General features: G+C 68.5%; 111 protein-coding genes and 4 pseudogenes (2 of these 115 only partly in view). 56 read left to right on the forward strand and 59 right to left on the reverse strand.

Features of this window, described 5'->3' with window-relative positions; all coding sequences use genetic code 11:
• The 3 genes from ACQPYS_RS24420 to ACQPYS_RS24430 form a co-directional block, all read right to left on the reverse strand.
• Positions 1-544, reverse strand: partial view of an ABC transporter ATP-binding protein gene (locus ACQPYS_RS24420; protein WP_063037419.1) — the 5' portion only. 377 nt of this gene lie to the left of the window's left edge; 544 of the gene's 921 nt are visible here — the first part of the coding sequence; its start codon is at positions 542-544; its stop codon lies beyond the left edge, outside the window.
• A 77-nt stretch (positions 545-621) separates the two neighbouring features.
• Entirely contained in the window at positions 622-1,407 is a 786-nt protein-coding gene (locus ACQPYS_RS24425) for a TetR family transcriptional regulator (protein ID WP_433490925.1), read from the reverse strand.
• Positions 1,408-1,939: 532 nt separating this feature from the next.
• Positions 1,940-2,593, reverse strand: a complete 654-nt coding sequence (locus ACQPYS_RS24430; protein ID WP_063037417.1) for an O-methyltransferase — start codon at positions 2,591-2,593, stop codon at positions 1,940-1,942.
• 432 nt (positions 2,594-3,025) lie between these two features.
• Here ACQPYS_RS24430 and sigE point away from each other — a divergent pair, with 432 nt between their 5' ends.
• The 6 genes from sigE to ACQPYS_RS24460 all read left to right on the forward strand — a co-directional run bounded on the left by sigE (position 3,026) and on the right by ACQPYS_RS24460 (position 7,809).
• Positions 3,026-3,697: an RNA polymerase sigma factor SigE gene (gene sigE / locus ACQPYS_RS24435; protein WP_084481129.1), complete on the forward strand. Its 672-nt coding sequence runs from the start codon at positions 3,026-3,028 to the stop codon at positions 3,695-3,697.
• A 64-nt stretch (positions 3,698-3,761) separates the two neighbouring features.
• Entirely contained in the window at positions 3,762-4,157 is a 396-nt protein-coding gene (locus ACQPYS_RS24440) for a hypothetical protein (RefSeq protein ID WP_063037415.1), read from the forward strand.
• A gap of 10 nt (positions 4,158-4,167) precedes the next feature.
• Positions 4,168-5,712, forward strand: coding sequence for a trypsin-like peptidase domain-containing protein (locus ACQPYS_RS24445; protein ID WP_433490926.1), 1,545 nt, complete (start codon positions 4,168-4,170; stop codon positions 5,710-5,712).
• 33 nt (positions 5,713-5,745) lie between these two features.
• Positions 5,746-6,162 (forward strand): Sec-independent protein translocase protein TatB, encoded by a 417-nt coding sequence (gene tatB, locus ACQPYS_RS24450; protein WP_063037411.1) that lies wholly within the window; start codon positions 5,746-5,748, stop codon positions 6,160-6,162.
• Between the two features lie 51 nt (positions 6,163-6,213).
• Positions 6,214-7,074: a hypothetical protein gene (locus ACQPYS_RS24455; protein WP_431941011.1), complete on the forward strand. Its 861-nt coding sequence runs from the start codon at positions 6,214-6,216 to the stop codon at positions 7,072-7,074.
• Positions 7,075-7,317: 243 nt separating this feature from the next.
• Complete coding sequence (locus tag ACQPYS_RS24460; RefSeq protein ID WP_433490927.1) at positions 7,318-7,809, forward strand: hypothetical protein; 492 nt, start codon at positions 7,318-7,320, stop codon at positions 7,807-7,809.
• A 33-nt stretch (positions 7,810-7,842) separates the two neighbouring features.
• Here the strand turns inward: ACQPYS_RS24460 and ACQPYS_RS24465 are convergent, their stop codons facing one another.
• From ACQPYS_RS24465 to dapE, 5 genes are all read right to left on the reverse strand, one after another.
• The gene (locus ACQPYS_RS24465; RefSeq protein WP_063037405.1) at positions 7,843-8,781 is read right to left on the reverse strand and encodes a glucosyl-3-phosphoglycerate synthase; all 939 of its coding nucleotides are present in this window, start codon (positions 8,779-8,781) and stop codon (positions 7,843-7,845) included.
• On the reverse strand, positions 8,778-9,659 hold the full coding sequence (folP, locus tag ACQPYS_RS24470; RefSeq protein ID WP_063037402.1) for a dihydropteroate synthase: 882 nt from the start codon (positions 9,657-9,659) through the stop codon (positions 8,778-8,780). Before folP ends, ACQPYS_RS24465 begins: the two co-directional genes overlap by 4 nt.
• A gap of 115 nt (positions 9,660-9,774) precedes the next feature.
• The gene (locus ACQPYS_RS24475) at positions 9,775-10,335 is read right to left on the reverse strand and encodes a TIGR00730 family Rossman fold protein (RefSeq protein ID WP_063037400.1); all 561 of its coding nucleotides are present in this window, start codon (positions 10,333-10,335) and stop codon (positions 9,775-9,777) included.
• Complete coding sequence (locus ACQPYS_RS24480; protein ID WP_084481126.1) at positions 10,329-11,132, reverse strand: TIGR00730 family Rossman fold protein; 804 nt, start codon at positions 11,130-11,132, stop codon at positions 10,329-10,331. Before ACQPYS_RS24480 ends, ACQPYS_RS24475 begins: the two co-directional genes overlap by 7 nt.
• Positions 11,133-11,310: 178 nt before the next feature.
• On the reverse strand, positions 11,311-12,408 hold the full coding sequence (gene dapE / locus ACQPYS_RS24485) for a succinyl-diaminopimelate desuccinylase (RefSeq protein ID WP_433490928.1): 1,098 nt from the start codon (positions 12,406-12,408) through the stop codon (positions 11,311-11,313).
• Between the two features lie 60 nt (positions 12,409-12,468).
• Here dapE and dapD point away from each other — a divergent pair, with 60 nt between their 5' ends.
• The gene (gene dapD, locus ACQPYS_RS24490) at positions 12,469-13,416 is read left to right on the forward strand and encodes a 2,3,4,5-tetrahydropyridine-2,6-dicarboxylate N-succinyltransferase (protein ID WP_431941008.1); all 948 of its coding nucleotides are present in this window, start codon (positions 12,469-12,471) and stop codon (positions 13,414-13,416) included.
• Positions 13,417-13,431: 15 nt separating this feature from the next.
• On the opposite strand, the gene ACQPYS_RS24495 is transcribed toward dapD, so the two are convergent.
• Together ACQPYS_RS24495 and ACQPYS_RS24500 are read right to left on the reverse strand one after the other, a co-directional pair.
• Positions 13,432-13,800 (reverse strand): PPOX class F420-dependent oxidoreductase, encoded by a 369-nt coding sequence (locus ACQPYS_RS24495; RefSeq protein ID WP_433490929.1) that lies wholly within the window; start codon positions 13,798-13,800, stop codon positions 13,432-13,434.
• Positions 13,801-13,856: 56 nt separating this feature from the next.
• A complete protein-coding gene (locus ACQPYS_RS24500) occupies positions 13,857-15,275 on the reverse strand; it encodes an acyl-CoA synthetase (RefSeq protein ID WP_433490930.1) in 1,419 nt (472 codons plus the stop codon).
• A gap of 263 nt (positions 15,276-15,538) precedes the next feature.
• On the opposite strand from ACQPYS_RS24500, the gene ACQPYS_RS24505 reads away from it, so the two are divergent.
• Positions 15,539-16,417: an oxygenase MpaB family protein gene (locus ACQPYS_RS24505; protein ID WP_433490931.1), complete on the forward strand. Its 879-nt coding sequence runs from the start codon at positions 15,539-15,541 to the stop codon at positions 16,415-16,417.
• A 38-nt stretch (positions 16,418-16,455) separates the two neighbouring features.
• Here the strand turns inward: ACQPYS_RS24505 and ACQPYS_RS24510 are convergent, their stop codons facing one another.
• Positions 16,456-17,100, reverse strand: a complete 645-nt coding sequence (locus tag ACQPYS_RS24510) for a TetR/AcrR family transcriptional regulator (protein WP_063037385.1) — start codon at positions 17,098-17,100, stop codon at positions 16,456-16,458.
• A gap of 196 nt (positions 17,101-17,296) precedes the next feature.
• Here ACQPYS_RS24510 and ACQPYS_RS24515 point away from each other — a divergent pair, with 196 nt between their 5' ends.
• Positions 17,297-18,094, forward strand: a complete 798-nt coding sequence (locus tag ACQPYS_RS24515) for an oxygenase MpaB family protein (RefSeq protein ID WP_433490932.1) — start codon at positions 17,297-17,299, stop codon at positions 18,092-18,094.
• A gap of 132 nt (positions 18,095-18,226) precedes the next feature.
• Here ACQPYS_RS24515 and ACQPYS_RS24520 read toward each other — a convergent pair whose 3' ends face one another.
• From ACQPYS_RS24520 to ACQPYS_RS24545, 6 genes and pseudogenes are all read right to left on the reverse strand, one after another.
• A complete protein-coding gene (locus ACQPYS_RS24520; protein WP_433490933.1) occupies positions 18,227-19,177 on the reverse strand; it encodes a proline dehydrogenase family protein in 951 nt (316 codons plus the stop codon).
• A gap of 55 nt (positions 19,178-19,232) precedes the next feature.
• On the reverse strand, positions 19,233-20,870 hold the full coding sequence (pruA, locus tag ACQPYS_RS24525; RefSeq protein WP_431941004.1) for an L-glutamate gamma-semialdehyde dehydrogenase: 1,638 nt from the start codon (positions 20,868-20,870) through the stop codon (positions 19,233-19,235).
• Between the two features lie 99 nt (positions 20,871-20,969).
• The gene (gene dapC, locus ACQPYS_RS24530; RefSeq protein ID WP_433490934.1) at positions 20,970-22,088 is read right to left on the reverse strand and encodes a succinyldiaminopimelate transaminase; all 1,119 of its coding nucleotides are present in this window, start codon (positions 22,086-22,088) and stop codon (positions 20,970-20,972) included.
• Positions 22,089-22,100: 12 nt separating this feature from the next.
• Entirely contained in the window at positions 22,101-22,424 is a 324-nt protein-coding gene (gene fdxA / locus ACQPYS_RS24535) for a ferredoxin (protein ID WP_030522084.1), read from the reverse strand.
• A 190-nt stretch (positions 22,425-22,614) separates the two neighbouring features.
• The gene (locus ACQPYS_RS24540) at positions 22,615-25,149 is read right to left on the reverse strand and encodes a bifunctional FO biosynthesis protein CofGH (protein ID WP_433493122.1); all 2,535 of its coding nucleotides are present in this window, start codon (positions 25,147-25,149) and stop codon (positions 22,615-22,617) included.
• 118 nt (positions 25,150-25,267) lie between these two features.
• A pseudogene (locus ACQPYS_RS24545) lies at positions 25,268-25,552 on the reverse strand (RNA-guided endonuclease TnpB family protein); the annotation flags it as partial.
• Positions 25,553-25,974: 422 nt separating this feature from the next.
• Here ACQPYS_RS24545 and ACQPYS_RS24550 point away from each other — a divergent pair.
• A complete protein-coding gene (locus ACQPYS_RS24550; protein WP_431941002.1) occupies positions 25,975-26,487 on the forward strand; it encodes a PH domain-containing protein in 513 nt (170 codons plus the stop codon).
• Positions 26,484-28,142, forward strand: coding sequence for a PH domain-containing protein (locus ACQPYS_RS24555; RefSeq protein WP_433490935.1), 1,659 nt, complete (start codon positions 26,484-26,486; stop codon positions 28,140-28,142). The genes ACQPYS_RS24550 and ACQPYS_RS24555 overlap by 4 nt, the downstream gene beginning before the upstream one ends.
• Before the next feature lie 10 nt (positions 28,143-28,152).
• Here the strand turns inward: ACQPYS_RS24555 and ACQPYS_RS24560 are convergent, their stop codons facing one another.
• Positions 28,153-28,503, reverse strand: coding sequence for a hypothetical protein (locus ACQPYS_RS24560; protein WP_431941000.1), 351 nt, complete (start codon positions 28,501-28,503; stop codon positions 28,153-28,155).
• 323 nt (positions 28,504-28,826) lie between these two features.
• A complete protein-coding gene (locus ACQPYS_RS24565) occupies positions 28,827-29,585 on the reverse strand; it encodes an Rv1157c family protein (RefSeq protein WP_063037363.1) in 759 nt (252 codons plus the stop codon).
• A 513-nt stretch (positions 29,586-30,098) separates the two neighbouring features.
• On the opposite strand from ACQPYS_RS24565, the gene ACQPYS_RS24570 reads away from it, so the two are divergent.
• Entirely contained in the window at positions 30,099-31,262 is a 1,164-nt protein-coding gene (locus ACQPYS_RS24570; protein ID WP_433493123.1) for a mannosyltransferase, read from the forward strand.
• On the opposite strand, the gene ACQPYS_RS24575 is transcribed toward ACQPYS_RS24570, so the two are convergent.
• Positions 31,210-31,497: a 4a-hydroxytetrahydrobiopterin dehydratase gene (locus tag ACQPYS_RS24575; protein ID WP_433490936.1), complete on the reverse strand. Its 288-nt coding sequence runs from the start codon at positions 31,495-31,497 to the stop codon at positions 31,210-31,212. The two genes, ACQPYS_RS24570 and ACQPYS_RS24575, sit on opposite strands and share 53 nt — an antisense overlap.
• A 44-nt stretch (positions 31,498-31,541) precedes the next feature.
• On the reverse strand, positions 31,542-31,718 hold the full coding sequence (locus tag ACQPYS_RS24580; RefSeq protein ID WP_085995458.1) for a hypothetical protein: 177 nt from the start codon (positions 31,716-31,718) through the stop codon (positions 31,542-31,544).
• A 148-nt stretch (positions 31,719-31,866) separates the two neighbouring features.
• Here ACQPYS_RS24580 and typA point away from each other — a divergent pair, with 148 nt between their 5' ends.
• The 4 genes from typA to ACQPYS_RS24600 all read left to right on the forward strand — a co-directional run bounded on the left by typA (position 31,867) and on the right by ACQPYS_RS24600 (position 37,030).
• Positions 31,867-33,765, forward strand: a complete 1,899-nt coding sequence (gene typA, locus ACQPYS_RS24585; protein ID WP_063037357.1) for a translational GTPase TypA — start codon at positions 31,867-31,869, stop codon at positions 33,763-33,765.
• Between the two features lie 41 nt (positions 33,766-33,806).
• Complete coding sequence (locus tag ACQPYS_RS24590) at positions 33,807-35,594, forward strand: ABC transporter family substrate-binding protein (RefSeq protein ID WP_433490937.1); 1,788 nt, start codon at positions 33,807-33,809, stop codon at positions 35,592-35,594.
• On the forward strand, positions 35,591-36,487 hold the full coding sequence (mshB, locus tag ACQPYS_RS24595) for an N-acetyl-1-D-myo-inositol-2-amino-2-deoxy-alpha-D-glucopyranoside deacetylase (protein ID WP_433490938.1): 897 nt from the start codon (positions 35,591-35,593) through the stop codon (positions 36,485-36,487). Before ACQPYS_RS24590 ends, mshB begins: the two co-directional genes overlap by 4 nt.
• Before the next feature lie 87 nt (positions 36,488-36,574).
• The gene (locus ACQPYS_RS24600) at positions 36,575-37,030 is read left to right on the forward strand and encodes a hypothetical protein (protein WP_245664611.1); all 456 of its coding nucleotides are present in this window, start codon (positions 36,575-36,577) and stop codon (positions 37,028-37,030) included.
• Positions 37,031-37,052: 22 nt separating this feature from the next.
• Here the strand turns inward: ACQPYS_RS24600 and ACQPYS_RS24605 are convergent, their stop codons facing one another.
• On the reverse strand, positions 37,053-37,769 hold the full coding sequence (locus ACQPYS_RS24605) for a DUF1906 domain-containing protein (RefSeq protein ID WP_063037354.1): 717 nt from the start codon (positions 37,767-37,769) through the stop codon (positions 37,053-37,055).
• A gap of 163 nt (positions 37,770-37,932) precedes the next feature.
• Positions 37,933-39,096 (reverse strand): hypothetical protein, encoded by a 1,164-nt coding sequence (locus ACQPYS_RS24610; protein ID WP_433490939.1) that lies wholly within the window; start codon positions 39,094-39,096, stop codon positions 37,933-37,935.
• A gap of 235 nt (positions 39,097-39,331) precedes the next feature.
• Here ACQPYS_RS24610 and ACQPYS_RS24615 point away from each other — a divergent pair, with 235 nt between their 5' ends.
• Positions 39,332-39,853: a MarR family winged helix-turn-helix transcriptional regulator gene (locus ACQPYS_RS24615; RefSeq protein WP_063037351.1), complete on the forward strand. Its 522-nt coding sequence runs from the start codon at positions 39,332-39,334 to the stop codon at positions 39,851-39,853.
• Between the two features lie 52 nt (positions 39,854-39,905).
• Positions 39,906-40,499 (forward strand): TerD family protein, encoded by a 594-nt coding sequence (locus ACQPYS_RS24620; RefSeq protein ID WP_063037349.1) that lies wholly within the window; start codon positions 39,906-39,908, stop codon positions 40,497-40,499.
• 14 nt (positions 40,500-40,513) lie between these two features.
• Here ACQPYS_RS24620 and ACQPYS_RS24625 read toward each other — a convergent pair whose 3' ends face one another.
• From ACQPYS_RS24625 to ACQPYS_RS24640, 4 genes are all read right to left on the reverse strand, one after another.
• Positions 40,514-40,927: a TIGR03668 family PPOX class F420-dependent oxidoreductase gene (locus ACQPYS_RS24625; RefSeq protein WP_433490940.1), complete on the reverse strand. Its 414-nt coding sequence runs from the start codon at positions 40,925-40,927 to the stop codon at positions 40,514-40,516.
• Positions 40,928-40,952: 25 nt separating this feature from the next.
• The gene (locus ACQPYS_RS24630) at positions 40,953-42,902 is read right to left on the reverse strand and encodes a hypothetical protein (protein ID WP_433490941.1); all 1,950 of its coding nucleotides are present in this window, start codon (positions 42,900-42,902) and stop codon (positions 40,953-40,955) included.
• Positions 42,903-42,930: 28 nt separating this feature from the next.
• Positions 42,931-44,328 carry a sigma 54-interacting transcriptional regulator gene (locus ACQPYS_RS24635; protein ID WP_433490942.1) on the reverse strand — a complete coding sequence of 466 codons (1,398 nt, stop codon included), beginning with the start codon at positions 44,326-44,328 and terminating at the stop codon, positions 42,931-42,933.
• A gap of 312 nt (positions 44,329-44,640) precedes the next feature.
• Entirely contained in the window at positions 44,641-45,684 is a 1,044-nt protein-coding gene (locus ACQPYS_RS24640) for a nitronate monooxygenase (RefSeq protein WP_433490943.1), read from the reverse strand.
• 401 nt (positions 45,685-46,085) lie between these two features.
• Here ACQPYS_RS24640 and ACQPYS_RS24645 point away from each other — a divergent pair, with 401 nt between their 5' ends.
• Positions 46,086-46,556, forward strand: coding sequence for an SRPBCC family protein (locus ACQPYS_RS24645; protein ID WP_063037342.1), 471 nt, complete (start codon positions 46,086-46,088; stop codon positions 46,554-46,556).
• Between the two features lie 156 nt (positions 46,557-46,712).
• On the opposite strand, the gene ACQPYS_RS24650 is transcribed toward ACQPYS_RS24645, so the two are convergent.
• The 3 genes from ACQPYS_RS24650 to ACQPYS_RS24660 all read right to left on the reverse strand — a co-directional run bounded on the left by ACQPYS_RS24650 (position 46,713) and on the right by ACQPYS_RS24660 (position 49,190).
• Positions 46,713-47,147: a PPOX class F420-dependent oxidoreductase gene (locus tag ACQPYS_RS24650; protein ID WP_063037340.1), complete on the reverse strand. Its 435-nt coding sequence runs from the start codon at positions 47,145-47,147 to the stop codon at positions 46,713-46,715.
• 59 nt (positions 47,148-47,206) lie between these two features.
• Positions 47,207-48,637, reverse strand: coding sequence for an MFS transporter (locus ACQPYS_RS24655; protein WP_433490944.1), 1,431 nt, complete (start codon positions 48,635-48,637; stop codon positions 47,207-47,209).
• Positions 48,638-48,710: 73 nt separating this feature from the next.
• Positions 48,711-49,190, reverse strand: a complete 480-nt coding sequence (locus tag ACQPYS_RS24660) for a MarR family winged helix-turn-helix transcriptional regulator (protein WP_063037336.1) — start codon at positions 49,188-49,190, stop codon at positions 48,711-48,713.
• A gap of 147 nt (positions 49,191-49,337) precedes the next feature.
• Between ACQPYS_RS24660 and ACQPYS_RS24665 the strand changes: the two are divergent.
• The 3 genes and pseudogenes from ACQPYS_RS24665 to ACQPYS_RS24675 form a co-directional block, all read left to right on the forward strand.
• Positions 49,338-49,641: pseudogene (locus ACQPYS_RS24665) on the forward strand (VOC family protein); the annotation flags it as partial.
• A gap of 50 nt (positions 49,642-49,691) precedes the next feature.
• Positions 49,692-50,825 (forward strand): Fic family protein, encoded by a 1,134-nt coding sequence (locus ACQPYS_RS24670; protein WP_433490945.1) that lies wholly within the window; start codon positions 49,692-49,694, stop codon positions 50,823-50,825.
• A gap of 366 nt (positions 50,826-51,191) precedes the next feature.
• The gene (locus ACQPYS_RS24675) at positions 51,192-52,472 is read left to right on the forward strand and encodes an MFS transporter (RefSeq protein ID WP_433490946.1); all 1,281 of its coding nucleotides are present in this window, start codon (positions 51,192-51,194) and stop codon (positions 52,470-52,472) included.
• Between the two features lie 76 nt (positions 52,473-52,548).
• On the opposite strand, the gene ACQPYS_RS24680 is transcribed toward ACQPYS_RS24675, so the two are convergent.
• Positions 52,549-53,244: a TetR/AcrR family transcriptional regulator gene (locus ACQPYS_RS24680; RefSeq protein WP_433490947.1), complete on the reverse strand. Its 696-nt coding sequence runs from the start codon at positions 53,242-53,244 to the stop codon at positions 52,549-52,551.
• Between the two features lie 83 nt (positions 53,245-53,327).
• Here ACQPYS_RS24680 and ACQPYS_RS24685 point away from each other — a divergent pair, with 83 nt between their 5' ends.
• Both ACQPYS_RS24685 and ACQPYS_RS24690 read left to right on the forward strand, forming a co-directional pair.
• Positions 53,328-54,236: an alpha/beta fold hydrolase gene (locus ACQPYS_RS24685; protein ID WP_433490948.1), complete on the forward strand. Its 909-nt coding sequence runs from the start codon at positions 53,328-53,330 to the stop codon at positions 54,234-54,236.
• Between the two features lie 204 nt (positions 54,237-54,440).
• On the forward strand, positions 54,441-55,040 hold the full coding sequence (locus tag ACQPYS_RS24690; protein WP_063037332.1) for a hemerythrin domain-containing protein: 600 nt from the start codon (positions 54,441-54,443) through the stop codon (positions 55,038-55,040).
• A 185-nt stretch (positions 55,041-55,225) separates the two neighbouring features.
• Here ACQPYS_RS24690 and ACQPYS_RS24695 read toward each other — a convergent pair whose 3' ends face one another.
• Positions 55,226-55,705 carry a GNAT family N-acetyltransferase gene (locus tag ACQPYS_RS24695; protein WP_063037330.1) on the reverse strand — a complete coding sequence of 160 codons (480 nt, stop codon included), beginning with the start codon at positions 55,703-55,705 and terminating at the stop codon, positions 55,226-55,228.
• A gap of 320 nt (positions 55,706-56,025) precedes the next feature.
• Here ACQPYS_RS24695 and ACQPYS_RS24700 point away from each other — a divergent pair, with 320 nt between their 5' ends.
• Positions 56,026-56,343, forward strand: a complete 318-nt coding sequence (locus ACQPYS_RS24700) for a hypothetical protein (RefSeq protein WP_063037328.1) — start codon at positions 56,026-56,028, stop codon at positions 56,341-56,343.
• Positions 56,344-56,520: 177 nt separating this feature from the next.
• On the opposite strand, the gene ACQPYS_RS24705 is transcribed toward ACQPYS_RS24700, so the two are convergent.
• The 6 genes and pseudogenes from ACQPYS_RS24705 to ACQPYS_RS24730 all read right to left on the reverse strand — a co-directional run bounded on the left by ACQPYS_RS24705 (position 56,521) and on the right by ACQPYS_RS24730 (position 60,359).
• Positions 56,521-57,081 carry a hypothetical protein gene (locus ACQPYS_RS24705; protein ID WP_433490949.1) on the reverse strand — a complete coding sequence of 187 codons (561 nt, stop codon included), beginning with the start codon at positions 57,079-57,081 and terminating at the stop codon, positions 56,521-56,523.
• A 61-nt stretch (positions 57,082-57,142) separates the two neighbouring features.
• A pseudogene (locus ACQPYS_RS24710) lies at positions 57,143-57,764 on the reverse strand (alpha/beta fold hydrolase); the annotation flags it as partial.
• Between the two features lie 33 nt (positions 57,765-57,797).
• Positions 57,798-57,920: pseudogene (locus ACQPYS_RS24715) on the reverse strand (type II toxin-antitoxin system VapB family antitoxin); the annotation flags it as partial.
• Between the two features lie 75 nt (positions 57,921-57,995).
• A complete protein-coding gene (locus ACQPYS_RS24720) occupies positions 57,996-58,640 on the reverse strand; it encodes a dihydrofolate reductase family protein (RefSeq protein WP_063037324.1) in 645 nt (214 codons plus the stop codon).
• Between the two features lie 432 nt (positions 58,641-59,072).
• Positions 59,073-60,152 (reverse strand): redox-regulated ATPase YchF, encoded by a 1,080-nt coding sequence (ychF, locus tag ACQPYS_RS24725; protein ID WP_063037318.1) that lies wholly within the window; start codon positions 60,150-60,152, stop codon positions 59,073-59,075.
• A 12-nt stretch (positions 60,153-60,164) separates the two neighbouring features.
• A complete protein-coding gene (locus ACQPYS_RS24730; RefSeq protein ID WP_433490950.1) occupies positions 60,165-60,359 on the reverse strand; it encodes a hypothetical protein in 195 nt (64 codons plus the stop codon).
• On the opposite strand from ACQPYS_RS24730, the gene ACQPYS_RS24735 reads away from it, so the two are divergent.
• The 4 genes from ACQPYS_RS24735 to ACQPYS_RS24750 all read left to right on the forward strand — a co-directional run bounded on the left by ACQPYS_RS24735 (position 60,358) and on the right by ACQPYS_RS24750 (position 63,377).
• A complete protein-coding gene (locus ACQPYS_RS24735) occupies positions 60,358-61,200 on the forward strand; it encodes a helix-turn-helix domain-containing protein (protein WP_433490951.1) in 843 nt (280 codons plus the stop codon). The genes ACQPYS_RS24730 and ACQPYS_RS24735 overlap by 2 nt on opposite strands.
• Positions 61,201-61,204: 4 nt before the next feature.
• Positions 61,205-61,633: a VOC family protein gene (locus ACQPYS_RS24740; protein WP_063037312.1), complete on the forward strand. Its 429-nt coding sequence runs from the start codon at positions 61,205-61,207 to the stop codon at positions 61,631-61,633.
• Positions 61,634-61,782: 149 nt separating this feature from the next.
• Complete coding sequence (locus ACQPYS_RS24745) at positions 61,783-62,868, forward strand: MerR family transcriptional regulator (RefSeq protein WP_433490952.1); 1,086 nt, start codon at positions 61,783-61,785, stop codon at positions 62,866-62,868.
• Positions 62,865-63,377: a hypothetical protein gene (locus tag ACQPYS_RS24750; RefSeq protein WP_433490953.1), complete on the forward strand. Its 513-nt coding sequence runs from the start codon at positions 62,865-62,867 to the stop codon at positions 63,375-63,377. Before ACQPYS_RS24745 ends, ACQPYS_RS24750 begins: the two co-directional genes overlap by 4 nt.
• 59 nt (positions 63,378-63,436) lie before the next feature.
• Here ACQPYS_RS24750 and ACQPYS_RS24755 read toward each other — a convergent pair whose 3' ends face one another.
• The 3 genes from ACQPYS_RS24755 to ACQPYS_RS24765 form a co-directional block, all read right to left on the reverse strand.
• Complete coding sequence (locus tag ACQPYS_RS24755) at positions 63,437-63,958, reverse strand: pyridoxamine 5'-phosphate oxidase family protein (protein WP_063037301.1); 522 nt, start codon at positions 63,956-63,958, stop codon at positions 63,437-63,439.
• Positions 63,959-64,045: 87 nt separating this feature from the next.
• Positions 64,046-64,483, reverse strand: coding sequence for a type II toxin-antitoxin system VapC family toxin (locus ACQPYS_RS24760; RefSeq protein WP_433490954.1), 438 nt, complete (start codon positions 64,481-64,483; stop codon positions 64,046-64,048).
• Positions 64,480-64,704 (reverse strand): ribbon-helix-helix protein, CopG family, encoded by a 225-nt coding sequence (locus ACQPYS_RS24765; protein WP_084481071.1) that lies wholly within the window; start codon positions 64,702-64,704, stop codon positions 64,480-64,482. Before ACQPYS_RS24765 ends, ACQPYS_RS24760 begins: the two co-directional genes overlap by 4 nt.
• Before the next feature lie 181 nt (positions 64,705-64,885).
• Between ACQPYS_RS24765 and ACQPYS_RS24770 the strand changes: the two genes are divergently transcribed.
• From ACQPYS_RS24770 to ACQPYS_RS24790, 5 genes are all read left to right on the forward strand, one after another.
• Positions 64,886-67,147, forward strand: a complete 2,262-nt coding sequence (locus ACQPYS_RS24770; RefSeq protein WP_433490955.1) for a carbon starvation CstA family protein — start codon at positions 64,886-64,888, stop codon at positions 67,145-67,147.
• A 71-nt stretch (positions 67,148-67,218) separates the two neighbouring features.
• Positions 67,219-67,434, forward strand: coding sequence for a YbdD/YjiX family protein (locus ACQPYS_RS24775; protein ID WP_431941032.1), 216 nt, complete (start codon positions 67,219-67,221; stop codon positions 67,432-67,434).
• A gap of 256 nt (positions 67,435-67,690) precedes the next feature.
• Positions 67,691-68,260 (forward strand): hypothetical protein, encoded by a 570-nt coding sequence (locus tag ACQPYS_RS24780; protein WP_433490956.1) that lies wholly within the window; start codon positions 67,691-67,693, stop codon positions 68,258-68,260.
• A gap of 208 nt (positions 68,261-68,468) precedes the next feature.
• A complete protein-coding gene (locus ACQPYS_RS24785; RefSeq protein WP_433490957.1) occupies positions 68,469-70,007 on the forward strand; it encodes an Ada metal-binding domain-containing protein in 1,539 nt (512 codons plus the stop codon).
• Positions 70,007-70,537 (forward strand): methylated-DNA--[protein]-cysteine S-methyltransferase, encoded by a 531-nt coding sequence (locus ACQPYS_RS24790; protein WP_433490958.1) that lies wholly within the window; start codon positions 70,007-70,009, stop codon positions 70,535-70,537. Before ACQPYS_RS24785 ends, ACQPYS_RS24790 begins: the two co-directional genes overlap by 1 nt.
• A 109-nt stretch (positions 70,538-70,646) precedes the next feature.
• Here the strand turns inward: ACQPYS_RS24790 and ACQPYS_RS24795 are convergent, their stop codons facing one another.
• Both ACQPYS_RS24795 and ACQPYS_RS24800 read right to left on the reverse strand, forming a co-directional pair.
• Complete coding sequence (locus tag ACQPYS_RS24795) at positions 70,647-73,919, reverse strand: AAA family ATPase (RefSeq protein WP_433490959.1); 3,273 nt, start codon at positions 73,917-73,919, stop codon at positions 70,647-70,649.
• On the reverse strand, positions 73,916-75,112 hold the full coding sequence (locus tag ACQPYS_RS24800; protein ID WP_433490960.1) for an exonuclease SbcCD subunit D: 1,197 nt from the start codon (positions 75,110-75,112) through the stop codon (positions 73,916-73,918). The genes ACQPYS_RS24795 and ACQPYS_RS24800 overlap by 4 nt, the downstream gene beginning before the upstream one ends.
• Positions 75,113-75,384: 272 nt before the next feature.
• On the opposite strand from ACQPYS_RS24800, the gene ACQPYS_RS24805 reads away from it, so the two are divergent.
• The gene (locus tag ACQPYS_RS24805; RefSeq protein WP_433490961.1) at positions 75,385-76,353 is read left to right on the forward strand and encodes a DUF6542 domain-containing protein; all 969 of its coding nucleotides are present in this window, start codon (positions 75,385-75,387) and stop codon (positions 76,351-76,353) included.
• 31 nt (positions 76,354-76,384) lie between these two features.
• Here the strand turns inward: ACQPYS_RS24805 and ACQPYS_RS24810 are convergent, their stop codons facing one another.
• Entirely contained in the window at positions 76,385-77,392 is a 1,008-nt protein-coding gene (locus tag ACQPYS_RS24810) for a 4-hydroxy-3-methylbut-2-enyl diphosphate reductase (protein ID WP_063037279.1), read from the reverse strand.
• 326 nt (positions 77,393-77,718) lie between these two features.
• Here ACQPYS_RS24810 and ACQPYS_RS24815 point away from each other — a divergent pair, with 326 nt between their 5' ends.
• From ACQPYS_RS24815 to ACQPYS_RS24825, 3 genes are read left to right on the forward strand one after another with little or no spacing between them, the layout of a single operon-like run.
• On the forward strand, positions 77,719-78,450 hold the full coding sequence (locus ACQPYS_RS24815; RefSeq protein ID WP_433490962.1) for a lipid droplet-associated protein: 732 nt from the start codon (positions 77,719-77,721) through the stop codon (positions 78,448-78,450).
• On the forward strand, positions 78,447-79,784 hold the full coding sequence (gene xseA, locus ACQPYS_RS24820) for an exodeoxyribonuclease VII large subunit (protein WP_063037275.1): 1,338 nt from the start codon (positions 78,447-78,449) through the stop codon (positions 79,782-79,784). Before ACQPYS_RS24815 ends, xseA begins: the two co-directional genes overlap by 4 nt.
• A gap of 2 nt (positions 79,785-79,786) precedes the next feature.
• Positions 79,787-80,020: an exodeoxyribonuclease VII small subunit gene (locus ACQPYS_RS24825; protein WP_030522151.1), complete on the forward strand. Its 234-nt coding sequence runs from the start codon at positions 79,787-79,789 to the stop codon at positions 80,018-80,020.
• Positions 80,021-80,045: 25 nt separating this feature from the next.
• Here ACQPYS_RS24825 and ACQPYS_RS24830 read toward each other — a convergent pair whose 3' ends face one another.
• Entirely contained in the window at positions 80,046-80,615 is a 570-nt protein-coding gene (locus ACQPYS_RS24830) for a DUF4245 domain-containing protein (protein ID WP_431940970.1), read from the reverse strand.
• 131 nt (positions 80,616-80,746) lie between these two features.
• Between ACQPYS_RS24830 and glpX the strand changes: the two genes are divergently transcribed.
• From glpX to ACQPYS_RS24845, 3 genes are all read left to right on the forward strand, one after another.
• Entirely contained in the window at positions 80,747-81,790 is a 1,044-nt protein-coding gene (glpX, locus tag ACQPYS_RS24835; RefSeq protein ID WP_063037271.1) for a class II fructose-bisphosphatase, read from the forward strand.
• A 260-nt stretch (positions 81,791-82,050) separates the two neighbouring features.
• A complete protein-coding gene (locus ACQPYS_RS24840) occupies positions 82,051-82,674 on the forward strand; it encodes an LGFP repeat-containing protein (protein WP_433490963.1) in 624 nt (207 codons plus the stop codon).
• A gap of 205 nt (positions 82,675-82,879) precedes the next feature.
• Positions 82,880-83,737, forward strand: coding sequence for an acyl-ACP desaturase (locus tag ACQPYS_RS24845; RefSeq protein WP_433490964.1), 858 nt, complete (start codon positions 82,880-82,882; stop codon positions 83,735-83,737).
• Between the two features lie 87 nt (positions 83,738-83,824).
• On the opposite strand, the gene ACQPYS_RS24850 is transcribed toward ACQPYS_RS24845, so the two are convergent.
• Positions 83,825-85,225: a class II fumarate hydratase gene (locus ACQPYS_RS24850; protein ID WP_433490965.1), complete on the reverse strand. Its 1,401-nt coding sequence runs from the start codon at positions 85,223-85,225 to the stop codon at positions 83,825-83,827.
• Between the two features lie 274 nt (positions 85,226-85,499).
• Between ACQPYS_RS24850 and ACQPYS_RS24855 the strand changes: the two genes are divergently transcribed.
• From ACQPYS_RS24855 to ACQPYS_RS24870, 4 genes are all read left to right on the forward strand, one after another.
• Positions 85,500-85,823 (forward strand): hypothetical protein, encoded by a 324-nt coding sequence (locus tag ACQPYS_RS24855; protein ID WP_433490966.1) that lies wholly within the window; start codon positions 85,500-85,502, stop codon positions 85,821-85,823.
• Positions 85,824-85,894: 71 nt separating this feature from the next.
• Entirely contained in the window at positions 85,895-87,412 is a 1,518-nt protein-coding gene (gene adh, locus ACQPYS_RS24860; RefSeq protein WP_433490967.1) for an aldehyde dehydrogenase, read from the forward strand.
• Positions 87,412-87,813 (forward strand): DUF779 domain-containing protein, encoded by a 402-nt coding sequence (locus ACQPYS_RS24865; RefSeq protein ID WP_063037261.1) that lies wholly within the window; start codon positions 87,412-87,414, stop codon positions 87,811-87,813. Before adh ends, ACQPYS_RS24865 begins: the two co-directional genes overlap by 1 nt.
• 357 nt (positions 87,814-88,170) lie before the next feature.
• Positions 88,171-88,644: a VOC family protein gene (locus ACQPYS_RS24870; RefSeq protein ID WP_063037259.1), complete on the forward strand. Its 474-nt coding sequence runs from the start codon at positions 88,171-88,173 to the stop codon at positions 88,642-88,644.
• On the opposite strand, the gene ACQPYS_RS24875 is transcribed toward ACQPYS_RS24870, so the two are convergent.
• Complete coding sequence (locus ACQPYS_RS24875) at positions 88,632-89,318, reverse strand: TetR/AcrR family transcriptional regulator (RefSeq protein WP_063037257.1); 687 nt, start codon at positions 89,316-89,318, stop codon at positions 88,632-88,634. The genes ACQPYS_RS24870 and ACQPYS_RS24875 overlap by 13 nt on opposite strands.
• An 87-nt stretch (positions 89,319-89,405) precedes the next feature.
• Here ACQPYS_RS24875 and ACQPYS_RS24880 point away from each other — a divergent pair, with 87 nt between their 5' ends.
• A complete protein-coding gene (locus ACQPYS_RS24880; protein ID WP_431940181.1) occupies positions 89,406-90,491 on the forward strand; it encodes an epoxide hydrolase family protein in 1,086 nt (361 codons plus the stop codon).
• Positions 90,492-90,551: 60 nt separating this feature from the next.
• Here ACQPYS_RS24880 and ACQPYS_RS24885 read toward each other — a convergent pair whose 3' ends face one another.
• Entirely contained in the window at positions 90,552-90,824 is a 273-nt protein-coding gene (locus ACQPYS_RS24885; RefSeq protein WP_431940180.1) for a hypothetical protein, read from the reverse strand.
• Between the two features lie 111 nt (positions 90,825-90,935).
• Between ACQPYS_RS24885 and ACQPYS_RS24890 the strand changes: the two genes are divergently transcribed.
• On the forward strand, positions 90,936-91,319 hold the full coding sequence (locus ACQPYS_RS24890) for a DUF488 domain-containing protein (protein ID WP_431940179.1): 384 nt from the start codon (positions 90,936-90,938) through the stop codon (positions 91,317-91,319).
• A gap of 403 nt (positions 91,320-91,722) precedes the next feature.
• Positions 91,723-93,072, forward strand: a complete 1,350-nt coding sequence (locus tag ACQPYS_RS24895; protein WP_063037251.1) for a PhoH family protein — start codon at positions 91,723-91,725, stop codon at positions 93,070-93,072.
• 69 nt (positions 93,073-93,141) lie between these two features.
• Here the strand turns inward: ACQPYS_RS24895 and ACQPYS_RS24900 are convergent, their stop codons facing one another.
• The 3 genes from ACQPYS_RS24900 to ACQPYS_RS24910 all read right to left on the reverse strand — a co-directional run bounded on the left by ACQPYS_RS24900 (position 93,142) and on the right by ACQPYS_RS24910 (position 96,255).
• Positions 93,142-93,555: a limonene-1,2-epoxide hydrolase family protein gene (locus tag ACQPYS_RS24900; protein WP_063037249.1), complete on the reverse strand. Its 414-nt coding sequence runs from the start codon at positions 93,553-93,555 to the stop codon at positions 93,142-93,144.
• A gap of 80 nt (positions 93,556-93,635) precedes the next feature.
• Positions 93,636-94,928, reverse strand: a complete 1,293-nt coding sequence (glyA, locus tag ACQPYS_RS24905) for a serine hydroxymethyltransferase (RefSeq protein WP_063037545.1) — start codon at positions 94,926-94,928, stop codon at positions 93,636-93,638.
• A 130-nt stretch (positions 94,929-95,058) separates the two neighbouring features.
• The gene (locus ACQPYS_RS24910) at positions 95,059-96,255 is read right to left on the reverse strand and encodes a DUF885 domain-containing protein (RefSeq protein ID WP_433490968.1); all 1,197 of its coding nucleotides are present in this window, start codon (positions 96,253-96,255) and stop codon (positions 95,059-95,061) included.
• 324 nt (positions 96,256-96,579) lie between these two features.
• Here ACQPYS_RS24910 and coaA point away from each other — a divergent pair, with 324 nt between their 5' ends.
• Positions 96,580-97,512 (forward strand): type I pantothenate kinase, encoded by a 933-nt coding sequence (gene coaA / locus ACQPYS_RS24915; RefSeq protein WP_063037245.1) that lies wholly within the window; start codon positions 96,580-96,582, stop codon positions 97,510-97,512.
• A 74-nt stretch (positions 97,513-97,586) separates the two neighbouring features.
• Here coaA and ACQPYS_RS24920 read toward each other — a convergent pair whose 3' ends face one another.
• The gene (locus tag ACQPYS_RS24920; protein WP_157107278.1) at positions 97,587-98,375 is read right to left on the reverse strand and encodes an isoprenyl transferase; all 789 of its coding nucleotides are present in this window, start codon (positions 98,373-98,375) and stop codon (positions 97,587-97,589) included.
• Between the two features lie 365 nt (positions 98,376-98,740).
• Between ACQPYS_RS24920 and trhA the strand changes: the two genes are divergently transcribed.
• Together trhA and ACQPYS_RS24930 are read left to right on the forward strand one after the other, a co-directional pair.
• A complete protein-coding gene (gene trhA / locus ACQPYS_RS24925) occupies positions 98,741-99,388 on the forward strand; it encodes a PAQR family membrane homeostasis protein TrhA (RefSeq protein WP_433493124.1) in 648 nt (215 codons plus the stop codon).
• A 108-nt stretch (positions 99,389-99,496) separates the two neighbouring features.
• The gene (locus tag ACQPYS_RS24930; protein WP_084481062.1) at positions 99,497-101,026 is read left to right on the forward strand and encodes an adenylate/guanylate cyclase domain-containing protein; all 1,530 of its coding nucleotides are present in this window, start codon (positions 99,497-99,499) and stop codon (positions 101,024-101,026) included.
• Between the two features lie 117 nt (positions 101,027-101,143).
• On the opposite strand, the gene ACQPYS_RS24935 is transcribed toward ACQPYS_RS24930, so the two are convergent.
• The 3 genes from ACQPYS_RS24935 to ACQPYS_RS24945 form a co-directional block, all read right to left on the reverse strand.
• Complete coding sequence (locus tag ACQPYS_RS24935; RefSeq protein WP_433490969.1) at positions 101,144-101,401, reverse strand: WYL domain-containing protein; 258 nt, start codon at positions 101,399-101,401, stop codon at positions 101,144-101,146.
• A gap of 177 nt (positions 101,402-101,578) precedes the next feature.
• Complete coding sequence (locus tag ACQPYS_RS24940) at positions 101,579-103,633, reverse strand: thioredoxin domain-containing protein (protein WP_433490970.1); 2,055 nt, start codon at positions 103,631-103,633, stop codon at positions 101,579-101,581.
• 354 nt (positions 103,634-103,987) lie between these two features.
• Entirely contained in the window at positions 103,988-105,178 is a 1,191-nt protein-coding gene (locus tag ACQPYS_RS24945) for an NAD(P)/FAD-dependent oxidoreductase (protein ID WP_433490971.1), read from the reverse strand.
• Positions 105,179-105,330: 152 nt separating this feature from the next.
• Between ACQPYS_RS24945 and ACQPYS_RS24950 the strand changes: the two genes are divergently transcribed.
• Positions 105,331-105,729, forward strand: coding sequence for an NUDIX hydrolase (locus ACQPYS_RS24950; protein WP_433490972.1), 399 nt, complete (start codon positions 105,331-105,333; stop codon positions 105,727-105,729).
• A gap of 120 nt (positions 105,730-105,849) precedes the next feature.
• Here the strand turns inward: ACQPYS_RS24950 and ACQPYS_RS24955 are convergent, their stop codons facing one another.
• Positions 105,850-106,131, reverse strand: a complete 282-nt coding sequence (locus tag ACQPYS_RS24955; RefSeq protein WP_433490973.1) for a hypothetical protein — start codon at positions 106,129-106,131, stop codon at positions 105,850-105,852.
• Positions 106,132-106,151: 20 nt separating this feature from the next.
• On the reverse strand, positions 106,152-107,018 hold the full coding sequence (mca, locus tag ACQPYS_RS24960; protein WP_431940198.1) for a mycothiol conjugate amidase Mca: 867 nt from the start codon (positions 107,016-107,018) through the stop codon (positions 106,152-106,154).
• Between the two features lie 121 nt (positions 107,019-107,139).
• On the opposite strand from mca, the gene ACQPYS_RS24965 reads away from it, so the two are divergent.
• Together ACQPYS_RS24965 and greA are read left to right on the forward strand one after the other, a co-directional pair.
• The gene (locus tag ACQPYS_RS24965; RefSeq protein ID WP_063037233.1) at positions 107,140-107,643 is read left to right on the forward strand and encodes a DUF4307 domain-containing protein; all 504 of its coding nucleotides are present in this window, start codon (positions 107,140-107,142) and stop codon (positions 107,641-107,643) included.
• A 337-nt stretch (positions 107,644-107,980) separates the two neighbouring features.
• A complete protein-coding gene (greA, locus tag ACQPYS_RS24970; RefSeq protein WP_039826568.1) occupies positions 107,981-108,475 on the forward strand; it encodes a transcription elongation factor GreA in 495 nt (164 codons plus the stop codon).
• Positions 108,476-108,613: 138 nt separating this feature from the next.
• On the opposite strand, the gene ACQPYS_RS24975 is transcribed toward greA, so the two are convergent.
• Positions 108,614-109,756: a cystathionine gamma-synthase gene (locus tag ACQPYS_RS24975; protein WP_364601879.1), complete on the reverse strand. Its 1,143-nt coding sequence runs from the start codon at positions 109,754-109,756 to the stop codon at positions 108,614-108,616.
• Between the two features lie 117 nt (positions 109,757-109,873).
• Between ACQPYS_RS24975 and ACQPYS_RS24980 the strand changes: the two genes are divergently transcribed.
• Positions 109,874-111,049 (forward strand): acyl-CoA dehydrogenase family protein, encoded by a 1,176-nt coding sequence (locus ACQPYS_RS24980; protein ID WP_433490974.1) that lies wholly within the window; start codon positions 109,874-109,876, stop codon positions 111,047-111,049.
• A gap of 178 nt (positions 111,050-111,227) precedes the next feature.
• Positions 111,228-111,566 (forward strand): DUF6401 family natural product biosynthesis protein, encoded by a 339-nt coding sequence (locus tag ACQPYS_RS24985; RefSeq protein WP_433490975.1) that lies wholly within the window; start codon positions 111,228-111,230, stop codon positions 111,564-111,566.
• 61 nt (positions 111,567-111,627) lie between these two features.
• Here the strand turns inward: ACQPYS_RS24985 and ACQPYS_RS24990 are convergent, their stop codons facing one another.
• On the reverse strand, positions 111,628-111,711 hold the end of the coding sequence (locus ACQPYS_RS24990) for a mechanosensitive ion channel family protein (protein WP_433490976.1). Its footprint extends 939 nt past the window's final position; 84 of the gene's 1,023 nt are visible here — the last part of the coding sequence; the start codon falls outside the window, past its right edge; the stop codon is at positions 111,628-111,630.

Consider the following 111,711-nt stretch of genomic DNA (forward strand, 5'->3'; position numbering starts at 1 on the left):
TCGCTCCCCGCTCGGCCGCCTCGGCGATACATTCCCGGAACACCTGCTCCATCAGCGGGTCCAGGCCGGAGGTGGGCTCGTCCAGCAGCAGCAGCCGGGCGTGCGAGGAGAAGGCCGAGACCAGCGCGACCTTCTGCCGATTGCCCTTGGAGTAGGTGCGCGCCTTTTTCCGGGGATCGAGTTCGTAGCGTTCGATCAGTTCGGCCCGGCGCGCGGTGTCGAGCCCGCCGCGCATCGCGGCCAGCAGGTCGATGGTCTCGCCGCCGCTCAGCGACGGCCACAGGGTCACATCGCCCGGCACGTAGGCGATCTCGCGGTGCAGTGCCACCGCGTCGGCCCAGGGGTCGCGCCCCAGCATCTCCACCTCGCCGGAGGTGCGGGTCAGCAGACCCAGCAGCACTCGGATGGTGGTGGACTTGCCGGAACCATTGGGGCCCAGGAATCCGTGGACCTCGCCCTCGGACACTTCCAGATCGAGGCCGTCCAGTGCCCGGACCGGACCGAAGTGTTTGTGCAGATCCCGGATCCGAATTGCCGAAATCATCGTGTCTCCTCATGGGACAGGGATAGAGCGTTGATGGAGAGGATTCGCGGGCGCGGCGGATCGGACGCCGCGTCGGCTCAGTGCGCGTTGCCGGTTCGTGCCGGCGTCGGCGTTTGTGGTGGGTGCACGGCGGCCGCCTCCGCTCCGGCGTCCGGTGCGTCCGGTGCGTCCGGTGCGTCCGCGCGGCCGCGGGGCGGTGCGTCCGGCGTCGGCGGCGCACCGGGTGCGCTCCGGGTCGCGGTGTCGGCCAGGAGGGTGTCGAGCATGGTCGAATCGGGCAGCAACCCTTCGGTGAAGATCTCCACGGCAGGCAGCAGCATCTGGTCGCCGTACTCCCGTAGCACCTGCCGGTAGTCGACCGTGCCCGATGCCCCGGCCCGCAGTTGGATGAACAGCAGCATGCCGCCACCGTTGATGGTCGCCAGATAGCGCGACATCGCTTTCAGGTCCCGCGGCCGCCGCACGGCGCCGGAGGCGATACCGGCTTCCAGGTACTGCTCGACGTCCTCGACCATATGCTCGAACATGGATACCGCGAGGTCGCCACCGGCCTGGAAGCTGCGCATCATATAGGCGATGATCGGCGCGAACTCCTCGATCTCGGCCAGCTGCTGCAGCAGATTCCCCGACGACGGCCGGTTCATGTAACTCATCTTCGATTCGCGGACCACCGCGCGCACATGATCGTCGCATTCGCGCCGCAACCCGTCCTTGGAACCGAAATGATGGTTGACCAGGCCCGGCGACACCCCTGCGGCGGCCGCGATAGCGCGTACTCCGACCCCGAACCCCGCCTCGCCGAACAGGACGAGAGCGGCGTCCCGGATCCGGGCCCGCGTGTTCAGATCATCGCTTGAACGCATGTTCAGTACATTAAACACACGTTCAATCTCGGCGCAAGAGGTGAGGCCGTAGAGATTCCGTCAAGAAATCCGGACGCCCGCCACCCGGCGGACATCACAGGAAGAAGCAGCTCACCGGCGCGCGGCATCCCGGCGGGCACCCGAACGCCGGCGACAGACCCCTATCCGGAGCGAACCGGACCACAGGGTTACATCGCAACCCGTCACCCCCACCGGCCGCGATTCCCTCCCGATCGGGCAACATCACAGCAATACCGCCCCGCCCACGGCCGGAAGGCAGCCGGGTAAGACGTTCGCCGCGTCCCGACGGACGGCCGCGGGACAAGTACCGGCCAGGAGAACCCGCACCGGCAACGACACCGGCCGCGCCCGCGGCGAGGCCTCCCCGACGTCGGGCAGGGGGCGGGCCCGAGAGGGCCGGTCGAGAGCCTCGTCGGCGCCGCGGGGCGGTCGGGCCCGAGCCCACCGCCCCGCGGCGCCCGGACGCCGGAGTGGGTGCCGGACGACGCGAAGACCGGTGTTCCGGCGGCGGCTACCGGTCGCGGGACCAGCCTTTGGACGCGCAGAGCAACCCATCACCGAGCGGGATGAGAACGCTGGTCAGGCCCGGGTCCTCGGCCACGCACCGGGTCGCCGAACGCACCGCCTGGGTCGCCGGGTCGCGATTCGCCGGATCCGGCACCCGGCCGCCGAGCAGCGCATTGTGCAACAGGACCGCCCCGCCGGCCCGCAGCAGCCGCACCGCCTCGGCGATGTACTGCGGATGTTCGATCGGCGAGGCATCCAGGAACACCAGGTCGTAGGCACCGTCGGCGAGCCGCGGCAGCACGTCCAGCGCACGTCCGTTGATCAGCCGGGTCCGCGCGAGCGGGATATCGGCGGCCCGGAACGACTCCTTGGCCGCCCGCTGATGTTCGGGTTCGGAATCGATGGTGGTGAGCGTGCCGTCCTCGCGCATGCCGTCGAGCAGCCACAAGCCGCTGACCCCGGCACCGGTACCCACCTCCACCACCGCCCGCGCGTCCAGGAGCTGCGCGTACATGCTCAGTAGCGCGCCGACCGACGGCGCTACCGGAGCCACACCCAGTTCGGTGGCCCGTTCGCGGGCGCTGACGAGTACCTCGTCCTCGACGACGGATTCCTCCACGTAGGCGAGATTGAGCTCCAGGTTCGATGCCACGCCCAAGAGGCTATGCCAAAGGCGGCGATGCTGGTCGCAACATTCTCAGGTGTCCCTCAGGATCCCCATACCCGCCCCACACCGGGAGACGGAAGAGTGATGCCTACGCAAGACCAGCCGACCGAGCACACCGCGACGGGAACAACGGAGCACCAACCCACCGTTGTACCGGATGAACGACGGCCCGAACAATGGGCCGCGTACTCGAGCCTACGCCTCGGTCCCGATCAGGAGGTTGTCACCATCCACATGGTCGATGCGGCACGCGAGTCCGCCACCTTGCCCGAACTGCCCCGGGCCGACCGCTCGGCGACCCCCGCCGGGCGCGGTCTGCCAGGGCCGGAGGAATTCGGCCCGCGGCCGTTTACCGGACCGGATTCGGAGGTAGCCGCGCACGACGACCCGGTGACCGTAGACCCCGCTCCACCGGACGCCCTGATGGAGGTGCCCGATATGTCCAGTACCGACGAGCGAGCCGAGGAATACGACGCCGCCCAGGCCGAGGCGTCCCTCGAACTCGACAGCATGCTGCCGCTCACCGGCACCGCCGCCTTCGACGCCACCGGCGACCGCACCGTGATGCCCACCTGGGACGAACTGGTCCGCGAGCACGCCGACCGGGTCTACCGGCTGGCCTACCGCCTCTCCGGTGACGCGCAGGACGCCGAGGATCTCACCCAGGAAACCTTCATCCGAGTCTTCCGGTCCCTATCGAACTACCAGCCCGGCACCTTCGAGGGCTGGCTACACCGCATCACCACCAACCTCTTCCTGGACATGGTCCGGCGGCGCAGCCGGATCCGGATGGAGGCCTTACCGGAGGACTACGATCGCGTGCCCGCCGACGGCCCGGGCCCCGAACAGGTCTTCCACGACGCCAGGCTCGATCCGGATCTGCAGACCGCGCTCGACTCGCTGGCCCCGGAGTTCCGCGCCGCGGTCGTGCTCTGCGATATCGAAGGACTGTCCTACGAGGAGATCGGCGCGACACTCGGGGTGAAACTCGGCACGGTGCGCAGTCGAATCCATCGCGGCCGGCAGGCACTGCGCGAGTATCTTGCGCATAATGGAGTCCAGGAGCGTTTCGCCGCCGAGGCGAGCTTCGGGTGATCCTGCGATCATGACGCCGGGATCACAGCAGTTTGTGATACCGGTCGGGAAGGATGGGCAGCGAATGAGTGGCGACTCCGAAACGCCCGGTCGTCGTTCCCCGCAGTTCCACTCCACCGAGCATCTGGCGAGCGAGGCAGTCGCCGCCTACGTCGATGGCGAACTGCGGATGAACCCCTATCTGCGTGCCGCCCAGCACCTTTCGGTGTGCCCGGAATGCGCGGCCGAGGTCGAGGCCCAGCAGCAGGCGCGGATCGCCCTGCGCCGCGCCTCCCAGGTCTCGATTCCCACCGGCCTGCACGACACCCTGTCCCGCATTCCGCTCGCCGAACCGCCCAGCGGCGCACAATCACGGAACTCCCCCGGAAATCAGCGTAACGAGGCGGTATTCGGCTTCACGAGCCAATCTTTCTCGGCAACCTTCGATAGCTTCCGGTGGTCGGTGTGGTGGCGCAAGTAGAGTTTGCCGCGTGAGTTCCGAACCGACGCAGAATTCCCCTGCCGATAACGCTGATTCGGCGGATGAAAACGGCACGAAGACCGATAACGGCACTCTGCGCCCGCCCGACGCGCCGGTGTTGGCTCCGCGGCCGGTCTATCGGCCCCATGTGGACTCACATACCGCGAACGCCTTCCGCCGGCCGTCGGGTCAATCCGGTTCCTTCGCCGCACGCCCGGCCCGCCCGGAGGCCGATTCCGCGACCCGGGTGGCCCCGAAAGGCCCGCCGCGCGCCGTACTGGAGGAGGCATTCGGCCGGCCGCCCGGGTCCACCGAACTGCTCCAGCGCGATCCCGACGCCGGCGACGAGCGTGAACCGGTAGCCGGTCCCGCCGATCCCTGGCGCGATCCGGACTCGGCGGCCCGCCTGGGCGCTCCGGCGCTCGCCACACCGGCCGCGCGCGAACTCCCGCGCGCCGAACAACTCTCCGCCCGGCAGGTGCTCTTCGGGTCCCGGGTCGCCCCCAAGGCGTTGCTGGTGCTCGGTGCCATCGCCCTGGCGATCGGCCTGGTCGGCGGCCTGGTCGGCCGGTTGACCGCGGAAACCGCCTCGACCCTGACCTCCCGCAAGGTCAGTCTCGAACAGACCGACAGCGAGCAGCCGCACGGACCGATCGCACAGGTCGCCGATGCGGTACTGCCGTCGGTCGTGTCCATCCGCACCACGGTCGGCGACAACGGCGCCACCGGGTCCGGCGTGGTCATCGACGGGAACGGCTATATCGTCACCAACAACCACGTCATCTCCATGGCGGCGCAGGACCAGTCCGGGCGGGCCCGGATCCAGATCACCTTCTCCGACGGCACCCGGACACCGGCCAATATCGTGGGCCGCGACCCCAAGACCGATCTCGCGGTACTCAAGGTAGATGTGAAAAATCTCACGATTGCGCAGCTGGGTAAATCGGGTGACGTGCAAGTGGGAGACGCGGTGCTGGCCATCGGATCTCCGCTGGGCCTGAGCAAAACCGTCACCTCCGGCATCGTGAGCGCGCTGCACCGCCCGGTAAAACTCGAAGGCGAAGGCAGCGATACCAAAGCGGTGATCGACGCGGTGCAGACCGACGCGTCGATCAACCCGGGTAATTCCGGCGGTGCACTGGTGGACGCGGACGGCCGGGTCATCGGCATCAACACCGCCATCCGCAGCGAGAGCGGCGGTTCGGTGGGTCTCGGCTTCGCCATCCCGGTGGATCAGATGACCCAGGTCGCGCAGACCCTCATCCGCGACGGGTCGATCCATCACCCGATGATCGGGGTGAGCGCCCGGCAGAAGACCGTCGCCAACGAAGTCATGAGCGGCGCCGAGGTCGCCGATGTGCAGCCGGGCAGCCCGGCCGCGAACGCCGGGATCGTCGAGGGCGATGTGATCGTCCGGATCGGCGACCGCGAAGTCACCAATCCCGACGAGCTGGTGGTTGCCGTTCAGACGAACAAGATCGGACAATCGGTGAACGTCCAGCTCATCCGCGAAGGTCGGCAGGTGGACATCCCGGTAACGCTGACCTCCGACTGACCCGCAGGTCGCGGTGCCCGGTAGCCTGTAGAGGTGTTCAGCAGTATCGGGTGGGGCGAGATGCTCGTGCTACTCGTCGCCGCCCTCGTGATCCTCGGCCCGGAGCGCCTGCCCGGCGCCGCGCGGTGGACTGCGCGCAGCCTGCGCCAACTACGCGATTACGCCACCGGCGCGACATCGCAATTGCGGTCCGAACTCGGACCGGAATTCGAGGAGCTGCGTAAACCGCTTTCCGACCTCCAGGAATTGCGGGGCATGTCACCGCGTTCGGTGGTGACCAAACATCTTCTGAACGGCGATGATTCGCTTTTCAAGGATCTCGACGGCGCCCTGCCGGACAGCAAGAATGTGCTGGGGACACACAGTGGGATGCCAGATTACCCCATGCCCAAGTTGGATAAACCCTTGGAGCGCAACGAACGTCCCCCGATCGACACCGACGCCACCTGATCGTCAACCAGGCTAGACGCAGTTTAGCGTCTCCCTGTCTAGACTTCGCACATGTCGGCCGATGACGTGGCGCGAATATTCGCGATCGAAGACAAAGTCGAGCGACTCAAGGCCGCCACCGAAGGTGTCGCAGCGGCTCAGCAGACCATCAACGAACTCACCCGTATTCGGCGCGCGGTGATCCGGGAGTTACACGCCGAGGGGTGGACTTTCGCGAGAATCGGTGCCGCGGCGGGCCTTTCCCGCGCCCGGATCCACCAGGTGAGCACGCAGGGACCGGCGCCCGAGGGGTTGTTCTTCGGGCACGGTCCGCTGACCCTGCTGGTCCCGGACACCCGCGCGGGCAGGCTGATCGGAGCTCCGGACCCGGCGGCGGCGCCCCGACTGGCCGAACAGCTACGGGAACTCGGCTTCACGGTCACCGTCGAACCTTTCGCGCCGGGACGCCCGATCGATCTGCTCCGGGACGGCCTCATCGTGCTCGGCGGCCCGGAACTATCACCCAGTCTCCGGCATCTCATCGCCGCCGACCCGCGCCTACGCCGCGCGGTGGCGCGCCCCGGAGACGGCCGCCGCGGTATCGAGGATCGGGCCGCCCGGCGTATCTACCGGCCGGCCAGCCCGGAACCGCACGATATCGCCTATCTCGCACGGCTACCGCGCCCGGACGGCCGCGGATCGATCCTGGTTCTCGACGGTCTGCACCCGCCGGGTTCGCTCGGTGCGGTACGGCTGCTGGCCACCCGGCTGGCGACCCTGCATGAGCGAGCGGCCCACCGCCGCTTCTCCGTACTGATCGGCGTCCGTTACGAACGCACCACCGGCGAACCCGTGGACGCCGATCTACTCACTCCCGTCTATCTCCATGAGCCGGTGGATTCCCGTCCCCAGGCGGTACGCCAGCGGCGCTGACCGCGCCACCACGCCGACCCGCGAGAAACCGGCGGACGGCACTGCCGACACGCCGGAACACCGATAGCGACAGCGAATATTAGCTGGTCGAAGAATTGCTACTGTGGTGCGCAGTAGGCCGATTCTCTATTACCGCGACCGGTTACCCGGGCCCGACGCTTCGATAGCCATAGCATTACTCGGTACCTCTGTGGTGCACAGTGGCGATTGTCGGCTCCGAAAAGATAATTCGTGGAGGCGCAGGTGAACGCGTTGATCATCCTGGCGGTGGCCCTGGTCGCGGTGGGCTTGCTGGTCACCCTCGTCCTGTGGTTACGAACCCCGCATTCCGCGGAAAGCGAGTACGTGACAGTCGCCGAACTCCGCGCGCGTCTGGAAAACGAGCAGGAACCCACCGAAGAGGAAGTGACCGAAGAGCCCGGCGCGGATCAACCGGAAACCGGCGGAACCGGGGCCGGGCCGGAACCGGCGGACGAAGCCGGCCACTCCGCGGCCGCCGTCGGCACACCGCCCACGTCCCCCGACGCCGAACCCGAAGTTCGGACCGCCGCGGACTCCACGCCCGATACCGGCGGCGCCGAAGCCGGAACTTCCGGCCGGCCGGCCGAGAAGCCCGAAGCCCAACCGCCCCCGGGAACCGAAGAGCCCGGCGGCCCGGCGCTGAAGTCCAAAGGCGAGCAGCCCCCGGAAGCCGCAGACGAGCCACCGACGGAAAAGCCGGGTCCGGATCACTGACGCCGGCAGGCGCCGCGGTCCGGGCCCGTTCGCTCACGCGGCCGCGACGTCCGGCCGGATCGTGTTCATCGGCGGCCGATCGACGAGATGTACCGCGGTGCTGTGCGCGGTGAACTCGTCCTCGATCAGCGGGAACTGGGTCAGCGCCGCTCCCGAATCCGGGACCCCGCTGCGCCCCAGCACCGTGCCGAGGATCTGCCGGCTCATCACCCCGAGATCGGCCAGCGGACGGTTGCGGTGGGTGCGCACACCCAGGTTGACCTGCCCGATCGCGCCCAGACCGAGTCGATCGTAGGTATCGAGCAGCAACCCGATCTCGACACCGTATCCCGGGGCGAACGGAACCGCCGTCAACAACTCCCGGGTGCCGGCGTACTCACCGCCCAGCGGCTGCAACACCTGGGTCAGCCCCGGCCGCAGCGCGGCCAGCAGCGGCCGGGCCACGAGCTCGGTCACCCGGCCGCCACCGTGTGCGTCCACCCCGCCGCCGTGCCGCAGTGGACGCCGGTAGTAGGCCTTCACCAAATGCAGGTCGGGAGTCGTGAGCAGTGGGCCGAGCAGTTTCGGCACGAAATCGGGGTCCGGGTCGATCAGATCGGAATCGACGAACGCCACCAGATCACCGGTGGTCACCGCCAGCGAACGCCACAGCACTTCGCCCTTGCCCGGGAAAGGCTCCAGCTCGGGTACGGCCTGCTCCCGGGTGATCACCTCCGCGCCGGCCGCGCGAGCGCGGTCGGCGGTGGCGTCGGTCGACCCCGAATCCAGCACCACCAGCTCGTCCACCAGTGTGCCCAGCAGCGGACGGATACTCGCCACCACCTCGGCGACGGTTCTCTCCTCGTTCAGGGCGGGCAGCACCACCGAGACGGTCCGGCCGACCTTGGCGGCGACCAGATCGGTCACCGACCAGTCGGGGGCGTCCCAGGTGTGGGTCGACGCCCAGTCGGGCTCGTGATGGGGGAATTTCATACGAGACCTCGCAGAGTTCGTACGGGGGGCCGGATGCCCTGGATCGCGGCGATCATGTCCACGACGCGACGGGTCGCGGCGACCTCGTGCACACGGAAAACGCGAGCACCGGCCGCGGCCGACCATGCTGTTGCCGCCAATGTGCCCTCCAGCCGTTCGGAAAGTCCGACACCTAATGTCTCTCCGATGAAATCCTTGTTGCTCAGCGCCATCAAGACCGGCCACCCGCTTTTAACAAGAACGTCCGCTGCCCGCAACAGTGCGAGCCCGTGATAGGTGTTCTTCCCGAAATCATGGGTCGGGTCGATGAGAATCGAATCCCGGCGCACCCCCGCCGCCGCGGCCTGCTCCGCGGCCCGCACCACGGTATCGGTCACCTCCGCGACCACGTCGGCGTACCGGACCCGATGCGGTCGCGTCCGCGGCACCGCCCCGCCGGTGTGACTGCACACGATCCCGGCCCCGGTCTCGGCCGCCACCGGCACCAACTCCGGATCCGCACCCGCCCACGTGTCGTTGATCAGATCCGCCCCCTCCGCCACCGCGGCCCGCGCCACCTCCGACCGCCAGGTGTCCACACTGATCAACAGGCCGGGATAGGCCTCCCGGATCGCCGCCACGAACGGCACCACCCGTCGCGACTCCTCGGCCGCGTCCACATACTCCCCCGGCCCGGCCTTCACCCCACCGATATCGACCAGATCGGCGCCCTCGTCCACCGCCCGCGCCACCGCGGCCAGCGCCGCGGAATCGCTGAAGGTGGCGCCACGGTCGTAGAACGAATCGGGGGTGCGGTTCACAATGGCCATCACCAGCGCGCGATCCGTCGCGACGGTCCGGCCGCAAAGTGTCGGCAACGGCCGGACGGGCTCGAACATGAACCGAGTTTATGGCGCGCCTTCGGCGCGCTGGGTTGAGGCCCCCTTGGTCTCACCGTTTCGGCCTCGAGACTCGAGCCGAAGGCGCCGCGAATAAACACAGCCCCGGATCAACTCACTGATCCGAGTCCTTGCTCAGGGCCGCGAAGGCTTCGGTGAGATCGGGGGTGACCGTGACGCGGTCGAGGGCCGCCTGTGGGACGAAGCCGCGGTCGTGGAGTTCGGTGAGCCAGGTGAACAGGCCGGCGTAGTGCCCGGTGGGGTCCAGGATGGCCATCGGCTTGTTGTGCTGGCCCAGCTGACCGCCGGTCCAGGTTTCGAAGAACTCCTCGAGGGTGCCGATTCCGCCCGGCAGGGTGAGGAAGGCGTCGGACCGGTCCTCCATCACCTGTTTACGCTGGCGCATGGTGTCGGTGACGACCAGTTCGTCGGCGTCCACATCGGCGACCTCGCGGTGGACGAGGTGTTTCGGTATGACGCCGACCGTGTTGGCGCCGCCGGCCCGGGCGGCGGTGGCCACCGCCCCCATCATGGAGACGTGTCCGCCGCCGGACACCAGTTGCCACCCGCGCCGGGCTATCTCGGTGCCCACTCGGGCCGCCAGTTCGAGCTGGTCCGGGTCGGTGGTACTGGCCGAGCAGTACACGCATACCGCGAAGGGTCGCGGGGTCACCATTCGTCCTCCGTACCGACCTTCTCGATGGTGGCGGCGCCCGGTTCGGACTCCTTGATGATGCGGACCACATCCTCGACCGAGTCGGTGACGTGCAACAGATCGATATCGCCCGGGGAGATACGACCGTCGGCGGCCAGGGATTCGCGGATCCAGTCCGCTAGCGGTGCCCAGTACCGGCTGCCGAACAGGATGATCGGGAACCGGGTGATTTTCCGGGTCTGCACCAGGGTGAGCGCCTCGAACAGTTCGTCCAGGGTGCCGTAGCCGCCGGGCATACAGACGAAGGCCTGGGAGTACTTCACGAACATCGTCTTGCGCACGAAGAAGTAGCGGAAATTGATCCCCAGATCGACCCAGTCGTTGAGACTCTGTTCGAACGGCAGCTCGATACCCAGTCCGATGGAGTAGCCGCCGGCTTCGGACGCCCCCCGGTTCGCCGCTTCCATCACCCCGGGGCCGCCGCCCGTGATGACCGCGAAACCGGCGGTCGCGAGGGCCGCGCCGAGGTCGCGCGCGGCCTGGTACTCCGGGTTGCCGGATGCGGTGCGTGCCGAACCGAAGACGCTCACCGCGCGCGGAACCTCCGCCAGGGCGCCGAATCCCTCGACGAATTCGGCCTGGATCCGCAGCACCCGCCACGGGTCGGTGTGTACCCAGTCGCTGTCGCTGCGCTGATCGAGCAGATGCTGGTCGGCAGTGGTGCCCCGCGGGGTCCGTTCCCGGCGGAACATTATGGGCCCGCGGTAGCGGGTTCTGGGTTTGCCGGCCATCCCGGATTCGGCGGCGTCGGTTGACATGGCCGCAGTGTATTTGGCGCGCCGGCGCGCGCGGGGTCGAGGCCCCTCGGTCCGGCCGTTCAGCGCGGCCGGGACTCGCGCCTCCGGCGCATAGCGATCACCGCGGAACCGTCGTGGACGGCCGACCGGGTTCGATCCGTGCCGGCTCGGCAAGCGGCCGACGGTTCGGTGGAACCTGCTAGGCCGGACCGGTGAGGTAGCGGCGCAGCATCTCGGTGACCGCGGTGATCTGGGCCAGCGGGACGTGCTCGTCGCGTTTGTGCGCGAGGTTGGGGTCGCCGGGGCCGAAGTTGACGGCGGGGATACCGCGGGCGGCGAACCGGGAGACATCGGTCCATCCGTATTTGGCCCGCACACCCGCCGAACCGTGCACCCGCACCGTGTCGACCAGACCGCGCGCCGCGGGGGCGGTGAGGCCGGGCAGCGCGCCGGCGGCCGCATCGGTGACCTCCAGCTCGAGTTCGAGAACCGCGAACACCTCACGTACGTGCTCGATCGCCTGATCCACCGAACGGTCCGGCGCGAACCGGAAGTTCACCTCGACCTCGGCCGCGTCCGGCACCACATTGCCCGCGACCCCGCCGCCGACGCGGACCGCGGAAAGGCCCTCGCGGTAGCGGCAACCGTCGATCTCGACCTCCCGGGCCCGATACTCCGCGAGCCGGGCGAGGACCGGCGCCAACCGGTGGATCGCGTTGTCGCCGAGCCAGGAGCGGGCCGAATGCGCCCGCATACCGGCGGTCCGCAGCCGGACCCGCAGCGTGCCCTGGCAACCGGCCTCGATCCAGCCACCGGAGGGTTCGCCCAGGATCGCCAGATCACCGTCCAGCCACTCCGGTACTTCCCGCTCGATGGCATTGAGTCCGTTGAATTCGGCGGAGATCTCCTCGCAGTCGTAGAAGATCAGCGTCAGATCGTGGGCCGGTTCGGCGACGGTGGCCGCCAGATGCAAGAACACCGCATCGCCCGATTTCATATCCACCGAACCGCAGCCGTAGAGGACCTCGGCACCGTTCTCGGTGCTGAACCGGCCCGGCACATTGTCCGCGATCGGCACGGTGTCCAGATGCCCGGCCAGCACGACCCGGGTGGGCAGTCCCCGATTCGTCCGGGCCAGCACCACATTGCCGCGGCGCAGCACCTCGAAACCGCTGGTCTGGGTGCGCAGCGCGGTTTCCACCGCGGCCGTGATCGCGGCTTCGTCCCGGGAGACGCTCGGGATGTCGACGAGGGCCGCGGTGAGTGCGATGGGGTCGGCGTGCAGGTCGAGTGTCACAGCGTACGAGCGTAGAGGGGCCCCACTGCCACGGACCGCCGGTGGGTAGGCTTCCGTGTCGTGAGCACTCAGGGAGCATCCGCCATCGGCATCGCCAACGTGACTTCGGACGGGACCGTGCTGGACACCTGGTTCCCCGGCCCGGAGCTGGGTGAGTTCGGCGACACCGGCACCGAACGCCTCACCACCGCACCCGCCGAATTCGCCGAGCTGGTGGGCCCGGACCCGGCACGCGGCGTCGAGGTCGTCGCGGTGCGCACCACCATCGCCGACCTCTCCGCCGCCCCCGTGGACGCGCACGATGTGTACCTGCGGCTGCACCTGCTCTCCCACCGCCTGGTCCGGCCGCACGACGTGAGCCTGGAGGGTCAGTTCGCCCTGCTCAGCAATGTGGTGTGGACCAACCACGGCCCGGCGGCGGTCGAGGGTTTCGAGATCACCCGTGCGAAACTGCGCGCGCGTGGGCCGGTCACGGTGTACAGCATCGACAAGTTCCCGCGCATGGTCGACTACGTGGTCCCGTCCGGTGTCCGTATCGGTGACGCCGACCGGGTCCGGCTGGGCGCGCACCTCGCCGCCGGCACCACCGTGATGCACGAGGGCTTCGTGAACTTCAACGCCGGCACCCTCGGCACCTCCATGGTCGAGGGCCGCATCTCGGCCGGGGTGGTCGTCGGCGACGGCTCCGATATCGGCGGCGGTGCCTCCACCATGGGCACCCTTTCCGGCGGCGGCACCACGGTCATCTCGATCGGTGAGCGCTCACTGCTCGGCGCCAACTCCGGATTGGGCATTCCGCTGGGCGACGACTGCGTTGTCGAGGCGGGTCTCTATCTCACCGCCGGCACCAAGGTCACCGCCCCGGACGGCACCGTGGTGAAGGCGGCCGAACTGAGCGGCAAGAACAACCTGCTGTTTCGCCGCAACTCGCGCACCGGAGCCGTCGAGGTGGTGCCGCGTGCCGGGACCGGTATCGAACTCAACGAGGTCCTGCACGCCCACAACTAGGTCCGGCGGCGGGTCTCAGAGGCCGAACGCGAGCACGCGTTCGGGGTGGATGCGGATGAGTTCGCTCTCCTCCGGCCCGATGTAGGTGACCGTATCGGTCAGGGCTTCGGCGGTGCCCCGGATCTCCAGGCACCGCACCCGCCACGGCCGGACCGAGGCGATATCGTCCACCACGAATGCCACTCGGTTGTTGCGCGCGAGATTACGGAACTTCCGGGACCGGCCCATATTCCAGCCCGCGATATCGATGGTGCCGAGGTCGGGGTTGTAGCGGAATCTGACCGGATTGTTCTGCGGAGCCCCGTCCGGCGCCACAGTGGCCAGCCGGCCGAGCCGCTGTCCGGCGAGATAGTCGATATGGTCCCGGGTGAGCGTGGTGTTCATGATCGAACCGTAGAACCTCGATCAAGGTTGAGGTCAAGGATCTGCCCGAGGCGGGGCTAACGGAGCAACTTCTTCTGGACCTTGCCCATGGCGTTTCGCGGGAGCGAGTCCACGAAGCGGATCTCGCGGGGCCGTTTGTGCACCGACAGTTCCGCGGCCACGTGATCGATGAGTTCCTGCGCCTCCGGCGCCGCCCCACGCGCGACCACGAAGGCGACGATGCGCTGCCCCAGGTCCGCGTCGGCGAGGCCCACAACCGCTACCTCGGCGACCGACGGGTGGCCGAGCAGAGAGGTTTCCACCTCGCCCGCGCCGATCCGGTATCCACCGGATTTGATGAGGTCCACCGATTCGCGGCCCACGATCCGATGGAAACCGTCCGCGTCGATGGCGGCGACATCGCCGGTACGGAACCACCCGTCCTCGGTCCAGCATTCCGCGGTGGCCTCGGGGCGGCCGTAATAGCCGTCGAAGAGCATCGGCCCACGCACCTGGAGACCCCCGATACCGGAGCCGTCGTGCGGTACCGGCCGGCCCGCTTCGTCCCGGAGCCGGGTCTCGACGCCGTGCACCGGCACCCCGACCCAGCCGGGTCGGCGTTCGCCGTCCGCCCGCGCCGACAGGGTGATCATGGTTTCGCTCATCCCGTAGCGTTCGACGGGCCGGTGCCCGGTGAGTTCGGCGAGCCGCTCGAACACCGGCACCGGCAGTGGGGCGCTCCCGGAGATCAGCAATCTGGCGGCGGCCAGTTCCTTGGCCGCGACCGGGTCCTCGGCGATCCGGGTCCAGACCGTCGGTACGCCGAAGTAGATCGTGCCCGGGGCCGCCGCGTAGTTCGCCGGGGTCGGTTTACCGGTGTGCACGAGCGGACTGCCGACCCGCAGCGGGCCCAGCAGGCCCAGGATCAACCCGTGCACATGGAACAGCGGCAGGCCGTGGACCAGCACATCGGCGGCGGTCCAGGCCCAGGCGTCGGTGAGCGCGTCGAGTCCGGCCGCAATCGCCCGGCGGCTCAGCACCACCCCTTTGGGGGCGCCGGTGGTGCCGGAGGTGTAGAGCACGAATGCCGGGGCGCCCGGGTCGGGCTCGGGATAGGTGTGCCAGGAACGGGCGTGCCGTCGCACCGGGACCACCGGCAGGGAGGTGTCCTCGGGCGCCTCGCCGAGCCAGGAGCGGGCGCCGGAATCGGTGAGCATATGGTCGAGTTCGGCGGGCCCGGAATCGGGCGGCACCGGCACCACGGTGACTCCGGCGATCAGGCATCCGACCACGGCGAGCACGGTCGCCGCCGTCGGCCGGGCCAGCACTGCGACTCGCTCGGCCCGGGCGATACGTTCGGCCACCGAGGTGGCCGCCCCGAGCAGATCGCTACGGGACAGGGTCACACCGTCGATGGTCACGGCGTCCGGGATATCGGCGCCCGCGGCGACAGCGAGGGGGTCGAGGGAGCTGAGCAGGCGGTGGCCGTAGGACATGCGCCCAAACTACTGCCCCGGCCGCGGGCCGCGGTCGGGCGCCTGCCCCGGAAAACGCGGAAAATACGCCGGTAGCAGGTTCGCGTATTCGGTCCCCGGGAATTCCTCACCTCCTGGTGAAACTCTATCGATCACATCGCACGTACCACGGGCGGGCTCCGAATCGCACGGGATCGAATTGTTTCCGGCGTCGCTTGACACATATGGACAGCGGCGAGAAGGTGAATCGTCAGCCTTCTCGAGCCCTCGAAACGGTGGCTTCCATGACCAGCACACCCGGCGCGGGTCCGCCGATATTCGGCCCTGCCGATGAACCGGCCGATACGGTGCACGACGAGGATTTCGATTTCCGGCCCTATATCGACGGCGCCGCGATACTCGGGGCCGCCGCCAATGTGATCATGCAGCTCGCAGTCCCCGGCGTCGGCTATGGAGTTCTGGAAAGCCCGGTCGACAGTGGGAAGCTGACCTTACATCCGGTGAAACGTACGCGCACCACACTCACGTATCTGGCGGTCGCCCTGCTCGGCAGCCCCGCCGAGCGGGCCGCTTATCGGGCAGCCGTCGACACCTCGCACCGCCAGGTGCGCTCGACCGCGCAGAGTCCGGTGCGGTACAACGCCTTCGACCGCGAGCTGCAGCTATGGGTGGCCGCTTGTCTGTACTGGGGCGCACGCGATATCCGGGAGCGTATGCACGGCCGGGCGGACGCCGGACTCGAAGAGACGATCTATCGCCATTCCGCGCGGTTGGGCACCACCCTGCAGGTGCCACCGCATGCCTGGCCGGCGGACCCGGCGGCCTTCGATCGCTACTGGACCGAAAATCTGGCCGCGACCAGGATCGAACCGCCGGTCCGGGACATGCTGAACGAGATCGTCGATCTGAAGATGTTCCCCCGCCCGGTCCGACTCCTCGGCGGCCGCTTCAACCGATGGGTCACCGCGGGCCTGCTACCGCCGCATCTGCGCGCGCAGATGGGCATGGCCTGGTCGGCGGACGACGAACGCCGGTTCGGGCGCATGCTCCGCGGATTGGGCCGGGTGTCGGCGACGCTGCCGGCACCGCTGCGCGGCTTTCCGATCCAGGCCTACCTGATCGATTTCCGGATCCGCCGCAAATTCGGACTGAAACTCGTCTGATTCGAATGCGCGGATTTGAAAACGAGCCTGTTCGAATTTCACGATCCGGCGACCTGGCCCGGCACCCGGAACGAGACCGCCACATGATCACGCGCATATCTGCGCACCGCGATATCGTCGTCCAGCGGGATAACCGTTTGCGGCGTCAGCGCCAGCGACAGCGCCGTCCGGGCGATCATTTCGGCCAGCGGCAGCGGATCGTATTCCGGCAGTTTTCCTTCACCCTGCAGACGGGTGATGAATTCGGCGACGTAATCGCGGCCCAATTCGATCACCGGGGCGCCCCGGGTGGTCAGGTAGGGCAGCACGATCTCCGGTTCGGTGTTCAGCAGCCGATCCAGCAGCTCGTTACCGCGCAGGCCGGCCAGGAACGCGACGAACAGTTCCACGATCTGATCCTCGGCGCCGGCGTCGCGCTCGATCTGCTGCTGGACCGCGGCATCGACACCCTCGATGAAATCGCGGGTCTGCGCCAATCCGACCGCCTGAATCAGGTCCGATTTACTGGAGAACCGCCGGTACAGTGTGGCCAGCGAGAGGCCGCCGCGCCGGGCGACCTCGACCATGCTCGTGCGCTTGATCCCGAAGTCGAGAAAAGCCTGCAATGCCGCGGACAGCACCGATTGATCTTGATCTCGGCGCGGTGTTCGCACCAGAGGCAACAGTTGAGCCAGCGCGCCCATCTCGGCACCTTTCGCGCTCGGCGATGCAATGACACGGTAAGCATCGCACAATTGCGGGGTCGGTTGACGCAACATCGAGAGAATGAGATGGTTATCATATAATCTTCTCATACGAAAGAGGTCACCGATGACCGCGCCCCGGCCCGCTCCGATGAACGATCCTCAACCCCAGCGGCTGTACGCACCCGACTTTGATATGAACGATCACATCATCGGAGTCACCGCGTTCCTGGGCGGCACCGCGAACGTCATCATGCAACTGGGTCTGCGGCCGGTCGCCTACGGGGTGATGGAAAGCGACGTCAAGAGCGGCAACGTCATGGAGCATCCCTTCAAACGGCTCCGCACCACCCTCACCTATCTCGCCGTCGCCATGCTGGGCACCGACGAAGAACGCAACGCCTACCGGCTCGCGGTCAACACCTCCCATCGCCACATCCGCACCAAACCCACCAGCCCGGTGAAGTACAACGCCTTCGATCCGAAACTCCAGCTGTGGGTCGCCGCCTGCCTGTACTTCGGTTTCGTCGACCTCCTGGAGAAGGTCCAGGGCCCGATGGACGAGGCGACCGCCGACACCTTCTACGCCCACAGCATCCGGCTCGGCACCACTCTGCAGGTCCGACCGGAGATGTGGCCCGCCGACCGCGCCGCGTTCTGGCAGTTCTGGGAAGAGAACCTCGACGCCCTCGAGATCGATGACACCACGCGCGCCTACTTCAACGACCTCATCGACCTGAAAATGGTGGCACCGCCGATCCAGTGGGTGTCGGCACGCTTCCACCGTTTCGTCGTCACCGGCTGCCTGCCACCGCAGATCCGCGAGAAAATGCATCTCACCTGGACCGAAGGCAACCAGCGCTGGTTCGACCGCACCATGCGGCTCATCGGCCTGGGCCTGAAGATCCAGCCCCGCGTCCTACGCCAATTCCCGATGAACTACTACCTGTGGGATATGCGCCGCCGCATCCGCAAAGGCAAACCCCTCGTCTGAGCTGTGTTTATCGGCGCGCCTCCGGCGCGCGGGTCGGGGCCCTGTGACCCCGGTTCTTCACGCCGCCGCTCCAGAACCGGGGGGCGGGCCCCGACCACTGAGGCAGGCCATCAGAAGTAGACAGATGGTGCCTCACCGCCCGGCGAGGGCGCGGAGGAAGAACGTCAGGTTGGCGGGCCGTTCCGCGAGCCGGCGCATGAGGTACCCGTACCACTGGTGACCATAGGGCACGTAAACCCGGACGAAATCTCCACGATCGGCGAGATGCAGCTGCTCGTCGGTGCGGATGCCGTACAGCATCTGGTATTCCAGCCGGCCGGGGCGGCGGTCGGTGATCGTCGCGAGGTCGGCAGCCGCCGCGAGGACCACCGGGTCGTGGGAGGCCACCAGGGGGCGGCCCGCGCCACGCATGAGGACCCGCAGGCAGCGCAGATACGCGCGGTCCACATCGACCTGTCTCTGGTAGGCGACGGTCTCCGGTTCCCGGTAGGCGCCCTTGCACAGGCGCACCCGGGCGCCCGCGTCGGCGAGATCGCGGCAATCGTCCTCGCTGCGGTACAGATAGGCCTGGATCACCGTCCCCAGCCAGGGAAAGTCCGGGCGGACCTGCCCGGTGGTGGCGAGGGTGGCGGCAGTGGTGGTGTGGTCTTCGGCGTCCACCGTCACCCATACCCCGGCCTCCGCCGCTTTGGTGCACACGGTGCGCAGGTTCTCGGTGGCGATCGCCGGGCCCTCGGCGCCCAGCGCCTGCCCGAGCGCGGACAGTTTGACCGACACCTCCAGCGGTGCGGCGCCGGCGGGTACCTCGGTGGTGGGCAGGGCAGCGAGATCGTTGATCAAGGCGAGATACTCGGCGACCGCCGCGTCGGCCTGCGCGCGATCGGTGGTGTTCTCGCCCAGGTAATCCACACTCACCGCCCGCCCACTCATCAGTAGTGCGCGGACCGCGGCGATCAGATCCGACCGGGCTTCCCCGGGTACGAAGCGCTGGACCGTCGCCGCGGTGGCCGGGCTCGTGGTGAGGGCGCGTTTCACCCGGTCCGACCCGGCGGCGGCGAGAATCGCCGGACGCAGCGGATTCACCGGAACTCTCCGCCGGGATGGGGCGGGTCCGGGCGCACGGCAGGGCGGGCCCCGCTCATCCCTGCTCCATATGGGGATAGCGGTGGTCGGTATGCGGGACGAAGGTTTCCTTCAGGGTGCGCGGGGCCACCCAGCGCAGCAGGTTCAGCGGGGATCCCGCCTTGTCGTCGGTTCCCGACGCACGTGCCCCGCCGAATGGCTGCTGCCCCACAACCGCGCCGGTGGGTTTGTCGTTGACGTAGAAGTTGCCGGCCGCGAACCGCAGGAGCTGCGCGGCCTCCTCCACGGCGTGCCGGTCCCGCGCGAAGACCGCACCGGTCAAGGCGTACGGGCCGGTGGACTCCACCTCGGCCAGGATCGTTCGGTAGGCGTCGGGCTGGGAATCGTCGTACACGAACACCGACAGGATCGGGCCGAAGTATTCGGTGGCGAACGATTCGTCGCGCGGATCGTCGGCGAGCAGCACGGTCGGCCGGACGAACCAGCCCTCGCTGTCGTCGTAGGTGCCGCCCACCGGCACGTCCACCCCGGCGAACCGGGCCCGCTCGATCGCCCGCACGCTCTTGTCGTAGGCCCGCCGGTCGATCACCGCGCCACCGAAGTTCGACAGATCCGCGATATCGCCGTAGCTCAGGCCCTCGGCGATACCGAGGAAATCGTCGCCCATCTCCCGCCACAGCGAGCGCGGCAGATAAGCACGCGACGCGGCCGAACATTTCTGGCCCTGGTATTCGTAGGCGCCGCGGATCAGCGCCGTCCGCAATGCGGCAGGATCCGCCGACGGATGCGCGACGATGAAATCCTTGCCCCCGGTCTCCCCCACGATCCGCGGATAACTTTGGTAGTGACCGATATTGGCGCCCACCTGGCTCCACAGATAGCGGAAGGTGGCGCCCGACCCGGTGAAATGGATACCCGCCAAGCGCGGGTCGGCCAAAGCGACCTCGGAGAGGTCCCTCCCGTCACCGGTCACCATATTGATGACTCCGGGCGGCAGTCCGGCCGCCTCGAGCAGCTTCATCGTGTAGTAGGCGGCCAGCGTCTGGGTGGGCGAAGGCTTCCACACCACCGTATTGCCCATAAGCGCGGGCGCGGTCGGCAGATTGCCGGCGATCGCGGTGAAATTGAACGGTGTGATCGCGTAGACGAACCCTTCCAGCGGCCGGTAGTCGAGCCGGTTCCACACCCCCGCGCTCGACTGCGGCTGCTCGGCGAGAATGCGCCGAGCGAAGGCGACATTGAACCGCCAGAAGTCGACCAGCTCGCATGGTGCGTCGATCTCGGCCTGCGCCACCGATTTCGACTGGCCCAGCATGGTCGCCGCGGCGAGAGTTTCCCGCCACGGCCCGGCCAGCAGGTCCGCGGCCCGCAACAGCACCGCGGCGCGTTCATCGAACGGCAGCGCGCGCCAATCCGCGGCGGCCGCGAGAGCGGCATCGATCGCCGCCGCGGCTTCGGTGTGTGTGGTGTCGGTATAGGTCCCGAGTACCTGCCGGTGTCGATGCGGCGCGACGATTTCCCGTCGCGCACCGCTCCCCGGACCATGCTTACCACCGATGACCAGGGGGATCTCGGTGGTGCCGGCGGAGATATCGGCGAGCCTGCCGAGCAACCGTTCCCGCTCGGGGCTCCCGGGCGCGTACGTGTGCACCGGCTCGTTACCGGGGGTTGGGACAACTGTGACAGCGTCCATACCCCAGGCTAGCGCCGCCCGCCCGGCCCTGCCCGGCCCCGACGCGCGAATGTCCGCGGAGTCGTTACCACACTGCCGCACAGCGGCGGCCGTGTGCGATCAGCCGCGCAGCCGCTGTGCGGCCGTTTCGATCCGCTCGTCGGTCGCGGTCAATGCGATACGCACGTGCTCGGCGCCCGCGGGACCGTAGAACTCGCCCGGAGCCGCCAGGATGCCGCGCTCGGCCAGCCACTCGAGCGTGGTCCGGCACGGTTCACCGCGAGTCGACCACAGATACAGCCCGGCCTCGGAATGATCGATCCGGAAACCGGCCTGCAGCAGCGCCGGCCGCAGGATCTCGCGGCGAGCCCGATACCGCTCCCGCTGCACCGATTCGTGCGTATCATCGTCCAGCGCCGCCGCCATCGCCGCCTGGATCGGGAAGGGCACCATCATGCCGGAATGCTTGCGCACCTCCAGCAACTCGGCCACCAACTCCGGATCGCCGGCCACGAATCCGGCCCGGTAACTCGCCAGATTCGACGTCTTCGACAGTGAATGCACCGCCAGCAGACCGGTGTGGTCGCCGTCGCAGACCCGCGGGTCCAGAATCGAGACGGCCGGTTCCTCCCAGGCCAGCCCCAGGTAGCACTCATCGGAGGCGACGACCACGCCGCGCTCCCGAGCGAAGGCCACCACCTTCCGCAGATGCTCCACACCCAGCACCTTGCCGGTCGGGTTGGACGGGGAGTTGAGATAAATGAGCGCCGGAGTCTCCGGGCCCAGCCGGGTGAGTCCGTCGGCGCGCAGGATCCGCGTCCCGGCAAGCAGTCCGCCCACCTCGTACGTCGGATAGGCGACCTCGGGGATCACCACCAGGTCCGCGGGCCCCAGCCCGAGCAGCCGCGGCAACCCCGCGATCAGCTCCTTGGTGCCGATCACCGGCAGCACCGCCGCCTCGGGCACCCCGGTGATACCGAAACGCCGGGTCAGCGCGGCCACCGCCGCGGCACGCAACTCCGGCGTGCCGTGCGTGGTCGGATAGCCGGGCACCGCGGCGACCGAACTCAATGCCGCGCGGATCAGCGGATCGACCGGATCGACCGGCGTACCCACCGACAGATCGACGAGTCCGCCCGGATGGGCGGCCGCCCGCGCCTTCACCTCGGCGATGGTGTCCCAGGGGAAATCGGGCAGGGCCGCACTCACCCGGCGACGTTCGGTTACCTCGGTGCTCATCGTGCGAATGCTCTACTCGCCCGCCATCGGGGGCAGCTCTTTGATGAACGCCGGATCGGAATCGACCTTGCCCAGCTTGGTGGCACCGCCCGGCGAGCCCAGCTCGTCGAAGAAGTCGACGTTGGCGTTGACGTATCCGCTCCACTGATCGGGCGTGTCGTCCTCGTAGAAGATCGCCTCCACCGGGCAGACCGGCTCGCAGGCGCCACAGTCAACGCATTCGTCGGGATGGATGTAGAGCATGCGACCGCCCTCGTAGATGCAGTCCACAGGGCATTCCTCGATGCATGCCTTGTCCTTCACGTCAACGCACGGTTCGGCGATGATGTACGTCACTCCCGCTCCTAAGTCTTCCTTCTCCGGGTAACTGCGCCCGCACAAAGTATCCCTGCCGCCCCACAGGCTACGCCCGGTGAGCCTGCCCTAATATTCGATGCCGGCCGGGTTGTCGCCTGGTCGGAGCTTCGTGCCCCGGTACTCCATTACTGCCTCGGCCGCTGCGCGCCTTCAATCGAAGGCCACGCACCTAGACGAGTTCCAGGCCGGGGACAGCCGCACTCCGCTCGGGTGGAACACCGTAGGTGGTGGTGCGTTCCCGGACCGGCCGTCCGATACCCTCGGCGATCTCGGTGAGTTCGGCTACCGTTCTCGCCGACCCGTGCTGCGAACCCGCCATCCGGGAGATGGTCTCCTCCATGAGGGTACCGCCGAGGTCGTTGGCACCGCTGCGCAACATCATCCGGGTGCCCGTGGTGCCGAGTTTTACCCAGCTGGTCTGGATATTGTCGATCCGGCCGTGCAGCATGATCCGGGCCAGGGCGTGCGCGGCGCGGTTGTCGCGGTTGGTGGGGCCCGGGCGGGAGGCGCCGGCCAGGTAGAGCGGGGCGCTCTGGTGCACGAACGGAAGCAGGACGAATTCGGTGAAACCGCCGGTCTCGTCCTGGATACCGCGCAACACCCGCAGGTGCCCGACCCAATGGCTGGGGTTGTCGACGTGCCCGTACATCATGGTCGAACTCGACCGGATCCCGACCTGATGGGCGGTGGTGACCACATCGATCCAGGCCGAGGCGGGCAATTTCCCCTTGGTGAGCACCCAGCGGACCTCGTCGTCGAGGATCTCGGCGGCGGTACCGGGGATGGTGCCCAGCCCGGCTTCGCGCAGCGCGGTCAGCCAATCGCGGACGCTTTCCCCACCGCGGGAGGCACCGTTCACGATCTCCATCGGGCTGAAGGCGTGGACGTGTATGGACGGCACCCGCGCCTTCACCGCGCGCACCAGATCGGCATAGCCGGTGACGGGCAGATCGGGGTCGATCCCGCCCTGCATGCAGACCTCGGTCGCACCGTCGACATAGGCCTCCCAGGCCCGGTCGGCGACCTCGTCGGTGCTGAGCGTGAAGGCGTCGGCGTCCCCCTTGCGCTGTGCGAACGCACAGAACCGGCAGCCCGTGTAGCAGATATTGGTGAAGTTGATATTGCGGTTCACCACGTAGGTGACATCGTCGCCGCAGACATCGCGGCGCAGCCGATCCGCGAGACCCGCGACGGCTTCCAGATCGGGTCCGTCGGCGGTGGCCAGCGCCAGATACTGCGCATCGGTCAGGCCGGCCGGATCACGTTCCGCGGCACGCAGCGCGTCCAGTACATCGGCGTCCAGCCGCTGGGGCGCGGCGGCGAGATCGCGGACCTGTTCGCGGATGGTGTCCCAGTCGCCGAACGCATTGTCGATATCGCTGCGGGTATCGGTATTGCGCCCGGCGGTATCGATCTCGGTGTTCAGATCGGTACGACCCGCCGACTCCCAGGTCTCGTCGGGCTCCTGCCAGGGCAGGCCCACCGGGAGCGCGCCGGCCTTCGCCAGCCCGGTCTCGGTATCGGTCAGGGCCGCGACATGCGCGCCGATCCGCGGATCGATCCACGGATTACCCGCACGCACGTATTTCGGATGCGCCGATGTGCGTTCCACCAGTTCGAAACCGGCGGCCGCGGTGATCTCGGCCAGCGTGTCCAAGTTTGGCCAGGGCCGCTCGGGATTCACATGGTCGGGGGTCACCGGCGAGACGCCGCCCCAGTCGTCGATCCCGGCTTCCAGCAGGGCACGGCATTCCTCGGCGGACACCAGGTTCGGCGGCGCCTGCACCGAGACATCGGGCCCGAGCAGCAGACGGGTGACCGCGATGGTGGCCAGGAACTCGATGAAGTCCGCATCGGGCGCGTGCCGCATGGCGGTGTCGCCCTTGGCCCGGAAGTTCTGCACAATCACTTCCTGGATATGACCGAACGCCTTGTGCTGCTTGCGGATCGCGACGATCGTATCGGCCCGCTCGGCCATGTTCTCGCCGATACCCACCAGCACCCCGGTGGTGTAGGGCACCGAGAGCCGGCCCGCGTCGGTGATGGCGCGCAGCCGTACCGCGGGGTCCTTGTCGGGGCTGCCGTAGTGGCAGTTGCCCTTCTCGGTGAACAGCCGGGTCGCGGTGGTCTCGAGCATCATGCCCATCGACTGCGCCACCGGTTTCAGTCGCGAGATCTCCTCCCACGACATGACGCCGGGGTTGAGATGCGGCAGCAGCCCGGTCTCCTCGAGCACCAGGATCGATACCGCGCGCAGATAGTCGAGGGTGGAATCGTAGCCGCGTTCGTCCAACCACTGCGCGGCCTCGGGCCAGCGGGCCTCGGGTCGGTCGCCGAGGGTGAACAGCGCTTCCTTACAGCCCAGTTCGGCACCCCGGCGCGCGATATCGAGCACCTCGTCGGGTTCGAGGAACATCCCGCGCCCCTGTGCCCGCAGCTTGCCCGGCACTGTCACAAAAGTGCAGTAGTGACAGGTATCGCGGCACAGATGGGTCAGCGGAATGAAGACATTGCGCGAATAGGTGATCGTGGCGGGCCGCCCGGCCGAGGCCAGCCCGGCGTCACGCACCCGGGCCGCACTGCGGCACAGATCCGCGAGATCGTCACCGCGCGCGTGCAGCAGCACCGTGGCCTCGTCGACGTTCAGCGTGACCCCGTCACGTGCCCGGCGCAGCGCCCGGCGCATGGCGGACGGGGTCGGCACGGGGGTCGGGACGGTCGGTTCGGGTAGGTCGTTGACTTCCTCTCCCGCCTGAAGGTGGCGGGAGATTCCCTGCCTCACGACAGAGCGTTCCTGTTTCATCGACGATTGCCTTCCCACATCAGCTGCGGGGCGGTCTCACACCATCTCCGCAGGCCAAGACCGCCAGCCCGGCGGCCTGTATGTTCTTCGCAGCGTTGACGTCCCGGTCGTGGACCGCACCACACGGACACTGCCATTCGCGCACGTGTAGCGGCATCGAATCGTTGATCCGGCCGCAGGTAGAGCACATCTTGGACGACGGATGAAATCGATCCACTGCCACCACCGTGCGCCCGTACCAGTCGGCCTTGTACTCCAGCATCGACCGGAACCGCGACCACGACGCATCTGATATCGCCAACTCGACGCACCGATCCCGCTCTGAAGGGCGGAATCTGCGCGCTACATCCGACGGTCACGCCCTCGATCATGCGGCACACATCCGGAACTGTCTCCTCCCAGGTCGTTGAGCTTTCACAACCCCGGTGTAACTCGGGCTATTCCGTGCAGGTCGGGCTGTATCGACGGCGGCGCCTCCGACATCGCTGGTCGGGGTCCTCATGCTCCCGGCCCTTCACCCACCGATCGTTCGCCGCCCTCCTCCGCTCCGGAATCGGGACGGGCCCCGCCCACGGCTACCGACGTCCGGCGGGGCCCGATGGGTTCTATGGGCTCGAGTAGCTATACGCCTGGACCGACCTGGGTGGACTCACGCCACGGTAGGTGCTCGATGGTCATCGATCTATGAACAGCCAACCGCACACCGCGCCGTGCGACGATGAATATATGTCGCCGGACAGCCCGCCACGCTCACTCGATACCCTGGCCGATCCGTCGTGGCGGCCCAGTCCGCGCGCGAAGACGTTGTGGACCGTGCAGATCGCACTGTCCTGGCTCGTCGTATTCGCCGTGCTGCTCGGGTGGGTCGCCTTCGACTCCGACCGCCGGACCTGGCAGGCGGCGGTGGCGGGGGTCGCGCTACCGATGGCCGTGCTCACCGCGATCGTGGTGCCCCGCTGGCGGTACCGGGTGCACCGCTGGGAGGTGACCGACGATGCCGTCTACTCCCGATCGGGCTGGCTGACCCAGGAGAGCCGGGTCGCGCCGATCTCCCGGGTGCAGACCGTGGACACCGAACGCGGCCCGCTGGAACGGCTCCTGGACCTGTCGACGGTGACGGTGACCACGGCCTCGTCCGCGGGCGCGGTGCATATCAGCCTGCTGGACCGCGCGGTGGCCGAGCATACGGTGACCCGGTTGACCGAGATCGCGGCGCGGCACCGCGGAGACGCCACATGACGGGACCGCATCCGGCGGGCGGGTCCGGCCCGGCCGCCGAGCCGGAGACCGTCGTTCCCGGCGACGACGAACCGTGGCTACGCCTGGATCGCCGGATGCTGCTGGTCCATCCGGTCCAGGAAATGGTGAAGTTCCTGCCCGCCGTGATCGGCGCGGTCGTGCTGGGTGTGAGTTCCGGTAACCCGCTCTACAGCCTGCTGGGTCTGGTGTTCGTGATCCCGTACGCACTCACCCTGTGGTTCACCACCACCTACCGGGTCGGACCGACCCATGTCGAGCTGCGCACCGGTCTGATCCGGCGGAAACGACTGGCGGTGCCGCGGGCGCGCATCCGGTCGGTGGATATCGAGGCCGACCCGCTGCACCGGATCCTGGGTCTTGCCGTGATGGTGATCGGCACCGGCCAGGAGGCCGAGGCCGGCGACCGCTTCAGGCTGGACGCACTCGCCGCCGGACACGTCCGGCCGCTGCGCGCCGAACTACTGGCCCACACCCGTACACCGCCCACTCCTACCGACGATCCCACCCCGGTCCGCCGCCCCGGCATCGAGCCGGAGGTTCGCGCGGCCGAACGCGGTGTGGAGATCGGCCACTGGCAGCCGGGCTGGGTGCGGTACGCACCGCTATCGCTCACCGGTTTCGCGCTCGCCGCCTCGGCGCTGGGCCTGGCCGCCCAGTTCGGATTCGGTGCCGCCGAGATCGGCATCGGCCACGACACCGTCGAGACCGTGCGTGATTTCGGGGTGCTGTCGCTGCTGGCGGCCGGCGTCGCCGCGCTGCTCGTCCTGGTGGTCGTCGTCAGCGTGGCGGCGTGCGCGCACTACCTGGCCACCTATTACGGACTCCGCGTCACCGATCACGGCAGCACCCTGCAGATCCGCCGCGGACTGTTCACCTTGCGCCGGATCACCCTCGACACCGCGCGATTGCGCGGCGCCACCATCCGCGAACCACTCCTGCTGCGCCTTGCCGGAGCCGCGCAGTTGGAAGCCGTGATGACCGGCGAGAACCCACGCCAGAAGATCCTGCCGCAAGCCCCCCGCGCGGCGGTCGAACGGACACTCGCCCGGCTGCTGAGCCCACACCGCGACGCGAACACCTCCGCGACCGCGGCCCAATTGGCCGCACTCGCCGATATCCCGTTGACCCGGCACGGTCCGGCCGCCCGGCGCCGCCGATACATCCGGGCGTGCTGGCCTGTTCCGCTCACCGCGGCGGCCCTGCTCCTCGCGGCCGCGGCGGGGTGGCAGGTCACACCGTGGTGGTGGCTGCTGCCGGCCGGCCTGGCCCCAGTCTGCGCGCTACTCGCCGCGGACCGCTACCGCGGCCTCGGTCACGCGGTCGTCCCCGCCACCGCCGGCTCCCCCGCCTGGCTGGTCGTCCGCTCCGGCTCCCTCGACCGCGAACGCACCTGCCTCGAAGCACCCGGCATCATCGGCTGGACTGTGCGGCAGACCTTCTGGCAACGCCGAGCCGGCCTGGCCACGCTGGGCGCCGCCACGGCAGCGGGTAAGAAGCTGTACCTCGTCCACGACATACCGCTGGATCGCGTCTGGACGGTGTTGGACGGCCTCGCCGCCGGCGTCACGGGCCACCGGCCGAGCACGAACGCCCGCCCTACGGGAAAGCCCGCGGGCGGGCAGGGGGAGCCGTAGTACGCCGAAGTCAGGTCTGGCAGTGGCAGGTGGCGGACTCCCGCAGATCGGGTTCGTCGGCCACCACACGCAGGCCGGGCCGGGTATCCGGACTCGCGTGATCACCCATCCAGGACAGCAGGGACCACCGGGACAGCCCGGACAGGGCCGAGCCGAGACTCAGGAAGGACCCGCTGGAGATCGCCGAACCGAACGACCCGATGGACCCGATCGACAGCACCGACCCCACGCTTCCGATGGACAGAATCGAATACGCGGAGCCGATGGACAGGATCGACCCCTCGGAGCGGATCGACAGAATCGACCGTGACGAGCGCCGGCTCCGGATACCGGACTTGCGCGATCTTTCGACAGTCGCCATCACCCCGGTCTACCACAGCCGGGCGGTACGCGCGTGTGCGTTGGCCCTCCACAGATCGGAAACCATTGAGCACTTACAGTGCTGTGAGCCTACCCAGGTCGACAAGCGCACAGCCCCGCACGGAGTTCCCACGAGAGCGGGCATCCACCGCGCGCTGACATTGCTGTGGGTGTGCTCGGGCGGCCGAGATGTACCTCCGCGCCCGCGTACACCTCGCGTCCGGTCCGAACGGCCGGCGAGATCCCGATCCGAGCCGGCCAGCGGAGGGAAAAACTCGGGGGTCACGAGGCCCCGGCCCCGTCCGCCGGTGGCGGGGCCGATGGTCAGCCGACGGTGAAGAATCCGATGGTCGGCATGAAGGTGCAGCTGCGGGTTTCGGTTTCGGTGGCCTGGGTGGTGAGTCCGCCGCCGATGACAGCGACGATACGACCGGTGCCGGTGTTCGCGATGGCCGAGAGGGTGGCCGGGCCGTCGGGGTTGATCTTGGCCGCGTCGGTCAGCGGCTGCGATCCGGCCTCACCGGTATCGAGGTTCCGCCACTGCACCGTCATCGGCTGCGGCTGTTCGGCCGTGGGACGTTCGGTGCCCAGCGCGGTGAACACGAAGCCGGTCTGGCCGGCGGCCGGTCCGGGCGGCGGCAGCTGCGCCGGGCCGGGCACCGCGAGGGCGGTGCCGACCGAATCGCCGGACGGCGCGATACAACCCTGGCCGATGGTCGGGTAGAGGAACTGGGCGATCGCCGGCCCGGATTCCGGGATCTCGGGACCACCGCCGCCGCTGCCGTCGAGGAACGTGATGACCCGTTCCAGCGTGGACTTGATCTGCGGGGGCAGATTCACCGTGGCCAGCAGCGCGCGGGCCTGGGAAAGAATGGCCTCCTGCGGGCTGCCCGGCGCGGCGATGTCCTTGGCCGCCGGGGCCGGTGCGTTGACGATGGCCGGGGCCAAGGCGGCGAGAACGTCGACGGGAACCCCTTCGGGGACCATCGGGACGCTGCTCACCGACACCTCGGTGGCGGGAGCCGCGACGGCCGTCGCGGGCGCCACGAGGGAGGCGCCCGCCGCAATAGCGAGCGCGGACATTGCGATCCGCGATCCTCGGGTGCGAAGCACTGGTCTAGCCGTCCTTACCTCGGGTACATCTGGGCGACGCTGAAAAGCCGTCGTTTCGGGGTCACTCTAAGGACACTGACGCGCGTTGTACAGCACCGGGGTCGGGATTGCGAGCCCCATTTTGCTGTGCTACCGAACAGTAGCGTGCAACGGAAGTGACCGGTGTGAGAAATGGGGCGGATGTGCACTTGTGACTCATCGGTTGCTCGATGGTTACCGACCCCGCGCGCACCATTTGCCGCCGACCGCGCGCGGCGCGCGCAAGGCTCACGTCCGCGCGGAAACCGGTGGGGTTAATGTATTCCGGGCCGAACAAACCGGCGACGCGCCCAACAGCACCGGGTCCGGCCGCCGGCCCGGACCGACTCGAAAGCTCGTGTATTGACTCAGCCCAGCGGTGCCCGGACCGACATTCGGGGGTTCGTACCGTTTCGCCTGGCCCTGGCGGCGCTCGGGATCACCGTACTGGCGCGGCTGCTGTGGATGCTGCTGACCCGGAACGGGATGAACCTGGTCGACCTGCATGTCTATGTCGACGGGTCGGCGGCCCTGCTCACCGACCATCTCTACGATTTCACCTACGCCGAGAAGACACCGGACTTCCCGCTGCCCTTCACCTACCCACCGTTCGCTGCGGTGGTGTTCTTCCCGCTGCATTTCCTGCCGTTCACCGTGGTCGCCATGCTGTGGCTGTTCGCCATCGTCGCCGCGTTGTACTGGGTGGTGCGAATCGCGTTCGAACTGATGCTGGGACGGGACGCCCTACGCGAAGCGCGGTGGCGCACCGCCATGGTGGCGTGGACCGCGGTGGGCCTGTGGTTCGAGCCGGTGCGCACCACGATCGACTACGGCCAGGTCAATGTTTTCCTGATGCTCGGCGTGATGATCGCGATCCGCAGCTCACGGTGGTGGCTGTCGGGAACCCTGGTGGGCGCGGTCGCGGGGATCAAACTGACTCCCGCGATCAGCGGCCTCTATTTCGTGGCGCGGCGCCGCTGGGCCGCCGCCGGCTGGTCGGCGGTGGTGTTCGGGCTGACCGTGGCGGCGAGTTTCCTGATCAATCCGGAGGAGACCCGGCGTTATTTCGGCACTCTGCTCGGTGACGCCGACCGGATCGGGCCGGTGGGCTCGGTGTGGAACCAGTCGCTGCGCGGCGCGCTGAGCCGGCTGCTGGGCAGTGACGTGGGTTCCGGGCCGTGGTGGATCGCGGGGGTGGCGGTGGCCGCGGCGCTGGGGTGGTGCGCGTGGCGGGCACTGCGCCGCGACGATCTGCTGGGCACCGTATTGATCGTGCAGTTGTTCGGGCTGCTGGTCTCGCCCATCTCCTGGTCGCACCACTGGGGCTGGCTGTTGCCCACCGTCCTCTGGCTGCTCTACGGGCCGTACCGGGCCGTACCCGGCGCGCGGATATTGGCCGGATACTGGCTGGTGACGACCCTGATCGGCGCGCCGTGGGTGCTCTCGTTCCTGCAGGATTCGATCTGGACCATCTCCCGCTGGGGGGTGTGGTCCTGGCTCGGCACGGTGTACGTACTCGGTGCGCTGCTCTGCTACGGCTGGATCGTCTGGGCGGGCCGGACGGCCGCCCGGACCGCTACGGCGCCAGCCGATCGATCTCCCGGGCCAACGCCACGTCCTGTGCCGTGAGCCCGCCCGCGGAGTGCGTGGACAGGGTGAAGGTGACCTTGCGCCACCGGATATCGATATCGGGATGATGATTCGCCGATTCGGCGATATCGGCTACCTGCCGGACGAGTTCTATTCCGGCGGGAAAGGTGGCGGCCTCGACCGTGCGGGTCAGCGCATCACCGGCCCGGCTCCACTCCGGCAGGATCTCCAGAGCCGCCGTGATCTCGGGTTCGGAGAGCAGTGATGTGGTCATACCGCCGACATACCCCACCACGACAGTCCTACAACCCCAGCATCTCAGGCGGCGCGCGCCTTCTTCAGGCCCTTTTTCAGTTCTTTACCGGAGGCGCCCGCGGCCTCCAAGCGCTTCATCCGCATGATGACCACAGGGCATTTCACGCAGCGCGTCTTCTTACGACAGCACTTCTTCTTCGGCTTGAGGCTCGAAACCTCGCTCGCCTTGACCTTGCCCATGCGGGTTAGCATACCCTTACTTCCAGGCGGCGCCAGCAGGCCGCCGAGTTCCCGGTAGGGTGTAACCGGCCCAGATGCCTGGTGAGTTCGAATCTCCCTGTCGCAGGGTCCGGCCGCAAGCAACAGTTAACAGCAGGAGGAACCTGGCGTGTCGTCTGCACGCGATTTTCGCAACGTCGCCATCGTGGCGCACGTCGACCACGGTAAGACGACGCTCGTCGACGCCATGCTGCGGCAGTCCGGCGCATTCGCCGAACGGGCCGAACCGGTGGACCGGGTGATGGACTCCGGCGATCTGGAGCGCGAGAAGGGCATCACCATTCTCGCCAAGAACACCGCCGTGCACCGGCACCATCCCGACGGCAGCGTCACCGTCATCAATGTCATCGACACCCCGGGTCACGCCGACTTCGGTGGCGAGGTGGAACGCGGCCTGTCCATGGTCGACGGCGTGGTGCTGCTGGTCGACGCCTCGGAGGGCCCGCTCCCGCAGACCCGGTTCGTGCTGCGCAAGGCGCTGGCGGCCTGTCTGCCGGTGATCCTGGTGGTCAACAAGACCGACCGGCCCGACGCGCGGATCGCCGAGGTGGTCGAGGAAAGCCACGATCTGCTGCTGGACCTGGCCTCCGATCTGGACGACGACGCCGCCGAGGCCGCCGAACTGGCCCTCGACCTGCCGGTGCTCTACGCCTCCGGTCGTGCGGGCAAGGCGTCCAAGGAACAGCCGCAGAACGGCGAGGTGCCGAACGCGGAGAACCTGGACGCCCTGTTCGACGTCCTGCTGGCGAACATTCCCGCTCCCAAGGGCGACGCGACCGCGCCGCTGCAGGCCCACGTCACCAACCTCGACGCCTCGGCCTTCCTGGGCCGGCTCGCGCTGGTGCGTATCCACAACGGTGAACTACGCAAGGGCCAGAACGTGGCGTGGATGCACGCCGACGGCGTGAAGAGCGTCAAGATCACCGAACTGCTGCAGACGGTCGGCGTCGAACGGCAGCCCGGTGAGATCGCGGTGGCCGGGGATATCGTCGCCGTCGCCGGTATCCCCGACATCATGATCGGCGATACCCTCGCCGACCCGGACGAACCCGTCGCGCTGCCCCGCATCACGGTGGACGAACCGGCCATCTCGGTGGTGATCGGTACCAACACCTCGCCGCTGGTCGGCCGGGTCCAGGGCCACAAGCTCACCGCTCGCATGGTGAAATCGCGGCTCGACCAGGAACTGGTGGGCAATGTCTCACTGCGGGTGCTCGATATCGGCCGCCCGGACGCCTGGGAGGTCCAGGGCCGCGGCGAACTCGCGCTGGCGATCCTGGTCGAGCAGATGCGGCGCGAGGGTTTCGAGCTGACCGTCGGCAAACCGCAGGTGGTGACCCGGCAGGTGGACGGCAAGGTGCATGAGCCCTACGAAGAGCTCACCATCGACTGCCCGGACGAGTACCTGGGCGCCATCACCCAGCTGCTGGCCGCCCGCAAGGGCAAGATGGTGCAGATGAACAACCACGCCGCGGGCTGGGTGCGAATGGAGTTCATCGTGCCGTCCCGCGGTCTGATCGGTTTCCGCACCGACTTCCTGACCGAGACCCGCGGCACCGGGATCGCCAACGCCGTCTCCCATGGCTACGCGCCCTGGGCCGGTGAGATCCGGGCCCGGCATACCGGGTCGCTGGTATCGGACCGCTCCGGTTCGGTGACCCCCTTCGCCATGATCCAGCTGGCCGACCGCGGGCAGTTCTTCGTCGAACCGGGCGCGGAAACCTACGAGGGCATGGTCGTCGGAATCAATCCGCGTGCCGAGGATCTCGATATCAATGTGACCAAGGAGAAGAAGCTCACCAATATGCGCTCCTCCACCGCCGATGTGATGGAGACGCTGGCCAAACCGTTGCAGCTCGACCTGGAAATGGCCATGGAATTCTGCGCCGCCGACGAATGCGTCGAGGTGACCCCGGAGGTCGTTCGGGTGCGCAAGGTCACCTTGGCCGCGGGCGAGCGGGCCCGGGAGCTGTCGCGCCGCAAGGCGCGCGACCGGGCCGCGCTGTAAGCGGTTTCACCCCCGGACGGGCAGGCGCGGGTTTGGGTAGAGTGCCGAACGTGATTTCGGGGAGGCGCGCGGTGTGGCGCGGGCTGCTGGTGCTCGTGGCGGTGCTCGTTCCGGTGCTGGCCGGATGCACTGCCGACCCGCCGCCGCCCATCGCCAGTACGGACAGCCCGAAGACCCAGCCGGCGCAGCCGACCAAGAACACGGTGGTCGTGGCCATCGACGACATCGGGATCGGTTTCAATCCGCATCTGCGGTCGAATCAGTCCCCGGCGACCGCCGCGGTGGCGGCCATGGTGCTGCCGAGTCCGTTCCGGCCCACACCGGACCCGGCCCTGCCCGGCGCCACACTGTGGGTTCCGGATACGGCGCTGGTCGATTCGGCGACGGTGGCCGCCGAGGCCCCGTTCACCGTCACCTACAAGCTGAAGGCTCAGGCGAACTGGTCCGACGGGGCGCCCATCGCGGCCGAGGACTTCCACTACCTGTGGCAGCAGATGATCACGCAACCGGGTGTGATCGACCCGGCCGGGTACCGCCTCATCACCGAGGTCCGTTCCTCAGGCGGCGGTAAGGCGGTGTCCGTGGTGTTCGACAAGCCCTATCCGGCCTGGCCGCAACTGTTCGCGAATCTGTTGCCGTCGCATCTCATGAAGGATTCGCCGGGCGGCTTCCAGCGCACGCTGGTCGAGCAGATACCGGTCTCGGGCGGGAACTTCACCATCGAATCCGCCGATCCCGGTCGCGACGAGATTCTGCTGGAACGCAACGACCGCTACTGGGGCACCCCGGCCCGCCCCGATCAGATCCTGCTGCGGCGCGGCGGTACTCCCGCCCAGCTGGCGGATTCGCTGCGCACCGGTGACACCCAGATGGCGCTGGTGCACGGCGGGGTCGCCACCCAGGCCCAGCTGGCCGCGATCCCGTCGGTGCGAACCGCGATCATGCCGCAGTCCCGGCAACTCCGGCTCACCCTCAACGGACGCGAGGGGGTACTCGGTGACCACCGGGTCCGGACCGCGGTCCTCGCGCTGCTCGATCCCGCGCTGCTGGCCACCGTCGGCGCGCAGACCGGTAACTGGGTGGAACCGGTGCGCGCGCAGGTGCTCTCCCCCTCCGATCCCGGCTACACGCCGACCGAGCCCCCGCGACCCAACCCCGATCAGGCGTTCGGGCTGCTGGCCGAGGCCGGGTTCGGCCGCGCCCCGGAGCCGCCGCCGGTCTCGGCGACCTCACCGGCCCCGCGGCCGCGCTCACTGGCCCGCAACGGTGAACCGCTGGTCCTGCGGATCGGGGCGGTGACCGGCGACGATACCGCGCTGGCGGTGGCCAATACCGCGGCCGACCAGTTGCGCAGCGCCGGTATCGACGCGTCGGTGCTCAATCTGGCGGCCGACGAGCTGTACAGCAAAGGCCTGGTGGAGAATTCCGTCGACGCGGTGGTGGGATGGGAGGCGACCGGCGGTGATCCGGCTACCGCCCTGGCCTCCCGCTACGGCTGCCCGCCCGCGGCGCCCGTCCCGCCCACGACCGACGGCGAACAGACCGAGGCCCCGGCCGCCGTGGAAGCGGCCCGCCGGGCGCCGAGCAATCTGTCCGGTATCTGCGATCCGCAGTTCCAGCCGTCGATCGACGGCGCGCTGCACGGCGTGGAGGTGCCGCGCACGCTGGGCGAGGCCGAACCGCGGCTGTGGGGCGCGTCCACGGTACTACCGATCGTGCAGGACAATGTGGTCGCCGCGGCCGGGCCCTCGGTGGACGGCGCCTCGCTGAGTGGAGCGATCCAGGCCGGCATATTCGGCGACGCGGCGATGTGGCGGCGTATCCCGTGACCGGTGCCGACGAAGCACGTACGGGCGGGTTGCTGCTGGTCCATGCCCACCCCGACGACGAAACCATCACCACCGGGGGCACAATCGCCCACTACCGGCGTCTCGGTGTTCCGGTGACGGTGGTGACCTGCACTCTGGGTGAAGAGGGCGAGGTGATGGGCGACCGCTGGGCCGGCCTGACCGCCGACCGCGCCGACCAACTGGGCGGGTACCGGATCGGTGAACTCACCCGCGCCCTCGCCGAACTCGGGGCCGGACCGCCGTGTTTCCTGGGCGGCGCCGGCCGCTGGCGCGATTCCGGTATGGCCGGGACTCCGTCGGCGGAGCATCCACGCGCCTTCGTCGAGTCCGGGACGGCGGCGGTCCGGGCCCTCACCGAGGTGATCCTCGACCTGCGGCCCCGCGTGGTGGTGACCTACGACCCGCGCGGCGGCTACGGCCACCCGGACCATATCCGTGCCCACCGGGTGACCACCGAGGCCGTCGAGGCCGCGGCCGGGCAGGGCTGGGACACGCCCAAGTTCTACTGGACCGTGACCGACGCCGATATCCTGCGCGACCATCTGCGGGCGCTGGCCCGCCGCACAGTGGACGGTCTGCCCGGTGCGCTACCGCCCGGCTGGCGGCTGCCCGCCGAGGACGAATTGGCGTGCGTACCGGGTAATTCGGTGACCACGGCGATCGATGTCACCGAATCACTGCCCCGCAAACGCGCTGCGCTGCGCGCCCACGCCACCCAGCTCACGGTCGCGCCGTCGGGCCGGGAATTCGCCTTGACCAATATGATCGCCCAGCCGGTCCTGCCGGAGGAGCACTACATTCTGGTCCGCGGCCGCGCCTGGGCGAGCGGGCCGGACGGCCGGGAAGACGACCTCTTCGCCGGTTCGCTGTAGCCGGGCGGCACCCGCGCACCAATAGACTCGCACTATGCAGCACTCGGAATCGGAGAGCGGGGCCGGGCCCGCAGCGACCACCCGACGGTGTTCGACGATCCGGTCGCGCGGATGACCGCCGCCGTGGACGATCGGGCCGGTGCGGGTTCGCGCGCCCGCCGGACCGCATTGGCGACCGCGGTACTCGGCCCGGTGCTGATCGCAGCCCTGATCGTGGATGCGGTGATCACCTTGGTTTTGGAGGTGCTCTATCTGCCCTTCTACATCGGCAGCGTCGCCGTGCCGGTGGCCGCGCTGATCGCCGCGCCGGTGAACGTGGCCCTGGTGTGGGCGGCCGCCACCGTGACGACCCGGCCGACCGTGCTGTTCCTGCCGATCGCCGCCTGGTTGGGCGCCTTCCTGATCGCGGCGAGCCGCGGCCCCGGCGGCGATATCCCGTTGCGCAGCGATCTGCCGACGCTGCTGCTGTTCCTGTGCGGCGCGGTCGCACCGCTGATCTACCTGTACGTGGCCGCCAACCGAACGAAACGCCCGGCGCGCTGACCCGGCCGCCGGGCGGCGGTGGTCACCAGGCCCCGTACTCCGCGGCGCGGATATCGTTCACATCCACCCCCACCCCGTCGACCGTGCGGTCGTCGATCTCGAACTGGTGCAGATGCGCGGCCGGATGCACGTATCCCGGCGCGGTTCCCCAATCGTGCTGCCAGAACCACGCACCCACGCCTGCCGTCCGGGCCAGATCGATGGTGGGCGCGTTCGCGTAGACCCCGGTGTTCTCCCGGCCGCTCACCGCCTGCCAGCCGAGCAGATACGGCAGGATCATGGTGGCGAACTCCACGGGGTTCGGGTTGTCGTCGATGGAGGCGTAGATGGGCCGGTTCTCCGGTCCCCCGGCCGCACGGTGCAGCGCCAGCCCGCGCTCGGCGTGCCGACAGCCCGCGTCATATCCGCCGCGCCAGTCCGCGGTGGGCCCTTTGCCGAACTGGTAACAGGACACGATGGCCAGCCCGGCGGACCGCAGATCCTCGACTTCCCCGGCGAGCAGCGGTTTCCCGACCATCCATTCCGCTCCCGGCCGACGGTCGGATACATACCGGATGACCCCGGTGTGCCCGGCCGCCTTGATGGCCGCCGCGGACGGCACACCGCCCGCGTAATCGAGCAGGGTACCGAGCGACGCCGCACCGGCGCGGGAAGTCCCGAGGGCCGACCCCACCGCGCCCGCGGCGACAGCGGCGGCCGTATATCCGAGCAGAGCCCGGCGAGACAGTGCAGAAACCATCGAGACTCCTTCGCACACCCCGGGTGGACAGCAACGGCGTGCCCGGCGCACCTTCCCCATCAGCACTGTGTGCGCCGGGAGCCTCGAACGTGGGTAATTGCACCACATCTGCGACACGACCGCCACGACCGACGACCACGCGCCGCCGGGGTCGACGTCAGAATTACAACAGCCGGTCTATACGTTCGCCCACGTCGAAGGTTCGCCTGGCCGGGTCGGCGAGTTCGGTGCGGACGACACAGACCACCTGCGCGACGATCTGTTTCTTGATGCCCGCCAGGATGCCGAGGACGGCGGCGCGCATACCCTGGGCGGCGTAGTCGAGGCGGACGTTCTCCCGTTCCGGCGGGTCGACTTCCACCACGATGAGCAGGGGGTGGGCCGCGTGCGCGGTGAGTGGCAGGGGAATTTCCACGTCCGCGCGGTAGTGGTTGTCCTTGAGCACACTGACCGTGATGTCGAGGGTGACCGGGACGATCAGATCGAAGCGGACCAGCGCCGGATCTTCGTCGGCCGTGGCGGTCACGGGTACCCGGTCGGTCAGGGCGGGCCGGCCGACCTCGCCACGGACGGTGACCTCGGCAGCCGCCCGGGGACCGGCGCGCAGTGGTCCGATCTCGATCTGCCGGTCGGCGAGATCGGTGACGAATTGTTCGAGGCGGTCGCGGGTGACGATGCGCGGGAAGAACCGCCGCCCGAATTCGGCGTAGTCGGTCCACTCGAACCGGGTGCGGCCGCGGTGCGGAGAGCGTTCGCGGGCGACGATGGCCTCGATATCGTAGATCCGGCTGCGCATCACCCCCGGGTCGCGCAGCATCCCGTTCACCCGATTGGCGACCTCGCGTTGTAACAGGCCGGCGATCGGGTCGAGTAGCCATTCGGCCACCGAGTCGGCGGCCGACAGGCGCAGCAGCACACTCACGTCCGCGGGTTCGACCCGCGGGATATCGATCACGATGAGCAGCGGGTCGGCGGTGCGAGCGTGGAAGGTGAGACCGATGGATACCACCGTCTCCGACCGCAGGGGTTTACCGCCGAGCAGGATCTTGGCCCGCAGGGATACCGGTATCCGCACGTCGAAGGCGACTTCGGAGCCGCGGCGTACCACCACGGGACGGTCGATCCGGCCCTCGGCGAGGAACCCGGCGAGTCCGGCGGGCGCCAGATTGACCGGGCCGATGGTCAGCCCGCGCCCGGTGATGCCGGCGACCGCCTTCTCGATCCGCCGCTCGGTCACCGCGTGGGTGATGAACCTCCTGCCGAATTCGGCGTAGTCGATCCACCCCGGGTCGCCTACCTCGATCGGTTCCATGAGTCGTTCCGACACCTCTACCTCCACCGGATACGGCCACGGTACGCGATGAAGGTATCGATCCGGCACGTCCCGTCACCACCCGGGCGACAGCAGCCCGTAACCGCCGAGGTGGATATCCAGGACGGCACCGGGTCCCCGGCGTTCGGTACCGACGTCGTCGGCCACGGCGATCACGAATATGCACGCTACATAGGCTGTGTATCGTACATAATTTGTATTCGGGCGAAACAGACGACATAGTGTCCGAATGTCCGATTCGGCTGCACCGCTCGCCGCCTCCGCGGCGGACCTCCGGGACCCCGCCGTGCTGGCGCGGCTCGTCCTGGAACTGAACCTGCTGTCCCGGCAGTATCCGGCCGCCCGCCGGAATTCGCCGTTACAGCTGGACAGATCCGCGTACCTGATCCTCACCCGGCTGCGCCTCGGCGCTCCGCTGTCCCTGCGCGAACTGGCCGAGGCGTTCGGTCTCGACGTATCCACGGTGAACCGCCAGGTGGCCGCCATGCTCGACCAGGACCTGGTGGAGCGGGTACCGGATCCAGAGGGCGGCGTCGCCCGCAAGGTCCGGCCCAGCGAGAAAGGGCTCCGGCTGTTCGAAGCCGATCTGGCCTTGCAACGCCGCGGGGTCGGCGCCGTGCTCGCCGATTGGCCCGACGAGGAGGTCGAGCAATTGGTCCGGCTCCTGGAGCGGTTCAACGAAGGAGTCGAAGGACTGGCCCGCCACCCCTGGCCGCGCCCCTGCCGGACCACCGATTCTCCGGTCCACTGACCGAGAACTCGGTGGTCACCCGGTGTTCTCCGGCAGCCGGTACGGTTGAGCCATGATCACGCTCAAAAAGGAAGACGGCGCAGCGGATCTCGCGGGGATCGCCAAGCTGAGTGTCGGTGTCAGCTGGGACCCGTCCGCGGGCGCCAGCGGTGGCGCGCTCGGCTGGGCGCGCCGCAAGAAAGGTGTCGACCTCGACCTGATCGCCATCCTCATGCAGGGCAGCGAACCGGTCCGTTTCGCCGGGCTGGATTCGCTGGACCCGCTGGGCAACGGCTCGGTCCAGCATTCCGGCGACGAACAGACCGGTGCGGCCGCCGGTGACGACGAAACCGTCCATGTCACCTTCGCCGAGATCCCCGGCGGTATCGACGCGATCATCTTCGTCGCGGCGGCCTTCAAGAAGGGCAGCTCCTTCGACAAGGCGAACAACATCTCGTTCAAGGTGTACGACGCCACCGGCGGCAGCAGCCAGCAGGTGGCCGATATCTGGCCGTCGTTGCTGGGCAACGACAATGCCAACGCCGTGGCCCGCGCCTTCCGCAACGGTGACGTCTGGCAGCTCGAGGTCCTCAACCGCAAGGGCAAGATCAAGCAGGGTGACAAGCAGGCCCTGCTGCGGTTCGCCATGGGCGGCGCCGGTTCCTGATCCACCGCACGTGATCAGCCCGCCGCCCAGCCCGACCAGCGCGCGATATCGAATGCGATGACCGGGCCGGGCGGCGGCTCCGTCACATAGGCGGGGTAGCGGGTGGTCAGGTGCCTCAGACCGTGGCGCGCCTCGTCGCCCGTCACGATGCGAGCCCGCCCGTCGGCGCGCACCCACCACAGGCGGGTCCAGTCCTCGTCGTAGAAATCGGCCAATACGGCGATTTCCGGGTTCGCCTCGATATTGGCCAGTCGGCGCAGCGCGGTGGTCGATTTCGGTTTGGCGTCGACCGCGGTGTAGACGGTATCGCCGGCCAGCGCGAAAACGATCGGAACGAGATGCGGTGTGCCCGAAGTGGTCACGGTCGCGAGCCGCGCGACCCGGGCCGCGGCGAAGCGTGTCCGCGCCCGATCACGGTCCAGCCGCATACCCACACCTCTCCCGGTCCGGCACTCAGCGCCGGCCGCGCAGATAGTCGCTGACCACCGCGGCGCCGAGCCCGTCCAGGTCGGGAGCCACCACCCGGCCACCGCCGCGCCGAGCCACCAGATCCACGAACGCGGCCAGCCGTGGTTCCTCACCCAGCATGAACACCGAGATCGAGGCGCCCAGCCGCGCCAGCGAATCCACCTGGGTCATGGTGACGGCCAGGGTGCGCCGGTCCGGCGGCCAATTGAAGTAGGAGGTGCCGTCCGGCTCCAGGTGCGCGGTCGGCTCCCCATCGGTCACCACCAGCACCACCGGTACCGCGTCGGGATGTCGGCGCAGATGCCGGCCGGCCAGCAGCAGCGCGTGGTGCAGATTCGTCCCCTGCTCCCAGACCGGTTCCAGTCCGGTCAGTTCCGCTATGTCCACGGTGCCCGCGTGGCGGCCGAAGGTGATCAGCTCCAGAGCGTCGGACCGGAACCAGGTGCTGATCAGGTGCTGTAGGGCCAGCGCCGTGCGCTTCATCGGCACCCAGCGCCCGTCCTGCACCATCGACCACGAGGTGTCGACGCACAGCGCGACCGCCGCCCGCGAGCGCTGTTCGGTCTCGGCGACCTCCACATCCGCCACATCCAGGGATACCGCCCCGCTTCCGGTGGACGCCGAGCGCAATACCGCGTTGCGCACCGTACGCGAGACATCCCACGGCTCGGTATCGCCGAACTGACACGCCCGGCTCGCGCCGGTCGGTTCCCCGGCCGCCCCGGCGAGCGCGGTTTCCCGCTGCCCCTTGCGGCTGCGCAATTTACCGACGATATCCCGGAGCGCGACCTCCCCGAGCCGGCGCAGCGCCTTCGGAGTCAGCCGCAGGGAGCCGTCGGGGGTCCGCTCGAACAGGCCCTGGCGACGCAGTTCCCGTTCCAGCTCGGCCAGCCGGGCCGCGTCCACCCGGGCGTCGGCGCCGAGCTGACGCTCCAGCGCCTCCAGGTCGATATCCTCCAGCCGCGCGCCGGGATAGGACTGGGCGAGCTGGGCGGCGAGTTCGTCGAGTTCGCCCAGATCCTGCATGGCCGCCACGGCCTCGCCCATCCCCAGCGGGTCCTGACCGCGGAAACGCCGCGCCGACTCCCAATCCTGTCCGGGACGTAGCGCACGCAGATTCGCGTCCAGGTCGGCGATCTGCTGGGCTATCCGTGCATCCCCGAAGGCCTGCCCGATCAGCTCGTTCAGTTCGTCCCGCTGTTGCGCCGACATCGAATTCATCATCCGCTGCGCCGCCGCGGCCCGCGCGGCCAGCGCGTCGATCAACTCCTCGGTATCACGCGGATTCTCCGGGAAGAACTCGCCGTGTTCGTTCATGAACTCGACGAACCGCTCGGTGGTGTCCTCCCCGCGGGCGTGGGCCGCGAGCAGCTCGTTGAGGTCCGACATCATCTGCCGGACCCGCTCCACATCCTGCGGCGTCGCGTCCCGCAGCGCCCGTTTCATACCCTGGAAACGGGATTCCAGCAGTTCCTCGCCGAGCAGGTCACGAATCTTCTGATAGTTCTCCCGGCCGGTTTCCGAACGCCAGGAGTATTCGCTCAGTTCGTTCACCGCTTTCGCGATGCTCGACGGGAGCGCCTCCAATTGCATTTCGGCGAAGCGCGCGTCGTCGGACGGGTCCGGGAACAGCGCGCGCCGCTCCGCGTCCAAAGCCCGGTCCAGCAGCTCCCGGACCTGCTGCAGGGTGCCGTCCAGGCGGTGGGAGCGCGAGATCTCGGCCCGCTTCTCCCACAGGCGACGGGTCAGTTCTTCCAGTCCGGGCATACCGGATGTTCCCCGCCGCAACAGCTCCTCGAGCGCCGAACGCGGCGAGGAACCCTCCATCACCTCGCGCCCGATCTCCGCCAGCGCCTCGCGCAGATCCAGCGGAGGCGCCAGCGGATCGGGCCCTTCGTGATAAGGCCCATAGGAATATCGGTCCGCGGCTGTCATCACACCTCTTCGAAACCGGGTGTCGCGGTCATCCGCCGTACACCGCGCTGCCCTCGGCGTCGGAGTCCTTGGCCACCTGGCGCGCCAGATACAGGGACTCCAGGGCGAATTCGACGGCCGCGGCGATCCGCTGTGGCGGATCACCCGCCGCCACGCCGAGTCGCAGCGCCACCTCGTGCAGGACGGGAAGCTCCGGTAGCGCGGACAGGACCTGCGCGCCGGGTACCCGTTCACCCGTGATCACCAGATGTCCCTCGTCCACGGCGTCGGCCAGCGGCCGCAGATCCAATCCGCCGAGCCGCTCCCGCGCGGTATCGGCGAAGGCACGCCGCAGCATATGGGTGAGATGCTCCTGTTCGCGGCCCTCCTCGCCGGATTCGAACTCCAGCTTCCCGCGCAGCACGGCCGGCACCGATTCCAGGTCGACCGGCCGGGCCACCGCGGGGTTCTCCCCGGTCAGCGCGGATCGCCGCAGGGCGGCCGCGGCCACGGTCTCCGCGGCCGCCACCGCGAACCGGGCCGAAACTCCGGAACGCTGATCGATGGCCGGGGATTCGCGCAGCCGCCGGACGAACCGGGCCAGCACCTCGATCAGCGGGTCACCCACCTCGGCGACCAGCTCGGCTTCCTGCCGCACCAGCGCCATCTCGGCCTCGACGGTCAGCGGATAGTGCGTCCGGATCTCGGCGCCGAAGCGGTCCTTCAACGGGGTGATGATCCGGCCGCGGTTGGTGTAATCCTCGGGGTTGGCGGTCGCCACCAGCACCACATCCAGCGGTAGCCGCAGCGTATAGCCGCGCACCTGGATATCACGCTCCTCCATGACGTTCAGCAGCGCGACCTGGATACGTTCGGCGAGGTCGGGCAGTTCGTTGACGGCCACGATGCCCCGGTGCGCCCGCGGCACCAGGCCGAAGTGGATGGTTTCCGGATCGCCGAGGCTGCGACCCTCGGCAACCTTCACCGGATCGACATCGCCGATCAGGTCGCCCACCGAGGTATCGGGGGTGGCGAGCTTTTCGGCATAACGCTCGCTACGGTGCCGCCACGTCACGGGTAGGTCGTCACCGAGTTCGGCCGCCAGCCGCCGGCCCTGCGGACTGATCGGTTCCAGCGGGTGTTCGCCCATCTCGGCGCCCGCGATCACCGGGGTCCATTCGTCGAGCAGTTCGACAACGGTCCGCAGTAGCCGGGTCTTGCCCTGGCCCCGCTCGCCCAGCAGCACCACATCGTGACCCGCCAGCAGCGCGCGCTCCAGCTGTGGCAGTACGGTCCGCTCGAAGCCGACGATCCCGGGCCACGGATCCTCCCCCGAGGCCAGCCGGGCCAGCAGATTCTCCCGGATCTCGGCTTTTACACTCCGCGGCGCGTACCCGGCCGCCCGCAACGCGCCCGCGGTGGCGGGCAGCTCTGATGACGCAGTCACCTCATCGACGCTACGACGATTTCCTCCATCGGTCGACAGATGGCACGCCGTATTCGCCGCTCGGCGTAGGTTCGCGGGCAGTCCGGGGCGTCAGGCGACCTCGGAGCCCAGCCGCTGCCGCAGTGTGTCGAGACCGTCTCCGTGCAGGTCGGCGGCCGCGACACCGCGCGCCGAGGCGATGAGCAGCAGTGACAGCGGCGGACCGCGCATCTGCGGCCCCGGACCCCGCGGTGAACTCGGCGTCGTCGGACACCGGCGTGAGCCCGGCAACTGTCGATCCTCGGTCGCCTACGACCTTTCGACCGCCGACGATCAGTCGTGTGCCGCGCCCGACAGCCGTGCCTCGTCCCAGAGTCGCCGCAGGATCGTCCCCGCCGGATCCGGCGCCGCCTTGCGGAAGCCCGTACCCGCCCAGAGCGCCATATCCTCCGCGCCGTCCCGCTCGGCCGCGGCCGCCCGAATAGCGCTGGTGAGGTGGTGGATCTGCGGGTACGCGGCGGGCGCCGTGCCGTACTCGGCGATGAAACCGTTGGCCAGCCCGCGAGCGGGGCGGCCGGAGAATACGCGCGTCACGACCGTCCGGTCGAACCGCGGATCCGCGAGGGCGTTCTTGTGCGCGGCCTTGGCGCCGGATTCGGCGCTGCGCAGGAACGCCGTACCCAGTTGCGCGGCGACCGCCCCGTGCGCGAGTACCTCCACGATCCGCGCCCCGTCGGAGATACCGCCCGCCGCGACCACCGGTAGCGGACACCACGCGGTGATCTCGTCGAGCAGGTCGGTCAGCGAGGCGGTGCCCGGCTCGTCCTCGACCCGGTAGGTGCCCCGATGGCCGCCGCTCTCGGGCCCCTGCAGGCAGAGCGCGTCGACGCCCACCTCCACCGCGGCCCGGGCCTCGTCCGGGCCGGTCACGGTCGCGACCACCGCTGCTCCCGCCGCACGCAGCCGCCGCACGGTGTCCACCGGCGGCAGGCCGAAGGTCAGTGAGACCACCGGCACCCGCTGTTCGACGACCAGATCCACCTTCTCGTCGAACCGGTCGTCGTCGAACTCCCGGACGGCGGGTACCTCGAGTCCGTACTGCCGGGCCGTCGTCCGCAGCCTGTCCCGGTACTGCTCCACCGCCGCGGCATCGTAGGAGGCGCGCTGCGGCACGAAGAGGTTCACCCCGAACGGCGCGTCCGTACCGGCCCGTACCCGGCGGATCTGCTCGGCCACCGCCCCGGGTGTCTTGTACCCGGCTGCCAGAAAACCCAGTCCGCCCGCTTCCCCCACGCTCACCACCAGCTCGGGCGTCGACGGCCCACCCGCCATCGGCGCCGCCACGATCGGCACAGCGAGATCTCCGAATCCGAACACGATCCACCTCCACGGTCGATACCGAATCGAACGGTTCCCAGCCTCCTCACCGGCCGGCACCGGGCGATCACCGGGTGGCCCCGCTGTTCCCTGCGTCACGGCCTCCGCCGCCGCGGGGTCCTCATCTCACAAGGTGACGATCGGGAGTTGCTGAACACCGCCCACACATCGTGGTACCGGGTGCCGTGGGAGGCCGCCGGATTCGGGTTCGTGGTACCGCCCCTTCCTCCCTGGTGCACGGGACGTCCGGCGCGCCGGGCCGGGCCGGGAGCCGGCACGCGGGAATCGCCCGAAACGGGTGAACCGTGCAGCCGTGCACGGCGGTCTGCGCAAGGCATAATTCCGGTGACCGTGGCGCATTCCCGTGACGTCGCGCCTCCCTTCCCGCAGGAGAAGAGGGTATGTCCGACTCGAGTACGTACCTCGTAGAACGCGCGACCAGGATAGCCGCGCCGGAGCCCCGGATCCGCGCCCTCATCGACGACTTCCACCACTGGCGCGATTGGTCGCCCTGGGAGGACGCCGATCCCGATCTGCGGCGCACCTACTCCGGTCCGGGGTCGGGAGTGGGCGCCCGCTACGACTGGGAGGGCAACCGGAAGGCGGGCGCCGGGACGATGACGATCACCGCCTCCGAGCCCGGCCGGGTCGAGCTCGACCTGGCCTTCCGCAAACCGTTCGAGAGCCACAACGAGGTGACCTTCCTCTTGGTGCCTTCCGGGGAGACCACCACGGTGACGTGGCGGATGACCGGCCGCAAGAACCTGTTCTTCAAAGTGGTCGGTTTCCTGTTCCCCATGGACCGCTTCATCGGCCCGGATTTCGAAAAGGGGCTGGTGCGGTTGAAGGGACGGGCCGAGGCCGGGATCTGAACCCGGCACGTTCGGGCCGCGGCGGAAGCCGGAACGAGGAACAGCGGCGCGGTCGCGTCGAGTTCCTCGCGACCGCGCTGCCGGATCGGCGTGTCCGGCCGATCCGGTTCACCGGGCCGTCCGGCCGTCGGGTTTCGACGGGTCCGACCGATTCGGTCACCCGGCCGATCGGCCGGCGTCGGATTTCGAGGGGTCCGGCGCGGAGAAACCGGTGACCCGTTCGGGTGTCACGCGGACGATGAACCGGCGGATGGTGTCAGGCTCCGGCGGCGGCTGTTCGCCGAGATACTTCCGGGACAGTCGCAACGGTAGCGATTTGCCCGGATCCTCGATCAGTTCGGCGGTGCCCTGGATATCCACTGAGCGGTACGGGTTCGTGGCATCCAGAACGGTGAGCGAGATCCGCGGATCGCGCGCCAGATTGCGCACCTTGCGGCGGGTGGTCGTCGAACTGAACAGGATGGAGTCGCCCTCCCGGTCCATCCAGACCACCGAGGTCTGGGGGCGGCCGTCCGGGTCGATCGTCGCCACGGTGGCGAAATTCTTCCCGTCCAGCAGGCGGCGGGCCTCGGCGGGCAATTCGATCGTCATATCGGTTCCTTCGTGTCGTTCCGGTTCGGTCGGATATCGGTGCGGGATCGGAGCCGGGGTCAGGAACGAGCCGCGGCGGGCGCGTTGACCGGGAGGGCGGCCGTCGGGGCCGGGCGCAGCACGGTGACCGCCACTGTCAGTGCGGCCACCAGCAGACCGGCGGCGACGGCGAAGGCGGTGCGGTATCCGCCGGTCGATGCCTCGGCATCGGAGGCACCGGCCGCCGCCAGGGCGCCGGTGCGGGAGGCGGCGAGGGTGGTCAGTACAGCGACGCCGAGCGCCATACCGATCTGCTGGGTGGTGTTGAACAGACCGGAGATCAGCCCCGCGTCATCGGCCGCGGCACCGGACATGCCGAGCGCGGTGAGTGCCGGGAGCACCAGCCCGAATCCGGCGATCAGCGCCATCGCCGGCAGCAGGTCGACCGGGTAGGAGGCATGCACCGGCACACTCGCGAGCCGGATCATGGCGGCCAACAGGAGCAGCAGGCCCGCGATCAGCACGGCGCGCTCACCGAAGCGGAGGGTGAGGCGGGCCGAGACGAACAGCGCCACCCCGCCGATCGCCACGGCCGCCGGCAACATGGCCAGCCCGGTCTCCAGCGCCGCGTAACCGAGGACCCGCTGGAGATACAGCGCCAGCAGCACTTGGAAGGCGAACATGGCCGAAACCGTCAGCATCTGCACGAGATTCGCCCCGGCTACAGCCCGCGAACGGAAGATCCGCAGTGGCAGCAGCGGGTCGGCGACCCGGGATTGCCGGATGACGAACGCGGCCAGCAGTACCAGCGATACGGCCGCGAGGGCGAGCGTGCGCGGCGAAGTCCCGCCGTGGCTCTCGATCCCGACCACCGTGTAGATACCCAGCATCAGCCCGGCGGTGACCAGGGTGGCGCCGAGCAGATCCGCCCGGCGCACACCGCCCTCGGCCCGATCCGCCGGCAGCACCGCGAACGCCAGGGCCACCGTGGCCAGCCCGATCGGCACATTGATCAGGAAGATCCAGTGCCAGCCGGAGGTGTCGGTCAGCACCCCGCCCAGTACCTGGCCGATCGCGGCACCGGCGGCGCCGGTGAAACCGAAGACCCCGATGGCGACTTTGCGCTGCCGGTTGTCGGTGAACAGGGTGACCAGAATGCCCAGCGCGACGCCGGAGGCGAATGCGCTGCCCACGCCCTGGAGGAAGCGGGCGCCGATAAGCAATGCGGGGGTGGTGGCCGCCCCGGCGACAAGGGAGGCCGCGGTGAACACCGCGTTCCCGACCAGGAATATCGTCTTGCGGCCGAGCAGATCGCCGAGGCGTCCGCCCAGCAGCAGTAGCCCGCCGAAGGCGATCAGGTAGGCGTTGACCGTCCAGCTCGATCCGGCCGAGCCGAATCCCAGATCACGCTGGATCTCCGGGAGCGCCACGGTGACGATGCTGCCGTCCAGGACGGTCATCAGGGTGGCTGCCGACAGCACGGCGAGGGCGAGACGTGCGTGGGTACTCATGGTGTTCTCCTGTCCGAAACCCGACAGGAGAGACTGTAATAGATAGTTTTGTTGCAGACAATCTATTGGAGATCTATTGCCGCGCGCGGCGCGCCGTCGACGGCGCTTCCACCACCTCGGCGAGATACCCCTCGGTCAGATTCCGCAACGCACGCACCAGAACCTCCCGCTCCCCCGCCGGCAGCGAGCCGAGTGTCGCGCTGTGCACCCCGTCGACGATCCGCTGACTGCGCTCGGCGACCTCCCGCCCCTTATCGGTGACGGCGATGATGCGGGCCCGCCGGTCCGCCGCGGACGGCCGCCGTTCGGCGAGCCCGGCCCGCTCCAGCGCGTCGACGGTGACCACCATCGTGGTCTTGTCCATATCCCCGATCGCCGCGAGTTGCGCCTGGGTCCGCTCCTCCTCCAGGGCGTGCACGAGCACGCAGTGCATGCGGGCGGTGAGTCCGATCTCCGCCAGCGCCGCCGCCATTCGGGTGCGCAGGACGTGACTGGTGCGGTCGAGCAGGAACGACAGGTCCGGTTCGGCGCGGACGGGAGCCATTGCGGTCATACCTTCATGATAGTTCCGTTGCAGACTTTCTACGGCAGCTGAAGATCACCGCTCCGAAGCAGGGCGCTTTCCGATCATCCGTTCCGGCCTTCCGGACAGGGGCGACCGACCTCCGGGCCGGGTGCGGAACACGCCGCGACAGCCACCCTGCTCCTGGAACCCGACGCCCACCCGGCCGCCAAACCCCTCGAGAACGCGCTGGTAGAGGACGGAGTCCCGTTCACCTCCGCGCGGTCGACGATATCCACGCCGAGCACGAGAGACTGCAAGCGCTAGGCGTGCGCTTCACCCAGACCCGGTGGACCACGGGCCGGTGACCACCGCGGTCCTCGACGACACCTGCGGCAACCTCATCCAGATCGCCGAGCACAAGGACCGACTTCCCGGCGGCGGTACGCAGGCGGGATTTACTGCCTGTGGGCACCGGACGCCCTACGCCGCGCCACGGTAGCCGACATACTCGGGTGCGGAACTGGCCACTCGGCAGGTCGAGGAGAAGAAGTGCAGACGAGTACTGTTCTCGCGGACCTCTTGCGGAAACAAGTACTGCCCGAGGTCGGCCGGCCGGTCGCGGACGCAGCGGACTACACGGCGACGGAGATACGCAGAGTGGGCGGCACACTCAACAATGAAGTGGCGCCACGCACCCTGGGAGCCGATGCGGAGGGCGCCCGCCTTGTCGGACACGCGAGCACCGACGACCCGGCCGCTGCCGGCCTCGACGACGTGACCGCGGTGATCGAACAGCGATCGGCCGAACTGGGCTTGCGTTCGGCAGCAGAACGCGCGCTGGAATCGAGCCTGCTCATCGACGAACCACTGCACCGAATGGCCCTGATCCGCGACCAACCACACCCGGAACTACTATTCGGCGACGGTGAATGGGCCGGCTACCTGGACGCCCGCGCGTTCGCCCGGCGGCACGGCTCCGGGGAGCTGTCCATATCATTCCTCACCGAACTCCACCAGCGCCTGGCGCGCTTCTCCCCCGACGGGACCGGTGGAGTCTTCGCCGATCGCGAGCGCTGGGGTACCCAGAGCCGTCGGCTCACCGACGAGGAGATCGCGCAGGTCGAGGCGAACCCGCACCTGGAATACCTGCCACCGGGCACCGGTGGCTTCCTCCTCGACGGCGGCTTGAGATACCTCATTTCGACACCGGACGCCGCGCGGGCGAAACTCGAATCCCTGTGCGACTGGTATCGGAATGTCCGGGGCGGGGCCGGTTTCGATCCCTATGCCCTCGCCGCCGAACTCCAGCAGCGCGCGGTATCGATCCACCCCTGGCAGGACTACAACGGCCGGTTCTCCCGCCTGCTGATGAACTGGTCGCTCGAATGCGACGGCCTGTCCCCGGCCGCGCTGCACGATTTCGACAAGGACGTCTTCTCCACCACATCGGATTGGGCGGACGCGGTACGAACCGGCAGCCAAGATTTCGCGGTGCGGGCACATCGGCTGGAAACCGGTGCGGGCGAGATGGAACCGGTCGAATTGTTCGACCTGGACGGAGATTACGAACACTACCGTGCGCTCGGCCGGTCCACGGCCCCGTTCGACTGCGGCGACCACCAGGATATCGAGGGCTGCCGCAGGCAACTCGACCAATTGCGCGCGACGCCCCGGGATTCCTAGCGAGAGCGTCGAGCGCCGACGCCTCGCCGCCCCCGACCATCACGACCGGCTACGCGTCGTACCCGTATCCGACGGCCGGGCGAATTCCGCCGCCAGGGCCGTGCTTCGAGCGGCCGGCGGGACGATCGCGTGCGATCCGCGATCGCGGGCCGGGATCCAGCCTGTCTTCGCCTCCGGACGGACGCCGACACGATGCGGCGACCGCGCGCGGGCAGCAGCACCGGGGACTGCGGCCGGATCAGGACTTGCGACCGACCGCGGCGTAGCCGGGCACCTACGTGTCCATCGACTTACGGAGGCCGCGCGAGGATCGCGCCGGTGCACGCCCCGGCGCCGGCGGTGGCGGAGTTCTGCCAGGATGACCGCATGAGAACCATGGCCCGCTCCGGCACGATCTCCGCCGGGACTCTGGTTCTGCTGGCCGCCCTGTATTTCGCGCAGGGGCTGCCGTACGGGTTCTTCACCCAGGCGCTGCCGGTGGTCCTCCGCGAATCCGGTTTCTCGCTGATCGAGATCAGCGCCACCGGAATCCTGTTCGCACCGTGGGCGCTGAAATTCCTGTGGGCGCCCTACGTCGACCATTACGGCACCCGTCGGCAGTGGCTGCTGACGCTGCAACTCGCCGCGTCGGCGGTGACGCTCGGCCTCGCCTGCCTGGACCTGTCGGCCTCCCTGCGCTGGCTGCTGGTGGGCATCGCGGTGGTCAACGCGATATCGGCGACCCAGGACGTCGCCACCGACGGGCTCGCCGTCCAACTTCTCGGTCCTCGGCAGCGCGGCCTGGGCAACGGTATCCAGGTCGGCGCGTACCGGATCGGCATGATCGTCGGTGGCGGCGCGCTGCTCTGGCTCTTCGCGCTCGCGGGGTGGCGCGTCCTGTTCGTCGTGATGTCGCTTCTGCTGCTGCTCACGGCGATTCCGGTGTGGTGGTCACCGCGGACCACGATCCGCAGTACATCGGAGAAGGCGCCGTCGAGCCCGGGCCGGTTGCCGATCGGATGGTGGCAGCGGCTGCGTCGGCCGGGCATGCTCGCGTTCATCCTGCTCATCGGCGGCTTCAAATTCGGCGATTCGATGGGTTCGGCGATGGTCGGCCCGTTCATGTCCGACACCGGACTCACCCTTGGGCAGATCGCCCTGGTCAAAGGGGCCCTGTCCTCCGCCGGCGCGCTCGCGGGCGCGGCCCTGGGCGGCTGGCTGTGCTATCGGCACGGCCGGCGACGCGCCCTGCTGATCGGCGGTGTCACACAGACCCTGAGCCTGGCTCTGTACCTGCTCGCCGCACTGGGCATCGGCGGCTTCGAGTTGATCGTCACCGCGAGCCTGGCCGAACACATCCTCGGCGGCGCCGCGACCGTGGCAGTGTTCACCCTCATGATGGACGCCGCCGATCCCGACCATGCCGGCAGCGACTACACACTGCTGGCCTGCGCGATTGTGGTGGTACAGGGTATCGCGGGGTTCGCGGCGGGGACGGTCGGTGAACTGCTCGGGTATCCGGCACTGTTCGGGTCGAGCCTGGTGCTGTCGGGAATCGGCTGCGCGGTGTTGCTCATCGCGACGGACCGGGGCGCGGGGCCGGCGGGGGTACACGCGGTGTGGGCAGCACACGGTCGCCGCCCGATCGAGCAGAGCCCGACCCGCTGACCGCACGTACGAGAGAACCATTCACAGTCCAACCTCACCGCGGCTCACGCCGCCGCCGGAACTCGGGGCGCCCAGTTCAGTTCGCTGCCAGCAGACCCGTGAGCACTCGGCCCAGTAAGAGTTCGAAAAGGTCACCCGGATGCTCCGCGTCACGGTTCGAGGCGGCGAGCGCTGCCGCCAGATACGGATGACCGCCCGCCTCGGCGGCCCTGTGCACATACGCCACCTGGGCGGTACGGCGCGATTTGTTCGCGGTCCACTCGGCGAACTCGGCGCGAGCGAACTGCTGGGCGAGCGCGTTCAGTACCGCGACTGTTTGCAGTTTCACCTGTTCGGGCACGTCGACGGAGGCCATTGCCCGGAGCGCGTACTCGAGATAGTCGATACCGCGCGGGCCGAGGCGTAACGGCTCGACCGGAATATCGGCCAGCCACGGATATTTCAGGTACACATTCTTCGCCCGGACGCCCAGTGCGGTGAGGTCGTCGATCACCGCGCCGGTCAGCGCCACCCCGAAGTCCATCTCGCCGGCGGCGACGTCGGCCATGAGGTCGAGTACATCGTCCCTGCCGGATACGTAGCGATACAACGCCGATTGGCTCACCCCGAGCCGCTGCGCGATCCGGCGCGTGGACACAGCGGCCAACCCGCCCTGCCCGGCGAGTTCGATGGCGGCGGCCGCGAGTTCCTCCCGGCTGTGCGCGGGGGCGGGTCCGCGCCTGCCGTCGGATCGCTCCCAGACCGTCAGGTCGGTCTTCCCGGACTGTGCCACTCGCCCTACCCCTCCGTTCAACGGCGCCTGCCAGGCCCTATTCTAAACTGCGTTCAGTGAACACTATTTATGGGAGGTACCGAATGCCGGCACAAGGAGCCTGGGAACCGCGAGGCTGGGCGCGGAACGGCGCGGTACGCCTCGCGTTCGACCGGTACATGCCGGAGCGAGGCGGGGAACCGCTGCTGATCGCCACCGGGCTGGGTGCGAACCGGCACTGGATCCCCGACGGATTCTGCGAGCAACTGACCGAACACGGTTTCGCCGTGGCGCGATACGACCAGCGCGACGGCGGCGAATCCACCCACCTGCCGCCGACGGCCGTACGAAACCCCATCACGGCGCTGCTCACCCGGCGCGGTGCGAACTACACCGCCGAAGACATGACGGACGACGCGGTCGCGGTGCTCGACGAACTGGGCTGGCACTCGGCACATGTACTCGGGGTATCCCTCGGCGGCGCGGTGGTGCAGCGCCTCGCCCTCCGGCACCCCGGCCGGGTGCGGACCCTCACCTCGGCCGACGCTGTCCCCGGCGACGTCACCGGACTGCGCGCCCTCCGCTACATCCGGTTGCGCACCCTCGCGAAATTCGCCCGGGTGCAGTTCCCCGACACCCCGGACGGCGCGATCGACGCAGGCGTCACGGTAGCGAAACTGCTCGCCTCACCGCGCCACGAATTCGACGAAGCCGCTGTACGAGCGCGGTTGGCAGCCCGGCCGGACAGCGGAATCCACGACGCGCAGGCCCAGAGCCGGCAGATCGGGGCACAGTGGAGCGGCCCGCCGATCACCGAGATCACCCGGCCCACCCTGGTAGTGCACGGCGAAGACGACCCCCTCATCAAGCCCGGCACCGCACGTGCCATCGCGTACCGCATACCCGGCGCTCGTCTGCTCGTACTTCCCGGAATGGGGCACGACCTGCCCGAACACGCGTGGAAGCCGCTCGCCGAGGCAGTCCGCGAGCTGGCGGACGGGAGCGCAGGATGAATTCGGCCGAACCGCGCACGGCCACCGACGCCCGGACCGCGCTCTCGTGCTCGATCTTCGGGCGGACGCGAGGCAGCCGCCGGTGCGTTGGCAGCCGGGCAGCCCGGCAGTGCGTTATCGTCGGCACCCCGATGGACACACCGACTGTCCGGGAGACGTCCTGATGTTCGGTACCGACCCGATACGCGGTAGCAGGGAGGGATTGTGGACATAACCCAGCTGATCCTCGACGACCACCACGAGCAGCGGCGGCTCTTCGCGATCCTGGAACAGATCGATCGCCGGGAGACCGGCGTGCTCTCCGCGATCTGGAACAGGCTGGCGGCCTTCCTCGAACTCCACGCGCAGGCGGAGGAGGAGATCTTCTATCCCGCGCTCCTCCAGGTGGGTATCGCGGCCCGGCGCACGGCCGGAGTGGAGGCGGAGACCATCGACGCTGTCCACGACCACAACGACATCAGGGACGCGGTCGCCGAAGTGGCACGTCATCGGGTCGGCAGCGATGACTGGTACACGGCCGTGGCGGCGGCGAACACGGCCAACAGCGACCATATGGCCGAGGAAGAGCGCGAGGGCCTGACCGATTTCCGCCGTCTGTCGGGGTTGTCGCATCGCCATCGCCTGGCCGTCGCCTTCGCCGCGTACGAGGCGCGGAACTACGCGGGCGTCCGCCCGGTCGACAAGGATCCCGTCGGCTATGTCCGCACAGCGGAGAAAGAGCTGCGGACCACCCCGAGCGGATCCCTGAGTGTCGGCACCCTGAAGCGTGCCCGCCCTCGCGACGCGGACTCTCCGGCCGGCTGAGCCGCAGGTTCCGGCAATGACGACTCGGCGGTGCCGGCGTCGGAGATCAGGATCCGCATTGCCGTGCCTCGCGTTCTCGGACGCGGATCGGCGAACGGGTGACGATCCGCGGCACTACTCTGCGCGGCTGCCACGACCTGTGTCTTGAAGAAACGTCAGCGGCGCGGGCAGCGATCGCCCCGGCTTCACTCTTCCAGGGTCATATGCAGTAGCGGATACGGCCTTCCCGCTTCGTCGTGGTCACTGCGTCCGGCGACCACGAACCCACGCCGCGTATAGAAGCGCACCGCCTGTTCATTCTGTTCGTTCACGTCGACCCGCCGCACCCCCTGTTCGCGGACCGCGTGTGCGAGCAACTCGCTTCCGGCACCGCACCCCCGGGCGTCGGCCGCAACGAAAAGCATTTCGAGGCTGTCGCCGGCCGTCCCGGAAAAAGCGACCACTCTTCCGTCGACCTCCATGACCGTGAGCCGGACCTGGGGAAAGTACGTATCGATCAACCGACTCTCGATGTCCACGCGGTCGTCTTCCGCCAGAAAGTGGTGGGTCGCCACCACCGCACCGCGCCACACATCGACCAAGCGGCCGTACTCGGCCGCACCGAGACAGTCACGCAGGCGTGATCGTGGCGACGGGCTCGTCTCCGCTCGCAGGCTTTCATCCATACCGGAACTCCATCACGTCGCTGCCGGCCGGTACCACGCCGCCGTCGGCCACGACGTGGTCCTGCCTGTCTCTCCGACCTTGCCCGCCGCCCTTCGCCGCAGCCATGGATACCGCCACGAACGCGGGCTCGCAGCGGCGACCACGTCGGCCGCGCCGCACCCGCGGCCGGAGTCTTGCGTTCGCCGAGCGATATCCAGCGGCGGCACGGGGTGCATTCGGCCTTGTCAGCGATCCGATGGTTAACGTTATGAACGGTTCGGGTAACAAGCGCGATTCCTGTGCGATGTGTTCATACAACATCAAACCAGGAGGTTCGACAATGCTCTCTGCGAAGCGACTTGCGGCCGGTGCCGTTGTGGCCGGCGCGACCGCGGCCACCGTGCTCGCCGGTGGTGGCGTGGCCCGGGCCGACGTACCGGTGGGGCAGGCGAACTGTCACGTCTACAACGTTTTCAATACCGGCGGGATGGCCAATTGCGAGCTGCCGACCTGGCACCAGGTGAAACTCACCTGCGTCGCGTGGCCGGTTCCGTTCACCTACTGGAAGTACGGCCCGGTGCAGTACGGGCAGAACCAGTCCTGGGCCAGTTGCGACTCGTTCAACGCACTGACGAGGATCGAGGTCATCCAGGCCTGAAACACAGAACGGCCCGCGGCACCCACTCTCCCGAGCACGCCGCCCCCCGCTGCCGCAGCGAACGCTTTGAACCTACGACCGCTCCCACCGATTCTCCCGATGGAGATCAGTAGGGGCCGGGACAGCAGCGGGCGCCCGCTCAGCAATTATCGCGCAAGCGAGTGGCACCGACCCGGCCTACCCGCCCGGGTAGGCCGCGTAGATATCACCACCGAACAATTTTCGGTAGAAGGCGTTCATCCGCGCGGCGGCAGGTGCGTGGCGGGTCAGGATCGAGGCCACCACCGGCGACACGTCGTCCGGGATGTGGCCGGCGGCGCATCGAAGTACGTACTCGTTACGGGCGGCAGGGCCACCGTCGGCCGCCGATATCCCACAGACATCGCTCACCAACCAGTTGACCAGTCGCATTGCGGCGTAGCAGGCGTCATGAGTGGCATGGCTTTCGGCGAAGTCACGTTCGGCCGGCGACAGCTCGAAACGCGGCGAGGTAGCAAGTCCGAAATCGGTGAGATAGATCCGCTGCCCGTCGGTGCGCATGTTGCCGAAGTGGCCGTCCATGTGCAGTAGCTGACGATCACGCAGGAATGTCACGATCTCCGAGAATTGCTGTTCGACCGTGGCGGCCTTGCCTTCCGGGTGCTCGCGCAGCCAGTCCGGCAACGGCCGCGGGATGTATTCGCAGAACAGCACGAGGCTCGACGCTGCGGCGGCCAGTGCTTCGAGACGCGCACGCACAGCCGGGCACCCGTCATAGGCGGCGACCACAGAATCTACGTCCGCGTGTTCGGCGGCGATCGGCGAGCGGCCCGATCGGCGAGTCGACGAGCGAGTAACCGATGGTCTGCGGTCGGGTCGCCTGCTGCTTCGCGTATGCCGCGCGGTGGCGCCAGAATTGGCGGGTTTCCTCGGTCCATCCGCGTTCGGCCGCCGTCAGCCCTTCCGTTGTCAGCCCGGGCGGTGCCTCGGCGAACAGGGTGTGGATGCCGAGAACGTGCGCCGGGAACCTGCCGCCGAGAACCGTGGGTGATATTCCCGCCCCAATCGCCACCGTGGGCTGCGAACCTGCGGTAGCCGAGCCTTGCCATGAGTTCGACCCAGGCAGCCGCGATCTTTTCGGTTCCCCATCCGGTGGTGGCCGGCTTGTCGCTGTAGCCGAAGCCCGGCAGAGAGGGCGCAACGACGTGAAATGCCGGTGTGGCCGCATCTCTCGGATCTGCCAACTCGTCTATTACATCGACGAACTCGGCGATGCTGCCCGGCCAGCCGGGCGTCAGGATCAGCGGCGTGGCATGCGCCCGAGCGGATCGGCGGTGCAGGAAATGGATTCCCAGATCGTCGATGGTCGTACGGGACTTTCCACGCTCGAGTGGGCTGTCCGGCTTCCGCGGCTCGGTCTGTGACCGGATCTCCGTGAACACATCCTCGTCGATGGCGTCGAATAACTCCCGGCGTAGCCGCAGCTTCACGCCCTCCTCCATCGCCGCCCGTACTACCGCCGCCTTGGTCTTCACCCCGTATACCCGCATCGCCTGCTCGACGATCTCCTCGTCCAGATCAATGACAGTCCTGGCCATCGGTCATCCCTCCAGCCGATTCGAGCACATCGACCGGCGCAGCTCAGCGGTGATACAGCGCGTGGAGCAACACCCTCACTCGCGACGGTTCCGGTTCCACAGCTGGTGCGTCAGACCGCTGGATGTACTGATGGACTCGACGCTGAATCGCTCTTCCAGGCCGGTGAGGTGATCCCAGATCCGCACACCGGCACCGAGCACGATCGGAATGATCGACACGTGCAGAAAATCGATGAGATCGGCCTGGAGGAACTCGCTCACGGTGGACGGCCCACCACCGATCCGGACGTCCAACCCGCCGGCTGCCTCTTGGGCCAAGCGAAGCGCCTCCTGCGGTGCGGCATCCACGAAGTGGAAACTGGTGCCGTTGTCGAACTCGATCGCTTCGCGCGGGTAATGGGTCAGCACGAAGACCGGAGTGTGGAAGGGCGGCGCATCTCCCCACCATCCCGTCCAGCCGTCGTCCGGCCATTCGCCCGCCTGCGGGCCGAACTTGCGACGACCCATGATCTCCGCCCCGATGCCTTGGCCCCACATGCTGAACATGGCACGGTCGACGGTCACCGGTTCGTCGATTCCGTGAATGCCGTGGATGACGCGGCCATCGAACTTGCCGAAGAGCGCCTGAGCTCCGCCGATCGGCGCCTCGAATGTCACATGATCACCGGCGGCATACCCATCCGAGGAGACGAAGAGGTTGTGCACTCGCGTACGGGGCATAACGGACTCCAATGCACGTAGTTGCAAAATGCAATCAGCGGCATCGTATAGTAGGGCGATCGTCAACTGCAACCACTTCGGCGGGCCGGTTGGCGAGAGGTCCGCCCCGATCAGGGTGCGCAATCGATGCGGCGATCGAGGTGCTGGGCGACTCCCAGAACCTCCTCGTGCTTCGCGCATCGTTTTCGCCGGTCGCCGGCACTTCCGCAAGCTCCTCAGGCAGCCGCGCAGCAGGGGCAACATCGCGGTGGTGACACGGATGACGCCGATCACGTTGGTTTCCACCACAGCTCGCACGGTCGTAGCGCACTGACCGAACCGGCCGGGGGCGGTACAGCCGAAACGGCGAGCCCCCACCCGGATAGGGGCTCACCAGAGTCTCCACCAGCAGCGCTACAAACGCGGCCCTACTTCTTCGCAGAGGCTGAGCAGCTACACGTTGAAGCGGAACTCGACCACGTCGCCGTCGGCCATGACGTAGTCCTTGCCCTCCATCCGGACCTTGCCCGCCGCCTTCGCCGCTGCCATGGACCCTGCCTCGACCAAGTCGTCGAAGGCCACCACTTCGGCCTTGATGAAGCCGCGCTCGAAATCGGTGTGGATGACACCGGCCGCCTTCGGCGCGGTGTCGCCCTGGTGGATCGTCCACGCCCGGGACTCTTTCGGGCCGGCGGTGAGGTAGGTCTGCAGGCCGAGGGTGTGGAACCCGGCCCGGGCCAGTGCGTGCAGGCCGGGTTCGGCCTGGCCGATGGATTCCAGGAGTTCGGTGGCGGATTCCTCGTCGAGTTCGAGGAGCTCGGATTCGACCTTGGCGTCCAGGAACACCGAATCGGCCGGGGCCACGGAGGCTTTCAGTTCGGCGACCCTGGCTTCGTCGCTGAGCACCGACTCGTCGGCGTTGAAGACATACAGGAACGGCTTCGTGGTGAGCAGGGACAGTTCCCTGAGCAGCTCCCCGTCGACCTCTTTCGCGGCCGCGAACAGCGTGCGGCCGCTGTTGAGGATCTCCTGGGCCTGCTTGGCGGCGTCGGCGTAGGGCTTGCGGTCCTTTTTGACCTTGGCTTCCTTCTCCAGGCGGACGACGGCCTTCTCGAGGGTCTGCAGGTCGGCGAGGATCAGTTCGGTTTCGATGACTTCGATATCGGAGGCCGGGTTCACCTGGCCGTCGACGTGCACCACATCGTCGTCGGCGAAGACGCGGACGACCTGACAGATGGCGTCGGCTTCGCGGATGTTGGCGAGGAATTTGTTGCCGAGGCCGGCACCCTCGGAGGCGCCCTTCACGATGCCGGCGATATCGACGAAGGAGACCGTCGCGGGGACAGTGCGGGCCGAGTCGAAGATTTCGGCGAGCTTGTCCAGGCGGGGATCGGGCAGCGGAACCACACCGACATTGGGCTCGATGGTCGCGAACGGGTAGTTCGCGGCGAGCACGTCGTTGCGGGTCAGCGCATTGAACAGCGTCGATTTTCCGACGTTGGGCAGGCCGACGATTCCGAGGGTGAGACTCACGAGGACAGCAGTCTACGCGGGTGAGTGCCGCGGGTGACGGTCGGCCGGGGCGTGCGCGCGGGCGCCGGCACGGAGGGCGGCGGAGAAGGCGGCGAACTTCAGGTGGTCGCCGGGCTGCCAGGTGATGTCGAGGAGTTCGGTGGCCCGTTCGTGCTGGACGGCGCGGAGGGCGAAGTATGTCGGCAGGTCGGCGTACCGTGAGTCCATGAAGCCGACCTCGCAGGTGGTGACGGCCTACCCGGCCCCCGCACTGGCCGCCTTCATCGACCGGTACATCGGATATCGGATGACCGGATACGAGGCGGGTCTGCACCGCGGGCTGCCCTCACGACATATGACGTTCATCGTCGCCATCGGACCCGACATCGATGTGATCAGCCAGACCGATGCCCGCCAATCACCGGACGACTACCGCTGCGTGCTCAGCGGACTCCAGGACGGTCCGGCGATGATCGCGCACGACGGCACCCAGGAGGGGGTGGCCATCAAGCTCACCCCGCTGGGCAGCCGGGCCCTGTTCGGGCTGCCCGCGGCGGAACTGTGGAGTACCTCGATCGAGTTCGCCGACCTCATCGGCGCGCCGGGACGGCAACTGTGGGAGGAACTCCAGGAGCAGCCGGGCTGGCCGCAGCGGTTCGCGGCGTGCGACCGCGTGCTCACCCGGCTGCTGGTCCCCGAACGGTCGGTGGGGCCGGAACTGAGCTGGGCGTGGCGGGCGGTGACGGGGTCGCACGGGACGATGGGTGTGGAACCGCTCGCCGAACGGGTCGGGTGGAGCCGCCAGTACCTCACCAAACGTTTCACGAGCGAGTTCGGATTGAGCCCGAAGGTGGCCGGGCGGGTGGCTCGATTCGAGCGGGCCAAACAGATGCTGCTGCACACGCCGGCGTTCGTCTCCATCGCCCAGGTCGCCGCCACCTGCGGCTACTACGACCAGCCGCATCTCAACCGGGAGTTCGCCCGGCTGGCCGGATGCAGCCCCACGCAGTGGCTGGCCGAGGAGATTCCATCCGTCCAAGCCCCGGAGATCACCGGCGGGCCAGGCTGAAACCATGACCGCAACCGAGAAAACCACCACGACCACCACACCCGCACCCGCCGTCTGGCCGTGCCTGGCCTTCACCGATGCCCGCGGCACCGCGGACTTCCTGGTCCGGGCGTTCGGCTTCGAGCTGACGGCCATGTACGCCCGCGAAGGGGACCCGTCGGTAATCGAACACGCCGAAATGCGCTGGCCGGAAGGCGGCGGGATCATGTTCGGCACCGCGAACAAGGGCGGTGGACTGCCGGAGCGGCGCGTACCGGGTACCGAATCGATCTACGTGGTCTGCGCCGACCCGGACGCGCTGTACGAGCGGGCCACCGCGGCCGGTGCGGAAACCGTCGCCGGGTTGAAGGACGAGGACTACGGGTCGCGCGGGTTCACGGTCGCCGACCCGGAGGGCAACTACTGGAGCTTCGGGACCTATCGAGGGCAGTGAACCGCGTCGCTGCGCCGGATCGGGACCGGCACATGGTTCGCTGTTCCCGGTGGCCGCGGCGGTGTCGAGCCCTGCCGCGGCGCCTCTTCGAAGCGGGCCACGCGATCGGGGCTTGACCTTCAGGTCGCTCGAAGCCCGATGATGGGCGCGTGCCCGAATCCGACCTGATCACCATCGGCGCGTTCGCCCGCTCGTGCGGTATCACGGCCAGCGCGCTGCGCTTCTACGACGACTCCGGCCTGCTCGCACCGGCCGGGGTCGACGCGACCACCGGATACCGCTATTACGCACCCGCCCAGGTCGAGCGCGCGGTGACCATCCGCCGCCTGCGCGCCATCGAAATGCCGCTGAACGAGATCGCCCGCGTGCTCGCCAGCGACCCGCATACCGCGGCCGGGCTCATCGACGACCATGTGGCGGGGTTGCTTCAACGGACCCGGCGGGCACGGCGGACCGCCGAAGTGGTCAAAGCCGCGCTCGGCGAACCCTCCGGCTGGTGGGTGGCGACGGTACGGGGGCCGGTGCTGGCGGCGGCGGTCGAGCAGATACTCGCCGCCACCGGCACCGACCCCGAGCTGCCGGTGCTGGCCGGGGTGCGGCTCGAGGCGACGCCTGAATCGCTCACCCTCACCGCCACCGACCGCTACCGGCTCTCCACCCGCACGCTGGTTCCCGAACAGCCCGGATCCGCCGAATGGGCCGCCACGGTCGACGGCGCCGACCTGAGCGCGGCACTGCCGGAGATCCGCAATGCCCACTCCATCGATATAGAAGCCGGTGAACACAGCGTCCGGTTCCGCTCCACCGACGGCGTCGTACGCAGCTGCCGGACGCTGGCCGAGCCGTTTCCCGACCACCGCGGGCTGCTGGCCGCGCTGCCGGCGGCGCCCACCCACGCCGTGGTCGCCAAACACGACCTGCTGCGCGCGCTGGAACAGCAGCGCGACCGCTACCTGCGAGTGCGGACCGCGGCTGGCACCTTCACCGTCTCGGGCCCCGGAGGCGAGCCCTCGGCCGAACTGTCCGCATGGGTCACCGGCCCCGACAGCGAACTCGTATTCGGGTTCACCATCCTGCACCCGGCCGTCGCCACCGCCATCGGACCCGATGTGCGCCTGGATATCGGCGGACGCACCGACCCGATGGTCGTCCGGTCCGCGGACAACGGCGACCTCACCACCCTGGCCATGCCGGCCGACCCCGCAGTTGCCGACGAGAACGGAACCCCGAGATGACCACCACCGACCAACTCTCCTCCGATGCCACCATGAACGCGATCACCGCGGCTGTCACACTCGGCCGGTCCGGGGACGCTGCCGCCGCCCGGGAGCGTCTCCTCCAGCTGTGGCGCGGTATCGGCGTCACCGGCGACCCGCTGCACCGCTGCACCCTCGCGCACTACCTGGCCGATCTCTACGACGATCCCGCCCAAGCGCTGGCCTGGGATATTCGCGCCCTCGACGCGGCCGACGCCCTCTCGGACGACAGGGTGCAGCGACACCACGCGAATTTGCAGGTCGCGGGGTTCTATCCGTCGCTGCACCTGAACCTGGCCGACAATTATCGCTGCCTCGGATCGTGGGACGCCGCCGCAGAACGGCTCGCGGCCGCACGCGAACGGCTGGACGCCCTTCCCGACGACGCCTACGGCGCGATGATTCGCGCCGCGCTCGACGAGGTGGCCGACGCGGTCACCCGACGGTCCACCGAGCGACGACCGAGTGCACCGAGCCCGGCTTCCTGACACCGCTCCCCGTGGCCACTGCCCGGCCCGGCCGACGCCGAACGGCCGGGCCGCCGTGATCACTGCGCGGTGAGCGCGGCGAAGTCGGGTGCGTAGACGGTCGTCCAGTGCGGGCGCAGCCGGAAGAACACCACGTCGTTGTCCCAGTCGAACGCGTCGACGCCGTAGAAATCCTGGAAGTAGGCGAGCAGTTCCGGCCACTCGGCATCCGGTTCGCCACTCACCGGGTTCAAGATCTCGGCGGTACCGTGCGTGAACACACCCAATCCCTCACCGCGCATATGCGCGACGCTCGCGGCCGGGCGGGCGGTGAGGTGACGGGCCTTGGCGGCAGTGCGCGCGGTGCCGAAGTACCACCGGCCGTGCAGGAAGTGCCCGTCGACTCCGCTCACCCGCGGTTCGCCCTTGGCGGTCACCGTGGACAGCGTGAGCAGGCACATACCGGTGAGAACCGAGGTGAGCTGCGCAGCGGTCAGGGTGCGGTCCGTGGCGATGATCGAGCGGAGATGACCTGTGGCACCCGAGAGAGAGGTGTCGAGCAGGGTCTGCAGTGCGGCCAGTTCTTCGGGGGTTTCGCGCATTGCCCCACTGTATGTGCGCCGGGCCGCGTTCCGGTTGACCGAAATTGCTGCATATACCGGGCTGTTGTCGTTCGGCCGGAGAGGGGGCTACTGGAGGTCATCGGGCAGTAACCTGAAGGCCGCGTACCCGGTCAGCGGTCGCAGCAGCCGGAAATCGCGGCGGTCCAGAGTGAGCACCGCATCGGTATCGAACGCCTCCGCGAGACATACGCACATCGCGTCGACCAGATCGAGGTTCATCGCCGCGTAGTGTCCACGGATCTCGACAGCCGTACGGATCGCCCTGGCGTCGACCTCCGGCACGACGATACGACCCGCGGCTATGCGATCGACTATCAGCCGCAGAATTCCGTCGGCTACGCGGCGCTCGGCTCGGATACTCGCCACGTGGTGTACCTCTGTCAGCGCGAGCGGACTCACGACGAGAGCGCCGGCGGAATCAGCAGCGCGGCGGGCCGCGAAGTGTTCAGGGTCGGAACGGTTGAAGAGAGCCAGGAGTCCGGAAGTATCCGCGACGACTATCACGCCGACCGGTTCATGGCATCGTGGATCTCGTCTTTACCGATCGGCCCGCCGAGGTCGAAGGTCTCCTCGTCGGTCAGAAGAGGCGTATCCCACCGGCGGTGGCGCAACAGATAGGCGCGTACGGCGTCCCGGGTTATCTCGTTCTTCGACCGTCCCTCGGCATCGGCCTGCGCGTTGAGCGCCTGCTCTTCGTCATCGGGTAAGCGCATTGTCCAGGCCATACCGCGATGATACCAAGCTAGATACCATTCAGGATCCCGTTAGCTACCCGAGTACGAGAGAGAGGAACGTTCCGCTCGCCGCACCACAACGACCGTTCACCGCAACCGCCGAAGCGCCGAACGGCCATCGGTTACGTTCGTGTGGCCGGCATGTTCCAGCTCGCTGTACAGGAGTTGCCCGATGGGGACTATCGAATATCTCAAGACCGACCCCGACCTACCACCCGTGGGTGTGGTCGACCGGTCCCCGATCACGCCCGCGAAGAAGGCGATCTTCGCGGCCATCGCGGTACTCGGCGCCGTGGCCTGGACGATCCTCGCGATCGCACGGGGTGAATCCGTGAACGCCGTGTGGATCGTGATCGCGGCGGTGTGTACCTACATCGTCGCCTACCGCTTCTATGCGCGGCTCATCGAATACAAGGTCGTCAGACCCCGAGACGACCTGGCGACTCCGGCCGAGATCCTGGACAACGGCAAAGACTTCATGCCGATGGACCGCCGGGTTCTCTTCGGGCATCATTTCGCGGCCATCGCGGGGGCGGGGCCACTGGTCGGGCCGGTGCTGGCGGCGCAGATGGGGTACCTGCCGGGCACCATCTGGATCATCGTCGGCGTCGTGTTCGCCGGCGCGGTGCAGGACTACCTGGTGCTGTGGGTGTCGATGAAACGGCGCGGGCGCAGTCTCGGGCAGATGGCGCGCGACGAACTCGGGGTCATCGGCGGTGTGGCCGCCATCATCGGCGTCCTGGTGATCATGATGATCCTGCTCGCGGTGCTGGCACTGGTGGTGGTGAACGCGCTGGCGCACAGCCCATGGGGTGTCTTCTCCATCGCGATGACCATCCCGATCGCCCTCTTCATGGGCGTGTACCTGCGGTATCTGCGACCGGGCCGGGTCGGTGAGATCTCGGCGATCGGTTTCGTCCTGCTGATCCTGGCGATCGTCGCGGGTGGCTGGGTCTCGCACAACGACACCTGGGCCGGCTGGTTCACCTTCCATCCCGTCACCATCTCGTGGATGCTGATCGGCTACGGTTTCGTCGCCTCCGTGCTGCCGGTATGGCTGCTGCTGGCCCCGCGCGACTATCTGTCGACCTTCATGAAGATCGGCACCATCGGCCTGCTCGGGGTCGGCATCCTGGTGACCTTGCCGGTGCTGAAGGCGCCCGCGGTCTCGGAGTTCGCCACCTCGGGCACCGGTCCCGCCTTCGCGGGCAGCCTGTTCCCATTCCTGTTCATCACCATCGCCTGCGGTGCGCTGTCCGGTTTCCACGCGCTGGTGTCCTCGGGTACCACGCCGAAACTGCTGGAGAAGGAATCGCATGCCAAGGTGATCGGCTACGGCGGCATGCTGATGGAATCGTTCGTGGCGGTGATGGCGATCATCACGGCGTCGATCATCGACCAGCATCTGTACTTCGCCATGAACGCCCCGGCCGGCGCGACCGGCGGCACCGCGGAAACCGCCGCGGCCTACACGAACGGCCTGGGCCTCTCCGGTCCGCCGACGACCGGCGCCGAACTGAGCCAGGCCGCGGCCGATGTGGGTGAGGAATCGGTGATCTCCCGCACCGGCGGCGCCCCGACTCTGGCCATCGGTATCTCCGAAGTGTTCGCCGGGTTCCTCGGCGGCGCCGGGATGAAGTCGTTCTGGTACCACTTCGCGATCATGTTCGAGGCGCTGTTCATCCTGACCACCATCGACGCGGGCACCCGCGTGGCGCGGTTCATGCTGTCCGATTCACTGGGCAACCTGCGCGGCCCGGCGCGTAAGTTCGCCGATCCGTCGTGGCGGGTGGGCGCGTGGGTGTGCTCGGCGGTCGTGGTGGCAGCCTGGGGATCGATCCTGCTGATGGGTGTGACGGATCCGCTGGGCGGGATCAACGCGCTGTTCCCGCTGTTCGGTATCGCGAACCAACTGCTGGCCGCGATCGCGCTGGTGGTGGTGCTGACGATCCTGGTGAAGAAGGGCCTGACGAAATGGGCCTGGATTCCCGGTATCGCCCTGGCCTGGGACCTCATCGTCACCATGACCGCGTCCTGGCAGAAGATCTTCTCGGCCGATCCGAAGGTGGGCTACTGGAAACAGAACAGCATCTGCCGGACCGCCCGCGACGCCGGCGAGCTGTGCCTGACGGCGAAAACACCCGGTGACGTGGATGCAATCATCCGCAATACGTTCATCCAGGGTGTGCTGTCCATCGTTTTCGCGGTGCTGGTGCTGATCGTGGTGCTGGCGGCGGCCCGGGTCTGCTACCGCACCGTGAGATCGGGCGATACCTCGACCACCGAATCGCCGGAGGAACCGTCGAAGATCTTCGCGCCCAGTGGCTTCCTGGTCACCGCGGCGGAGAAGGAGGTCCAGCGGCAGTGGGACGAGCGGATCGCGCAGGGCGAGCCCGCGGTGCCGGGAGCGGCACACGCGGAGGTGCGGAGTTGACCGGGCGGCTCGCGGCGGTGCCGGGCGTGCGCGCCGGGACCGGGCGTGCCGAGCGATCCGAGCCACGCGGGGTGCCCGCGACGCAGGCCCGCGGGGTACGGGCGTTCGCCCGCGGGGCGCGGGCGGTGTTCCGGTACCTGGACTCCGTCGTCGGTGGGCAGGACTACCAGCGCTACCTCGCGCATATGCGGAGGGCGCATCCCGATCGCCCGGTGCTGAGTGAGCGGGACTACTGGCGGGAGCGGTACGCCGACGCGGAACGCAACCCGGGCGCGCGCTGCTGCTGAGCAGGACCGCGCGAGTTACGGCGGGGCCGGTGAGCCGGTCTCACCGTAGCGTCCGCACGGCCTGTGTCGCATCGGACGAACAATGCGGCCACCGTATCCTGGGGTGCACCATGATGAGAGATGATGTTCGCGTTGAATTCACCGGGGAACACATCTGCCAGGCCGATGGATTCCCGGACCGAATTCGGTGACCGTGCGAACCTCATCCAGTTCCCCGGTTCTCGTCCTCCGTCCGTCGGTAGCCCAGAGGTGGGGCTTGCCCGGAGTGTTCGCCGTGCTGTGGGGGCTGGTTCTCTGCTTCGTCTGGGTACCCGAACGGTCGAGGAGCCTGCTCCAGGTCGTCTTGCTCTGTGTGATCATCACAGTCGTGATCCCCGCTTGGTCGCTCAACCGAGCGCGGGTGGTGCTCGATCCGGACGAGATCGGGCACGCGAAAGTACGGCTGCTGGGCAAGGTGCGGCGTTGGCCCCGATCCGAGGTCGGGATGGTGGTGCGTGCGAATCTCATGGGCCCGCCGTCGCCTTTCACGACCACATCGGCCGTGCACAACGTATTCGTACTCGACACCCGGGGGAAACTGCTCATCAGGGCAAAAGCCACCATCTACACCCGGCACGACCTGGACCGGCTGGTGACCGAGCTCGGTGTCCGCGTTCGTAGCGCACACCGCGAGGTGACAGCCGAGAAGTTCGCCTCGATCTACCCTGGTCTCGTGTGGTGGTTCGAGCGCAGGATCATCCTCGTGCTGGTCATAGTCACCACGACGCCGATAGCCGCAACTCTGTTGTTCTGCGCGCTTGTGGCGTGGGATGTGATCCGGCTCTGATCGGCGAATGACCGGGGACCGGCTGCCGATGCACGTTGCTGCCACTCATTCGGTGAGCGACGCCGGCCGCGTGCACCGAGCGCCGGCCGAAGTCCAGGACCTGTGTCGGCGCGGCCTCGGTGCCGAGGCGATGCATGGTGGTTTCCACTCGGCGGCAATGTCTGTTTTCCGCTAGCTCGGAGCTTCCCGAGCTGACATCGTGTGTGGGGTGAGCATCACGGCCCTGGATTTCGAACGCTGCTATCGCGCGGTTTCGGCCCGCGACTCCCGTTTCGACGGGCAGTTCTACACCGCCGTGCGCACCACTGGAATCTATTGCCGGCCGTCCTGCCCGGCGATCACTCCGAAGCGCACCAATGTGACCTTTTTGCCGACCGCGGCCGCGGCCCAGCAGGCGGGCTACCGCGCCTGCCGCCGCTGCCTGCCCGATGCCGCGCCCGGGTCGCCCCTCTGGAACACCCGCGCGGATCTGGCCGCCCGGGCCATGCGGCTCATCGGAGACGGCGTGGTGGAACGCGGCGGGGTCCCCGCGCTGGCCTCGGCGCTCGGCTATTCGCAGCGTCAGCTCACCCGGGTGCTCACCACCGAACTCGGTGCGGGCCCGCTGGCCCTGGCACGCGCTCACCGGGCGCATACCGCGCGACTGCTGATCCAGACCACCGCCATGCCCATGTCGGATATCGCCTTCGCCGCCGGTTTCGCCAGCATCCGGCAGTTCAACGACACCGTGCGCGAGGTCTTCGCGGTCAGTCCCAGCACCATGCGCACCGAAGCGCAGCGCACTCGCGACCGCACCGGCCCGGCCGCCAACGGCACGCTGTCCCTGCGCCTGCCCTACCGGGCACCGCTGGACCGCGACTGGCTGAACTGGTTCCTGTCCGCCCATGTGGCACCGGGCCTGGAACTCTGGCAGACCACGTCCGGCGGCGGAAACAACTACCTGCGCACCCTCCGCACGCCGCACGGTTACGCCGGCGTCCGGCTCGCGGTCCTGCCCGGGCATGTTCAGGCGGAACTGACCCTGCGCGATATGCGCGATCTCGCGCCCGCGGTGGCCCGGGTCCGGCATCTGCTCGACCTCGACGCCGATCCGGTGGCCATCGACGAGGCGCTCACCCGGGCGCGTGAGGGCACCGGGGCACCGCACGACGATCCGAACACTCGTTTCGCTCCCGGGATCCGGGTACCGGGATGTGTGGACGGGCCGGAATTGCTGCTGCGCACCATGATCGGTCAGCAGATCTCGGTGGCGGCGGCCAATACGCATACGGCCCGGCTGGTCGCCGCCCTCGGCGAACCGGTGGACGGGCCGGTCGGCCGGTTGTTCCCGGCGCCGGAGGTGATCGCCGAACGCGGCGCCGAAGTACTGACCGGCCCCGCCCAGCGGATCCGTTCCATCACCGCCGCGGCGGCGGCGCTCGCTTCCGGCGACCTGGTCCTGCACCAGGGCCGTACGGCCGCCGACCTGCGACGCGATCTGCTCGCGCTCGACGGGGTCGGACCGTGGACCGCCGACTACGTCACCATGCGGCTACTCGCCGACCCCGACATCATGCTGCACACCGACCTCGTCATCCGCCGCGGCGCCGTCCGCCGCGGTATCGACCTGACCGATACGACCCGGTGGTCGCCCTGGCGTTCCTATCTCTGCATGCACCTGTGGCGCACCGAACTGCGCAGCCGGGCCGAATCACGGGAAGCCGCCGCACCCGGCACCGAAACCGACGCGAAAGTGAGTACCGACTGATGTCCACCGCCACCCTGCCCGCCTCGGCCACCACCGCGACCGCCGACGTCGCCACCGTCGACACCCCGCTCGGCCCGTTCACCACGATCGTGGCCGCCGACGGCGCGGTCCTGGCGTCCGGATGGACCGCCGCGCCCGAAGAACTCCGCACACTGATCCACCCCGGCCTGCGCCCTTCCCACCTGCGCGCCCGCTCTGAACTGGGTGCGGTGACCGACGCTGTCACGGCCTACCACCGCGGCGACACGGCCGCGATCGATCCCGTCCCCGTGCGTCAGCGCTCGGGCGAATTCCTCCAGCACGCGTGGGAGGTGCTGCGCACGGTGCCCGCGGGACGGCCGATCACCTACACCGCGTTCGCCGCGCGCTCCGGCCGACCGGCCGCCACCCGCGCCGCGGCCAGCGCCTGTGCCCGCAACGCGGCCGCCCTGTTTGTGCCCTGCCACCGGATCGTGCGCACCGACGGCACCCTCGGGGGTTTCCGCTGGGGTCTGGACATCAAGCGACAGCTGCTCGATCTCGAGAGTTGACTCCCCCCACGCCTGAAGGCCGAGGACTCCCGCAGTCATCTGCGGGGTCCGCTTCCTCCCCCGACCGAAGCCGAGGGCTTCCTCGGAGCCATCAGGTGAATCCGCGCGGTCAGGCGATGGTGGCGTGCAACCGGGAACCGTTGCGGCCGCGCACCACGTGCAGGCGGCTGGGTATACGCTGCCGCATCTCGTCGACGTGACTTACCAGCCCCACCACCCGGCCCCCGGCGCGTAGTTCGTCGAGAACGCCCATCACCGCGTCGAGGGTGTCCGCGTCCAGGCTGCCGAAACCTTCGTCGATGAACAGGGTGTCGAGGATGATCCCGCCCGCCTCGGCCGCGACGGTATCGGCCAGCCCCAGCGCGAGCGCCAGTGACGCCATGAAGGTCTCCCCACCGGAAAGCGTGCGAGCGGGCCGGATGGCGCCGGTGTAGTCGTCGCGGATATCCAACCCGAGCCCGCCGCGCCGGCCGTGGGTTCCGGCCCGGTCGGTGTGCACGAATTCGTACCGGCCGCCCGACATCCGGCGCAACCGGGCCGACCCGGCCACCGCGACCTCCTCGAGCCGGGCCGCCAGCACATAGGAGCGCAGCGACATCCGCCGGTTGTTCGCGCCGCGGCCCGCGACCACCTCCGCCAGCTCGGCCAGTTCCTGATGAGCCCGCTGCGCAGGGGCGATCAGATCCACGGCCGCCCACAGCTGCCCGCACAGGGTTTCCAGGCGGGTGACCCGGTGCACGGCGGCGGAATGGGCCGCGACCGCCTCGTCCAGCGCGGCCCGGGCGGTCCGCACGGCCGCTTCGAGCGCTTCGGGATCACCGGGCGCGGTGCCGGCGGCGGCCCGTATCTCCGGTTCGTCCACTACGGCTTGCGCGGCGGCCCGTATCTCCTCCGCCGCGGCCAGGGCAGCGCTCAGTGTGTCCTGCCGCTGCGGAGAGCGGGTCGCGGCGCCGATCAGGGGCGAGTAGATCCGCAGCGTCGCCGACATCTCCGCCGAGCCGGCTGCCGGCACCCGGCCCCAGGCGCCCGCATTATCGGCCGCGGGATCCGGCGCGGCGCCGGCGGCACTCGTGGGCGGGGCCAGGCCCGCCGATCCGGCCAGTCGTTCGACCCGCAGCACACAGGTGGCCGCCCGTTCCCATGCCGCGCGGACCGCGGCATGGGTGTCCCGCCGGTCGCCCGCGGCGGCGATCAGCGCGTGCAGGCGCTCCCGGCGACGAGCGATGGTCCGGTCCCGTCCGGCGGCCGTACGCAGCTTCTCATCGATTTCGGCGAGCCGGGTCTGCGCGGACTCGATCCGCGCCGCGACTGCTCCCGCCCGGGTCTCGGTATCGCGCAGGGCATCGTGCAACCCACTCTCATCACTACGCAGGCGGGTGAGTTCGGCGGTGCACGCATCGGCCGATTCGGCCAGTTCCTCCGCGTCCCCGCACTTCTCGGTGGCTTCGCGCAGATCGGCCGCGAGTTGTACGCGGTCGGTATCGCCGCCGCGGGCCAGCAGTGCCTCGATCTCCCGCTCCACCTCGGCCAGCGCCGCCCGCGCGCGTTCGCGTGCCACGTCGGCGGTACGTTCGGCGGCGGCCGCCGTCGCCTCGTCCTCGGTCGATACGGCGCCGGCCGCCGGCCGCGCCGGCCGGGGATGCTCGGCCGAACCGCACACCGCGCACGCCTGCCCGTCGACCAGGCGCCCGGCGAGTTCCGCCGCCATTCCGGCCAGCCGGCGTTCCCGCAGGTCCAAAACGTGTTCACGGGCCTCCAGGTGCCGGGCGCGCACCGTATCGAGATCCACCCGGGCCCGGTCGAGCGAGGTGCGCGCCCGAACCAGATCCACCGCCGCGGTCGCGGCCTCCTGCAAGCGCCGGAGTTCGGTCCGCAGACCGGGCAGCGTGGCTTTCGCCTCGTCGGCTTCCCGCGCCCGCGCCTGCGCGGCGGCGATGGCCTCGGGGAGCCGGGTCCGGCGTTCGGTGAGTGCGGCCGAACGCTCGCCGAGTTCGGCCGCCGCGGCATGGAGTTCGGCCAGTTCCCCGCGCAAAGTGTCGGCCGTGGCCGCGTCGGCGCGGATCTCGCCGAGTTTGCCCAGGAGCGCACTCCATCCGCGGATCGCGGTATCGAGGCCGAGGTCCTCGTCATAGCCGGCTCGATCGTCCATTCGGTCCGGCTCGTCGGCACCGGTCTCGCCGAAGCTCTGCCGAGACGCACCGGGAGCTACGTCGAACAGTGCGAATTCGTCCTCCGCCGAGGGGCCCTCGACCGCGAAATCCTCCGCGGGCAGCTCGTCCCCGGTTCGCCCGGCGGTCGGGTCCGGCACCAGACGGATACCCGGGATATCCGCACCGCCGGGTTCCGCGGCCAGCCGGGCCAGGTTCTCGGCCGCGGTCGCGGATTCCTCCTCCCGGCTGCGCGCCGCGCGGACCGCCGCCTCGGCCTCGGCCAGCGCCGCGGCCACCGGTTCGGCGCGGCGCGCACGATCCAGTTCGCCACGGTCCGCGGCGCGCGCCCGGGCGTCGGCGGCGTACTGCTCGAGCTGCTGCCGGGCCAGTGCCAGCCGGCGCCGCTGTTCGGCCGCCCGCCGCTCCTGTTCGGCCTGTTCGTCGGCGCGCGCCGACTCCACACGCCGTTCATCGAGTTCGTGCTGCGCTTTCTCCACCTCGCCGCGTGCCGCGGCCAGCAGATCCTGCGACCACTCGACCGCGTCCAGAATGTCGATCCGCTCGGTGCGGTCGATCCCGGCCGTTACCGCGACCCGGGTGATCAGGTCCTCCACATTGCGCTGCTGGGCGCCGATCTGCTCCCCCGACGATTTGCGCTGGGCAGTGAGCCACTGTTCGGCCGACCCGAAACGTCCGGTGTCGAAAAGTTTCTCGAGCAGTCGTTCGCGATCCTCGTTCTCCGCGCGCAGGAACTTCGCGAAATCTCCCTGCGGCAGCAGCACCACCTGGAAGAACTGATCGGCGCTCATCCCGAGCAACCGCACGATCTCGTCGCCGATCTCGTTGATCCGCGAGAGGTTGGTGCCCTGTCCGTCCAGCCAGGCCAGCGTGGCCTTGGCGTTCTCCACCCGGGTCCCGCTACCGCGCAGCTTCGGCCGCTCGAACTCCGGTTGCCGGGTGAGCCGGAGTCGCCGGCCGCCCAGCGTGGCCTCGAGCACCACCTCCGGGCGGGTGTGCGCGGGCGCGTGGTCGGAGTGCAGTCGTTTGTCCCCCCGCGGCCCCGGCACCCGCCCGTACAGGGCGTAGGCGATGGCGTCGAGCACCGTGGTCTTCCCGGCGCCCGTCTGCCCGTGCAGTAGGAAGAGGCCATCCGCGCCCAGTTCGTCGAAATCGACGGACGCCGTCTCGGCGAAGGGACCGAAGGCCGTCATCTCCAGCCGGTGCAGTCTCATGCGGTGAGTTCCGTATCGGCCGCCGGTGATGCGCCGAGATCGTCGCGGACCACCTCTGTCTCCCGGACCGCAGCGGCCATGGCTCGGGTCAGCCAATCCATTTCCGAGGTGTTCGGCTCGCCGCGCACATCGGTGAGGAAGGTGTGGGCGATATCGGTATCGGCGCGGCCGCGCACCCGCTCCCGGTAACGCAGGGCCAAATCGCCCCGGGGCCGTTCCCATTCCACGTGCACCGCGTACGGGAAACGCTCACGCAATCGGCGCATGGCGTCCACCGGGCGGGCGTAGTCGGTGAGCGATACCGAGACGTAGTGCTGCTCGGCCGTTTCCCACGCGGGGTCGGTCAGCAGGTCCTCCAGAGTCCCGGTGAGCCGGCTCAGCCCGCGGACCAGCGGCAATTCCAGACCGCGCACCCGGGCGGGGCCGGTATCACCGAGGTCCACCAGCCACGCCTTCTTGCGGTGCGTGCTCTCCCCGAACGAATACGGAAGCGGCGAGCCCGAATAGCGCACCGTTTCGGCGAGGGTCTGCGGCGAATGCAGATGCCCGAGCGCGACATAGTCGAAACCCGGCTCGGTGAACATCCCCAGCGGCACCGTCTCCACTCCGCCCACCGAGATCGACCGCTCCGAGCCCGTCGCCGCACCGCCCACCACGAAGGCGTGCGCCAGCAGTACCGTCCGGGTGTCCGGCCGCTGCGCGATATCCACCCGGATCCGTTCCAGTACCGCCGCGAGCACCTCGGCATGCGACCGGGCCCGCGGCACGCCGAGCTCGCCGCGGCATATCTCCGGCTCCAGATAGGGGATGCCGTAGAAGGCGACCGCACCGTGCTCGTCGGACAGCAGCACCGGCTGTGCCGAATCCGCCACCGTGGTGCGCAGATACAGCCCGCCGGCCGCCGCGAAACCGGCGCCCGCCCCGAGCCGCGTCGGCGAATCGTGGTTACCGGAGGTGACCACGATTCGCGCCCCGGCCGCCCGGATGGCCTCGAACCCCCTGTTGCAGACCGCGATCGCGTCCGCGCTGGGGATGGAGCGATCGTAGACGTCGCCGGAAAGCACGACGGTGTCCACCTCTTCGGCGGCCACGAGCTCGGCGATCGCTTCGAGTACCCGCGACTGGTCGGCCAGCAGGTCCACGCCGTGAAAGGTGCGACCGATATGCCAGTCCGACGTATGCAGGATTCGCATGACGGCGAATTTAGGGCACCGCACCGACAGCTTCAATGCCGGCACCGATACCCGGGACGCCACACCGGCAACACGCCGAGACCCGTACCGCCCCTGGCCCGGCGGACCCGTGACCACCAAGGACAGTGTCTCCATTGCGCCATCGTGTTGCGCGCCACCCATATCCCTTGACGGAATGTGTACCGCCGCCGACCACCGTTTCCGCACAATCGGGGAGCCGGACCCGCCGTGCCGTAACACAGCCGACCCTTCCGGACGATAGTGTTCAATACGTGGCTGCTTCCCAACGAGTGAATTCCCGGGTGCCCGCGCCGCAACGTTCGTTATTGCCGACGGTGCCGGGTGTCCCGGCTTATGCCGCGGTTCTCATCGCTGCGGTCTGCACCTTCCTGGGTTTCCTCATCGATGCCCTCGGCGACGTCACGGACCTGACCGGCACCTTCAGCGCGTTCTACATCCTCGGATGTCTGGCGGCGGTGGCGGCGGTGCGGTTCCGCGGCCTGTTCACCACCATGGTGTTACCGCCGCTATTGCTGTTCGTGGCCGTACCGATCGCATACCGTCAGCTCACCGGGACCGGCACCGCCTCCCTCAAGGACATCCTGCTGAACCTGGCGATCCCGCTGGTGCACCGTTTCCCGCCGATGATGCTGGCCACCGTCCTGGTGCTGATCATCGCCGGGATCCGGATCGCGCAGTTCCGCTCGGAGAACGCGGCCCGCGAGACCGCCGCCGCCCGGCGCGGCACGAGCTGGGGCCGTAGCGAACGGCGCGCGACCCGCGGCGAGACCAAGGAACGGGCAGAGAACCGGCCCCGCCGCGAGACCGCGAAGCGGCCGAGCCGCGGACAGGCGAAGCGTCCCGTGGGCGAAGGCAAAACGGCCCGAGGGAGCAAACCCTCGCGCGCCGAGACCCTGGCGGCACGATCCAAGGCCAACGGCCGGACCAAGGCGAAAGCGCGGCCGAAACGACCCGAGAACCCCGAGCCCGATTACACCCACGAATCGTTCGACGAGCCCCCACGCCGCGGCGGCCGGGGCCGTCCGCCCGCCGAGCCGGCCTCGCGGGGCGCCGCCCCTCGCACCCGTGAGATGCGTCAGCACCGGCCCGCCCGCCCGGCGGCACCGGTCCCGGACGAACCGGTGCGCGCGAACGCCCGCCGGGGCGAGCCGGCCCGGGCACCGCAGACCGCCCGGGTCCGCGAACCGATTCCGGAACGGCGGCGTCCCGAGCGCCGCTGAGCGCCGGGCCGTCGCCTGAGGTGAGCGCGGGTCAGCGCCGAGCGGCCCGCAGCTCCCGGGGCAGTGCGAACACGAGGGTCTCGTTCGCGGTGGTCACCGGCTGGACCTCGCCGAACCCGTGTTCGGCGAGCATGTCCAGCACTCCGCGCACCAAGATCTCGGGGACCGACGCGCCGGAGGTGATTCCGACCGTGCTCACCCCCTCGAGCCACGCCGGGTCCAACTCGCGCGCGTAGTCCACCAGATACGACGCGCGGGCCCCGGCGCCGAGGGCCACCTCCACCAGGCGCACCGAGTTCGACGAGTTGCGCGAACCCACGACGATCACCAGATCGCATTCCGGGGCCATCGCCTTCACCGCGACCTGCCGGTTCTGGGTGGCGTAGCAGATATCGTCACTGGGCGGATCCTGCAGCGCCGGGAACTTCTCCCGCAGCCGCGACACCGTCTCCATGGTCTCGTCCACGCTCAGCGTGGTCTGCGACAGCCAGATCACCTTGGACTCGTCACGTACGGTCACCTTTTCGACCGCGTCCGGACCGTCGACCAGTTGGACGTGTTCGGGGGCCTCGCCGGCGGTTCCCTCGACCTCCTCATGGCCCTCGTGGCCGATCAGCAGGATGTCGTAGTCGTCACGAGCGAAGCGTTTGGCCTCCTGATGGACCTTGGTCACCAGCGGACAGGTCGCGTCGATCGTGCGCAGGTTGCGCTCGGCGGCGGTCGCGTGCACCGCGGGCGAGACACCGTGCGCGGAGAACACCACCAGTTCCCCTTCGGGGACCTCGTCGGTGGTGTCGACGAAGATCACGCCGCGCTCGCGCAGCGTTTCCACCACGTGGCGGTTGTGCACGATCTCCTTGCGGACGTAAATCGGCGCCCCGTGCTTCTCCAGCGCCTTTTCCACGGTTTCGACGGCACGGTCCACACCCGCGCAGTATCCGCGCGGTTCGGCGAGCAGCACTCGTTTTCCTTCGGGGGCGGCGGTCGCGGCGCCGGCCGAGCGAGCGATTCCGACATTCAACGGTATTGCCGAGGACATGCCCCACAGAATACGTGCGTACCTCCGTGCCCGCCGCGCCCGTGCACCCCGCCGGCCGCGCCGCGCCCCGACCACCGGTTCGACCCGTTCACCCCGCTCACCGGCGGCCCTCGACGGCACCACGGCACCGGTCACCGGGGAACCACACCCGGAAGAGGTGTGCGGGTTCACCCACCGATCCGGCTCGGCGCCGGTTCCGGATTTCCGCGACGCATCCGCGGGAGCGTCCGCCCGCCCAACGCCCGGCATCCACCGAGACCCGCCGCGGCGTGCCGGGTACGCGCACCCTCTTTTGCGTACCCCGCTATATCGGGCAGGCTATTACCATGTTTCGACCACCGTTCCTGGCCCGCGTCGCCGCCGGAGCCGCCGTCTATGTTCTCGAGGAGACGCGACGGCTGCCCTCGGCGGCGGCGAAACTACCGCTCACCGCGGTAAGCCAATTACTGCAGACGGGAATGCACGTCCAGCAGTTCGTCACCAGTCTCGCGATCAAGGGCGATTCGGTATTCGACCGGATCATCAACCGTCCCGAGGAACAGCCCGAATGGGCCACCTTCGACGAGGACGACAACCCGCCGGTGCGCGAGTCCGGTGCCATCCGGCGCCGCCGCAACAGCAGCTTCGACCGCGTCGAACCCGATCCGGCCGAGGTCGAGCAGGCCCTGCAGGAGACCCTGGCCGGGTTGCGCGCGATCCAGAACGGCAACCCGGTGCCCGCGGCCCGCACCTTCGACGCCGAGACCACCGTCGACGCCGGTGACGCGGTCGGCGATATCGAGGTGACCGGCGCGGCCGCGGTCGACGGACCCGAATCCGCCACCACCGCCGATCCCGAGCCCGTCGCCGAACCCGAGCCGGCGCCCGCGCCCGAACTCCCCGAGGCCGGCGCCCGCTACGACTACCCGAATATGACCCTCGCCCAGCTGCGCGGACGGCTGCGCACGCTCACGGTCAACGATCTGGTCGCCCTGCTCGACTACGAACAGCGCACCCTGGATCGCGCCGCGTTCGTGACCATGCTGACCAACCGGATCGCCACCGTGCGAGCCCAGTGACCGAGGCCGATCCCGCGCCCCCGGTCGGCCGGAGCGGTTCCGGCCGGCCCGGGCAGGCATCCGCCCCCGCCAATTCCGCCGAGCAGCCGTGGCCGGTGCGCTCGGTGTCGATGAAGGTCGCCCAGTGGATCGACCGGCTCGGCAGTATCTGGGTGGAAGGCCAGCTCACCCAGATCAACCTGCGGCCCGGCACCCGCACCGCCTTCCTGGTGCTGCGCGATCCGGCCGCCGATATGTCACTGTCGGTGACCTGCGATCCGGCCCTGTTGCGCGCCTCCCCTGTCCCGCTGCAGGAAGGCAGCCGGGTGGTGGTCTACGGCAAGCTTTCCTTCTTCCCCGGCCGCGGCACCCTGTCGCTGCGCATCTCCGAGATCCGCCCGGTCGGTGTCGGCGAACTACTGGCACGGATCGAACGGTTGAAGGCCCTGCTGGATGCCGAGGGCCTGTTCGATCCGCGGCTCAAACGCCCGGTCCCCTTCCTGCCCGGCACCATCGGGCTGATCACCGGCCGCGGCAGCGCCGCCGAACACGATGTGCTGAGCGTGGCCCGGGACCGCTGGCCCGCGGTGCGGTTCGAGATCCGCAACACCGCCGTGCAGGGTCCGTCCGCGGTCCCGCAGATCCTCGACGCGCTGGCGGCCCTGGATCGCGACCCGGCGGTCGAGGTGATCGTGCTCGCCCGCGGCGGCGGCAGTGTGGAGGATCTGCTGCCGTTCTCCGACGAGACACTGTGCCGGGCCCTCGTCGCCGCGACCACCCCCATCGTGAGCGCCATCGGTCACGAACCCGATTCCCCGGTCTCCGACCTGGTCGCGGATCTGCGCGCGGCCACCCCGACCGACGCCGCCAAACGGATCGTGCCCGACGCCGCCGCCGAGACCGCGCTCGTCCGGGAACTGCGCGCGCGGTCCGCGGCGGCACTGCGCGGCTGGGTCGAACGGGAGTCGGCGGCGCTGCGGCAATTGCGGTCGCGCCCGGTCCTGGCCGATCCGCTGCGCGATCTCGGCCACCGCCACGACGAGATCGAACGCCTGCGCACCGCGACCCGCCGCTGCGTCGAGAGTCTGGTCCGCGCCGAATCGGTGACCACCGACCATCTGCGGCGTCAGCTGACCGCGGTCGGCCCGGCCGCGACCCTGGCCCGCGGCTACGCTGTGGTGCAGCGGGTGACCGGACCCGAACGGCATGTGGTGCGCGCTGTCGCCGATTCGCCCGCCGGCAGCCAGTTGCGTATCCGGGTCGGGGACGGCGCGATCTCCGCCGCCGCCCTCGGTGCCGAACGGCTCGGCGAACACGGCTCCCGCACCCGCTCCGACGACTCCGAGAGGACCTGACCGTGTCCGATACCGGCACCGACGATCTGGCCGATATCGCCGGCCTCGGCTACGAACGCGCCCGCGACGAGCTGGCGGGCGTGGTGAAAATGCTGGAGCAGGGCGGTATGGACCTCGACGACGCCCTCGCGCTCTGGGAACGCGGCGAGGCGCTCGCCAACCGGTGCGAAGAACATCTGGCCGGGGCGCGGCAGCGGATCGAGAAAGCGCTGGCCGAATCCGACGACGCGGAATGACCCGCGCCTACCCCCAGTTGGCCGGTTACGTGGTCGGGAGCGGCCGGGCGGCCACCACCGCGGCGGCCAGGGTCTCGAAGGCCTCGGTATTGCCGGCGCCCCGGATCAGCACCCGGCTGTCCCCGAAATCGGCGACCCACGCGGGCTCGGCGCCGGGCTCCTGGTAGACCACCCATTTCTGCCCGGCGATATCCCGGGTCCCGGTGGCATACCGGCTGCCTGCGATATGTCCGGCCAGGACCTCTTCGGTGGCGTCGCTCTGGTCGAGTTCCATATAGGTGCCCACACCGGTGACATAACCGATGGTGCTGACCGTGCCGCCGCCGCGTTCGGTGATGGTGTCGCGGCTCCCGGAATTCGGCCGCCAGTTCTGTGGGACGGCCGGTTCACGGATCGGGAACGACAGGTTGCGCGCGTCCGAGCGCAGCGCCGCGGCGGCGTCGAAACTCGGTATCGTGCCCTGGGTGGGACCGGTCGTGGCGAGACTGCACTGACTGGTCAGTCCGGCGAACACCACGGCGATCAGCACCAACGGGATCAACGACCAGAAAAGATCCCGGTAGTCGTTCATGATGCGTGGCTTCTTGTTCGGCACGGTCCCAGTATCCATCGTGGTAACGGCGGGACCCCGCGCCGCCCCCGGTACTGCCGTACCAGGTGATCACCGGCACGCAATCCGGCGATGCGACAATTACGGCAAGTTACACAACCTAGGAGGCACCCGCCATGACGGCATCTTCGCCCGCTTCGAGCCGCCGCGAGGCGCCCGACCGCAACCTCGCGCTCGAACTCGTCCGCGTCACCGAAGCCGGCGCCATGGCAGCGGGACGCTGGGTGGGCAAGGGCGACAAAGAAGGCGGCGACGGGGCGGCCGTGGACGCCATGCGGCAGCTGGTCAGCTCGGTATCGATGAGTGGCGTCGTGGTGATCGGCGAGGGCGAGAAGGACGAAGCGCCCATGCTGTACAACGGTGAGAACGTGGGTGACGGCACCGGCCCGGAGGTCGATTTCGCGGTCGACCCCATCGACGGCACCACCCTGATGTCGAAGGGGTCCCCCGGTGCCATCTCGGTGCTGGCGGTCGCCGAACGCGGCGCCATGTTCGACCCGTCGGCGGTGTTCTACATGCAGAAGATCGCCGTCGGCCCCGACGCCGCCGACGTGATCGATATCTCGGCGCCCATCGGGGAGAACATCCGCAAGGTCGCCAAGGCCAAGCATGCCTCGGTTTCCGATATCACCGTGTGCATTCTGGACCGCCCCCGCCACGGCGACCTGATCCAGGAGGTCCGCCACGCCGGCGCCCGGATCCGCTTGATCTCCGACGGTGACGTGGCCGGCGCCATTGCGGCCGCGCGCCCTGATTCCGGGACCGACATCCTGGTCGGTATCGGCGGCACCCCCGAGGGCATCATCGCCGCGGCCGCGATGCGCTGTATGGGCGGTGCCCTGCAGGGCAGACTCGCACCCAAGGACGACGAGGAGAAGCAGAAGGCGATCGACGCCGGCCACGATCTGGACCGGGTGCTGGTCACCGAGGATCTGGTGGCCGGGGAGAACGTCTTCTTCTGCGCCACCGGCGTCACCGACGGTGACCTGCTGCGCGGGGTCCGCTACTACGGTGGCGGCGCGTCCACCCAGTCCATTGTGATGCGGTCGAAATCGGGCACGGTCCGCATGATCGACGCCTACCACCGGCTCACCAAACTCCGCGAATACTCGTCGGTCGATTTCCACGGCGACGAGCACGCCGCCCCGCCGCTGCCCTGAGCGCCGCGCGTGCGGTCCGGGCACTGCTCCGGACCGCACGGGCCCTCCGGCGCGCCGGGCGCATACCCGCCGTGGCCAGCAACTTTTCGGCATCCGGGCCGTATTCGCAGTTCTTACGGGTAATATCCGCGTGGCCACCGAACTGGTAACGTCACGAATCTCCACAATCAGTAGCCGCGACGTTGCCGAACCCACAGCCGGAGTGATGAACCACCACGACCCGCCCGTCCATCACGCCGGCCTGTCGCGAGAGGATGGACATGCACCACTTCGCTCGACGCTCGGCCGGATTCACCGCGGCACTCGCCGCCGCGGGTCTGCTCGTCGCCGGTTGCGGTGACAACGACAACTCGGTGTCGGACACCGTCGGCTCCCTGACCTCGGCGGTGATGCCGGGCGGCAACACCGGCACCGGCACCCCGTCCGCCTCTCCGGGCGCCGAAGGCTCGGCCACCGAAACGACAGTCGCCGAGGGCTCGGCCACCCCCGACGAAGACCCCAATGCCAATGCCGGTGAAACCAGGGTGCAGACCCCGGACGGCAACGAAGTTGCCGTGAAGGGCAGCATCTACCAGAAATACACCGAGGCCGGCGGTCCGACCGGCACACTCGGTATGCCCGAAGGCGAGGAGCAGGTCGCCGGGGATGGCGGTCGCTACCAGAACTTCTCCGGCGGCACCATCTTCTTCAGCAAGGACACCGGCGCCCATATCGTCTGGGGCGATATCCGCGAGGCATGGGAGGCCAACGGCGGCGCCGACGGCCGATTGGGCTTCCCCACCTCCGACGAGGAGGCGACCCCGGAGGGTAAGAAGAGCGACTTCGAGGGCGGCACCATCACCTGGAACTCCTCGGACCGTTCCACCACGGTCACCGAAAAGTGAATCCAGCGCTCGGGGCGCCCACGGAAGTGGGCGCCCCGAGCGCTGGCCGGAGCCCGCGCATCACACGATTCCGGGATCTTCGTTCGCATCCGCGGAACGGGCCGGATTGTGCGAGTACCCGACCCGGATCGTCCGGATCGCCGATATTCCCCAACCCGACCCCGGCGCCGACCCCGTACTCGCTCCGACCCGCTACCGTGTGTGCGTGCAGAAACTGTTGACCGACCGCGACCTGCTGGAATCGCTCGCGGTAGAGGTGGAACTGACCATGCGGCGCCATACCGAGATCGCCGATGAATGGCAGCCGCACGACTTCGTCCCATGGGACGACGGTCGCAACTTCGCCTTCCTCGGCGGCGAGGACTGGGATCCCGCGCAGTCCGAACTCGGCGATACCGCCCGGCTGGCGCTCACCGTGAGCGTGCTGATCGCCGACAACCTACCCGCGTACCACCGGGAGCTCGGCAAATATCTGCGCACCGGGGCGTGGTGGCGCTGGGTGGGCCGCTGGACCGCCGAGGAGGCCCGGCACTCCGTTGTGATCCGCAACTATCTGATGGTCACCCGTGCCTGTGACCCGGTGGAGCTGGAACGGCTGCGGATGGGTCATATGACCGACGGTTTCCGGCGCGAGCCGCTGCATCTGCTGGATGTGCTGGCCGCCTGCGCGTTCGAGGAGACCGCCGCCGCCGTGCGCCATCGCAATACCGCCGCGCTCGGGGAGAACCCGATGATCACCGCGATCAGCGAGCGGATCGCCGAGGACGACGAGCGGCAGGCCGCGGTATTCGCCGACCTCGTCGCGGCGGGGTTCGAGCAGGCCCCGGACCAGACCATGCGCGCCGTCGCCGACCAGGTCGCCGCGTTCCGGGTCCCCTCGGTCGCCCTGCCCGACGGGCGCAGCAGCGACGAGGCACTGGCCGATGCCGGTATCTACGATCCGGAGCAGCAGGACGAGCTGATCTTCGCGCCGCTGCTGCGTCGCTGGGATGTGTTCGGCCGCACCGACCTCGGCGAATCCGGCGAAGCAGCCCGCGAAGAACTGGCCCGGTTCCGGTCCTGAATCCATCTACGGTGCGACGCGACCGTTGCGCAACCGTCGCGTCGCACCGAATGCCGCGTCATCCCGGGTTCCCGGGGCGGCACGGCATCAGTCGTTGTCGATATTCGTCATGGACAGCACGTCCAGGCGCCGGTCGAGTTCCTCCTCGCTCAACCCATCGCCGATCAGCCCCCGATCGATCACCGTCTGACGGATCGTCTTCTGCTCCCGCAGCGCCTGCTTGGCCACCGCCGCCGCTTCCTCGTAACCGATCGCCGAATTCAGCGGGGTCACAATGGAGGGCGAGGATTCGGCCAGGGTGCGCAGCCGTTCGGCGTCGGCGATCAACCCGTGCACACACCGGTCGGCGAACAGCCGTGACACCGCCGCCAGCAGCCGGATGGATTCGAGCACGTTACGCGCCATCACCGGGATGTAGACGTTCAGCTCGAAATGCCCACCCGCCCCCGCGAAGGCGACCGCGGCATCGTTTCCGATGACCTGCGCCGCCACCTGGGTGACCGCCTCCGGCAGCACCGGATTCACCTTGCCGGGCATGATCGAACTACCCGGCTGCAGGTCCGGCAGTTGCAGTTCACCCAGCCCGGTCAGCGGACCCGAACCCATCCAGCGAATATCGTTGGCGATCTTGGTCAGGCTCACCGCGACCGTGCGCAGCGCCCCGGAGACCTCCACCAGCCCGTCCCGGGCCGCCTGCGCCTCGAAATGATCCTCGGCCTCGGTCAGCGCGTCGATTCCGGTGGCCCGCACCAACTCCGCCACCACTTTCGCCCCGAACCCGGCGGGCGCGTTCAGCCCGGTCCCGACCGCGGTACCGCCGATCGGCAGTTCGCCCAGTCGCGGCAGCGTCGCCAGCAGTCGCTCCATACCCGCCGCGACCTGCCGGGTGTAACCACCGAACTCCTGGCCCAGCGTCACCGGGACCGCGTCCATCAGATGGGTACGCCCCGATTTCACCACCGTGCGCCATTCGGTCGCCTTGTCCAGCAACGCCAACCGCAGATGCTCCAGGGCGGGCAGCAGATCCTTGATCACGGCCTCGGTGGCGGCCAGGTGGGTCGCGGTCGGAAAGGTGTCATTCGACGATTGGGACATATTCACGTGGTCGTTCGGGTGCACAGTGACCCCGCCCGCGGCCGCGATCGAGGCGATCACCTCGTTGACGTTCATATTCGAACTGGTCCCCGACCCGGTCTGGAACACATCGATCGGGAACTGGTCGTCGTGGCGACCCTCCGCGATCTCGGTGGCGGCCGCGACGATCGCCGCGGCCCGCTCCGCCTCGAGCAACCCCAGATCCCGGTTGACGACCGCGCATGCTCCCTTCAACAGCCCGAGCGCCCGGATCTGCGTCCGCTCCAGCCCCCGCCCGCTGATCGGGAAGTTCTCCACCGCCCGCTGGGTCTGGGCACGCCACAGCGCGTCCACCGGAACGCGGACCTCACCCATGGTGTCGTGCTCGATGCGGTACTGCTTCTCCTCGCTCATATTCCCGACCCTATGCCGCGTCCCGGCGATGTCGGCGTGCCACGCGTGAGGTCTGAATCACCGGAATTCCCCTCGACGAATCCTGCCCCGCATCCCTCCCGACCAGATGGGTAGTGCGCTCGGTGATCTAAAACTCAGTGACGACGCCATCGACAACACAGCGGAAGCAGACATCCGAGTCGTCGCCCGGTCACCGGCCGAGGTTTCGCCCGGGATGTCACCGACCAGGCCGGATCCGGATACTCGAGATCCCTCGCTCGGCATATAGACGCCAATGCTGGTCGGCACGGGCCATGAGATCACCATCATCGACGCCACCCGGCTCGTTTTCCTCTCGCTGCGAACCTTGGCGGCACTTGCCGATGACAGCGCCGAACCGCACGGTATCCAGATCTGCCTCGTCATCGACAATGCTCGCTTGTCCCGGCACGCCGCGACAATCGCGGGGCATCCATACCAGGCCCGCGCGATTCCCGGGCCGCAACCCCCGCCCTCGACGTCGGTTTTCCGGCTGCCGCCACCTCGACCAGCATCGAGCCCGCACCCGCCGGAATCGATCCCACGTTTCGTCGCGAACACCGCGTACTACTGCCCATAACGCGGCATAGTGAGGTACATCACGCTCTATCCGGCGTGCGTTCAGCGCCCGAGTCGACCGAGGAGTTCGTCATGACCTACGCCAAGCCCGGTGCCGACGGCAGCATCGTCAGCTATGCCCGCCGATACGACAATTTCATCGGGGGTGAGTGGACCGCACCCGTCGAAGGTAAATACTTCGACAATCCGTCTCCGGTCGACGGCGAGACCTTCTGCGAGGTAGCGCGTTCCACCGCGCCCGATGTGGAGCTGGCGCTGGATGCCGCGCATGCGGCCGCCGATGGTTGGGGGGCCACTTCCACCACCGAACGCGCGAATATCCTCAACAAGATCGCGGATCGGATCGAGGAGAATCTGGAGGCGCTGGCGGTCGCGGAGACCTGGGAGAACGGGAAACCGGTGCGGGAGACGAAGGCGGCGGACCTACCGCTGGCCGTGGATCACTTCCGGTATTTCGCCGGGGCCATCCGCGCCCAGGAGGGCGGGATCAGCGAGATCGACGCCGACACCATCGCGTACCACTTCCATGAGCCACTGGGCGTGGTGGGTCAGATTATTCCGTGGAATTTCCCCATTCTCATGGCGACCTGGAAATTGGCGCCGGCGCTGGCGGCCGGTAACGCGGTGGTGCTGAAACCGGCCGAGCAGACGCCGGCGTCGATCATGAAGGTGGTCGAGCTGATCGGCGATCTGCTGCCGCCGGGTGTGCTGAATGTGGTGAACGGCTTCGGGGTGGAGACCGGTAAGCCGTTGGCGTCGAGTCCGCGGGTGGCGAAGGTCGCCTTCACCGGCGAGACCACCACGGGCCGGTTGATCATGCAGTACGCGAGCGAGAACATCATTCCGGTGACCCTGGAACTGGGCGGGAAGAGTCCCAATATCTTCCTGCCGGATGTGCTGGCGGCCGACGACGATTTCCTGGACAAGGCGGTCGAGGGTTTCGTGATGTTCGCGCTGAACCAGGGCGAGGTGTGCACCTGTCCGTCGCGGGCGCTCGTCCATTCGTCGATCTACGACGAGTTCATGGCCCGCTGTGTGGAGCGTACCAAGGCCATTGTGAGCGGCGATCCGCTCGACGACGCGACCATGATCGGCGCGCAGGCCAGTAACGACCAGCTCGAGAAGATCCTCTCCTACATCGATATCGGCAAGAAGGAAGGCGCCGAGGTACTCACCGGCGGCGGGCCCCGGTCGGTCGAGGGCTACCCGAACGGCTATTACGTGGAGCCCACCATCTTCAAGGGCAGCAACGATATGCGCATCTTCCAGGAGGAGATCTTCGGCCCGGTCGTCTCGGTCACCACTTTCGATTCCACCGAGGAGGCCCTGAAGATCGCGAACGACACCCTCTACGGTCTCGGCGCGGGTGTCTGGACCCGGGACGGCAACACCGCCTACCGGCTCGGTCGCGGTATCAAGGCCGGACGCGTGTGGACAAATTGCTATCACGCCTATCCGGCGCACGCGGCGTTCGGCGGCTACAAGAAGTCGGGTATCGGCCGGGAGAACCACGCGCAGATGCTTGACCACTACCAGCAGACCAAGAACCTGCTGGTCAGCTATTCACCGCAGAAGCTCGGGTTCTTCTGATGCCGGACCCGAACCGGGTGGAACTCACCGCGACCGCTGCCGATCTGCTGCATGAGCTGATCGAACGGCACGGTCCAGTGATGTTCCACCAGTCCGGCGGGTGCTGCGATGGCAGCGCACCCATGTGCTATCCGCGGGGCGAGTTCCGGGTCGGGGCGCAGGATGTGCTGCTGGGGCAGGTGGATGTGGACACCCCGTTCTGGATGAGCGCGGACCAGTACGAGTACTGGAAGCACACCCATCTGACGGTGGACGTGGTGCCCGGGCGCGGGAGCGGCTTCTCCCTGGAGGCGCCGGAGGGTGTCCGGTTCCTGATCCGGTCCCGGCTGCTCACCGACGAGGAGTTCCTCCGCCTGGAAGCCGCGCCACCACCACCGACGGGTGCTGAGATCACCGACTGATCGCCGCCCGGCCCGCCCGGCCTCGGCTCGTGCCGATCGGCCCGGCGGGTCGGATCGGGTGTCGGCCACGATCGCGCCGATCATCGGGCAGCACCGGTCCACCTCACCCCTTCCCTGGTCACCTGCACGGTCGAGCCGGTCCCGGCTCTGGATGCCGGCGAGCGGCCGGCGGAGCGCAGACCTGGGGTTACGAAAGCCCAGATCACCGCGCCGGGCTCGCGCCGACCGGGCCCGGCGGGTCGAGCCGGATGCGCCGCGCCGGTGCCGGATCATCGATCGAATCCGGCCGGAGCCGATCAATTACGGCTCCGGGATCCGTCGTCAGTGCATACCAGCCGTCAGCTGAGGAGGATCGTCATGCAGAAGATCGTCACCAATCTCTGGTACGACACCCAGGCCGAGGAGGCCGCGGAGTTCTACTGTTCCCTGTTCCCGGACGGGAAGATCACCGGGGTGCAGCGGTATACGGATTCGGGCATGCGGGAAGCGGGAACGGTGATGCTGGTCGACTTCCAGCTCGCCGGCCAGCAGTTCACCGCTATCAACGGCGGCGGCGACTACCACTACACCCACGCGATGTCGCTGCTGGTCAACTGTGACGATCAGGCCGAGGTCGACCGGCTGTGGGAGGCGCTGCTCGCGGACGGCGGCGAGGAGATCCAGTGTGGCTGGCTCAACGACAGGTACGGGGTGCCGTGGCAGATCTGGCCCAGCGAGGCCAACGACCTGCTCTCCGGTGACGATCCGGTGGCGGTCGATCGCGCTCTCGCGGCCATGTACCAGATGAAGAAGATCGATTTGCGGGCCATGCGGGAGGCCTACGCAGGCTGATCCGCTTCCGGCGGCCGCGCCGGGTGGGTTCCGGCGCGTTGCCAGCGCCAGGCGAACTCCCCCGGCCGCGGCGGCGGGCCCGGCAGCTCGCCCGCGGCGGCCAATCCGGAGATCAGGACCGCGAGCACCCGGCGGCGCAGTTGCGCGGTGCGCTGCCGGTCGGGTGTCGACACCGCCGCGCACGCTTCCAATACCAGGCCGATGTCCTGCGGCGTCACCCCCTCCCGCAGCCGGCCCGTGGCCTGCGCCCGGCGTACCAGCTCTGCGTTCGTCTCGTCGGCGTGCGCCACATCGGGCAGCATCGCCGGGTCGGGTTCGAAGGTGCCCGCGAGATGCACCGTCAGGGAGTGCACGTCGGCATCGACCACTCGTTCCAGGAACCCCACCAGGGCCTGCCAGCCGTCGGGTTCGGCCAGCGCGGCGTCGGCCTCCGCGTTGTAGCGGCGCAATCCCTCGTGGCACAGCGTGCGCAGTAGCGCTTCCTTGCTGGGGTAGCGGCGGTAGAGCGCGCTGATTCCGACGCCCGCCCGTTCGGCCACCGCGGCGATCGGGGCCTTCGGTTCGGCCAGGAACACCTCGCGAGCGGCTTCCAGGACGAGACCGTCGTTGCGGGCGGCCTGCGCTCTACGGCCGCCCAGAGGCTTGTGAGCAGGTGTTTCCGCTGATTTCGACATACGCCGAGCGTACCAGTTGAAACGGAATGTTCCGTTCTGCTATCTTGAAACGGAACAAACTATTCCGTTCTGAATGAAGGATTCGATATGGCCACCATCAAGCCGTTCCGCGTCGAGATCCCCCAGGCCGATATCGACGATCTGCGCAACCGGCTCCAGCGCAGCCGCTGGGCCGATCAGATCCCGGGCTCCGGCGAGGAGTACGGCGTCAGCGTCGGCCGGGTACGCGCCCTGGCGGAGCATTGGCTACGGCTCGACTGGCGAAAGATGGAGGACCGGCTCAACGCCCACCCCCACTTCGTGACCGAGATCGACGGTCAGCGGATCCACTTCCTGCACGTACGCGCACAGCAGGGCACCGGGTTCCCACTCGTCCTCACCCACGGCTGGCCCGGGACCTTCGTCGAATTCCTGCGCCTGATCGAGCCGCTGAACGCCGCGGGTTTCGATCTCGTCATCCCTTCGGTCCCCGGTTACGGCTTCTCCGGACCCACCACCGAGAAAGGCTGGAACGACCAGCGGATCGCCCGGGCCTGGGCCGAACTGATGAGGCGGCTGGGCTACGCGCGATACGGCGCGGTGGGCAATGACGGCGGATCGATGATCTCGGTCGAACTGGGCCGTTTCGCACCGCACCGTGTGGTGGGAACGCATGTGGCCCAGGTGTATTCGTTCCCGTCGGGCGACCCTGCAGAACTGGCCCACCTGGATGCCGACGAGCAGCGGTCCCTGGAAACCCTGAACTGGTTCGTGACGAACAAAATGGGTTTCAATGTGCTGCAGTCACAGCAGCCGCAGACCCTCGCGCACGCCCTCGCGGACTCACCGTCGGGCCTGCTCGGCTGGAACGGACAGCTCCTGGGACCGGAACTCGACGACGACTTCGTGATCGCCAATATCGCTGTCCACTGGTTCACCGGCACGGCGGGTTCGGCGATCCGGCACTACTTCGAGAAGGACAAGGCCCCCGCCCCCACCGCGCCGTCGACAGTGCCGCTGGCACTGTGCGGCTCGACCGGCGATTTCCACGGAATCCGGCGGTTCGCCGAGCGCGATCACCACATCGTGTCGTGGCGTACACACGATGTGCACACCCACTACCTGCACCACGTCGCGGCGGATCTCATGGCCGCCGAGATCACCGAGTTCTTCGGCGAGTACCGCGGCGAGTGAGCCGAGGCCGTAGCGATCCGGCACCGCGACGGGTCCGCGGTGCACTTCGCTGCGCGACGGTCAGGAATGCTCCTTCAAGTACTCCAGATAGAACCCGCGCAGCGCCTCGGCGAGTTCGCCGTCACCTGCGTGAACATAGTCGTCGAGCATGGGCACCACCCATTTGATATCGGCTTCGCTCTCCCCGGTCCGGCCCGCGGTGGCCTCCGCCGCCGGGATCCGGGTCAACAGGTCCCAGAGGAAGCGGATATCACCGTGCCGCACCGCGAGCCTGACCGCGCGGTCGTGCAGTTCCTTCGACGAGAGCTTGTCCAACTCCTCGTACTGGGTCATATCGCCGACTCTAATCCCGGCACCGGGTTCCGGGCCGGTTTCCGGGAGGGTCGCCGGGCCGTCACCGCGTGGCGTAACCACTCCGGCCCGATAGCGTGCTGCGATGACCCGATGACCGACGAAACCCCCACCCCACCGCCCGGCTTCCAGGTCAAACGCGTCTACGAGGCCCCCGCGGCCGACGACGGATACCGGGTGCTCGTCGACCGCCTGTGGCCGCGCGGCCTCGCCAAGGCCGCGGCCCGGATCGACGAATGGCCCAAGGAGATCACCCCCTCGACCGAGCTGCGCCGGTGGTTCCACGAGGACCCCGATGGCCGGCGCACCGAATTCGCCGACCGCTACCGGGCCGAGCTCGCCGAGCCGGCGGCCCGCGAAATACTGAACCGGCTCCGGGAGCGCGCCGGCAGCAGCCCGCCGGTGACATTGGTCACCGCTGTCAAAGAACCGGGTCACAGCCACGTTCCGGTACTCGTGGAGCAGTTGCGGGAATGAACCGGCCCGCGCCGGGCGACACGAAAGCGAACGTGGAGCGAACACGCCGCTCAGGACCGGGGACAGCGCGACTTTCACCGATACCTGATCCGAATCGATCGCTGGCGGTTGATACCCACGCTGACCTGCGTGAAAACGGTCGAACCGGGGCCAGTTCACCACGAATTCACCAAGGCCTCGCGCATTTCTTCGAGCGCACAGGGGTGGTGAGGAGGTAGCTTCGGAGTGGCGGGTCGCACGTAGCGGTTCGCTCGGGAGGTCCTGACCGTGACTGAGAAACTCAGTACGAGGGGGCCGGCACCCGGTCCTCGTGGCCACTGACGCACCACGTCAGCAGCCATCCGGACCTACCGGCCCAGCGAGACTGTCTGTGTGGGTGCCGCGCAGACCATAGGAGCCTACCGTGACTGATAATCGCTCCGTATCCGCCCCTTCGGCGAATTCTCGCTTCATTGAGAAAGGTTTGAAAACCTTCGTTATCGACACCTCGGTGCTGCTGTCGGATCCCTGGGCAGTGACCCGGTTCGGCGAACATCATGTGGTGTTGCCGCTGGTCGTGATCAGCGAACTCGAGGGTAAACGACACCATCACGAACTCGGCTGGTTCGCCCGCGAGGCCCTGCGCATGCTCGACGATCTGCGGGTGGCCCACGGCCGGCTCGACGAACCGCTGCCCATCGGCACCGACGGTGGCACGTTGCAGGTGGAACTGAACCACACCGATCCCTCGGTGTTGCCCGTCGGTTTCCGCACCGAGAGCAACGATTCCCGCATCCTGGCCTGCGCGTTGAACCTCGCGGCCGACGGATGCCAGGTGGTGTTGGTGTCCAAGGACATCCCGATGCGGGTGAAGGCCAGCGCGGTAGGTCTACGGGCGGAGGGATATCACGCACAGGATGTGGTGACCTCCGGCTGGACGGGCATGGTCGAGATCGACACGGCCTCGGACATCGTCGACCGACTCTACAGCGAATCGGTCGTCGATCTCGACGAGGCACGAGAACTGCCCTGCCACACCGGAATCCGCCTCCTGGGCAACAGCTCCAGCGCCCTCGGCCGGGTCACACCGGACAAACGGGTGCAGCTGGTGCGGGAACGGGAGGCGTTCGGGCTACACGGCCGCTCCGCGGAACAGCGGGTGGCACTGGACCTGTTGCTCGACGAGAGCGTCGGCATCGTCTCGCTGGGTGGCCGCGCCGGCACCGGTAAATCCGCACTGGCACTCACCGCCGGCCTGGAAGCGGTGCTGGAGAAGCGCACCCAGCGCAAGGTCGTGGTCTTCCGGCCGCTGTACGCGGTGGGCGGCCAGGAACTCGGTTACCTGCCGGGCACCGAGAACGAGAAGATGGGCCCGTGGGCACAGGCCGTCTTCGACACCCTCGACGGTCTGGCCAGCCGCGAGGTCATGGAGGAGGTACTCGGCCGGGATATGCTGGAAGTTCTCCCGCTGACCCATATTCGAGGCCGGTCGCTGCACGATTCGTTCGTGATCGTGGACGAAGCCCAGTCATTGGAACGCAATGTCCTGCTGACGGTGCTGAGCCGGCTCGGCAGCGGTTCCCGGGTGGTCCTTACCCACGATGTGGCCCAGCGCGACAATCTGCGGGTCGGCCGGCACGACGGTGTCGCCGCGGTGGTCGAGAAGCTCAAGGGTCACCCCTTGTTCGCGCATATCACCCTGACCCGCAGTGAGCGGTCGCCGATCGCCGCACTGGTCACCGAGATGCTGGAGGAATACGGGCCCAACGCGTAGGCCCGGCAGCCGTTCGAGAGCGTTTCACGGCGCTCTCGAACGGCGTCCGCGCCATCGCGACCCGATAGGTCAGCGGCCGAAGAGCGCCTTCACGACCCCGACCGCGGTGCCGCGCAGAAAGTTCTCCCAGCTGAAATGGTCGTGCCACAACACGATTCGGCCGTCGTGCAGCTCGAACGTCCCCATCACCCAGAACGAGATGCGCACCGGCCCGAACCGCAGCACATCGGTGCGATCGGTGAGCACCACGGATCCGTCCGCGGCGATATGGTGCATCTGCGCCGAGAACCCGAACTGCTCCCGGTCCAGGCCCCGTAGCAACTTCCCGACCCGTCGCGCCCCGCGCACATCCGGCAGCGAGGTGTTCTTCCAGACGATATCGGGATGCACCAGCTCCAGCGCCTCGTCGAGCGCGCCGATCTCCATCGCGGTGAAGAACTCGCGGACCGTGGTGGCCGCGTCCTGATTCAGCTCGGTATCCATCCTCCGAGCCTAGGATGCCGCTCCGGCAGGAGCCAGGTGCTGTGTGCTCGGCGCGTGGGCCGAGCACACAGCACCGAAGATCACAACAGGTTCCAGTCCTCGAGGCCCTGGTAGAGCGGGAAATCGTTGGCGAGTTTCTTGACCCGGCCGCGCAGCGCATCCAGGTCGGCGCCGCCGGCGAGAGCGGTGGCGATGATATCGGCGACCTCGGTGAACTCGGTATCGCCGAAGCCGCGGGTGGCCAAGGCGGCGGTGCCGATACGCAGGCCGGAGGTGACCATCGGGGGGCGCGGGTCGAAGGGGACGGCGTTGCGGTTGACCGTGATCCCGACCTCGTGCAGCAGGTCTTCGCCCTGCTGGCCGTCGAGGTCGGAGTTGCGCAGGTCGACCAGGACCAGGTGGACGTCGGTGCCGCCGGTGAGGACGCTGATGCCCTTACCCGCGACGTCGGGGCCGGTGAGGCGTTCGGCGAGGATCTTGGCGCCGGTCAGGGTGCGCTGCTGGCGTTCGGCGAACTCGGGGGTGCCGGCGATCTTGAACGCGACCGCCTTCGCGGCGATGACGTGCATCAGCGGGCCGCCCTGCTGCCCGGGGAACACCGAACTGTTCAGTTTCTTGGCGTAGTCCTGTTTCGCCAGGATGAGGCCCGAGCGGGGGCCGCCGAGGGTTTTGTGGACGGTGGAGGAGACCACGTCGGCATACGGCACCGGGGAGGGGTGCAGGCCGGCGGCGACCAGTCCGGCGAAATGCGCCATATCGACCCACAGGTAGGCGCCGACCTCGTCGGCGATCTCCCGGAACGCCGCGAAATCCTGGTGCCGCGGATACGCCGACCATCCGGCGACGATCACCTTCGGCCGCGCCTCGCGCGCGATCGCCCGGACGTTGTCCATATCCACCCGGTGGTCTTCCTTGGAGACCCCGTAGGAGTGGACGTCGTAGAGCTTGCCGGAGAAGTTCAGCCGCATGCCGTGGGTGAGGTGGCCACCGTGGGCCAGGTCCAGGCCGAGCAGCCGGTCGCCCGGATCGAGCAGCGACATCAGCACCGCGGCGTTGGCCTGGGCGCCGGAATGCGGCTGCACATTCGCGAAATCCGCGCCGAACAGCGCCTTGGCGCGTTCCCGGGCGAGGTTCTCGACCACGTCGACGTGTTCGCAGCCGCCGTAGTAGCGACGACCGGGATAGCCTTCGGCGTACTTGTTGGTGAGCACACTGCCCTGCGCCTGCAATACCGCGCGCGGCACGAAGTTCTCCGACGCGATCATTTCCAGGGTGTCGCGTTCCCGGGCGAGCTCACCCGCCATCGCGGTGGCGAGTTCGGGATCGAGCTCACCGAGAGACTGGGTATTGACAGAGGCGGTCGTCTGCGTCACCACGCCAGTGTATGAGTCACCCCGGGGATCGGTTTATCTGCCCCGCCTTCGGCGGGGCGTGGTCGGGGCCCGGTGTGACCCCGGCCACGAAGGCCCGCTATCCGGAGATGGCGCGGGCTCGGTACCCGGGTCAGACGGCGCGCAGGGCGGAGGGAATGAGGGGTTCGTCCAGCAGCCGGCGGAAGCGGTCGGCACGGTCGTCCTCGTCGGTGGCGCGGTCGAGCCAGCCACCCAGCAACCGGTAGCCCTCCACATAGGTGCTGACGTAGGCCCGCCACAGCGGTGAGGACAGGAAGCGCAGCGACTGGCGGGCGCGGTCGGGAGTGGTGAGCGACCAGCGCTCCAGGAAGGCGGCTACATCGTCGGCGTCCTTGCCCATGTCGTGCAGCATGAGCGCGGCATCCTGCCGGACCCCGAGCAGTTGGCCGGAGGCCTCGGCGAGTCGTTCGGCGCGTTCCCCGTCGAACCGCAATCCGAGGTCGGCGTAGATCTCCTGCGCCCACCGGCCCCAGCCCGGCCCGACGATCGAACGCAACGCCAGGTCCGCCAGCCCTTCGGCCATCAGGCACTGCGGAGTGTTGACCAGGAAGATCGTCTGCTCGGCCTGCCCGGCGGCCACCAGGCCGGCCTCTTTGCGGCAGTGCTCGGTGTGGTGCCCGGGGTAGGACTCATGCGAGATGAGCCGGGGCAGGTTCGCCATGTGCTGGCGCAGGTCGGAGTTGATGGCGACCGTGGACCGGTAGTTGCCGAGGTAATAGTTGAAACCGGACCACGGCTTGTCGCCGACCACCTCGTAGGTGACGTGCTCGTGGTCCGGCAGCGGGTACCGGGCGCGAACCAGTTCGCGGAGCGCGCCGGAGAACGCTTCGACGCACGCCTCGAGCTTGTCCGGCGGGATCTCGTCGGCTTTCCGATAGGCCGCCATCCGTTCGGTCAGCGGACCCGAGCCACCCAGGACCTCATCGATCTTGCGGTGTGCCTCCTGATAGTCGGCGGGATCACCGGGCGCGATCTCGACGTCGAAATAGGCGCGGACCTCGTCGATGAAACCGATATCGTCCCCGGCGAACTTGCGGCCCGAACATTCCAGCGCCCGCAGATGCGCGTCGATGAACTCGGACCGCTGGGCGGGCAGGCCGGCGTTCGGCAGTTCCGTACGTAACCGCGCGGCCGTCCGGGCCAGCTCCCGGGGTTCGGGCTTCGGCGCGTTCTCGACTTCCTGCCGCAGCCGCGGGTCGGCCGTGTAGGCATCGACGAATCCCTCTTCGATCCGGTCGAATGCCAGACCGAGGCGCAGGTATTCGATCACCAGGGGATGGGCTTCCATGGCCTCGACCCTAACGGGCGCGGCCCCTCCGCGATCCGCGTACGCGACGAAGCCGGGACGTGGCCGGGCCGGCCGGACGGCCGCACCCGGTGCGGATTCGGCCGACGGATACCGGCCACGTATCCCTGTTACCACGGGAAGCAGTTGTTCTACACAACAGTAATGGACCCCCCGATCCCCCCACTCCCCGCCGAGGGGCAGAATTCAGCCATGAGGGCACAGCCAGAGCGCCGGACCTGCCGGGGTCGCGACAGCCGCAGCGGCGGAATCCCACGCGCAGGGCACCGCGAGCACGAGTGTCCGGCAGAGTGGAGCGCTGAGTAGATGGCCAAGGCGAGCGAGCCGAGTCCGTATGTGGAATTCGACCGGAAACGGTGGCGGGAACTGCGCAAATCGACTCCGCTGGTGCTCACCGAAGAGGAATTGATCGGACTGCGAGGTCTGGGCGAACAGATCGACCTCGAAGAAGTGGCCGAGGTCTATCTGCCGCTGGCCCGGTTGATCCACCTGCAGGTGGCGGCGAGACAGCGCTTGTTCGCGGCCACCGCCACCTTCCTCGGGGAATCACATCCGGACAAACAGGTCCCCTTCGTGATCGGTGTGGCCGGCAGCGTGGCGGTCGGCAAATCCACCACCGCCCGCGTACTGCAGGCGCTGCTGGCCCGCTGGGATCATCACCCCCGGGTCGACCTGGTGACCACCGACGGATTCCTCTACCCCACGGCGGAACTCACCCGCCGCGGGCTCATGCACCGTAAAGGCTTCCCGGAGAGCTACGACCGCCGCAAACTGCTGCGCTTCGTCACCGAAGTGAAATCGGGCGCCGAAGAAGTATGCGCGCCGGTCTATTCACATATCTCCTACGACATCGTCCCCGGCGAATTCCACTGTGTACACCAGCCGGATATCCTCATCGTCGAAGGGTTGAACGTATTACAGACCGGGCCGCGGCTGATGGTTTCCGATCTGTTCGATTTCTCCATCTACGTGGACGCGCGGATCGAAGATATCGAAACCTGGTACGTACGAAGGTTCCTGAGCCTGCGGGCCACCGGGTTCGCCGATCCCAAGGCTCATTTCCATCACTACGCGCGGTTCACCGACGCCGAGGCGACGGCGGCCGCAAAAGACATCTGGAACTCCACCAACCGCCCGAATCTGGTCGAGAACATCCTGCCTACCCGCCCCCGCGCCACCTTGGTCCTGCGCAAGGACTCCGACCACACGATCAACCGGTTGCGGTTGCGGAAGTTGTGATCGCACGGCGGACTTGCGAGTGAGGGCGATGCCAGGTCGGCAGACCCCGCGACGCCGCAGGCGGCGCCAAGAATTCAGGTCCCGTAGCGGCGGTGGCGGGCGGCGTAGTCGCGGAGGGCGCGGAGGAAGTCGACGCGACGGAACTCGGGCCAGTAGACCTCGGTGAACCAGATCTCGGAGTAGGCGCTCTGCCACAGCAGGAAGCCGGAGAGCCGCTGTTCTCCGGAGGTGCGGATCACCAGATCGGGGTCGGGTTGCCCCGAGGTGTAGAGGTGCTGGCCGATGGCGCCGACCGTTATGGACTGGACCAGGTCCTCGCCGGTTTCGCCGGCCGCTATCTCCTGGCGGACCAGTTGGCGGACGGCGTCGGCGATCTCTTGGCGACCGCCGTAACCGATGGCGACGTTGACGTGGGTACCGGTGCGTTCACGGGTGCGCTCGGTGGCGGTGCGCATGCGCTTGGCGACCAGTTCGGGCAGGCCGTCAAGGGTGCCGACGATACGGACCCGCCAGTTCTGTTCGGGGTCGGCGAGTTCCTCGACGACGTCGGTGATGACTTCGAAGAGAGTTTCCAGTTCCTCCTGGCCGCGGCTGAGGTTCTCGGTGGAGAGCAGGTAGACGGTGACGAGCTCGATTCCTTCGGCTTCGCACCAGCTGACCAGTTCGGCGACTTTGAGGGCGCCGACCCGGTGTCCGTGGGTGATATCGGTGAACCCGTTCTCCCGGGCCCAGCGGCGATTACCGTCGCACACCACCGCTACATGCCGCGGATGCTGTTTGTCCGCAAGCTTCTTGGCCAGACGGGCCTCGTAGATGCGATAGGGAAAGCCCCGCAGCCGACTCGGAAATTCCACGACGCCCAACAGTACGCCTTTCCGGTCGGGGTCCGTAGTTGTGGCGAAAAGCGATGACGGTCACTGCCGCGGCCGAGACAGCCCCCTCTCGGCGGGTGAGGCGGTACAGTGACCACAGGGAAACCTACGCAGACGTAGGTTACCCACGAGTTCAGTATCGGCTCCGTCGGGCCGCGGAGGCATCCGCGGGTCCGCAGCACCGGTAGGCCGTCGCGCTGCCGCCGGAAGCCGGGCCGCGCATACTCGAACCAGGAGGCAATGTGTCCGACCCTTCCCCCGGCAGTCACCCGAACCCCGGCGACCTCGCCGGTGCCGCGGTCGACTCGCAAACCGGCCCCGACAGCGAAGACCCGGTCCCCAACCCGGCCGACTCACTGGTCGCGCTGGTCAAACCGCGGATGCGCGGCTGGATCCACACCTGGGCCACCGGTATCGCCGCGGTGGCCGTGATCGCGCTGGTCGCCACGGCGGCCACGATCTCGGCGACGGCGGTCGTCGCGACCCTGATCTACGGACTCACCATCTGCGCTCTGTTCGGGATCAGCGCCACCTATCACCGCATCACCTGGCAGACCGTCCAGGCCCGGATACGGATGAAACGTGCGGACCACTCGATGATCTTCCTGTTCATCGCGGGCACCTACACACCGTTCGCACTGCTCGCCCTACCCGCTCCGACCGGCCCGATCCTGCTCGCGGTGGTGTGGACGGGCGCACTGGCCGGCGTCGCGCTGAAATTGCTGTGGCCACTCGCCCCGCGGTGGGTGGGAGTGCCGTTGTATCTGCTCCTCGGCTGGGCGGTGGTGCCGGTGGGCGGAGAACTCTATCGCTCGGCCGGCCTGCCCGCGGTCCTGCTGCTGCTCGCCGGCGGGCTGGCCTACAGCATCGGCGCGGTGCTCTACGCCACCCGCTGGCCCAACCCGTGGCCGAGCACCTTCGGCCACCACGAGTTCTTCCACGCCGCCACCGTGGTGGCCGCGCTCTGCCACTACGTGGCGGTCTGGCTGGTACTACTGGATTGAGCGAACACGTTCCCGGACCGCTGACCAGCTGAGTCGATTAGGCTGCTGATTCGTGTCCTTCCATAGCGGCCGCCCGCGCTCCAGCGGCCACCGCGGGTAATTCCGCCGATGGCCTACAGTGTCGGATCCCGGCCGCGGGCCGGGATGGTCACCCGGCTGATGCAGTGGACCGTCCTCGCCCGCTGGGGGCTGGCGTCGGTCGTCATCGCCGCCCACCTCAGCGGTCTCGCGGTCATCGTGACCCAACTGGTGCTCATCGGCTTTCCCGGCCGGGTCGGCACCGATCAGCTGAGCGGGCTCATGCTGGTCACCGTCTACCCGGTCGTCGCGTCGCTGTTGGGGATCGCGCTGGCCGTCCGCGACCGCCTGACCTATTTCGCCTGGCTGGACAGCTCCCGCAAACCGACCCCTGAGGAGGCGCGGCGGATCCTGCACCTGCCGCTCGCCATCACCCTGCGTTCGCTGGTGATGTGGGGGCCCGGGGTGGTGCTTTCGGCGATCCTGCTGGCCGGGCTGACCACCGAGAAGGATCTCACCGTCCTACTCGCGATGTTCATCGTCGGTGGGCTCGAATCGGCCGGCCTGACCTATCTGATCGTGGACCGGGTCATCCGGCCTGTGGTGCCGATCGTGGCCGGCGTACTCGGCGCGACCATGCACTGGAGTTCGTCGGTGTTCGTGCGGGTGGCGCTGGCCTGGGCGGTCTCGGGCGCCATGCCGCTCAGCGCGCTGATCGTAGTACTCGCCGATCCGGCCACCTCCATGGAACACCGGATCCGGACCGGTATCTATCTCGCCGCGATCAGCCTGGTCGTCGGGGTCCTGGCCACCTGGGCGCTGACCCGGGCCGTGGCCACACCCCTGCGGACGCTGCGGATAGCGGTGGACCGGATCACCCGGGGCGATCTGGATGTGCGGGTGTCGGTGGGCAGTGCCAGCGAGATCGGCCGGTTGGAACATTCGGTGAACGAGATGTCGGCGAACCTGCGCGAACGGTCGCGGATGCGGGATGTGTTCGGCAGGCACGTGGGCGAGGAGGTCGCCGAGCGGGCACTCGCGGGAGGTATCGATCTGACCGGTGACGTGCGAGAGGTTTCGGCGCTGTTCGTGGACGTCACCGGATCGGTGGCGATCTCCACCGGACTCCCGCCGCAGGAGTTCGTGGCCAAACTGAACCGGCTCATGGCCACCGTGGTCGCCGCGACCGAGGACAACGACGGACTGGTGAACAAGTTCGAAGGGGACGCGGCGCTGTGCATCTTCGGCGCCCCGATCGCATTGACCGACAACGCGACTCCCGCCCTGCGCGCCGCCCGCCGGATCCGGGACGAGGTGTTGGCGGCGGGCGAACTCGATATCGGTATCGGCGTGGCCCGGGGCCGGGTGTTCGCCGGGGACGTCGGCACCGATACCCGCCGGGAGTACACGGTGATCGGGGACGCGGTGAACGCCGCGGCCCGGCTCACCAGCCGCGCCAAGGAGGTACCGCGGCGCATCCTGGTCTCCCAGAGCGTGGTCGACGCCGCCGAGGCGGGTGAGCGCGCGGAATGGGTGAAGTATGGATCCGTCGCATTGCGCGGTATCGACGCACCGACCCCGTCCTGGACCGATCGCCAAGTCGAAGCGCCACAGCGCTAGCGCGTTGCGTAGCGAGCGACGATCGCGGCGGCTCGGTCGCGCAGGCAGATGCCAGGACTTCCGCGTCGGTGGTGAGCTGCCACAGCGCCCATTCGGCGTGCCGCGTGTCCTGGAAGGTCACCTCCAGCCGTAGCCATCCGTCCGCGCCGGGCTCCTCGTTGCGGACGGCCGCGCGGTGCTCATCAACTCCTCCCGCCGCTCCGGGTTCACCCGCACCAGCACATCGATCCGGTCCCCGCCGGTCCGGAATCGGGTGCTGCGTTCCTGCCAGACCCGGACCGGATCGATCCGGTCCGAGCGCTGGGCCGGTTCGGGAAGTACTTCCGCCGCCGATATCCGCGACAGCCGGTAGGTCCGATCCGCACCGGCTCGCATAGCGAGCAGGTACGCCTGGCCGCGCACGGTGACCAGGCCCGATCGGGTCCACCGTCCGCCACCCCGGGCCGCGGTCGGCGGGCGCCGCGGACGCCGGGTCCCGGCTCGGCCCGCACAACCGGCCGCATAGCACGACGACTTCCCGGCGCGTCCTCGCCGTCCCGATGCCTGGGTCTCCTACCGCGGGGTGGCGGCCGCGGGCCCGGCCAGGGCGGCGCGCAAGGCGTCCGGTGTCGTCACCGGCAGGTCGCAGACCGAGCCCCGGCACACATAGGCCGCCGCGGTGCCGTCGATCGAGGGCCGGTCGGTGAGCAGTGGGACGGTATCCACATCGGCCCGGACGACGACCGCGCCGCCCGGTGCGTGGGCCCGGGCGACCTCCAGCAGCTCGGCATCACCCATCGGCCGATAGCCGGTGGTGGAGATGGCGACCTGCAACGGGCCCTGGAGCGCGGCCTCGGCCACTGTCAGCCACTGGCCGGCCGAGCGCGGCGCTTTCGCCAGCACCACCGCGCCGCGGGCGAGGGTGTGCTCGGCCAGCTCCCGGTAGCGGGCGGCGCGGTCGGGTTCGACCACGGCGGAGGCGGTCAGCAGGGCTTCGGCCAGGACGGACGCCCCGGCCGGGGTGGCGCCGTCGATGGGGTCGCGGGGACGGGCGATCAGGGATTCGGCGTCGTCCGCCGTGTCGAACCAGCTACCGGGCTCGTCCGGGTCGGCGAAATGCGTGATCGCCGAGTCCAGGATGCGGTGGATATCCGGGAGCCAGCCGGCCGATCCCGAATACTGGTGCAGGGCCAGCAGGGCGGTGGCCAGCCAGGCGTAGTCCTCGAGTACGCCTGGCGCGCTACCGGCGACGCCGCCCAGCGAGGCGCGCAGCACCCGGTCCTGCACCACGTGCAGGTCGAGGAGCACTCGTGCGAGGTCGTAGGCGGCGTCGAACCAGTCGCGCCGGTCGAGTGCGCGGGCGGCTTCGCAGAGCGCGGTGATCGCCATCCCATTCCAGGCGGTCACCGCCTTGTCGTCACGGTCGGGCTGGGGGCGGCGCTGGCGGGCGGCGCGCAGCGCGGTACGGGCGCGTTCGAATCGCTCGCCGTCCTCCGGATCGGCGCGACGGGTGAGCACCGAACAGCCCTGCTCGAAATTTCCGGCGGTGGTGACCCCGAAGACCTCCGCGGCCCAGGCACCGTCGACGGGCCCCAGTTCGCCGACCAGCTCGGCGGGGTCCCAGACATAGGTCGCGCCCTCGACACCGGGTTTGCCCGCTTCGACGTGGGTGTCGGCGTCCAGCGCCGAGGCCAGACCGTGCGCGGTGGACAGATCGTCCAGCAGGAACTGCGCGATCTCTTCGGTGATCCGGCGCGGCAGCGGATCCGCGGGACTCCGGCGGGCCAGATGCGCGTAGAACCTCAGCAGCTGCGCGTTGTCGTAGAGCATCTTCTCGAAATGCGGGATCACCCAGGCCGCGTCCACCGAATAGCGGGCGAAACCGCCGCGCAGCTGGTCGTAGATACCGCCGCGGGCCATGGCTTCCGCGGTACGGTCCACCACGGCCCGGACCGCCGGGTCGCCGGTGCGTTCCCAACTGCGCAGCAGGCCCTCCAGCAGTGCGGCGGGCGGGAACTTCGGCGCGCCGCCGAAGCCGCCGTGCGCCTCGTCGAAATCGCGGAGCACCGCGGCCACGGCGTGGTCGAGCAGTTCGGCGGTGACGGTGAGCTCGGATTTCGGGATCCCGCCCGCCTGCTCGCGCAGGGCCGCGGCCACCTGCTCGGACGCCGTGTCGACATCGGCGCGGCGATTACGCCAGGTATCGGTGATCGCGGTGAGCAACTGGGTGAACGACGGCATACCGCCGCGCGGCGCCTTCGGGTAGTAGGTGCCGCAGTAGAACGGCTCCCCCGCCGGGGTGAGGAAACAGGTCATCGGCCAGCCGCCCTGACCGGTCATCGCGACCGTGGCGTTCATGTACACCGCGTCCAGATCCGGGCGTTCCTCCCGGTCCACCTTGATACACACGAACTCGGCGTTCATCTGCGCGGCGGTGGTCTCGTCCGCGAACGATTCGTAGGCCATCACATGACACCAGTGGCAGGACGCGTACCCGATGGACAGCAGGATCGGCACGTCACGCGCGACTGCCTCCGCCAGAGCCTCGGCATCCCACTGCCGCCAGTCGACTGGATTGTCCGCATGCTGACGCAGATAAGGTGATGTCGCACCAGCCAATTGGTTCACGATGCCAGCCTCCCAAATCCGGTGCGCGCACCACACGAGCTACCCGGTCCGCACGACCGGCCATATGTCTCGGCCCGAACAGCACAACCGCCGATCGGCTCTCACCGCCAGACTAGTGGCCCGCGCGCGAGGGCCGGCGGCCCGCGACAGGTACGCATCGCCGGGCCGAAGACATCGCCATGCGCTTCCCCGGTGGGGCCGCGGTGACCATCGCGACGCAGGCGCCGCGTAGCGAGTGACGTCGGGCAGCGGTTACCCGCTCGATGAGCGATACGGGTGCAACAGTGTCCGCGAATGCCGTTGCACCCGTACCGAGCCACTGCGTCCGGACCGCCAATGGCGATTCGGACGTCGCTACGCGACCGGTGCCCCCGTGTTGTCGCGCCGGGCCCGCAGCAGCTGGGGCCGATGTTTGCCGTCTTTGAACCAGTGATGCGAGCCGGGTTTGCGCGCTTCGGTGGCCAGATGTTTGATACCTGCCTCGCAGGCGAATTCCTTGAGCTTCTTGCCCGCGAACCCGCTGAAGTACAACCGCGTGGCGGTCTCATCCTTGTGGCCGAGCTGGTAGATCCCGGCGTCCCGGCCGAAGCTGAGGCACATGGCCGGGAACGCCAGGTCGATCGGGGTGGGCTGTTCACCCGCGATGCGACGCAGCAATGTGTCGGCGGCGTGCGCTCCCAAGCAGTACGCGGTGTAGGCGCTCATCCGGAACGGCAGGTCCGACGGCGCCGACGAATCACCCGCCGCGACAATACGCGCGTCGTCGACACTGGTCAGCGTTTCGTCGGTGAGCAGTCGCCCGGCGGCATCGGTGCGCAACCCGCTCCGAGCGGCCAGGTCGGGGACGTCGAAGCCGGCTGTCCAGATCGTGACCGCACTCGCCGGCGTTCGGCCGTCGCCGAGTTCGACGGCGTCCCGGGCCACCGCCGTGACCGCCGCATCGGATCCTTCGATGACTGTCGCTCCCAGCCCGGCGAAATACTTCCGAGCCGTGCGCCGGGCCTTCGGATGCAGGTACGGGCCGAGTGCCCCGCCACAGATCAGGGTGACGTTTCGGCCCTGCTCGGCCAGTTCCGCGGCGGTTTCGATACCGGTCGGGCCGCCTCCGATCACTGTTACCGGCGCGGTCATGGCGGTATCGAAGAGCACCGTCCGTAGCCGCTGCGCCGCCTCCAGTGTCGCCACCGGGTAGGCGAACTCGGCGGCGCCCGGCACCCGGTGCCCGGCGGTACCGCTGCCCACCGCGTAGATCAGGTAATCGTAGGCGATCGTGCCGCCCTCGCCCGTTGTCACCTTACGACCGGCCGCATCGATCCGCGTGACGCTGTCGACCACCAGCCGGACGCGCTCGGCCAGGACGTCCTTGTAGTCGACGACCGCATCGTGGGTCCCGCCCACCAGTTGGTGCAGGCGCAGCCGCGGGACGAAGACCGAGCGCGGATTGATCACGGTCACCGTCACGTCATCACGCTGCGTCAAACGGTTGGCTGCCATCACGCCGGCGTATCCGCCGCCGACCACGACCACATCGGTGTTCTTGCTCATGGGGGTCTCCTTCGTCCGAGGGGCTCGTGAACTAGACAAAGGAGAGCCGGGATTCCTGACGCCGAGTGATGCAGATCACTCGGCGTGAGTCCGGAGGCGGGCCCCACCGCCCTGCCGGGCCCCGTGCCCACGCGGACTTCTACGGTGGAGCCGTGATCAGAACCGCCGCCCTGGCCCATATTCGCGACCGTCGCCTGATCCAGACCCGTTCGACCGGGAAGACCGTCTTCTACATGGCCGGCGGCAAGATCGATTCGGGGGAGAGCCCGCTACAGGCGCTGCACCGGGAGGTCCGCGAGGAACTCGGCGTCGGCGTCACCGAGGTGAGCGAACTCGGCGTCTTCAAGGCCGACGCCTTTGGGCACACCGCCGGGACCCGGCTGCACATGACCTGTTTCCTCGCCGAGGTAACCGCCGAACCCAGCCCGCTCGGCGAGATCGCCGAATTCCGCTACTTCACCGGCGCCGAGTACGCGGCCATGCCCGAGGTGGCGCCCGGTTCGCTACTTGTCTTCGAGCATCTGCACCGGCTGGACCTGATCGACTGGTAGCCGCACGACCACCCGGTCGCGGTCACCGGCGCGACATCGAGCCACCACGGTTCGCCCCCGGTGGTACCCGGGCGGGCACGGCTCCTACGTGTCGTGCCGACCACTCACGGTCGCCTTACGTCACACCGGACGGTCGCGGTCCTCGGCGCCACCGTTCGGGGCCGATTCGGCCCGCCGCGGCACCCCGGGTTCAGTGCCCTCGTCGGCTGCCTGGTCCGGTTCCGGATGTTCGGGTTCGAAGGTCTCCGGCAGGTTCTTCAGATGTTTGTTCATCGACCGGACCAGCAGGAACGTACCCGCCAGCAGGATCAGCACGATCGCCAGCCCGAGCGGGGACGCCTTACCGAATTCCGGGCCGGTCGGCGTACCGGGCGTCTGCGCGAGCAGCGCGGTCGCCGTCACCGGGAAAGCCGCGGCCCACATCAGCGGTACTCGGCGGTGATTCCGGCGAACAGGTCGGTCTCCGGGATATCGGTGCTGACCCGGGTACGCGCCAGTTCGAACTCCTCGGTCGGCCACAGCCGCTGCTGCATCTCCAGCGGAATGGCGAAGAACGCGCCGTTCGGATCGACCTGGGTGGCGTGGGCGCGCAACGCGTCGTCGCGGCGCGGGAAGTACTTACCGCATTCGACCTGGGTGGTGACCCGGGCCATGATGTCGCCGCGTTCCACCGCGTATTTGCGGGACCGGTCCAGCCATTCCTGCAGCGGGAACGGTTCGCCCAGCTTCTCGTATTCCTCGGCGAACACTTCCATTCGCCGGATCGTGAATCCGTGGTCGTAGTACAGCTTCAGCGGGGTCCACGGTTCGCCCGCGTCGGGGAACCGCTCCGGATCACCGGCGGCCTCGAACGCGGCGACCGATACCTCGTGGCATCGGATATGGTCCGGGTGCGGGTAGCCACCCATCTCGTCGTAAGTGGTCATGACGTGCGGTTTGAACTCGCGGACCACCCGGACCAACGCCTCGGTGGCCTCTTCGAGCGGGACCAGCGCGAAGGAACCCTCCGGCACGGGCGGCAGCGGGTCGCCCTCGGGCAGCCCCGAGTCGATGAAACCGAGCCAGGTCTGCCGGACACCCAGTGCGGCGGCCGCGGCCGCCATCTCCTCGCGCCGGATCTCGTCCATTCGCTCCAGCACCCCGGGTGTGTCCATGGCCGGATTGAGGATGCTGCCGCGTTCCCCGCCGGTCAGGGTCACGACGAGGACATCATGTCCCTCGTCGGCGTAGCGTGCGGTGGTCGCACCGCCTTTGCTGGATTCGTCGTCGGGGTGGGCGTGCACCGCCATGAGGCGAAGGCCACTCACTTCTCGTTCACCGTCGCTCTCGGTCGCGGGTGTTCGGACTTCGTTACCTATAGTTCCATCTGGACCGATTCTGTTCCGACCTACCCCCCGGGAGCACGAAATCATGACCGATCCCACGCCGGAACCCGGCCGCCCGGACTCCCCCGCCGCGGCCGCGGCGGCTTCGCCGGATGCCGCCGATTCCGCGCGGGACCGCAATGCCGACCGGTACGGCCGGCGCACCGCGCGGCCGAAGCGCCGCCTGATCGGCGTGGTGCTCACGGCCGTGATGCTGCTCGCCGGAATCGGGGTCGCCTATCTGGGGTGGACGAAATTCGGCCCGAAGGACATCGAATCCGAGGAACTCGGCTACACCGTGCTCGACGATTCGTCGGTTCAGGTGCAGATCCGGCTCACCCGGGACGATCCGTCGAAACCGGTGGTATGCCTGGTGCGGGCCATGTCCCGCGACCTCACCGAGGTGGGCCGGCGCGAGGTGCTGGTCCAGCCGACGGCGGGCGATAAGACGGTGCGGGTGTCCACGGTGGTGGAGGCGTCCGAACGGCCGGCGTCCGCGGCGATCTACACCTGCACCGACAAGGTGCCGGGCTACTTGAGAACCGAGTGAGTGCGGGTTAGAAACCGGCGCACGTGGGTATCGCCTGGGTGCCGTAGGTAGGCCGAGCAAAGATGACCCGCTGGTAAAAAGTCGTCCGACCTGCATCTTTGTGACTCATGCTAAAATGGCCTCACACACGGTTCCGGGGCACGGAGCCGTGTTTGCTGCATTGGCGGCCAGCGCGGTCGATACCGGGGAGGGTCCCGGAGGTCGGACTGTCGGGGTTCTTCGAACTTCCCGCAGATCGCGATAGCCGTCTGCTGAAGCATGTCTGCCTGCGGGTGGGCCGTGCCGCAGTGATCAGGAATCCCGGCCTGCCGGGGACAACTACTAGGGAGTGATCGAGATGACTGAGACCCAAGTGACCTGGCTGACCCCGGAGTCGCACGACAGGCTCAAGAGCGAACTCGACGCGCTCATCGCCAATCGTCCGGTCATCGCCGCCGAGATCAACGAGCGCCGCGAAGAAGGCGACCTCAAGGAGAACGGCGGCTACCACGCGGCGCGCGAGGAACAGGGCCAGCAGGAGGCTCGGATCCGGCAGCTGCAGGAACTGCTGAACAATGCCAAGGTCGGCGTGGCGCCCACCAAGTCCGGTGTCGCGCTGCCCGGGTCCGTGGTGAAGGTCTACTACGACGGTGACGAGTCCGATACCGAGACCTTCCTCATCGCGACCCGCGAAGAGGGCCTGGGCAACCCCGACCTGGAGACCTACTCGCCCAGTTCCCCGCTCGGCGGGGCGCTGATCGACGCGAAGGTCGGCGAGACCCGCGAATACACCCTGCCCAACGGCAACCTCATGAAGGTGACGCTGGTCAGCGCCGAGCCCTACCACAGCTGAGACCACCGGTCCGGTCGCGGCGCACTCCGCCGATACCGGACCGTATGACGACGCGAGCGGCCGCATCCGTTTTCCCGGATACGGCCGCTCGTTCATGTCCTGCCTGTCTCCCGAATTCTCGGTGGTGCCCCGGCGGGGTCAGCTCAGGGCTTGCTCGAGGTCGGCCAGCAGATCGCTGATGTCCTCGATGCCCACTGACAGCCTTACCAGATCACCGGGCACTTCCAAAAGCGACCCTGCTGTAGAGGCATGGGTCATGGCCGCGGGATGTTCGATCAGCGACTCGATTCCGCCCAGTGATTCGGCGAGTGTGAACACTTTCGTCCGCGAGCACAGATCGCGGGCGGCGTCGGGGCCACCGGCCAGCCGCACCGAGATCATTCCGCCGAACCGCCGCATCTGCTTGTCGGCGACGGCGTGGCCGGGGTGTTCGGGCAGCCCCGGGTAGATCACATGGCTGATCGCGGGATTCCGGGACAGGAACTCGGCCAGGGTCTCGGCGTTGTCGCAGTGCCGGTCCATCCGCAGGGCGAGCGTTTTGGTGCCGCGCATCGTGAGGTAGGCGTCGAAGGGGCCGGGTACCGCGCCGGCGCCGTTCTGCAGGAAGGCGAAGGCCGAGTCGAGCTGGGCGTCGTCGGTGATGAGCGCGCCACCGATGACATCGGAGTGCCCGCCGAGGTACTTCGTCGTCGAATGCACCACGACATCGGCACCGAGCAGCAGCGGCTGCTGTAGGTACGGAGTGGCGAAGGTGTTGTCGACGACCAGTTTGGCGCCCGAGGTATGCGCGATATCGGCCAGCGCCGGGATATCGCCGATATTGAGCAGCGGGTTGGTGGGCGATTCCACCCAGATGAGTTTCGTGTTCGGGCGAATCGCGGCGCGCATCGCGTCGATATCGGTGACCGCGGCCGGGGAATGCTCGATGCCCCATTCGGTGAACACCTTGTCGATCAGCCGGAAGGTGCCGCCGTAGGCGTCGTCGGGAATGACGATATGGTCGCCCGGCCGCAACATCGCGCGCAGCGCACAGTCGGTGGCGGCCATCCCCGAGGCGAATGCCCGGCCGTAGCGGCCGACTTCGAGGGACGCCAGATTGGCCTCCAGCACCGTCCGGGTGGGGTTGCCGGTGCGGGCGTATTCATAGCCGTCCCGCAGTCCACCCACCCCGTCCTGGGCGAAGGTGGAACTGGCATAGATGGGCACATTGACCGCACCGGTCCGGGGGTCGGGATCGTAACCGGCGTGCACAGCCCTGGTGGTGAATCCCAGTTCGCTCATACCCCCACCCTAGAGGTCGGACGCGCCGTGACCGCACGCCGGGCGGCCTTCCTGTGAGCAGGCTCGCGCCTGGTCCGAGACGTCCGCGCGCCGGTCGCCGACGATTACCCTGAGACCATGCTGACCGTCGCCGAACTGTTCGCCACAGATTCACTGCTGACCGGGGAGGAACGGGAGATCCGGGATACCGTCGCGGCCTTCACCGATCGGCATATCCGGCCGCATATCGCGAAGTGGTTCGAGGCCGGGGAATTCCCGGTGCGCGATATCGCGCCGGAACTCGGGAAACTGGGCGTACTCGGGATGCATCTGGAGGGTTACGGCTGTGCCGGCCTGCCGGCCACCGCGTACGGGCTGGCCTGCCAGGAATTGGAGGCCGCCGACTCCGGACTCCGGTCGCTGGTGTCGGTCCAGGGATCGCTGGCGATGACGGCCCTGCACAAATACGGTTCCGAGGAGCAGAAGCAGCAGTGGCTACCGGATATGGCGGCCGGACACACGATCGGCTGCTTCGGTCTCACCGAACCGGATTTCGGCTCCGACCCGGGCGGAATGCGCACGCGGGCCCGCCGCGACGGCGGCGACTGGGTGCTCGACGGATCGAAGATGTGGATCACCAACGGGTCGGTGGCCGATATCGCCGTGGTGTGGGCTCAGGTCGACACGGGTGGGAAGAATGTCGTGCACGGATTCCTGGTGCCCGCGGGTACGCCCGGGTTCACGGCCCGGGAAATGCGGGGGAAGCTCTCCCTACGTGCCTCGGTCACGGCCGAACTCGATTTCGACGAGGTGCGGCTGCCGGCCGATGCGATACTGCCGGGCGCGTCCGGCCTGTCGGGCCCGCTGTCCTGCCTCGGTGAGGCACGATTCGGCATCATCTTCGGCGCACTGGGTGCCGCGCGCGACTGTTTGAATGCGACCGTCGAATATTCGCGCACCCGGGAGGTTTTCGCGAAACAGCTGGCCGCCTATCAACTCACTCAGGCGAAATTGGCGGATATGGCACTGGAATTGGGCAAGGGCCAGCTACTGGCACTGCACCTGGGCCGGCTGAAAGATCGCGGCGAACTGACCCCGGAGCAGGTGAGCGCGGGCAAATTGAACAGCACCCGCGAGGCGCTCGCGATCGCCCGTGAGTGCCGCACCATCTTGGGCGCCAACGGCATCACCCTGGACTATCCGGTGTTGCGGCACGCGAACAACCTCGAATCGGTCCTCACCTACGAGGGCACCGCGGAGGTCCACCAGCTGGTGCTCGGCAAGGCGCTCACCGACGCATCGGCTTTCCGCTGACCTCACGAGTGGTCGGGTACCACGTGCCATTTCGCGCGCAGCCATATTCCGCGATCGACACCGAACCGGCCGGACGACCGGTTCGGCGCCGAGACCGAGTCGCAGCAGGGCTACCACCTGCATAAATGCGCGATATATCACAATTCGATAAATGACGGCGAGTTGTTACCATCGGGTTATGTTCGCCCTGGGTCCCCGTGTGTTCGAGATCTCCGCCCGCCGCTATCTGGAGGGTGTCCACCGGACCCACGGGGCGCCGGCTTTCGCGGCGGCCGCCGCGCTACCGGGACTGTCCGCGCAACTGGATCAGCACGCCGCCGCCGTCCGCGACATTCTGGACCTCGGGATCGATACGGCCGGGCAGGTCTCCCCGATCGTCCTGGTGGTCGGCTACATGCGCGGACTGCTGGAGGACCGGACCACGCCGCTCACCGAACCCGCCGACTGGGCTACCGCCGAATGGGTGCACCTGCGGCTGGCCGGAGCCTGCCTGCAGGCCGGACACTCGGCCGGATGAACGGCTTCCGCCGTGCACCGGAGCTCCGGTGCACGGCGGAAGAGAGCCGGAAAAGCGGCGCTCAGCGCAGGTGGCGCGGTTCGCCACCGCCGTAGGGCGACCGACCCCCCTCGTCGTACCCGCCATAGGGCTGCTGACCGCCGCC

This window comes from Nocardia grenadensis (genome assembly GCF_050942415.1).
In the GTDB taxonomy this organism is placed as follows: domain Bacteria; phylum Actinomycetota; class Actinomycetes; order Mycobacteriales; family Mycobacteriaceae; genus Nocardia; species Nocardia grenadensis.

What these genes read in the sequence shown, in the direction of transcription:
- dapC (WP_433490934.1), bottom strand. Translation starts at nt 22,088, where the DNA reads ATGAGCACCGAGGTAACCGAACGTCGCCGGGTGAGTGCGGCCCTGCCC.
- ACQPYS_RS24730 (WP_433490950.1), bottom strand. Translation starts at nt 60,359, where the DNA reads ATGGACTCACGGTACGCCGACCTGCCGACATACTTCGCCCTCCGCGCC.
- ACQPYS_RS24850 (WP_433490965.1), bottom strand. Translation starts at nt 85,225, where the DNA reads ATGAGCGAGGAGAAGCAGTACCGCATCGAGCACGACACCATGGGTGAG.
- ACQPYS_RS24865 (WP_063037261.1), top strand. Translation starts at nt 87,412, where the DNA reads ATGCCGGACCCGAACCGGGTGGAACTCACCGCGACCGCTGCCGATCTG.
- adh (WP_433490967.1), top strand. Translation starts at nt 85,895, where the DNA reads ATGACCTACGCCAAGCCCGGTGCCGACGGCAGCATCGTCAGCTATGCC.
- ACQPYS_RS24465 (WP_063037405.1), bottom strand. Translation starts at nt 8,781, where the DNA reads ATGAAATTCCCCCATCACGAGCCCGACTGGGCGTCGACCCACACCTGG.
- coaA (WP_063037245.1), top strand. Translation starts at nt 96,580, where the DNA reads ATGGCCAAGGCGAGCGAGCCGAGTCCGTATGTGGAATTCGACCGGAAA.
- ACQPYS_RS24735 (WP_433490951.1), top strand. Translation starts at nt 60,358, where the DNA reads ATGAAGCCGACCTCGCAGGTGGTGACGGCCTACCCGGCCCCCGCACTG.
- ACQPYS_RS24455 (WP_431941011.1), top strand. Translation starts at nt 6,214, where the DNA reads ATGTCGGCCGATGACGTGGCGCGAATATTCGCGATCGAAGACAAAGTC.
- ACQPYS_RS24620 (WP_063037349.1), top strand. Translation starts at nt 39,906, where the DNA reads ATGATCACGCTCAAAAAGGAAGACGGCGCAGCGGATCTCGCGGGGATC.
- pruA (WP_431941004.1), bottom strand. Translation starts at nt 20,870, where the DNA reads ATGGACGCTGTCACAGTTGTCCCAACCCCCGGTAACGAGCCGGTGCAC.
- ACQPYS_RS24605 (WP_063037354.1), bottom strand. Translation starts at nt 37,769, where the DNA reads ATGGTTTCTGCACTGTCTCGCCGGGCTCTGCTCGGATATACGGCCGCC.
- ACQPYS_RS24550 (WP_431941002.1), top strand. Translation starts at nt 25,975, where the DNA reads ATGTCGCCGGACAGCCCGCCACGCTCACTCGATACCCTGGCCGATCCG.
- mca (WP_431940198.1), bottom strand. Translation starts at nt 107,018, where the DNA reads ATGGCGGTGCACGCCCACCCCGACGACGAATCCAGCAAAGGCGGTGCG.
- ACQPYS_RS24855 (WP_433490966.1), top strand. Translation starts at nt 85,500, where the DNA reads ATGCTGGTCGGCACGGGCCATGAGATCACCATCATCGACGCCACCCGG.
- folP (WP_063037402.1), bottom strand. Translation starts at nt 9,659, where the DNA reads ATGTTCGAGCCCGTCCGGCCGTTGCCGACACTTTGCGGCCGGACCGTC.
- ACQPYS_RS24480 (WP_084481126.1), bottom strand. Translation starts at nt 11,132, where the DNA reads ATGTCAACCGACGCCGCCGAATCCGGGATGGCCGGCAAACCCAGAACC.
- ACQPYS_RS24625 (WP_433490940.1), bottom strand. Translation starts at nt 40,927, where the DNA reads ATGCGGCTGGACCGTGATCGGGCGCGGACACGCTTCGCCGCGGCCCGG.
- ACQPYS_RS24945 (WP_433490971.1), bottom strand. Translation starts at nt 105,178, where the DNA reads ATGAGCAAGAACACCGATGTGGTCGTGGTCGGCGGCGGATACGCCGGC.
- ACQPYS_RS24810 (WP_063037279.1), bottom strand. Translation starts at nt 77,392, where the DNA reads ATGTCCTCGGCAATACCGTTGAATGTCGGAATCGCTCGCTCGGCCGGC.
- ACQPYS_RS24800 (WP_433490960.1), bottom strand. Translation starts at nt 75,112, where the DNA reads ATGCGAATCCTGCATACGTCGGACTGGCATATCGGTCGCACCTTTCAC.
- ACQPYS_RS24880 (WP_431940181.1), top strand. Translation starts at nt 89,406, where the DNA reads ATGGCCACCATCAAGCCGTTCCGCGTCGAGATCCCCCAGGCCGATATC.
- ACQPYS_RS24885 (WP_431940180.1), bottom strand. Translation starts at nt 90,824, where the DNA reads ATGACCCAGTACGAGGAGTTGGACAAGCTCTCGTCGAAGGAACTGCAC.
- ACQPYS_RS24765 (WP_084481071.1), bottom strand. Translation starts at nt 64,704, where the DNA reads ATGGCCTGGACAATGCGCTTACCCGATGACGAAGAGCAGGCGCTCAAC.
- ACQPYS_RS24425 (WP_433490925.1), bottom strand. Translation starts at nt 1,407, where the DNA reads ATGCGTTCAAGCGATGATCTGAACACGCGGGCCCGGATCCGGGACGCC.
- ACQPYS_RS24910 (WP_433490968.1), bottom strand. Translation starts at nt 96,255, where the DNA reads ATGGAAGCCCATCCCCTGGTGATCGAATACCTGCGCCTCGGTCTGGCA.
- ACQPYS_RS24685 (WP_433490948.1), top strand. Translation starts at nt 53,328, where the DNA reads ATGCCGGCACAAGGAGCCTGGGAACCGCGAGGCTGGGCGCGGAACGGC.
- ACQPYS_RS24500 (WP_433490930.1), bottom strand. Translation starts at nt 15,275, where the DNA reads ATGTCCTACGGCCACCGCCTGCTCAGCTCCCTCGACCCCCTCGCTGTC.
- ACQPYS_RS24815 (WP_433490962.1), top strand. Translation starts at nt 77,719, where the DNA reads ATGTTTCGACCACCGTTCCTGGCCCGCGTCGCCGCCGGAGCCGCCGTC.
- ACQPYS_RS24750 (WP_433490953.1), top strand. Translation starts at nt 62,865, where the DNA reads ATGACCACCACCGACCAACTCTCCTCCGATGCCACCATGAACGCGATC.
- ACQPYS_RS24985 (WP_433490975.1), top strand. Translation starts at nt 111,228, where the DNA reads ATGTTCGCCCTGGGTCCCCGTGTGTTCGAGATCTCCGCCCGCCGCTAT.
- ACQPYS_RS24890 (WP_431940179.1), top strand. Translation starts at nt 90,936, where the DNA reads ATGACCGACGAAACCCCCACCCCACCGCCCGGCTTCCAGGTCAAACGC.
- ACQPYS_RS24630 (WP_433490941.1), bottom strand. Translation starts at nt 42,902, where the DNA reads ATGACAGCCGCGGACCGATATTCCTATGGGCCTTATCACGAAGGGCCC.
- ACQPYS_RS24510 (WP_063037385.1), bottom strand. Translation starts at nt 17,100, where the DNA reads ATGGGCGCGCTGGCTCAACTGTTGCCTCTGGTGCGAACACCGCGCCGA.
- glpX (WP_063037271.1), top strand. Translation starts at nt 80,747, where the DNA reads ATGACGGCATCTTCGCCCGCTTCGAGCCGCCGCGAGGCGCCCGACCGC.
- ACQPYS_RS24980 (WP_433490974.1), top strand. Translation starts at nt 109,874, where the DNA reads ATGCTGACCGTCGCCGAACTGTTCGCCACAGATTCACTGCTGACCGGG.
- ACQPYS_RS24660 (WP_063037336.1), bottom strand. Translation starts at nt 49,190, where the DNA reads ATGACCGCAATGGCTCCCGTCCGCGCCGAACCGGACCTGTCGTTCCTG.
- ACQPYS_RS24615 (WP_063037351.1), top strand. Translation starts at nt 39,332, where the DNA reads ATGTCCGATTCGGCTGCACCGCTCGCCGCCTCCGCGGCGGACCTCCGG.
- ACQPYS_RS24695 (WP_063037330.1), bottom strand. Translation starts at nt 55,705, where the DNA reads ATGGATGAAAGCCTGCGAGCGGAGACGAGCCCGTCGCCACGATCACGC.
- greA (WP_039826568.1), top strand. Translation starts at nt 107,981, where the DNA reads ATGACTGAGACCCAAGTGACCTGGCTGACCCCGGAGTCGCACGACAGG.
- ACQPYS_RS24495 (WP_433490929.1), bottom strand. Translation starts at nt 13,800, where the DNA reads ATGAACACCACGCTCACCCGGGACCATATCGACTATCTCGCCGGACAG.
- ACQPYS_RS24675 (WP_433490946.1), top strand. Translation starts at nt 51,192, where the DNA reads ATGAGAACCATGGCCCGCTCCGGCACGATCTCCGCCGGGACTCTGGTT.
- ACQPYS_RS24870 (WP_063037259.1), top strand. Translation starts at nt 88,171, where the DNA reads ATGCAGAAGATCGTCACCAATCTCTGGTACGACACCCAGGCCGAGGAG.
- ACQPYS_RS24645 (WP_063037342.1), top strand. Translation starts at nt 46,086, where the DNA reads ATGTCCGACTCGAGTACGTACCTCGTAGAACGCGCGACCAGGATAGCC.
- ACQPYS_RS24515 (WP_433490932.1), top strand. Translation starts at nt 17,297, where the DNA reads ATGAACGATCACATCATCGGAGTCACCGCGTTCCTGGGCGGCACCGCG.
- ACQPYS_RS24975 (WP_364601879.1), bottom strand. Translation starts at nt 109,756, where the DNA reads ATGAGCGAACTGGGATTCACCACCAGGGCTGTGCACGCCGGTTACGAT.
- ACQPYS_RS24655 (WP_433490944.1), bottom strand. Translation starts at nt 48,637, where the DNA reads ATGAGTACCCACGCACGTCTCGCCCTCGCCGTGCTGTCGGCAGCCACC.
- ACQPYS_RS24565 (WP_063037363.1), bottom strand. Translation starts at nt 29,585, where the DNA reads ATGTCCGCGCTCGCTATTGCGGCGGGCGCCTCCCTCGTGGCGCCCGCG.
- ACQPYS_RS24560 (WP_431941000.1), bottom strand. Translation starts at nt 28,503, where the DNA reads ATGGCGACTGTCGAAAGATCGCGCAAGTCCGGTATCCGGAGCCGGCGC.
- sigE (WP_084481129.1), top strand. Translation starts at nt 3,026, where the DNA reads ATGGAGGTGCCCGATATGTCCAGTACCGACGAGCGAGCCGAGGAATAC.
- ACQPYS_RS24570 (WP_433493123.1), top strand. Translation starts at nt 30,099, where the DNA reads ATGCTGCTGACCCGGAACGGGATGAACCTGGTCGACCTGCATGTCTAT.
- ACQPYS_RS24755 (WP_063037301.1), bottom strand. Translation starts at nt 63,958, where the DNA reads ATGCGCGAAACCCCCGAAGAACTGGCCGCACTGCAGACCCTGCTCGAC.
- ACQPYS_RS24440 (WP_063037415.1), top strand. Translation starts at nt 3,762, where the DNA reads ATGAGTGGCGACTCCGAAACGCCCGGTCGTCGTTCCCCGCAGTTCCAC.
- ACQPYS_RS24720 (WP_063037324.1), bottom strand. Translation starts at nt 58,640, where the DNA reads ATGCCCCGTACGCGAGTGCACAACCTCTTCGTCTCCTCGGATGGGTAT.
- ACQPYS_RS24900 (WP_063037249.1), bottom strand. Translation starts at nt 93,555, where the DNA reads ATGGATACCGAGCTGAATCAGGACGCGGCCACCACGGTCCGCGAGTTC.
- ACQPYS_RS24965 (WP_063037233.1), top strand. Translation starts at nt 107,140, where the DNA reads ATGACCGATCCCACGCCGGAACCCGGCCGCCCGGACTCCCCCGCCGCG.
- ACQPYS_RS24650 (WP_063037340.1), bottom strand. Translation starts at nt 47,147, where the DNA reads ATGACGATCGAATTGCCCGCCGAGGCCCGCCGCCTGCTGGACGGGAAG.
- ACQPYS_RS24840 (WP_433490963.1), top strand. Translation starts at nt 82,051, where the DNA reads ATGCACCACTTCGCTCGACGCTCGGCCGGATTCACCGCGGCACTCGCC.
- ACQPYS_RS24875 (WP_063037257.1), bottom strand. Translation starts at nt 89,318, where the DNA reads ATGTCGAAATCAGCGGAAACACCTGCTCACAAGCCTCTGGGCGGCCGT.
- ACQPYS_RS24770 (WP_433490955.1), top strand. Translation starts at nt 64,886, where the DNA reads ATGGGGACTATCGAATATCTCAAGACCGACCCCGACCTACCACCCGTG.
- ACQPYS_RS24795 (WP_433490959.1), bottom strand. Translation starts at nt 73,919, where the DNA reads ATGAGACTGCACCGGCTGGAGATGACGGCCTTCGGTCCCTTCGCCGAG.
- ACQPYS_RS24935 (WP_433490969.1), bottom strand. Translation starts at nt 101,401, where the DNA reads ATGCGAGCCGGTGCGGATCGGACCTACCGGCTGTCGCGGATATCGGCG.
- ACQPYS_RS24475 (WP_063037400.1), bottom strand. Translation starts at nt 10,335, where the DNA reads ATGGTGACCCCGCGACCCTTCGCGGTATGCGTGTACTGCTCGGCCAGT.
- ACQPYS_RS24790 (WP_433490958.1), top strand. Translation starts at nt 70,007, where the DNA reads ATGTCCACCGCCACCCTGCCCGCCTCGGCCACCACCGCGACCGCCGAC.
- ACQPYS_RS24740 (WP_063037312.1), top strand. Translation starts at nt 61,205, where the DNA reads ATGACCGCAACCGAGAAAACCACCACGACCACCACACCCGCACCCGCC.
- ACQPYS_RS24930 (WP_084481062.1), top strand. Translation starts at nt 99,497, where the DNA reads ATGGCCTACAGTGTCGGATCCCGGCCGCGGGCCGGGATGGTCACCCGG.
- ACQPYS_RS24575 (WP_433490936.1), bottom strand. Translation starts at nt 31,497, where the DNA reads ATGACCACATCACTGCTCTCCGAACCCGAGATCACGGCGGCTCTGGAG.
- ACQPYS_RS24700 (WP_063037328.1), top strand. Translation starts at nt 56,026, where the DNA reads ATGCTCTCTGCGAAGCGACTTGCGGCCGGTGCCGTTGTGGCCGGCGCG.
- ACQPYS_RS24580 (WP_085995458.1), bottom strand. Translation starts at nt 31,718, where the DNA reads ATGGGCAAGGTCAAGGCGAGCGAGGTTTCGAGCCTCAAGCCGAAGAAG.
- ACQPYS_RS24555 (WP_433490935.1), top strand. Translation starts at nt 26,484, where the DNA reads ATGACGGGACCGCATCCGGCGGGCGGGTCCGGCCCGGCCGCCGAGCCG.
- ACQPYS_RS24505 (WP_433490931.1), top strand. Translation starts at nt 15,539, where the DNA reads ATGACCAGCACACCCGGCGCGGGTCCGCCGATATTCGGCCCTGCCGAT.